Below are 113,895 nucleotides of genomic sequence, written 5' to 3'. Positions count from 1 at the left end.
GCATAAAGAATCAAGTCGCTATCATTAATACGCTTCGCAGTATCTAGAGCATCCTCAAACTTATTGCGACCAATTTGAATCCAATAAATCAGATAAAGCTCATCTGATTTGAGGGTCACATTATTAAGAATAACCTTCTTCTGATCGGAAGAAAACTCCAAACCTTGAATATAAGAGTAAGCTAATTCATACTTTTGAGTATTTGGCAGGCTAGAGGGTGCTACTCCTTCTAACTCTGTGATTACCCCACTATAGTCAACTTTGATGAAAGCAGTATCTGCCTGCAAAAGTTTTTCTTTAAAAGGATTTTGTAGGAAAATCAGATAGACTAAAGGAATGAAGAGCAGAATGATACCTGCTGTCAACCAGATCGTTGCTAATTTAAAAACTCGGTGGCGCCTGCTTGGCACCAAAACTAAATTTGCCTTTTCCTGAGCCGCTTTCTCCAAATAATATTTTTCTAAGACAGCTATCGCATCTGATATGGTCGTTGTCTGGCGTAGCTCGTTAAGAAAGTCTGGTAGAGTTTCTAATTCTAGCGATCCATTGTAGAGATCCATAAAGTCTAAGTCGCTAAAAAGTGTCACTGTAAAACATTTAGCCTGACGTAAAAAGTCCTCTGCTGATAAAGAATGGGGAGTCATGATCCCTGGTACACCTCTATAAGCGATTTTAGCTTGAGCATTCTTAGTGATAAAGAGATTATCTGGATGGAGCAGAAAAGTCACTGGTAGATCTAAGGCTGACTCTAGAGAAAACACATTCAGCGCTAAACGAAGCCGCTCTGAAATCGTACGAGTCTTGAGTTCTCCATAGCTAAGTCCGTAAGGCTCTAATTCATATGTAAACGCCACACTATCCTCATCTGCCCCCATGGTCTGTTCCAAAAAGAGCGGATGATGCAAATCCAAAAGCAGGAGCTCCCGCAAATCCTGACTGGCTACATCAGATCTCTTCAGTTTCAGCTGCCAGCTTGTTTCATTTTTTTCATAGATAAATGGCTGTTCGCCAAAGACAAATCTTTCCTCAGTCAACTCATATCTCCTCTATCTCTACTAAATCGCCTGTCGTCATAGGATAATCCGACAGGTACTTGCCCTCATCCAGCAGCAGGCCCTTATTGACAATCCGCAGCTGATACTTGGTCCGCTTTACTCCGGGATTAAAAATGCTATCAATCTCCCGAATCAACCGGCGTACCTCAATTCTCTGAGGAATCCGAATATCTACATCCCGGTCCCCCAAACGCAGGGTAATATTGATATGCTGTTCCATACTGATATTCTCCTATTGATTTCTTTACTTGTCTGAGCTCTTGAGCTATACCAAGTCTCTAGTCTCTTTCCGCTGTCGCCACCCGATAACTCACGATTCCTGTCACTCCGATGAGTAGAAGCACCAGTCCCGTATAAAGGACACCTGGTAAAAAGTCACTCCAACTACTGGCTGATTCATTCCCCAAATTCGTCTGTAATTTAGACAATTTTTGAGAATCTGCTTGAAACAGCTGCTCTTCAGGTGATTTTCTCACCGGTCCCTCTATAGCAGAAAACAGCTGGCCCCTTTCGGTGATCAACTGTTTATCTTGATAGTTTTGCATCTCTAGCAATTTCTTTTGATCGGCTTCATTGAAAAGCGCCTTGATTTGCTCGGACTGCGCACCAAAATGCAACTCCTCTTCTTTCTCCAGCCGGGAGTTATCAATTTGTAAGCTATTGTCCTTCAGGTCATCTGCAGCAGCCACCGAGGCCGCTGCACATGTTCCTAAGGTCAGAAATAAGAGAATTACTTTTTTCATATGCTTTTCTATACTTTCTCGCTTTGATCTTGAAGATTTCTCGGTCTGACAAAGATATTGGCCGCCACCAATAAACCTAAAACAATCAGCATGGCAAAGAAGATGAAGAACCCGGCAGTCTGTCCGTCAAAGTAACCTGAAAGCAGGCTCTCTAAAATCGACAAAACATTCAGGCCCTTAATCAAGGCCGGGAAGCCTGTCAGACTAGCCGTTGTCCCGATAGCATTTGACAGATAGACAAAGCTAATCATCATAAAGAAGGCCAGCCCCATACCAATAACTCGGATATGCTTGAGCAAGAAATACTGCCCCTGAATCAGGATAAAGCTTGCCACTGCCATCAGCAGGACCCATGACGGCACATATTCACGACCAACCTGGAGTTGAACACTCGATACAATACCAATCACTAAGCCGATGGTCAAAGCCAAGAAGGATAAGATACCAACTGTCATAATATCTGTATCATGTAACTTGTCAAGCTTAAAGCGATCTTTGACCTTGCGAATGACATTTTGTGTCGCAAATAGATAAGCTGTAAAAAGACTGACAATCTCTAAGAGCAAGATCCAAGTAAATGGCCGGTAAACGTTGACAGTCGCCTTTACAGAAGATGAGCTTTGAGTTACTGGGCTGGACAGGAAATTAAGCAGAACTTCATTTGGCACACCGTTTTCATAGGCATTGTTTAAGACCTTGACAAAGGATTCGACAAAATTTCCATTAGCAGCCAGTTCTTCATTAAATTGCGCCATCAACGCTTCCGCATCCGTAGACAATTTTTCCGTACTTCCCTGCGCTGTAGCTAGCTCACGGTTGAAATTACTGAAAATTTGGTTGACAGATTCAGCGGCTTGGATATTACTCTGAGAAGAAGCCTTCACACCAGATGTCTCTGTCAATAAGGAGCTGAATTCAGAATTTAGAGAAGTCAGGTCAGTATCCGTTTTAGCTAGAGCTGCTGTGCTATTCGTCTGCGCTGTAGCGATACCAGTCAGACGCTCTTTCAAGCTTTCATAATGCTCCAACTGCTTGGTAATGCTGCCAGCCAGTTCTTGATTGCTCTTATCAATCTCTGCTAAATTCTGTTTCAACTCAGGACCTGTCTTTTTCAGCTGTTCCAAGGTATCATTGAGTCTTTGCTGAACACTCTTATTATCCGAAGCGTTCTCAGCTGTAGAAAGGCTTTCTTTATAAGCATCTAAGTTAGACTGAATCGCATCCAGCAACAGCCCTGTCAGAGCATCATTCATCTTGCCTTTTTTCAGCTGTTCCATTGAAGAATGGATTTGAAGGAGAGAGTTTACCCGCTGATAAGCAGAAGCGATTTTTTGAGCTTTTGCTCCATAGCTGGCCGCTGCCTGCTGAAGATCCGGTATGTCAATAGGCGCACTTGCAGCTGCAAGTCCATTGAGCATAATGGTAATAGAGGCCGCTGTTGACGGTTTTTCGGTATCATTTGTCACACTGTAGTGCGCTTCAAAGACTGCATTCTCAAGCAAAATGATTTCTTGACCTGCTGTGACAGCATCACCATTATAGGTCACGGAGTCCACTGTCACACCCTCTGGTGCTTTCCAGGAAACTTTCGCCTTTGTCCCAGTTTTCTCAGCTACAGGCTCGGTGGTTGTGACTTCCTTCGCTGCTAATGCTGCAAGGTCACTACTTTTCGTTGCATCACTTGGCGTCCCAAAATCTTTTATATCAGCACTAAGAGCCGGTACAGTGATGGATAAACCGAAGGCAGTAAAGCTTTGGCCGCCAAAATTCTCAGCTGGCAGTTCCGCAACTGCATCACTAAGCTCAGCTTTCAAAGTATTCTCAGCATCTGTTAAGAAAGTGACATTTCCTTTTGCAAGAACTTGGCTAAGTGTAATCTCGCCATCTTGCTCGGGAGTATAATAATCAACTAATTTTTTATTAATAAATTCTTTGATATTATCTTCATGATTCTTAAATTTCGTACGCTCTGCTTCAAGATTTTCCTCTAAATCAGCAATTTGCTTGGTGACATTATCTGTCAATCCTGCATATGTGCTCGCATCGCGTACATCTGCTTGCTCAGATGAACCAATCTGCTTACCGAGAGCTTCCTGATTCGCTTGTAAATTTTCATAGAGCTTCTTGGTTTCGGCACTTAAGGTGTCACGGTTCATTGCCATCAGCTGTTCCATAAAGTCAGCATAACTAATCTGATCCTCTCCTCTTTGCTTCAGCAAACTGCTGAAGTTATTGCCGTAGCTTGTTTGAGAATTTCCCAGATTATCAAACACCTGTGAATAACTTTCTAAGGTTGTTTTCAAAGCTGTGTTGGCATCAACAGATGAAGTTGATAAATTGAAGAGAGTTGGAAAAATATTTCTAGAATTGATGGCCGTATCTAGCAAATTTGTTTTGTAGTGACCAATGTTAGTGATTTGCAGTTGAGAACTAGCCTGCACATTTTGCTGAGCTGTATAAAGATTACTCAGGATGCTAGCCATATACATATCTACTAGCTGGCTATTGAGATCTGCAATGATATCCTTGGCTAATTTATTAGCATCATTTTCGACCTGCAGATTACCAGAAGCATTGACCTTATAAGTCACCGTCGTCTTATCCGCATTGACACTATTGACATCTAGCACTTTTTCTGAGAAATCGCTAGGAATCGTCAGGACCAGTTGATAAGTACCCTTTTCTAATCCAGAATCCGCTGCGCCTCGTGTCACAACAGACCAATTTTGCGAATTATCCCGTTCAATGTTCTTTACATAGCTCGCACCGAGATTATATTCTTTTTTATCCACGCGCACAGCTTGGTCTTCATTGACAATCGCCACATTGAGCTTGGTCTGCTGACTCGTTTTTAGCTTGGTGTCATCACTGCTAGTCGTATTCTTTTGCACTGCTATATTTAGGATAATCACCGCAGCAAGCAGAAAAACAACTAAGAGACTATTTCCGATATATTTTAAAACTCTTTTATTTCCCATTTATCTCTTTTTGTTCCCTATATTATTATACAAAAATAGGAAGGCCCTTGCCTTCCTAAAGCCACTTATAACAAATTAACGAATTTGTGCAGCGATATCGTTATCTGTTTGCTCAACGATGTCAGCAACTTTAACCAGCTGAGCATTGATATCTTGAAGCAATTGTGCAAATTCTTTGATTTTTGGAGACAATTCGTTGAATTGTTCTTCAAAACTATTGAATGCAGAACCTTCCCAGTTTTCAGAAATGATTGCTTGCTCACGAGTCAAGTCAGTAAGGACTTGGTCGACACTTTCTGAACCTTGAGTGTAACGTTGTGCGGATTCGCGCAATTCTTCTGGAGTCAATTTAATTAAAGCCATGACAATCTCCTTTTTTATTAGTAATAGCACTATTATACTAATAAATGAATATAATTGCAAGCTTTTTCTAAAAATAAATAAAATTTTTAGTAAGAATCAGAGACGAAGCTAAACTAGCCTAAAATCCTAGCTCTGTAATTACTGATTGAAAATCTGTCTTTATTCGCTCCAAATCAACCGTCACTTCTTGTCGTGTTGCGTTATTTTTAACAGTAACCTGACCACTTTCTACTTCACTTTCGCCTAGAGTGATGATGGTCTTGGCTCCAAAGCTGTCTGCTGACTTAAACTGGGCCTTGAGCTTGCGGTCCAAATAATCTCGTTCCGCCGCAAACCCTTGATTCCGGAGGGCTTGCACCAATTCCAAAGCACTGCGATTGGCATCTTCACCTAGAACGGCAATATAGGCATCCAAGCCTGTCTCAAGTGGCAAAGCTGCTCCCTGTTTTTCCAGAACCAAGAGCAGACGCTCCATTCCCATACCAAAACCAAAGGCAGGTGTTTCTGGCCCACCAAAGTAGTCAACCAAGCCATCATAACGGCCACCCGCACAGATAGTTAGTTCGCTGCCTGCCACATCAGTCGTAAACTCAAAAATCGTGTGATTGTAGTAGTCCAGTCCGCGCACCATATTGGTGTTAATGACATAAGGAACCCCTAAAGACTCTAGCATTGAGCGGACAGCCGCAAAATGCTCCTGGCTCTCCTCGTCCAGAAAGTCCAAAATCGAAGGTGCCTGCGCAACGGCTGCCTTATCTTCTTTTTCCTTCGAATCCAGCACCCGCAGCGGATTTTCCTCCAAACGACGTTGACTATCCTTAGAAAGACTGTCTTTCAGCGGAGTCAAATAATCAATCAAGGCCTGACGGTAGGCAGCTCGACTCGCTGCATTGCCCAAACTATTCAGTTGCAGCGTCACCTGTCCAATCCCAATTTCCTTGAAGAACTGAGCCGCCATAGCAATCGTTTCTGCATCTGTCGCTGGATTTTCAGAGCCGAAGCACTCCACCCCGATTTGGTGAAATTCGCGCAAGCGACCAGCCTGAGGCCGCTCATAGCGGAACATAGATCCCATATAATAAAGCTTGACTGGCTTTTGAACTTCTGGTGCAAAGAGCTTGTTTTCGACATAAGAACGAACGACTGGCGCAGTTCCTTCTGGCCGTAGCGTAATATGACGATCTCCCTTATCGTAGAAATCATACATTTCCTTGGTCACAATGTCTGTCGTATCCCCAACAGAACGACTGATGACCTCATAGTGCTCAAAAATCGGTGTCCGAATTTCCGCATAGTTGTATTTTTTAAACGTCTTACGAGCAAACTCCTCCAGATACTGCCATTTAGCAGATTCCTGAGGGAGGATATCCTGAGTTCCTTTAGGTTTTTGTAATTTCATTTTCTAATCCTCTGCAACTATATAATATCTATTATTTTACCATAAATCAGATGTTTTGAGGAGTTAGAGCAGAAAAATTCCCTCCGAGAGACTAAATCCGTTTTCATTCGCCAGAATTTCTTGAAAAATTGTCAGAATTATGAGAAAATAAGACCACTATTCTATAGAGAAAGAAGGACCGATGATGAGAGACGATATCAAAATCAATGACCGAGCCGCAGCTATCCAAGAAGAATTCATCAAGAAACTCGAAGCGATTTACGATCCAGAAGTCGAGCTTGATGTCTACAATCTCGGGCTTATCTATGAAATCAATCTTGACGAGACCGGCCACTGCAAGATTGTCATGACCTTCACAGACACAGCCTGCGACTGTACTGAGACCGTTCCTATTGAAATTGTCGAGTCCCTGAAGCAAATCGAGGGCATCGAAACTGTCTCCGTTGAAGTCACTTGGTCGCCCGCGTGGAAAATCACGCGCATCAGCCGCTTTGGACGCATTGCGCTGGGGATTAGTCCTAGATAAGAAGATGCCTTGTTCATCTGCATTAAATAAAATAGTAAGAGGCTGGGACAAAAGTCCTAGCCTCTCAATTGTCTTTGGATTGTCGAGCAAGACGCAGTGGTTGAGTGGGCTCTACTACGCTGATTTCATCAGCTTTTACAGCCCTACTCAACTGTGCGGAGGTGGGACGACGAAATCGAATTCTAACGAATTACCGATTTCTGTCCCACTCTCTCTTTCGTCATATATAGGCTATTTTTTACCTGTTTCTTCTGGTTTCCAGAAGTCGGTAACAGCACCTTTAGCGGCAGAGGATACCATGTGGGCATATTTACCAAGTACACCGCGGCTATAAAGCGGTGGAATAGTTGTTTCTGCTTTGCGTTTTTCAAGTTCTTCTTCAGAAACTGCCATGGAAATTTCCTTGGTATCTTGGTCAACCGTGACCATATCGCCTGTGCGAAGATAGGCAATCGGGCCACCATCCTGAGCTTCCGGAGCGATATGTCCGACAACGAGACCGTAGGTACCACCTGAGAAGCGACCGTCTGTCAAGAGTGCCACCTTATCTCCTTGACCTTTCCCTACGATGATAGAAGAAAGTGACAGCATTTCTGGCATACCAGGGCCACCCTTTGGACCAACGTAGCGAACCACGACTACATCGCCATCGACTACTTCATCGGCCAGCACTGCATCAATAGCAGCTTCTTCTGAGTCAAAGACCTTGGCTGGACCGACGTGGCGGCGCACTTTAACACCTGATACCTTGGCAACAGCGCCGTCTGGAGCTAGATTACCATGCAGGATAATCAATGGACCGTCCGCACGTTTTGGATTTTCAAGCGGCATAATGACCTTCTGACCTGGCGTCAAGTCAGCAAAGTCAGCCAAGTTTTCCGCCACCGTCTTACCTGTACAAGTGATGCGGTCACCATGCAAGAAGCCGTTCGCCAAAAGATATTTCATAACGGCAGGCACACCACCGACATTGTATAGGTCTTGGAAGACATACTGGCCGGATGGTTTCAAATCCGCCAAATGTGGCACGCGCTCTTGAATAACATTAAAGTCATCCAAGGTCAGCTCCACATTAGCCGCATGAGCAATGGCCAACAAGTGCAGAGTGGCATTGGTAGAACCGCCCAGAGCCATGGTCACTGTGATCGCATCTTCAAAGGCTTCGCGAGTCAGAATGTCAGACGGCTTAAGCCCCATTTCCAGCATTCGGACAACTGCTCGGCCAGCTTCCACGATATCATCCTTCTTATCTTGGGATTCTGCTGGGTGAGAAGAAGAACCGGGCAAGCTCATACCTAGAACTTCAATAGCTGTCGCCATAGTATTAGCCGTGTACATACCGCCACAGCCACCAGGGCCAGGGCAGGCGTTACACTCGATGCGGCGCACTTCCTCAGCAGTCAAATCGCCATGGTTCCACTTCCCGATTCCTTCAAAAACGGAAACCAGGTCAATATCCTTGCCATCCAGATTTCCCGGTGCAATCGTTCCGCCGTAGGCGAAGATAGCAGGAATATCCATATTAGCAATGGCAATCATAGAGCCAGGCATATTCTTATCACAGCCCCCGATAGCTACAAAGGCATCTACATTATGCCCGCCCATGGCAGCCTCGATGGAGTCTGCGATAATGTCGCGTGAGGTCAGAGAGAAGCGCATGCCTGGTGTTCCCATGGCAATCCCGTCCGCAACCGTAATAGTCCCATACTGGACAGGCCAAGCTCCCTCTGCTTTGATACCTTCCTTGGCTAGCTTGCCCAAGTCATGCAAATGGATGTTACAGGGTGTATTTTCCGCCCAAGTGGAAATCACCCCAACAATAGGCGTTTCAAAATCTTTATCAGTCATTCCCGTCGCGCGAAGCATGGCACGGTTAGGAGATTTAACCATACTGTCATAAATCTTACTTCTGTGACGAATATCCTTATCTGTCATAGCTTTCCCTTTCATTATCAGTAATCTTTGTGCTTTATTATACCACACTTAGGCTGTATTTTACAGAGGAAAATTTTTAAATTTTCAGAAGATTGGGAAAATATAGAGGCGGATTTGAAACTTTTTCCTATCAAGCAGAAAGAAGACAACTAGAAGCTTAGGTTTTTCTCAAAAAGCAGAAAAAAATCTGTCAAGTAACTTTACTTTACAAAAAAGTTTTGTTATACTGTTAAAGTTGATGAAAATCATCAAATTGAATCGAATTCATAAACTAAAAGGAGAAACAAACAATGGCAGTACCTGCACGTCGCACTTCCAAAGCGAAGAAAAACAAACGCCGCACTCACTACAAAGTGACAGCTCCAACTGTAACTTTTGATGAAACTACTGGTGATTACTCACGCTCTCACCGTGTATCCCTTAAAGGATACTACAAGGGTCGTAAGATTGCCAAAGCTGCTGCAGCAGAATAATAGAAGGGAGCTACCATGCGCGTAAATATTACACTTGAACACAAAGAATCTGGTGAACGCTTGTACCTTACTTCTAAAAACAAACGCAACACACCAGACCGTCTTCAATTGAAGAAATACTCACCAAAACTTCGCAAGCACGTTGTGTTTACAGAGGTGAAGTAAGCATTCAATACGAATCAATACAGAAGAAAGACGCTGATTTCAAGCGTTTTTTCTTTTTGTCAAATTCAGTACATCGCAATATAAATCAAGCGAATCACTACTTTTTTCACTACCTTTATTTGAAATGAGAATATCGATTCGGACAATCAAAAGTAAGAGGAACTTCATTATGAGGCTCCTCTTTTTCTATGCTCGCTCCAACATCTATTCGCTATAGTAAAATAGCATGAGAATTAATGCATTCGATTTTATTCAGCTCGATAAGCTGGAATCTATTTACTTACGGTATTCCTCTACTTTAGATTCATACTTTTTTAAAAGTTCCCGTGAGTAAACTTTTTCATGTGTCGAGTTTCTAACTTCTTTCCAGAGAATAGCTGTAACTTTTAACTTATTAGAATAACAATCGCTCAATTCATCTAAACAAAAGTCTTTTAGAAACTGATTCCATTGACAAGCCGAACTATCATACTTGGCATAATCTGACTCACCGTAATATATTTTAATCATATCTTGAATAGTGAATGTTATATCTTTATCCCTTTTTACTTTTCGCCAAGCCGTCGCCATATTAGCACTAAATTTAAAGGGACTAATGCCTGTTACAGCTGAAAAATAATCTCGAAATTTTTGGTTAAAAGAAAAACCACAGTTAAGTAACGGAGTCTCCAAGGTTATAACTTCGGCTTGATTTTTGTTTCCTTTACTCAAAAATTTTTCTATTTTATTTCCCCTAAAATATTGTTCGATAATATAGTTCAATTCTTGCTTCGTACATCTATACTCTAATCCAAGGGACTTACAAATTTGTGAAAGTTCTTCTCGATACCAATAGTATCTATTAAATTCTTCAAATGATTTTATCTCTCCAAAATCAGGTCTTTTTTCTTTCATATGCCCACCTTAATAAATTCAAATTTTTCAGACAATCAATTACTTGCTAACTTGTAAACCCGTCTTATCACTTTACTTTCTAAGTTCCAGCTATCAAGCTCAATTTTAAGCAACTCTGGAAATTTCTTACTAATATCCCCTAAAGCATTTCCAACCGATTTTCTCACATATTCGCTTGCATCTTCTTTTAAGTTTGCAATTTTTCAATAGCTTCATTCGGATTTCCTTAAACTATGATCTACTCGTCTATATTCGTAACCCCTCTATGACTGCTCTCCTTGTATTAGAATTATTGTTTTTTAACCATTCATCAATTATTGGAAATGCTTTTCATATCCTATTTTCTTGCAAAATTCATCAAATGCCTTTGCCAATACGTCCTGAACTCTCCAATTGTCATCTTTGGAAACTTCATCTCTCATAAATGATAAAATATCATATTGTTCTGATAAACATCCAAAAGAATTACTCCACAGATTCTTACTTGATAGGTGTCAGATTTATAATCGGTTAATAATAAACTTTAAAATTTCCATTTATCCTGTATATCTAAAAAAGCCCTCTTTAGCTCACCTATTGTCTTATATCTAAGATTATGATTGGAATTCAATCCTTTTTCCATGAACTCTTTTAGCTTTGGGAAATCAAATTTGCTCATATTTTTATATCTTCCTGTTAATACAAAGTAAACTAACTTTGTAAGAGCATAATATTCGTATTGCTTATTATAATTCATAAACCCATCCATACTTAAACCAGATATATCATTAAAATAACCTCTTACTTCTGTATCTAGTGATGTCAGATGGCTATCAATCGTTTTTACTAATCCGAAATCAGCAATTTTTATCACAATTTGTTCTTGATACTGTTTGATTAAAATATTCTTAGGACTGATGTCTCTATGTAAAATTTCCATTGTATCAAAAATTTCAAAACTCCGAATGATTTGTAAACAGAGCTTTCTACGTATCATGAAATCTAGCTTTTGATTATTCTTTAAAATATAATCATATAACGAAAAATCTGCTAACTCCATATAATATTCATTTTTATTTTTATCTAAACGATAAACTTCTAATACATAAGGAGAATTTATTGATTTCATCACTTCATATTCTTGATAAAATCTCTCCAGTTCCTTAGCATTTAAATTTGCCTTAGCCCTTTTTAAGGCAAACTGTTTATCATAAAAATCATCATAGTATTTAAAAACTTGAGCATACGAACCTTCACCAATGGGGGTTAATTTAAAACTAGATTCTACGAATCCATTTTTTTTACTAATAGTATCTCCAATAAAAAATATAGGCAATTCATATTTAATTTCAACTTGCTCCATATCTGTTGGAATAGAGCTTCCATTATATTTCATAAGGAATTGATTACATTTTTTAAATAATTCACTATACTCTCTATCAACCGTAAAACCAATATTTTCTAATTCTAAAACCTTTAATAATCTGTCCACAATATCAATACAAGTAATCAATTTTCTACTAGATTCTGCGAGATAGTAAAAGTTTTTCTGCTTAATTCTAGAGTTCATTTCTCGCAAAAGCAAATTAATATGATAATGAATACTTGAAAGTAACAAGGAAAACCTTTCTCCAAAATCTTCTTGATATAGATACTGATTATCGGACTGAAATCCCTTTGGAAATGCCTCAAGAAAATCAAGTTCTATTGATTTTAATTTATTAGAAAATTCCGCTGTTAAATACTCATCAATTATGCTCATTATACGACCTCCTCTCTATGTTGCAACATAATATAAGCAACATTAAGTGATTTTTGCTTCATTTTTTTATGCTCTAAATTTTTATCCATACCCCATATTCTAATATTTTTTCGTATCGTATACTAATCTTCTATATCTATTAAAGCAGACTCACAGGCTTGAATTATAGAACTTGAAAATATCACATCTTTATTTTGGATTTTCAGTTTCTTTTCTATTTGATTTAAGTTAAAATGCCATATCTATTCTCCTTCTTTTTTGTTTATAGGATATAGCATTTTGTACGTTAAATATCCATTGCGTACTGAATGGAGACAATCATGACTAAATTTTATATCCCTCTAAACCAAAAATCTATCCGAAGTTTTTATGATATGTGCTGTTTCTTTGACATCCAAATCATCTGTATAAAACAAATGATTTTTCTCAATATTTTTAGTTAAGAACTCATTTCTTGACTGGATAGATAAATCGCCTGTTCTTTCAATTTCTTCTCTAGAAGAATCACGGTCTCTAAGGGTTTCTTCTTCTGCTAGCAAAACGCAGTATTTTAAGTTTATCTGTTTTGCCTTTAAGAACTCTGCGATTTTCTTCAGTTGTTCCTCAAATATGACATATTCTATGATGACTGTAATGCCTCGAGCCAAGAAATTATTGGTCAGACTGATGATATTATCCCAGAATAAATCCATGTAAAATCCATCATCTTCCCAAGGAGCTACGAGACCTCCTTTAATCATTAAGTAAATCATGTCGCCCTCTATAACTGCACTTTTGTCAAAAGAGTAGGCCAACTCTTTGCTGACGGTGCTCTTTCCAACGCCTGGGGGACCTGAAATAATATAAATACAATTTTCCAACCTTATACCTCTATCAATTCTAACGATTCTGAGAATAACTGCTCATATTATAGCATTTCTAAAATATTATTTCTATCGACTTCAAATCCTTCAAAAAAGTGTGTGAAAATGGGTAAAATTCAGAGAAAAATTCTCAGAAAGAAGCAAGAAAACCCTTTCTTTTGGAAATTTTCATTTTAATGCAATAAATTTTGACAGATGGACTGCTAGCCTTTATAATAGTATTATTATTAGAATTAGGGAGAGTATGTCCATGCCAAATAATGAAGAGAACAAAGGTATGTTTCGTAATTTTTTAGGTGGCTTTAAGCGTCTTATAAAAGGAGAAGAGGAGGAATCATCCAATTCTGCGGTTCATAACAATGAAGGAAGTAACCCACAAGTCAATGTGAACCCAGAAGATAGAGAAAATTTCCTCATTGAGAAAGCTTTGGAATCGATCCAATACTACGACCGCTTGGATGTTATGAATATCGGTGGAGAAGAAGTAGACGAATCTCCAGCTGTAGAAAGTGAAGCTAGTCTGGAGCAGGAAAAAATGGCAGCGAAAAGCCAGGCAGCTAGCACGACAGAATCTGCTGAGACAAGCATTTCTTCAGATTCTATGAAAAAGAGGGGCTTGAAGAGCACTGCTGATTCAATATCTCTATCATTAAGTATAGAAAGTAAAAAGGCGTCTCGTAGTTTAGAAGTAACCGAATCACAGACACAAAGTTTGGAAGTTGGGCAATCTGACAGCAAGGAAACGGATACTTCTGCTAGCTTGTCAATTGCGCAAAGTCATGCCTTCGAGCAATCAATCCTTGAAGAAAATAGAGCGTCGCTGAGCTTATCAATTTTCGAATCTGTATCTCAAAGCATGGCCGCTGAAGAGTCTCTCAGTGCGGACAACGAAGCATCGCTTAGCTTATCTGTGGCTGAGTCTGTTTCTCAAAGTATCGCCATCCAAGAATCAATCAGTGCGGAATTCGAAGCGTCTACTAGTCTATCTGTAGCCGAATCTGTTTCTCAAAGCATTGCTATCCAAGAATCAATCAGCGCGGAAATCGAAGCGTCTACTAGTCTATCTGTAGCCGAATCTGTTTCTCAAAGCATCGCTATCCAAGAATCAATCAGTGCAGAAATCGAAGCATCACTGAGCCTATCCGTAGCTGAGTCTATTTCTCAGAGCGTTGCCATCCAAGAATCTATTAGTGCAGAAATCGAAGCATCTCTTAGCCTGTCGGTAGCCGAATCTGTTTCTCAAAGCATCGCGATTCAAGAATCAATCAGTGCAGAAATCGAAGCATCTAACAGCTTGTCGATTGCTGAATCGGTGTCACAAAGCATTGCTATCCAAGAATCTATTAGTGCAGAATTGGAAGCATCTACAAGCTTATCTGTAGCAGAGTCCGTTTCTCAAAGCATTGCCATTCAAGAATCGATCAGCGCTGAAATTGAAGCGTCTACTAGCTTGTCTATCGCAGAATCTGTATCTCAAAGCATCGCTATCCAAGAATCAATCAGTGCAGAAGTCGAAGCGTCTAACAGCTTGTCCGTGGCGGAATCGGTGTCTCAAAGCATTGCTATCCAAGAATCAATCAACGCAGAAATCGAAGCGTCTAACAGCTTGTCTATTGCTGAGTCTGTTTCGAAAAGCGTTGCCATCCAAGAATCAATCAGTGCGGAATTCGAAGCATCTACAAGCCTATCTATCGCTGAATCTGTTTCTCAAAGCATTGCTATCCAAGAATCAATCAGCGCGGAAATCGAAGCATCTACAAGCTTATCTGTAGCAGAGTCCGTTTCTCAAAGCATTGCGATTCAAGAATCGATCAGCGCGGAATTCGAAGCGTCACTGAGCCTATCCGTAGCTGAATCTGTGTCGCAAAGCATTGCTATCCAAGAATCGATCAGCGCAGAATTGGAAGCTTCTACCAGCTTGTCCGTAGCTGAGTCTATTTCTCAAAGTATCACGATTCAGGAATCCATTAGCGCAGAAATCGAAACATCTACCAGCCTATCCGTTGCCGAATCTGTGTCTCAAAGCATTGCAGTCCAAGAATCGATCAGTGCGGAAATCGAAGCATCTACAAGCTTATCTGTAGCAGAGTCCGTTTCTCAAAACATTGCTATCCAAGAATCAATCAGTGCAGAGAACGAAGTATCTACAAGCTTGTCTGTAGAGGAATCCCAAGTCTTAGATAAAGCTATTGAACAGTCTATTATCACGGAAAACGAAGTGTCTACGAGCTTATCTATCGTAGAGTCTGAAGCACTAAGTCAAGCGATCGAATTATCAATTAGCGCGGAAAATGAAGCGTCTATCAGCCTATCTGTAGCGGAATCCGAAGCCTTAAGTCGGGCAATTGAACTATCTATTAGCGCGGAGAACGAGGCATCACTAAGCCTATCTGTTACTGAAAATGAAATCCAAAGCATCGCTATTGAACAGTCGATCAGCCTAGAAAATGAAGTATCTACTAACCTGTCTATGGCAGAATCTCAAGCGAAAAGCGTAGCCATCGAGCAGTCTATCAGCTTGGAACAAGAACAGTCACGCAGCCTGTCTATCGCGGAATCACAATCACAACATGCGGCGGTAGAACAATCTCGCAATCTGGAACAGGAATATTCATACAGTTTGGCAGCTGCGGAATCTAGAGCCAAAAGAGATACTATTGAGCAGTCTACCAGCTTGGAGCAAGAACAATCATTTAGTTTATCTACTGCAGAATCTAAAGTCCTCAGCAGAGCTGTTGAACAATCAATCAGCGTCGAACAGGATCATTCATTCAGCATTTACCTTGCCCAATCTGAAGCCCAAAGTAAGATCATTGAGCAGTCTATCAGCCTAGAGCAAGAACAGTCACGCAGCCTGTCTATTGCTGAATCGCAATCACAAAGTATCGCTATTGAGCAATCAATGAGCGTGGAAAGAGAGCGTTCAATCAGTCTATCTATCGCTGAATCGCAATCACAAAGAATGATTATTGAACAATCAATCAGTGCAGAGAGAGCCCATTCGATCAGTCTGTCTGCTGCCGTATATCAATCGCAAAGCATGGCTTCTGAGTTCACTACTGTCACACAGAATCTATCAACCTTGGCCATGATTACTAAGAGACATAAAAAATAAGCTCAGAACAAACAGCGAATGAATACTGAAAGGAACTAATATGATTAGAAATATTCTATCAAGTAATGGTAAAAGTCTAGGAATCACCGACATTCTACCCCAGTATGGTGAAGACTATCGTCTCTCTGTCATGGACGGAACAGTTGACTATCGAACAATCCCCCTAGGAGCCTACGATCTGTTAAAACAAGGCTCCAGTAAACAGGATTATCTAGCAGACATTGAAAAAATTAAAACAATGGGCTTCAATACCTACCAGCTGTCCTTTTCATGGACTCGCCTCTTCCCAACTGGAGAAGAGCGGAGACCCGATGCTAAGGTCCTTGCTTTCTATGAGTCAATTATCGATGCACTGCTAGAGAATGACATCGAACCAATTGTAAGCCTATCTCATTTTGATTTTCCGCTTCATTTGTATGAAAAATACGGCGCATGGAAAAGTCGTCAAATGATTGCCCTGTACGAAAAATATTGCGAAGCCGTTTTGACCCACTTTAAAGAAAAAGTCACTTACTGGATTACCTTTAAAGAAATGAGCGCTCTGTCTTATTTGCCATTCTTAGGCGCTGGGCTACACTTTGATAGCACGGAAAACCAGGAACAACAAATTTGGCTGGCTGCTCACCATCAGCTAATCGCATCCGCAAACGTGGTTAAGCTCGGTCAAACCATCAATCCAACCTTCCAATTCGGTAGTCTGATTACCATCAATAGTGACTCTCACCAAGAAAATCACTCAGCTACTGATGCCTTGGGCCATGAGCTGAACAGACGTAAAAACTACATTTTTACAGATGTGCAGACCAAAGGACACTATCCAAATCACTTCCTTCGCTACATTGAGCGAAATCAGCTGGATCTAGGCATTACGGAAGAGGATGTCTTCGCCTTAAGAGAAGGCATCGTAGACTTTGTTGCTTTCTCACATTATGCAGCGGAAAATATCCAGGATTTGTTTACCAACAAATATGTCCGCAAAAATGTAGAAACTTGCCTTGCGCAACCTGTCCTTCTTCGGATTGCCATGTCTGAGCTATATGAGCGTTACCACAAGCCTCTCTTGGTCATTGAGACTTGTTCTGAGGTCTCTGACCACCCGCAATTAGCTAAAAACATTCAAGACAACGTTCAAGAAATTATTAAATCCGTTGAGATTGACGGGATTGAGCTTCTTGGCTACACGCCATTTAGCTGGAGCGATGTAAACATCTAGGATCCAGTCCCAAGTTCAAAACATAGAAAAAATCTCCCTACGAAAGTGGACAGCCACTTGTGGGGAGATTTTTGATGTTTTAGAAGAGCAATCAAAGTCTTACTCTTTTCCTTTGCTATCTCTAAAAATCCGATAGCTGGTCTCAGCGACAGGCAGGCCGATGATGGTATGCGTATCACCTGTAATTGAGCGAATAAAGCGAGGATCCAGCTCCTGAAAGCCGTAAGCACCTGCCTTATCCAGCGGACGCTTTTTATGCAGATAGGCCTCAATGACAGGCTCTAATTCTGGGTAATAATCCACAAAGTCCACCTGAGCCACGGTGTAAAAAACTTCTAGAAAGTCCTGCATACGTAGACAGACCGAGGTCACTACATGGTGGCTCTTGCCAAAGTATGAGCGAAACATCTGGCTGGCTTCAGCTAAATCCTGTGGTTTATTGTAAATCTGATCATCCACTACGACGATGGTATCAGCCGAAATATAAAGAGTCTCAGCTCCCAAGTCCAAATCAGACTTGGCTTTGGAAATCTCACAACAAATCTTGGCTGCCTTGGTCAGAAAATCCTGATCATCGATGGTTGCCATACAATGCTCTTCAATAGCTCGCTCGTCCACTTCTACAGCCTGAATCTCTGGATTCAAAAAACTCAGCAATTCCTTGCGTCTGGGCGATGTAGACAGCAGGACAAAGCGGCGAATCTCTCCTTTTTCACCTTCCCTTTGGTAGTCAAAAACCGTCTTCATGATTGTCCCCCTGTGTTCTTTAATTGAAAGAGTTCTTCCACCCGCAAATCAAAAACCTGAGCGATTTTTAAAGCCATCTCTAGCGAGGGATTGTAGCGATTATTTTCCAAATGCAAGATCGTTTCGCGCCGCATTCCAATGCGGTCAGCTAACTCCTGCTGGGTCATGCCTCTGGATTCGCGGACAGATTTGAGATTGGTGATAATATTGCTTTCCTTGGCCATTTTTAACCCCTCTTTTCAAATAAAAAGAAGACAAATCCAAAGAGCAACACCAAGACACCAATCATGATGAAAAATATTCCAGCATTGACTGTGATAGATCCTACATTAGCACTGATCCCTGCAAGCACCAGCAAAGTTGCTATACAGATGGCAAACATCAAAGTCGCTGCTTTTGCCAGATTGGCATAAAAGCGCTCGTCTGCTCTTTCCTTGACCTTTTTCAAGGCAAAAAATAAAAGAAAGAGAAACTGGATAGCGAGGAGGCCTCCCAAAGCAATGTACTTTATAAAAGGCGGATTGGTACTTGGAGTCCATAACCATATTCCGACAGTATAGATAGAGGTTGCCGTAAGCGTCAGTAGATTATAAAATTTCATGGTTAGATCATAGACCTGCTTTTCTTGAACTTCTTTCATCCTCTTAGGCCATGGTTTCATGTGAAACCAAGACCAGATACTCACGAGCTGACCTATACTTACCAAACCGACAATTATCCACTTGGATGACCAGCTGAGATTGCTAGGAGCAAGGAAAACAGTGAAATCAATAAAGAGAGCGGTGGCAATCATCAAAATGAGGGCACCCATTTTTTGACTTTTTTTCATGATAGACTCCTTTCGTAGTGTTAGAAATATTTAACACCTTTATGTTATAAATATATCACACACAAGAAAAAAAGAGAAGCATTTATGTGCTATTTGAGAATTTTTTTATTTCCGCAAACAAAAACCCCAGAATTTCTCTAGGGCTCTAAACTACTCTTTACCAATACAATATTCTTGGTGCTCCTGCAAGCTTTCATCGGTCTGAATGGTCACTTTGGCAATGCCATAAGCCAAGAGCTTTTGGCGCAGGACAGCCTGCGTTTCAGCCAGCAAATTTGGATCTTCCAGACAGATATGAAGCATGGCATATTTTTCCAAACCATCCGTCGTCCAGACATTGAGCTGGGTGATGGCTCGCACGTTTTCCAGCACTGCTATTTCCCGATAAAGCTGGCTGAGATCCACATCGCTGGGCACATGGTCTAGGAAAATTTGGATATTCTCCCAAAATTTTGGCAGGGCCTGACTGAGAATAAAGCCTGCGATGACGAGAGAAAGCAGCGGATCCAGGAAATACCAATCAGTGAAGCGCAAAATAAGGGATACTAGGATAACCGCTAGCCAGCCCAAAATATCCTCAAGAAAATGCAAGCTAAGAATGGATTCATTGTGACTGTGGCCATGGCTGACTACTCTGCTAGCTGCTGTATTGACGACAATAGCGACAATTCCCAAAACCAGCATGCCATCATAATTCACCTTCTCAGGAGCAAATAATTTGGGGACATTTTCTACGATAACTAAGGTCGAACCGATCAGCAAAATCACTGAGGTCAAGAGGGCCCCCAGCAGGCTGTAGCGTTTATATCCTAGGGTATAGTTGCGGTCTTCTTTTCTAGTGGAAATCTTCTCAAAAAAAGTCGATAGGCCAATAGCCAAGGCATCTCCTGTGTCGTGAATTGCATCCGCTAAGACAGCACTGGAATGAAAGAGAAGGCCAAAGATAAATTCAATAATAGCAAAAGAAAAGTTCAAGAGAAAAGCGATTGTCATATTTTTACTGGATTTCATGTGAACCTCCTTATTTATTTTCCTAAAAGAATGCGATTTATGGTATAATCTAATCAATACCGAACACTCTGTTCAATTATATTATCTCCTATTATTAGAAAGGAAACAAGAGCCAGTTCATGCCCTTTGTCTCTTAGCAGACAAAAAGCTCTTTTTGTACGGAATTTCCATGGATAGACGAGTAAAAAAATCACGCGCAGCCATTTACCAAGCCTTTATCAGCCTGCTCAATCAGAAAAGCTACGAAAGCATCACCGTTCAGGAAATCATTGATCTGGCAGATGTAGGGCGTTCCACCTTCTATAGCCACTTTGAGACCAAAGAAACCCTGCTGGAGGAACTCTGCCAAGATCTCTTTCAGCATACCTTTATCGAGCGATCCGAAGGACGCGATTTATTTGAAGCGACGGCCCATATTTTCCATCACTTCCGGAAAAATCAGGATCGGATAGCCACCCTCCTCCTAGCTAAAAATACTTATTTCATCAACCGCCTGAAAATCGAGCTTGAGCGCTATCTCTTTCCCATGATTGAGCAGAAATTATTGCAGAAAAAAAGTCATCTGCCGGACAACTTTTTAAAAAATTATGTGACGTCAACTTTTGTGGAGACGGTCAGCTGGTGGCTGCAGCAACGAAAGCAGATCGATGAAGACACGATTTCCCATTATTTTCTGGACTTGATGGACTAAGCCGCAATTCGCCTATCATTTTCTAAAAAGATATGGTATAATCGTTCCTTGACGTACGAAAGGAGATTGACTATTTATGAAAAAAGAACACTCACCATTTTTAATTCCAGGTATAGTGATGATCGGGATAGCACTACGGGCTCCTTTTACTGTTTTGCCTATCGTTCTGACAGATATTGCTGAGGGGCTACAGGTTCCAGTTAGTTCCCTAGGCCTCTTGACTAGCCTGCCCTTGATCATGTTTGCCCTCTGCTCGGTCTTTGCTCCGCGCTTAGTACAAAAGATGAGCTTGGAAAAACTGTTTGCTCTTGTGTTACTCGTGCTAACTCTAGGCTCGCTGATTCGCGTATTTAATCTTCCCTTACTCTATACGGGGACTATTATTTTAGGAGCGGCTATTGCTGTCTTAAACGTCCTTCTTCCGAGCTTGATTCAGGCCAATCAGCCACATCGAATCGGATTTTTGACAACCCTTTATATCACATCGATGGGGCTGTCGATTACGATTTTGTCTGCTTTGGCTGTTCCCATCGTTCAAATGAGCTCTTGGCGAAGTCTCATTTGGGTGTCGACCCTGATTTGCCTTGTGATTCTCTTGGTTTGGCTGCCCAATGTCAAATATAGCCATCGCTTGGCGGCTAAACAGCAAGGAAAGCAAGAGCAAGGAGCTCTTCTAAAAAATCCAAGAGTCTGGGCCTTAATTTTATTTGGTGGCTTACAGTCACTGCTCTTTTATACCAGTATGACTTGGTTGCCAACCTTGGGGCAGCAAGCTGGCCTTTCTACTGATACGACCGGACTACTAGCAGCGGTCTTTTCTCTGATTAGTCTGCCCTTTTCGATGACAATTCCTAGCTTGACAGCGCGCTTGAAAGCTCGTCAACGTCTGATTATGATTAGTTTGGTTTCTGCGGCAGGTCTGATCGGCATTACCATGCTCTTGATTCGGACAGCTTCCTTTGCTTATTGGCTGATTCTTAATCTGCTCATTGGCATGTCTGTCAGTGCTCTCTTCCCCTATCTCATGGTGACCTTCTCCCTCAAGACCTCTACACCTGCGCAAACGGCTCAACTATCTGGACTGGCTCAAACTGGAGGATACATCCTAGCTGCCTTTGGCCCTAGTCTCTTTGGCTACAGTTTTGATTTGTTCCATTCTTGGACACCAGCCATTCTCATCCTCCTCGGTCTGACCGTCATCATGACCATGAGCCTCTTTTACATAGAAAAATTTGATAAGATTCTATAAAACTTCTGATTCTCCATCAGGAGTTTTTTGCTGCCAAGTTTCTTGTAATTTCCGAAATTCACTTGAAATCATCTTATCTGCTTGATTTTTTTGATTATAACATAGTTTCAAAAGGACTTTTCTTATTTTCGACAAAATAACTTACATTTCATTATAAAAACTTGCATATGCTTACAAAATGAATTATAATAACTTATAAAGTAGCAGAAAGGATGAGAAAGATGTATCAAGAGCAGCGGCTTTCAAAGATGCTGGAACTTTTGGAGGACAAAGGGCAGCTGGCAGCCAAGGATATGGTAGACTATTTTCAGGTTTCAAAGGACACTATTCGCCGTGATTTCTCAATTTTGAGCGAGCGAAAACTGGTCCAACGCACCCATGGCGGGATTATTCCTTTGGAGACTAGTCGGCAAATTCCTTCTTTCAACGACCGTGTCGGCCAACTAAACCAAGAAAAAAAGGCCATTGCTCACAAGGCTCTGGACTTTCTCAAACCCAATCAGGTCAATTTCTTTGATGTATCAACGGCGGTTCTCAAGCTGGCTCAGCAAGTTCAGCAACCGATGACGATTTTTTCTCATTCTTTGGATAATGCCATCATGCTAAGTGATCAGGAGAAGATTGATTTCCATCTTTTAGGTGGAAAGTTCTATCCGAGAAATCGTTTTTACTACGCCCTCAATGAAGCCGAGTTGCTCAGAGAAATTTCTTTTGATCTAGCCTTTATCGGAGCTGCAGGTCTGAAAAATGGCCAAGTCAGCTTTGAAGATCAGGAAGATGCCTATCTGAAGAAGCTAGCTCTCAAGCAGGCCAAGACAAAGATTCTGCTGGCCGAGCAGGCTAAAGTTAAGAAAGAGTCAACCTATATTTTAGGAAATATCAGCGATTTTGACTACTGGATCACCGATCAAAAACCTAGCCCTGAGCTAGAAGCTCTTCTGGCTGGGAAAGTCACCATTATTTACTAGCTCGACAAGATTTCATTTTGTAGCTTATGGAGGAAGCAACCATGACCAATCAAGATATTCGCTTAATTATCAGCGACATTGACGGCACAATTCTCGATGACCAGCACCAAGTAGATCCGCAGCTGAGGGAGCAGATTCCCTTGCTGAACAAAGAAAACATCCCCTTTGTCCTAGCCTCTGCCCGCTCTCCTCTGGGCATGGAGCCAATTGCGCGCGAGCTGGGACTGGGTGATAACCCACTAGCCTGCTACAACGGTGCTCTGGTCATCAAGGGTGACCCGCAAGATTACGAGACCATTATCGAGCATCCATTGGATAAAAAAGAAATCCGCACTTTTCTGGAACTGATCAAAACTAAGTTTCCTAGTGTTTCCATCAATCTCTACTCTGGTAAAGATTGGATTGCTGATCGTTTAGACAAGTGGGTGCAAATTGAAGCCGATATTACAGGTGAGCGACCTCTTATTCAAAATATTCTGCTGCCTGTTTTAGATGTGCTCATTCCAGCCCATAAGTTGCTGTTGATTGATGATGCAGCTGTTATCCAGCAGCTCCATGCCTACTTGCAAACGATGGATTTTCCAAATACAGCCTTCTACCTGTCCAAGGACAACTATTTAGAAGTCACACATAAACAAGTGTCAAAAGAGCAGGCCCTTCTAGAAGTGGCCAAACACTACCAGATTCCGCTGGAGCAGGTCATGACGATTGGAGACAACTTCAATGACCTTCCGATGCTGCGACTGGCTGGTCTGGGAGTTGCCATGGGCAATGCCCCTGAAGCAGTTAAACTCGAGGCAACAGCCGTCACTAAAAGCAACAATCAACACGGTGTCGCCAAAGCTATTGAAAAGTATGTTTTGATGTAACGAAAAAATCTGCCCTTGAGCAGATTTTTTAGGCTCTATAATTTCTGTAGTGGGTAAAATCACTGTAGGAATGATGGAGCCTAATTTGTTGTAGAAAAAAAGTCCCATAAGACTTATAATGAAAAGCGACCAAACCATCATTAGAAAGAATCTTATGGAACAGTTAAATTTTATCACAAACTTACTCGGAATAAAAGACCCTAGCATCACTATTTTGGATGTTCTAGATGCTGGAACGCATAAAGAAATTATCGCCAAGCTAGATTATATCGCACCTAAATGCCCTCACTGCCAAGGACAAATGGCTAAATATGACTTTCAAAAAGAATCGAAAATTCCCTATCTAGAGTGTGCGGGTTACAAGACATTGATTCGTCTAAGAAAACGTCGTTTTCGTTGTAAATTTTGCAGGAAAATGGCTGTCGCAGAAACGTCATTAGTCAAAAAGAATCACTAAAATCTCAACTCAACGATTATCAACCAGAAAATCACTCAAAAATTAATCGAGAAAGTCCCTATGACGGCTACCTCAGAGAGTCTATCTGTATCTACTTCGACAGTCATTCGTAAATTGAAAGAATTCAAGTTCAAGACTGATCTCAACTGGCTTCCAGAACACATGTCTTGGGAATGAAACAGTCTGAGGATAGACTGTTTCAGCTGGCTTCAAGAAAGGTAAGATGAGCTTCACTGCACAGGATTTTGATTTAAGAAAGATTATAGCTATCCTAAATGGGCGGACACAAGTGACGATTCGCAATCATTTCTTTCGTTATTCTAGACAAGTGAGAAGTCGAGTCAAAATCATTACCATGGACATGTTTAGCCCCTACTACGATATTGCCAGAAAACTATTTTCAAACGCTAAAATTGTCCTCGACCGCTTTCACATTGTACAGCATCTCAATCGGACCATGGACCGCCTTCGCATCCAAATCATGAATCAGTTTGATAGGAAATCACACGAATATAAAGCACTCAAACGCTACTGGAAACTCATTCAACAGGATAGTCGGAAACTAAGTCACAAACGATTTTATCGTCCAACTTTTCGGTTGTACTTGACCAATAGAGAGATTCTAGAGAAGCTACTTTCTTACTCTCCAGAACTCCGAGAACACTATGAACTCTACCAACTCTTGCTTTTTCATTTTCAAGAGAAACAGGCTGATCATTTCTTTGATCTCATTGAAGATATCATTTCTTGTGTAAATCCCATCTTTCTAACTGTTTTTAAGACCTTTTTGAAAGATAAGGACAAAATCCTGAACGCACTGGAACTTCCCTACTCAAATGTAAAACTAGAAGCTACGAATAACCTCATCAAAATCATCAAGCGCAATGCTTTGGCTTTCAGAACTTTGACAATTTTAAAACTAGAATTCTCATCGCTTTGAACATCAAAAAGGAGAGAACCAATTTGGTCCTCTCTAGGTTGTAACTTTTCAACAACCCACTACAGTTGACAAAGAGCCAAAATAATCACTGTTAATAATATTCTTCAGTTAAAGACATATAGAACATTATCACTGTGCACTATTTCATGATTTTACCACTATTCAAGCCTTTCATAAAGACCAATTCAACTAATGTAATTTTATAAAATAGAACGATTAGTTTTTATACTTTGCTTTTGTCAACCAAAAAGTAATTAGAATAGAAAATACACTTGATCCAATAATAGCAAGAATAATCCAAAACTGATTATTTTCTGGTGAGATGGCAATCGTCTTAGATTCCTTTTTAACTTCAATTGGTTGAGACAAGAAATTCATAACATTTTGATTCGTTATGCCGCCATTTCGAGCATTCTTCATCAATTCTTTAAAGTTATTTGAATAAAGCCGATTCTCTTGAATAACTGTTGCTTCATTTACAATTAATTCATTTGTTGTAGATGCTGTTTTATCAATATTCTCTTTTACAGCCTGAACTTGACTTAAAAGATGTTCAAATTGTGGTTTAATTGTTCCAAGCGCTTCATGATTTTTAGAAGTCTCTTTAGCGCTATTTTGAGTAGTAGTCACTAGAGCCTCAATTGAAGTATAAATTTGATTTGAAGCTTTCTCACTATTTTCCAACGCTACTCCATTAGCAGTTTCCTTATTAACTATGTTTGTGGACTGTTTCGTCTGAAGATCCTTCCAGCTTTGATATTCAGATTCAAGGGAGCCTTTGGCGTTAGTATACCAATCTGACAAAGCAGTTAATCTATCCTTAAAATAGTTATTGGGAAGGTATAAGTTTTCATCTTTATCTTCAGATGCCCCTAGCTTAGGCATGTCTGTCAAACTTTTTTCTTGTTTAGAAATGGTTAAATCAATCTCTTCTAATAATTTCTTACCAGATTCTTTGAAACTCTCAACTTGCGTATCAAGTAATTGACTGGCAATATCGTTGCGACTAATATTCCCATACATTGAGTAAACTGAGGTTGAATCAGGAGAAGCGATATTAACTGTCATATTTCCTAAATTACTAGGTACTCCATAGATTGCCTGCACCATAGAAGAAGCTCGTTCAATTCTCCCTAAATATTGTAAAATCGTCTTCAAATCTTTTTTGACAAGCTCATATTCTTCCTCCTTGTTACTTACATATATAGTTTTAGTAATCGGAATTTTAGTATCACCAATGTGTAAAGTAAAGGAGATGGTATTCTCACCATATTTAGGCGTAAAACTATAAGATATCCTTAACTGATGAGGAGCTGCATCACTAATTTCTTGTGCTCCCCCATCTAAAGTCAGAGATAAGTCAGAAGTATTAGTAGCAATATCTGTAATAAAGACTTGTGCCTTTGGAGTTTCATACTGTACTGTGCCACTTGTTGAAGAAGCTACGGTTTGTCCACTAACAGAGTTTGTTGTAACTGCAGTGCCACTGCTTGCCCCTGAAGCTGTCTGAGATGAGCCGCTAGGAGCTACAGAGGAACTGCTTCCAGGTGTTACTGCGGGAGAAGAGGTTTTAATTGTTGGTTGAGGAAGTTGCACCGTGATTGGAATATCACCATTTTTTTGTATCAACTGATCATTTGTTACCTTTACAAATTCGAATGCAGGTGCTTGATTTGTTGTTGCACCATTAATTCGAGCATAATCTGCTAGTAGGCTCATCTGAGCTTTATATGTATTTATTTCGGCATCTGATAATGCATTTATAGTCTTAAGCTTATCAAATAAAGGTTCGTAGCTAGCAGGATCAATATTCGTTCCAGCTAACTCATTATTAATCATATTGGTAAACTCTTTTGGTAAATTATTCTTTCTCAAACTATTATCAATCTGATTAGCTAAGACTTTTTTAGCCTGTGCTATTAAAAATTTATCATCATTCAGTTTATCCTTAGGAAGTTCCTGACCAAAATAGTTATTAGATATGGTTTTCCGCTCTTCTTTAAGCTCTGTGACTCTCTCTTCTAATTCTTTTTTTCTAGCTTCAATATTATTTTTGTAATCACCCACTGTACGATTGTAGTCTTTTACAAGATTAGCAAGCTTATCAAGTTCTGATTCCGATTTCGATTCTTCATTCAATTTCAAGTCCGTTGAATTGTCAAGTGACACAGATAGAGGGCCTAGTTTATTCAGATCTTCTAAAATTTTCTGATTAAATATACTAGCTTGTATATCATTTTCCTTCTGTTGTGCCTTTAATATTTCAAGCATTTCCGAAATGTTCTTTGCATCTACCTCCTTTTTGGCATCAAAGTGACTTTTCACTTCTGTCACTTGCTTATTTAAGTCTGTTCCAGTGGTATCTAGCAGCGATACAACCGAATCAGAAAACTGCTTTTGGGCTTCTTCAAATGAATTATTGTTCTTTTGCAAAGATGTAGTAAAATCTGCAACTCCTACAATAGATCGCATAGCATCGCTTGAATAAGGATAAATAGTCTGAGAAATTTTTGTATATGCACCTGATTGCTCGTTAACAACGTTCTCAACATTTCTTTTGGCATCATCTAGATTATTGATAACGCTAGAGAAATACATTTTAATGACATTCTGATTAATCAGATTGAGATATTCTCCAACTTTAAGCTCAACATTTTTTGCCTTGGCTGAATCTAAATTAGATTTTGTTTTGTACGTAATCTTAGCTTTGCTTGGGTTAAAACTTTCTAATTGAACAATTTTTTCAGAAAACTGTTGCTCAATATAAACAATAACATCTACCGACCCATCTTCAAATCGATTTTCAGCAATATTTCTTGACATAACAGTCCATTGATTGGTCGAATCTTTGGACAAGAGGGTCGTAAAATCGCTTCCGAAGTTATAGCTCTCTCCTTGTAGCTTTCCTCCCATATCTTCGTTAACCAAAGCAATGTTTAGTTTGCGATCATTCACTTTATCAGTTACTGAAACTTCTTGATTTTTAAAATGAATAAAGGTGATTGATGAAACTGTCAACAAGCTAATAAATAAGCTGACAGCAATTATGACTTTTTTCATATTATTCTCCTTTAAATTGTACCCTTCTAGTATAGCAATATTAGCATGTTTTTTCAAATACTTATTATCAATTACTTACAAATAATTAACGATCTAAGCGCATTTTATCAGTCTATAAAAAATCCCAAGAGAAAACTCTCGGGATTCCTACTCTATTTTTTAAACTCTTCTACTGTAAATCTGTCATAAGAAATCTTACCAACTTCTTCGTCATAGCGAGACAGAAACTCCTGAAACCGACGGTCAATATAGCCAATAAACAGCACTTCATCTATATCTTCTTTATTGAAAAAGATAATATTTTGATTCACTAAGCCAAGTGGCAGAGTGACAGCTCCAAAGTCAAAGTAACCTTGTGCTTCGTCTTTTTCTGTAACTGGGCACTGATTGATGATCATAAACGGCTCTGTGCCATCCTTTACTCGGACAACACTCCCAATCGGTAATGCAGTACGTTTTGACATTATTCTACTCCTTCTAAATACTTCTTCGCTTCCTGAACATAGAAGAGCTCAGGATTTTCATTTGTAATACTCTCAAATAAGGCGCGTGAGCGTTCCTTATCACCCTTCAATTGCGCATTAAGCGCACCGTAGTAAACAAACATAATTCGAGACAGTTTGTTCTGAGGTTCTGTTGTATCAAAATAATCATTCACTTCCTGATTGAACACAATATCCTTGATTGCTTCTGCTTGAGAAACCAAGGCTCCCTTAGTATTTTTCCAATCAGATGCTTTGGATAATTGTTCCTCGAATAGAGGGATATTTTTCTCATCTTGCAGATGAATTGAAACCAGCAGTTGATAGAAAGTTGATTCTAAGAATAGATATGTTCTAAATCTTTTCCAAATCTTTTTAAAATTAATCTTTGACAAATTTTCCTTCGCAGACTGAAAATCTCCCTTTAAGTAGTATAGTTGTCCTTTAATAAAATGGAAATTTTCTTGATAGGTTGCTCTATAGAGCTTAATCGATTTCTCAGATTCGACCTTGAACATCGCTTCATACAATTCTAGATTCATAGCATCATGTAACATTAAATAGATAACTTTATTGGAGACAAATCGTAAATATAAAATCAAAATGATTCCAAGCCACATCAATGATATAAATAATATCTGCCATATTTTTGTATCACTTTTAGATTCTAGAAATGCTGCTAACGCGCCTAAAACTATTGCTAATATTGAACTAATTTGACTGATTGTCTCTATTTGAAGTAAGATGTTCTCAGTCGCTGAATTAACTATTTTCTTTACAAATTTCATATATTACTTCCCTTTATCATTAAAAATAGATACTCCGATAAAGATACTGACTACCGCACCTATAGCTTTAACGACTCCAAAAGTACCTAGTGCAGCACCAACAGATAGCACTCCCACATTCTCTGAAACCCACTCAAGCGCATTTCCCATATGATCCACATTCCTCTGTCCAATTTCATCAGTGACTGTCAATGTTGCGAAGTCCTGCTTCACTGTGGCGGTCTCCTTTACATAAGAAACTCGATAGCCATCTTCAGCCTTGTTCCCAACCTCAAAAGAGTGGTTCTTATAACCAAAAGTCATTGATAAACTAGGGTTAAGGTCATTAAAGTCTGAGTCTAACTTGCCTGAGGTATTAAAGCCACTGCTTAAATAAAAATCTCCAAATGCGACTTTGTTACTGTACTCATAATCATACTTGCCTTGAAAAATATCAGTCGTCAAGCCGCCAAAAGCCATATCGCCAGTAACACTAGTCTTCCTATTCTTGTATTTTCCTTTAAAAGTGATAACAGAATCCTTTTTAGTTTGCGCCGTAAAACTAATTTTACTCTTAAAATATTGAACCCCTGTGTCATAAACAGTAATTTCTTTCTCAAAAGTAACCTGATGACCTTCAAGAAAGCGAATCAACTCTTTCGGCTTTTTACCGCCATTAGAATATGAAACCAAAGAGATTGAACGGCCAAGTGTGTACCTCTAGTAATCACTTGATCCATCTTTCATCATTATAGCCGAAAAGAAGCATTTTTTCTAGCTTTCTTTTGTGTCAACCAAAAAATCCTGAGAGGAATCTCAGGATTTTTCATCAGCTAGCTCGAACACCTACTAGTATATCAGTATACAAGACCCCATTGATCTTGCTCGAAATATAAAAAATTGGTGTACATTCCTCTAATTCTTCTTGCATCAATAGATTGGTTAAACCATGGAGTGCCTTATCAAAATCAACAGCTTCCTCACCAGTCACTCGTGCTCCTACCATTCGTGGAACTAGAAAATAACTGTTATAGGCAGTCCCTTCTAGTAATTCATCGTATCCTAGATAATCCTCATAAACTGGAAGATAAACTGTAATGTTGTAAGTACCATCTTCTAATTCTCCTACATGGGGACAAGAATAAAAGGGATTGCTCTTAGGAGTGTAACCCGCAGCTACTGCCGTATTAATCATATCTTGAAAGGCAACTGAAATTTCATCACCAACAATATTGTAATCTACACTTAAGACATTACTTAACATTAAAAATTGATTGGTACCGTATGTAATATCTGCCATATTATTTCTCCACTGGAATAATTAAATCTACGAACAAATCATCATATACTGGAATTAACACTAAATAAAGCTTATCTTGCAACTCCCAGCCCTTCTCACGGATATAGTTTTTCATCTCATAAAGTCTCTCATCTAAGCCTTCTGCGAATAATACACGCTGACTAATACCATCTATGCTCAAGCTCGGAAGATAAGTTAATTGGCTAGTGGAGGCCGTTTCGGAAATAACCGGAATATACACCGTCACATCTTGTCGTTCCTCATCAAACTGAGTTGGAATCATCTCAAAGATAGTTGGGCCATCCTTATAAATCCCTTCAGTATATGGAAGAAGCTCTGTATGTGCAAATAGTTCTAATAGTTCATCCGGGCGGATCTGAACTTGATCCATCATCAAATGTGTCATTTGAATTTGTGTTTCTAAAATCATTTCTTTTCCTTTCTAAATCTATCTTTATCAAACTCCTTATCTTGGATCATATCTGAGGACACTTCTATATGCTTGATTGGGGTTGTTTCTTCGACATCATTGCGGTGTTGATAAGCATAAATAATATAAAACCAAGTTGCGTACAGAAATTGTCCAAAAATCATTAAGAATAAAGATATTCCCCATCCCATTAAAAAATCATATCCAAAAAATCCCAATAAAATAAAACAAAGAGCTAAAATCATTATCGGCCCCATTACAAAATTAAGCATAATTTTGCCTGCTTTCTCCGAGATAATTTCTTTAGAGTCCAAGTCAACCAAACAGCTCATGACGATAATAATCACAAGGGCATAGATAAGGGGGAGGGAAAGTTTTAAGCCAATAAAGCTATAGTCCCCACTCATAGCAGCAAAATCAACGATCGTATAAACATGGCCCGTCAGATACATTAGATAAGTCCCAAAACTCGTTAAAATCCCTCGCTTAAGGTCCAATAAGAAAACCAGATTTAAAATCCAAGTAACAATGCCAGCAATTACTAGAAATTTGTATAAGGATGGATTTTTTAGAACCTCTAAGCCTAAACCTAAGCCCCAAAATGGTAAAAAAACTAAAGGATACAAAATAAAAATCCCATTTAATACTCCCCAAAGGGGAACTGGTCCTTGTATTTTGCTTCGTTGAAATTCAAAAGTTTTTTTTATTCGTTCCAGTATCATTTAAACCATCCTCTCATGCCTTTTATCAGGCCATTGACTCCTTTTTTAAGATTATCAGTTATATGAAAACTATCGTTAAGTTTATTTGCAACCCAAACCGCACCTGCACTTGCTGCGATTGCTGCTGCCCAGTTAACCAAACAGGGGCTGTCGCAACACCTAATAGACTTAGCCCAGCACCTGCTAATGCAGCACCTGCACTTGCTGCCGCTGTCGCTGCAACAGTTGTTCCTGCCGCCTTGGCCGCATCAATCACAAAACCTGTTGCCACACTTGCTTTAACTTCATTACCTCTAAGACCCTGACGTTTGGCATTCTGAGAATTATCATGTATTTTCGAAAAAGTATCGACAACATCTAAGGCAACACCAACAACTGCTGCTCCTTTTAAGAACTTACCAAACTTAGAAGCTGTTTTAAATCCTTCTTTATAGTTTCTCAACCCCTCCTTAGCAGACTGAACTAAACCTTTTCCTCCTCCTGCTTTGCTAGCATTCCACAAGGCTTTCCCAGCTCCGTTAAAAGTTACTTCTTTGATAAATCCTTCCTTAAACAAGCTACCACTCGTCTTCACAATACTTTTCGTCACCCTCGCAAATTTGTGCCTCATCTTAGTGGTATCAGTAAAGGTTTTGAATACTTTGCTTAGGTCCTCATTATAACGTGTTTTCCCTAACTTCTCCATCAGGGATTTAAAAGTCTTAGTTAATTCACCATTTTTATATTGTACAATTTTATATTTATTACTCTTATCCAGACTTTTCCCAAGCTTAAAGTATTCATCTAACAACCTACCAAATTTTGTTGTCTCTTTAAGAATGATGGTGTTTCCTCGTTTATCTCGACTAAAACGATAAGCCGCATACAAAGCCGGCAAAACAGATTTCAAATATTTTTTATAACTTTTCCCATCTTTATATAGATCACCTTTTGTGATATTTTTATAAGAATTAAACAAGGAATCTATTAGGTTTTCATTTGCCGTTACCTTCCCACTGTACTTAGACTCGGCAAGTTGTTTTGCAAGAGCATTTTGATACTTTACATTTTGCGAGTTGCTATGGAGAGCTGTGTTAATTTCAGAAACGGAATTTCTAAATTGCGTTTTCTTGTAGTAATTTCTTGCTGTTTGATTGGTGTATGAAGTACGGCTGTATGCAGATAAAGTCTTAAGTTGACCATCTTGCATATCAATCAGATCAAAAGTATCTGTTTTCAGAATAACGTTATTAAACGTCTCCATGTTCTTAATCGTATCATCGAGGCTCTTTTGGGCTTTGGCATAGGTCGTATTGACATCATCCAAGCTAGGATTACTCAGAGAAATAATATCACTAATATCCGAGTAAATACTCTGTGTTCGTGTTGAAATCTTACTTAAGACTTTAATATCAAAAATTTTTATAAGACCTTATCAGTATAACCAACTAACAACTCTAGATATTGTAAACCATCTTTTGGAATCACATGATAAAAAGGTGTTGCCATCTCTAAATCGTTTTCTTCAAGTGAATCTATTAGTTTTGCAAAGCCTACTTCTGTCATTGAAGCAAAATCTCCTCTGACAACTGTTTTTAACAAATTATTGAGTTCAAAATAAGTTGAAAACTTATAACCTTCTAACTGAAATATATCATTCGACACAGGCATAAACATTTCAATATCCACTATCTCATTTAGAGGAACATTATTCAAACTGTAGAAAAACGGGCCTTTTAACTGGTAGCCCGCATCTACAACTCCTGATACAAATTGTTCCAAATGTTTTTCCAGCTCACTATAATGAAATGACATCCTCTTTCTAACCACATTTTGAAATGCAAGCCTATGAACTTTCACAACATCTTCAGGTAACTTCATCTTTCTCAACCTCACAATATAAATCCACTACATAATCACCATACAAATCTAATACAGCATGAAAAATATTTACCAGCTTAAATCCTGATACAGAAATTTCTTTTTCTATTTCTTCATAAGGGATAGGATCTTCTTGATTATAATGGCGATAATAAAAATCTGTTGTGAAATTCAATGACTCCTGAAAGAAAATACCAGAAGTATTTTCTCCCTTTATCTCAAGTTTATTCCCAACTGTTGTAAACACAAGAACATCTTGACTAGCTTTCATTGGATTGTAAGCATAAAACATCGGTCCATCTGTATAAAAGCCATTTTGTATCATTTGTATTTTAAATTCCTTCGAATCTGAAATCAAACGTTCAAAGAAGGTGGCTCGGGGCTCTAATTCTAACCCAAAACCAATTAAATTCTGCAGGCTTAATTCTTTTCTTTTAAATTTCATTGTTTTTTTCCTTTTTTGAAGCCATTTTTTACTTTTTTAATCATCAATAGAATAAAACTTCCCAAAATATCTAGTCCTATACCGCATATCAGTACTCTAGCAAGCCAAATAAGCCAAAGAGGAGTTGGGGAACTAAGATTGAAATAGCCAATATTGTACATAATACCTAGGAATATTGAACAAACCAAAATCTCAACAGGAATACGAATTTTTGCTTTCTTCAAACTAAATCCCTTAAATAAATCTCGAAAATTCTCTTTTTTCTTAGGTTCATCTTCCCAGTAGTCCTTACTCTGAGTTTTTAGATATAAAAGGTAGGCAACCTCTGTGATCAGTTGAGAAAAGGCATAGCTGAAAAGAAGAGTTCCAAGAATCCCAAAGATAAGTATCAATTTACCTGAAAGAAGCCCACCTAGCATGGAGAGCGTAAAAATTATGAGAAGAGAATTCTTACTGTAGGCGCTAGACTTCGCAAAATAATTGCTCATTGTTCTATTGATAGAGAAGCCTTTTTTTAACTGTCTCTTTAACCAAAAATAATGATAAATAAAGCCACAAACCGTACAAATAGCTAAAAATGGAACAAAAATTGGAGAATATTTGGGAAAACCTATCGTAAATTCCTTCGTTGAAATGGAAGTAACCAGAATCAGTAGCATCAACATTTGCAAAGAAAAGTAAACCCCAATATAGACTAGTATAAGAAAAATAGTTGATAAAATTTGCTTTTTATATATAAAAGAACTTACTAATGGAATAAAAAATGCAATGATTAGGTAAAGACAGAAAATAAGGAGTAAATCAAAGAACCAATTGTTAAGCGGATTCATTAAAACGACTTTGTCAAGATAATAATAAAAAACAAGAATTAATAGTGCTAATATAAATACTCCTGTCCATGAAATAACCATCATACTCGCAGATGCTCGTGTGTTAGCTAAACTTTTAAAGTAGGCCTTATTTGCATTCTGAATTTCTTCTATTGTTTTTTCTTTCACATTAACCTCCAAACACCAAACTTACTAAATTGCCTATACCATCTCCTATACCTTTTGTAATATTTTTAGTGTGATCTACTATGCTTTTGCTTCCAAATTCAAAATTATTTAGAAATAAATTAACTCCTATACCAGCAGCTGCGCCTACTACGGTACCTAACGGGGGTAGGAATGCTGAACCAATAGCAGCACCCAATCCAGCAGCTGCAGCACCTGATCCAATATCAACGGCTGAATCAATTACAAAATCTCGCGCTTCTTTTGCTGAGATACCATCAGATATATCCACATTCTCCCTAAAATTATTATAGATATTTATAGCTGTTAAAATTCCTCCAGCTAATTTAAACGCTTTGCCAACTTTCCCTACTTCTTTCCAGCCTTTAGCATCATTTAATGGATTAAGAGACTCTTTGAAACCGCTCCAGCCCGCTTTACCCATTTCTTTCATACGAGCAACACCTTGCAAATTACCTGAATAGTGGTAATTTTCTAGATCAATTCCTGAAGCATTTTGGAAATTGCGACCATGCCTGTATAAATTGTTAGTAGAAGATTTGAAAATAAACTTATTTCCCCATCTCATTCTTCCTTGGCTATCCATCGTTATTTCAACACCATTAAGAAAAATTTTGGAGCCTCGATAAGTAATGACAGCTTCTCCCAATGTCTTGATATAATCTGCAACTTCCTCGCTTTTTGGTTGAGAAAGACCAAAGGTTTCACCAATCTGCATTGCAGCAATATCTTTTTGTTGAGTCGAAGCTACTGTTCCACTATACTTAGACTCCGCTAACTGCTTAGCTAGTTTGTTTTGGTAGTTGACCTTACTACGCGAATTACTATGTAAGGCAGTATGAATTTCCTCCACAGAGTTTTTGAAAGATTCTCCTCTGTAGAAAGTTCTTGCTGTTTGATTGGTGTATGAAACACTGCTGTATGAAGACAAAGCCTTAAGTTGACCATCTTGCATATCAATCAGATCAAAAGTATCAGTATTCAGAATAACGTTATTAAACGTCTCCATGTTCTTAATCGTATCATCGAGGCTCTTTTGGGCTTTGGCATAGGTCGTATTGACATCATCCAAGCTAGGATTACTCAGTGAGATAATATCACTAATATCCGAATAAATACTCTGTGTTCGTGTCGAAATCTTACCTAAGCCTTCAATGGGATCTTTCATCCTTTGCTTAACTCGCTCTAGATACTCCGTATTGATAATCGCACTGTCATTGGTCTCACCAACCTTCTCCTTAAAAAGCTTGATAATCCCATCATAGCGGTTTACTATACTATCCAAAGCATTGGTATAGTTATCTAGCAAGGGAATCTGGTAATTAGAAACCTTTTGGTTGATTGTGTCCTTAACTACACCTTTGAGACTATCTGTAGAGACAACTTGGGACAAACTGCTTCTGGCTTTTGTTATCTCGCCCTTGATACTACCCACAGATGTACTCAAGGCCGATTTCTGAGCCTGTACCTCAGATAAATCAATCTTCATTCACTATCTCCTCTCCATATACGCTAGAAACAATGCCCTCATTGAAATACTCTCTGCGAAAGGCTTCTTGACAATAGCGCTCATCTGTCATATCTGTATATCCTTCCGATACGACTCGCTTGATGAAGAGATTGCTTACAAACAAGGGAGCCGTATCAAATCGCAACCCAAAAGGCCATGTGTATCCTATGTAATCTATGTAGCTTCCCGTTTCCATCACTACTCTGCGACCAGAAAGAACAACAAAAAAGTCCATCTGCTCACTCTCAAAGGCTGCAACCAAATCTTGTGGAAGAAGGTCTCGATCCAACTCTACGACACTGCCTAAAGGATAGATACGGCTAAAACAAAGATCAACATACGAAGCATATTGGATAAAGTGACCTCGCGAAAGAACAACCTCTTCTTTGAGACGCTTCACTCGAACTTCAGAACCCTCAAAGAAAAAATCTAGTGGAGCCCCAATCATCGGATGGTAGTGATAAGAGTCCTCTCCATTCATAAAAGCCAAATAACACTTGCGAAAGACTTCCGTATGTCCTGAGAGAGTCATAGAAACCGCGAATAAAAATTCTTTAGCCTGTTCAGTCACCTCTATGCGACTAAGAGCTTGCTTAAATAAAGATAGCTGTTCTTCTTTCATTTCATCATCCCCCCAGCTTGAATAGCACCTGCTTCTCGAGCGTCATCCTGAACTTTATTCTTCGCAGCTTGCTCCATCTTAGAAGCATCAGCTCGGGTAAAATCTTTCAACTTAACGATTGATTTATTAAAGTGCTCTAACACCTCATTAAACGTTGTAAAAGGGGTGAGATCTGTTTTTTTGAAAGTCAAATCCTTTATACGACCAATATTTGTCGTTGAGGACGATACACCCTTAGTAATACTATTCCATCTAGCTTTATCTACACCTATCGGTTTCATGTCTACCTCCTATTCCATACAATCATAAATACGAGCCTGCCGATAATAAGAATTAATCGTAGACTGCAAACCTTCCGACTCTGACTTAAGAGAGCGAATCTTGTCATCAATAGCTGTCTTATTATTGCTATGACTAATACAGAAATTAGAGATATGAGTTCCTAGAGCATAAAATTGTGCTTCAAAATCTTCTTGACGACTTCCCTTAAAACTTGTAGAATCCAACGGAATTATCTGACCAAGTGATCTACTTTTATTGCCTATAGATTGAATTTCTGTTGATAATTTACTACTAGCATTTTTTAACTTAGCGATTTTACCATCAATTTCAGTTTTAGCGGCTTGAGCTTCTGCGGCTCTCCTGCGAAATCTTGCAGCTACATCTCTATAATACGAGCTCATCTCATTTCTCCTTTTGCTATCAATATAAAATATCGCTTTTATTTTATCATATTTAAAATAGAATAGCTAGTAAGGTTAGGTAATACAAAAAACATACCCGCTTTTAAAAAGCTAATGGGTATGTTTACATAATCATCTATTAGGCAACTTGATCCGATAAACTTCTCTTCCGACAAAGAAATGAACTTCATCTACTTCCAGAAGTGGCTCATTATAATTCGTTTTCCCTTTGATCATCCCTTGATCCATAAATCTAGTTCCAAAGATACCTGCCGGCATATTTGACCGCAATCGCTTACTGAACTCATCAAATTTATTTTCAATAGTCTTTTGATGGCCGTGGAAAATGAAATAAACTCCTGCTTTAGCTGCATTTTTTAGAATAGATTCTAAAGTATTAAATGAGATTAACATTTTCTCGTTAAGAATATGTATATCTGGCATATACACAATCATTGGGATCTTATGTCCTCCATGAAGTCTGCGCTCTATTTCACCAACGATATCCGTAATGACTGCACTAAATTCTTCTGATGTGATAACTGAGTCACAATCAGCCTGATTAGCAAATCGACCCTCTAGATCAAAAACGATGCGTTGAGCTTTTCCTTCCAATTGTTTAAGGGCCTTCATGATAATGACTTCAAGCATTTCTGTCTGCTGAGGCGTATCATCCATAATCACAAAGTAGCCGTGCTCTTCTGGATTAAAGCCAACAATCTTTGTTGTTTCTTTATCATAACCTATTGGAACTTGTACTTGATGCAGCATAGTCTGTGTTTCCTTTGCCTGCTCAAAATCTTCCATTGTAATCTCATTTGGCAACATTGGAATTGGCTCTGGACGTACCCCCGTCCACATATTTGATATCGTCTTAATTTCCTCTTCTAACTGATAGAGGCGCTCAATATCATTGTCACCACCCGTAGGTAAATAGACCTGAATAGCATAAGGGATATCTTCTTTAATTTGAGCACGTCCGAAAATTTCTTGCTGAATGAGGGCCTCGCGACCTACTATTTCTTTAGCAGCCCCTTCATCTACCATGAAGAAGGCCATCCGTGAAGTTATATTGCTTGACATACTAATTTTAAGACTATTCGAACGAAGAACTGTTAAAATCACATAACAGCCTAAACTAGCTCCCTCACGTAGAATTCGATTAACCAAATTTTCAATTGACTCTTCTAAAGGTGTATCCTTTATAGAATCAAATCCATCAAAAATGGTTAAAATTATCGGAAGCTTTTCACCAGATTTCTGCTCATATTGAGAAAGACTTGCTACATTGTAAGCCGCAAATTTCTCCTTGCGAGCTTTCAATTCATGATCAATTCTCTTTAAGAATTTAACTAGTTTTTCTTCTTCATCAAATCTTGTCAAATCAACTACATGAGGTAACTCCTTAAGCGGTAGCAGACCATTCGTACCAAAATCAAACAAATTAACATGGACTTGTTCTGGAGTATTTAGTCGAGCAAGATTCATCACCAAGGTTTGGAGTGCAACAGACTTACCAAAACCAGGGGAACCGTAAAAGACAGTATGACCCATCTTTTCTATATCAAAGTTAAAATTAGTTTGTCTCTGCTCAGTAGGTATATCCATCTTAGCAAAAGGAACCGCCAAAACTTTTTTATCTGTCCAATGCACATCCGTTTCTGGTGATATAATCCTTGTCTCCAATGGCTCCAGCCAAGGTCTATCTGGCATAGTAATAGAAAAATGACTAGTAAATTCAGAAATATAATTCACAAGTGCATCAAGCTCAGTGATTTCTTCAGACTCTGTAGTTGTATAATCCTCATCAATTGATAGATCCTCAGATAGCAGCTCATATTGTCCTAAATCATTAATCAGCCAAATCCGTTCATCAACCGTCTCTTTTTTATCATCTCCCTGCGGAGCATAGGCTGCACCACTCCAAGCGGATTGGAATAATTCGTATATTTCATTATTTCCAACTTGTAGATAAGCACGTCCTGGTTCTTTGATACTTGCTGCATCTGGTGTTTTTATAATTTCAGACGAATCTGATGCATCTGAAACTTTTAAGGCTAATTTAAAACGCGAGTTAGACCATATTTGGTCATTAACAACACCTGACGGTTTTTGAGTCGCGAGGATAAGGTGAACCCCAAGAGAGCGTCCAATACGAGCAGTTGATACAAGTTCTGTCATAAATTCTGGCTCATGCTGTTTCAACTCTGCAAATTCATCACTGATAAGAAATAAATGTGGTAAAGGCTTGCTTGGAAAAGAATCCTTATCAGCAGCTAACTGTCCTTCTTTATACAATTTAGTATAACCATTGATATGGTTCACTCCAAATTGACTAAACAATCTTTGACGCTTTTGCAGTTCCGCCTTAATAGAGGCTAAGGCACGTGCACTTGAAGCCCCATCTAAATTCGTAATTGCCCCAAGCATATGAGGAAGATTGTTGAAAAGATTGGCCATTCCTCCACCTTTAAAGTCAATGGTAAGGATGCCAACATCCTCTGGACTGAAATTTACTGCTAAAGATAGAATATAGGATTGAAGAATTTCTGATTTCCCTGAACCCGTGGTTCCGGCCACGAGTCCGTGCGGCCCATGAGCTCGCTCATGAAGGTTCAACTCAACAACATCATCTTTCCCACGAAGTCCTAAAGGAACTGCCAATGTCTTTGAAGTATCAGCCCTTCGCCAATTCGAACCTAAATCTATTTCTTCTACTGTTTTAACATTATACAGCTCTAAGAAAGAAACAGACTTAGGAATCGTATTTTTTTCAACTTCAAGGTGTTCTAAGTTTGCCAATGTCCGAACGCATTGTTCGTAAGTCGGCAAAGCTGAATATGGACAAAATGTCTGAGCGCTGTAATTTCGACCGTCATTGATAATCTGCCCAGCATTCTGATTTTTATATTCAATCAATGTTGTGACTGTTTCAGGCAATAAACGCTGAGCTTCTTTTACCCAAATAACAGTAACACCAAGTTCTGTCAAATCTTTTGCAAGATATTCGTTTAAACTATGCCCTAAAAGATGTGAGTCATCTAAAATGGTTAAAACATAGTGAGGCTTAAATCGTGCATCTTTCTCACCCATCTCTTTTTTTAGCTGAGAGCGCTTTTGGATAATACGATAAAAAGAATTTAAAACTGCATCACGACTTCGAGCATCATGCACAAAACCTCGAATATTTCGTTCCTGCATTTTGAAATGAGGTAAGAAACGCCATTCTGACCAATCTTTCTCATAATCATGCTCATGAACCAAATTAATAAAGTTCACATCTAAATAACTATGAAAAATTGCCAACTGCAAGAGCAAATTATAAATAGCTGTCTTGGTAACTTCTTGATTACCAATCAATCCGACCGTCGCTTGTGCAATATTGACAGTAATAGGAACCTGTCTTTGTATCTGATATTTTTGAAGAACCTTTTGTGCAAATTTAGATGACTCATCTTTACTTTGAATATCAAAATTCGTTTGCAATTGGAGCTGACTTACTTTATTACCAAGCCCAAGAGAAAGTTGCAAAAAATCCTCATTGTAATCTAAGCGTTCGTAAATACGAGAATCATACCGAGCAATCATATCTGCTAAAACTTGAATTTCTGGTTGATTATACCTTAGAATCGCTGCCTCTTCTTGATAATATCGATTTAATTCTGAAACTTGCTTAAGCAAGTATTTTTCATAATCTTCTACCCGAATACGCTCCTGCTCTTTATTATCTTTTCTTTCTTCAAAATACTGGCTCATGGTTGTACCAGCAGTTAGCAGGCTAAACCCACCCATACCAATCATCATCAACGGGTTCCCTTTGAAAACAAAACTACTAAAAGCTGTAATTGCGAACATCCCAAGTGCAGGGACAATCGCTCTTACTAATGAATTTTTGGCTGGTTTTATCGGCAAAGGAGGTTGATTAATATGAATTTTTGAACTATAAATGGAGGGATTAATCCGAGGGCTTCTGCGATACTCTGGAAAATCTTGAGGATATTCGCTTGCACACTCTTCAACTAATATTTTCTCTAGATTAAAAATAGGAATTGAGTAGAGAGAAGAAATTTTCCATTGTAACTTTCGCTTTTCAATGAAATGCTGAGCAGTAGCAATCATATCTCCTATTTCAAATGGAAATAACCCACTTTCTTCAATTAGTTTATAATTAAGATAAACTGGCCTATCACCAATTTCAATCTGTACTTGTTTATCGGAGAAAATCAAAACTGTTGAAGAACTAATCTTCAGATCAGCTTCTTCCTGACTACTGCAAATGAAAAGCTCTGTCGGAGCAAAAATATAGGTCGTAAAGATTTCTTTTTCAGACTCTAATAAAGTGACTTTTTCCTCACCAAAAACTGTCTCTCCTAACTTTAAGATATCTCCATTTCGATAAACAGTCTGGTTCTCCAATTTATATGCACTACCATTCAATAAAATAGACTGTGAATCTATTATATTAGCAGTTAAGAGTTCTCTCGTTTCTATTAGTAACGTGTAGAGGGGATGATACTCTTCGAAAAGTTGATCACCTAGCTGGTGATAGTATACGTTCTTATTTTCTTCCATCAACTACTCACCATTTCCTTTTGATGAAGAAGTATCTTTAGAGTGACTACTGTCATCCGTACTTTTTTCACCAATTTCTGAGGATAATTCCTTTATTTTTTTCTCATATTCACTCAATTTTTTCTGTTTCTCTGAACCATTCATATTTACATTTGACCTGACTGATTCATAAAGATTTGTATAAGCATGCAGAATAAGTTGGGTATCTCCAATATTCTGGGCTACATCCAGTGCCTTTTCAAATTTTCCACGACCCAAATAAATCCAATAATTCAAAATAGTATCATCACTAGATTCCGTAATCGTATTTAATACTGTTTCTTTTTGCTTATCACTCAAACTATCTAAACGAACATAACTAGCTGCTAGAATGTATTTCGCCTCTTTAGGTAATGAATCTACACTATAAGCCTTTAGCGATTCGACTGTCTCAGAAAAATCTTTTCTCATAAAGTTTGATTGTGCCATGATGACTGCAGATTTTAAAGGTCCATCCTTGAACATAGATTGATAAGTTGTGAAACTAAGAACCGCAGAAACAACAGCTAGAACCGACGTAGCAATCAATAGACCTTTCCATTTTTTAGTATTGACCAAAATATTCTCTATCGAACTCTTTTTTGACAATGTATAATATTTTTCAGAAACATACTGATTAATTTCTTCCAAAGTCCTTAAGGGAATAATATCCTGAGCAATTTTATCTTTAACAGCATCTAACCCACTAACAGCCAACTCAAAATCTACTTTTGGCACTAAAATAGATACCATCAATGCTTTGTAGGATGCTAGACAAAATTCTTCATCATATATCCGTGGAGACAATAACTTCTCAATCCCTCGATGAAGCATCTTCACTTTCCCACCTAAAATAACAATATTTTCTGGATGTATATAAGGAATTTTAAAATTATTTTCTCCTAATTCTATAGAAGTCATTTTTTGGGCTAGAGCAAATCGCTCCAATTCTGTCTTTAATGAGAACAACTCCTCTGTAACTGTTTTAAAATATGCAGGTATTTCATAATCTAAACACAGCGAACCATCTTCTTGTCTTATCGCAACACGACAGTATTCTTTGATAGCATCTAGCCGTTCTCTGTCATATCCTGAAGAGGAAACTTGAACAGTAACTTTATTCTCCGCCTTCAAAAAAATTAGCTTATCCCCGTCAAACATATATTACTACCCTTCCTAATTCTTCTTTCTAACCGATAATTTCTAGTATATCTCCATTACTAATAGGATAATTGGCTAAAATATCATTTCCTTCTATGTGAATATGTTTATTTTTTACTTTAAACCAAAATTGATCATCAACTGGCAGCCCCAGTTTTGTTCTAATCACTCTATTATTCAATATCTTCTTAAAATTTATCCAAGTTAGAGACTTTGAAACTCTAATATCTAATTCTCTCTGTTTATATTCTATTGTTATCTCTACTTTTCCTAAGTCCATGCCATTTCCTTCCTAAAAATATTCCTGCAGTAGTCATAAAAATTAAAAAAATAGCAATCAATATATTAAATATTCCTTTTCCAATTTTTTTATTATTATGTTTAGTTACAGAAAAACCTTCAGCTAATTTATAGTCTGTAAATAGTGATTTTTTTAATTGAAGTGTATCTAATCCATAAATAGAAAAACTTTTCTCTTGCTTAAAAATATTTATTTCTGCTTCTTGCAGTAACTCTTTAGTTGTCCGATTTCTTTCATCCACCGCTTTTTTTGTTCGATTCAAGAACAGGTTAGGTGCATACTTTGATTCGATTAGATTGGCATTATTATTTTCCTGAGTACCATTTGTAATAATATCTGTGTCTAGCTTTAACTTCCCATCATCTGCAAACACTAATTGAGGTAGTAACAAACAACATATAAATAGAATCTGTAATTTTGCTTTTTTTTTCATAACAAAAATAAGCGTCAAGTTTCCCTGACGCCCCTCAATTCTTTTTACAAACCAAAACTTTGCGCATCATGTTGGTCGCGTTCAGCAACAGTTTGAGCATAGTTGTTCAATTGTTGATTAATACTTACTAAAAGTTCTTCAAATTTTTGAACATGAGTATATAGTTGATTATATTGTTCGAGGTAAGCATTAAAAGCTTGACCTTTCCACTGTGATGCAATTTCACCGTTTGTTTTATTAACAGTTTGAATTGCTTGTTCAATCTGATCTTTAGCACTAGTATAAATACGTGCTTGTTCTTTTAGCTGTTCTGGGGTTAAACTAATAACTGACATAGGTGTCTCCTTTTGTGTTTTTATTACTTCTTTAATTTATCATATTTATAAGAGTTTGTCAATTTTGAAGTACAAAGTACTGCTAAAAACAGATTCCCATGTTACTTATTAAATAATTAAACTATATCTATTATTTCTTAAGTCTCTTTTCGTAGCTATCCTTAGACAGTAGAATCTATTTACTACTTTATACTTCCAGTAGAAACTTTCTTTTCATTTTATATAAGGCATTAAGGCAATAGTACGCCACATCCTACCTTTTCTCATAAATCAACATCCTTATGGTATCCTATAAAATCTTTACATATTAGGCGCCTTCTAAGCTAACGTAAATAGCATATTTGTCCAACTATTCAGCATATTTGAATTATAAATACTTATTGCAACAATTATCAGGAGATAATTCCATATGAGAAATTACTTATTCTTATAAAGACTATACAATCCATTTAAACTGTCGTCTATTGTCACTACTCTCATTAAATGAATCACAATTTTATCCACATCTACTTTTGCATTTCTATCAAGCGCTATAGCTATAGAACCTATCATCTCTATAACATAGAGGTATTGTGGAGTATTTTAGTATAAACAAAAGATCCTATACGAATTATAGTCTAATGTGACTAGAACATCATTAAAAAGAATCATATGGAACTAATTAATTCATTAAGAATCCTCGATAATCCCAATAAGCAGATTTTTTTATTGATGATAATCGTAGGCAAGGCGAGAGCTGCCATCTGGCAAATAAATCGTACCACACTGGCTAAAACCGTAGCGGCGAATGGCTGCCTGCATCGGCTGGTTATCTTCATGCGTATCAATGCGAAGATAAGGAATCTGCTGCAAGCAAAAGTCAAAACACAGGTAAGCCAGACCCTTGACTTGTCCATTTGAAGCGATACGATGGATTGTACCGTAAGGCTCTGAAAAATGCCAAGCACCTGCAATCTCTTGGTAGGTTGGATCTGGTCCGATGATGAACGCAAAGGTTCCAACAACTTGCCCAGCCTTTTCAAAGACATAGCAGTGACCTGCCCGAATATCTTCCTCTACCAGCTGACGATTCGGATAGGAAGCTGGCCACTGACTGGGATTTCCCATAGTCCGCATAAACTCCCTAGCCTGATCAAAAATTGCTAAAATCGCTGGGATATCCTGCATTTCCGCCAAGCGAATCATGTCGCCTCCTTCCAGCCTATTACCTTATTTGACAAATTCCTCGTAGTTACCCGTGTAATTAGCCCACTCCTTACTGAAGAATTTTTCATTGATCTGATAATTCGGAGCAGGTTGAGGATTAGACACAAAAGGATCGACAGCCTTGTCGAAAGCCAGCCAGCCATTCCAGCCCATGTGGATCGTGTCCTGCATGAAGTAAGGCTTGTCGCCGTCCTTAGAAAAGTCAGCAATATTTGTAAAACCTTGACTCTCCAGCTGGAACTTAATCTTCTCAACTGTCCGCTGATACATCTCTTCGCTCAGTCCAGTATAGGCCATCCATTTGGCATTGACTGGTGGAATGACAAAGATAACATTCGTATGGGATTTGGCAAATTGTTCCAAAACTAGCTGCAAATCATTGTACTCAGGAGACTTTTCGTAAGACTGCTTGGATTGGAAGCCTTTGAACTTCTTGATTTTTCTAGCCAAACGCTTCTTATAAAAGTCGTTATCGATACCTAAATCATTGTTATTGGTCTGCTTGACAGCATCTGCCGTAGCCAGCTGCTCCAACTCTTCATAAGAAAAGTCATCTGGAAGACGGGAAAGCTGAGGCAAAACCTTCGTGTCATAGTTGCCATTATTACCAGCAGCAAATGTACTGAAAAAAGCATCCTCCCGCTGATAAATCCGACTCATAGTATGGATATACTGCTGCTCAAAAGAAGTCAGTTGGCTTCCATCGGCCACTTTCCTGACAATATCTCCCATAGCAATGTTGGGATAGAGCTGCAAAAGTCGCTGGGCCGCATACTGAGCGCCTACGCCACCGTCCTGCCAGCTGAGAAAGCCAGCTAGCTGGTCGCTATTGAAATACTGCTGAAAAGCTGCTGCATCATAGCCTTTTTTGGTAAACCATTGCGGAGAAACGACATATACCGCTGTCTTATTCTCCAGCTCAGAAGCCATCTGCTGCATTCCAAAATATTGGTTGAGCGAAGCCGCCCCCCGCTGCCCTAGAAAATAAGGTCGGTAATTGCGGTCATACTTTTCAGCCAAAACAGCTGGGTGCATACTGTCAAAGCGCAGCCATTCGCTGGAGCCAAAGTAGGGCACAAAACGGGTATCTTGATCTGTCAGGGCCGTCATTTTTTTGCTACGGCTTTTGAACGTTTCTGCTGTAAGAGTCACAGCTGCCCGCTTCTCTGCTTCCACATCGTGCTTTTTCTCAAGCGGATAGAAGAAAAAGAGCAGGGCGACCATGACCAAGGCGCAGAAGACCGGCCCCAGAATCAGCCAGAGTCGTTTAAGCATTACGAAGCTCCGTTACGCCTTCAACGATTTTATTGGCTGTATTCCAGTCATCGCGGCCAAATTCTGATACTGGCACACGGATGTCAAAACGGTTTTCCAGCTCAACAATCAGCTCTACTGTCCCCATACTGTCCAAAACGCCAGCATCAAACAAATCCTCGTCCATCATGTCCGAAACATCTTCCATAAATAATTCGTCAATAATTTCAATTACTTCTGCTTTTACATCCATTATAGTTTCCTCGTTTACATTTTATTTTTTAAACCAAAGGTCATTCAAAAATCCTGAGAAGATCAAGAATGAGAACATGACAACATGGAAGGTGATAACAACCCCCAGCGCTTGGGTCCACTTGTTGTCAGGCAGGGCTGGCAGTCCCTTACTTTTACGCTCTTTATTGATGGTCTTTTTCTTACGGAGCCAAGCGTCATTGACCACCAAGCCCAGACCGTGGAAGAGACCATAGGCGATATAGTACCAGGTCACACCATGCCAGAAGCCCATGACCAACATATTGATTATATAGGCTACACTGGAAGTCGTATTGCGGTTTTTAAAGACCTTATTACGCATAAGCACCATGACCAGGCGCATAAAGACAAAGTCACGGAACCAAAAGGACAGGCTCATGTGCCATCGATTCCAGAATTCTTTCAAATCGCGTGAAACAAAAGGCTTGTCAAAGTTGATAGGGCTCTTGATGCCCATGAGATTGGAAATGGCCACCGCAAACATCGAATAACCGGCAAAGTCAAAGAAGAGATCCAGACCAAAGACATACATGACGCCTAGCGTTCCCAGATTGAAGAAACCACCAGTATAGAGGGCATAGGTCTTGACGTGCCCTAAAATCATGTGGCCAAAGATATGAGCCAAGACAAACTTATAGAGAAAGCCCAGCATGATATACTTGACCGACTGCTCCAGCATATCTAGAAGCTCATCGCGCTCTGGAATTTGGAGATAATTTTCATTGAAACGCTTGAAACGATCAATGGGACCACTAGAAAAAGTGGGCATAAAGAGCATAAAGCGGAGGAATTCCCAGAGGCTGAAATCAGTCAGCACGCCATCCCTCAGCTCAATAATCATACCAACTGAGCGGAAGGTCAGATAGGAAATTCCCAGAAAGCCAAAGAGTGATTGATGGCCACTGATAGCTGGTTCGACCTTAACCCAGAATAGGGGCAGAACCGCCAATGCTGTATGCAAATAAAATATCCACTTGCTGTCCTGCTTTTTGCGGTAGAATTTATAAGAATAAACCCAAATCGTCTGCCAGACGACATAAAATAGCAGGGCATAAAGCTGCGCCAGACTAGGGCCCGTCAGCATCAAGACGATAAAAGCCAAGCTGACCAGGGCTTCATAGACTGGGAAGCGTTTTTTAAAGAAAAGTCCGATAAAGATTGGCAAAACAGCCAAGATAAGATAAAGGAAATACTGTGGGTCTCCGTAAGGCTCCAGATGAGGAAGCTGTTTCAAGAAATCCATCATGACTTGTTGACCTCACTAATCAGCCCCTTGATATCAATCTTGCCGTTTGGTGTTAGGGGCAGAGATTCCCGATAGAGGAACTTAGACGGCATCATATAAGACATCATGATATCCTGCAGATCCTCCTTGATAGCCTTGGTAATATCGATTTCGCGGTCAAATTGCTCTGCAACACCGTCTTTCAAAATAACGTAGGCTAATAAGTTTTGAACCTTGTGGTCCTTATTATAACGTGGCACTGCTACTGCCGCCTCGATATACTTGGATTTGTTGAGGTTTTGAGACACATCCTCTAGCTCGATGCGATAGCCGTTAAACTTAATCTGGAAGTCCATACGACCGCCGTAGAGTAGGAGACCTTCATCAGTCATCGTACCCACATCACCTGTATGATAGGCTGGTAGCCCTTCAAATTCAAAGAAGGCTTCAGCTGTCTTTTCAGGATTGTTGAGGTAGCCCTTTGATACGGCTGGTCCACAGACAATGATTTCCCCCTGCTGACCATTCGGCAACTTTTGCCCATTTTCATCGATGACAAAGGTTGGCGAATCCGCCTTGGTATAGCCGATTGGCAGACGCTTGAGGGTCGCTAGCATCTCATCTGTGATAGCAACTGCAGACAGAGCAACCGTTGCTTCAGTCGGGCCATAGGCATTGATAATACGAGCCTCAGGGAAACGCTCCCGCAATTTCTGAGCTGTCTTGACCGTCAGCTCCTCCCCATCAAAGTAAAAATGCGTAATGCCTGGCATTTTTTTGCTGTTAAAATCTTCCGAAAGCATGGCCATATCCGCAAAGGACGGTGTAGAAGTCCAGATTGCTACAGGCAAGCTAAGAATCGCTTCAAATAGCTGCTTAAAGTCCTGAGTCAGACTAGAAGGCAGGGCATAGAGAGTTCCTCCTAGTGCCAAAGTCGGTGCCCAGTACATAACTGACAAGTCAAAAGAATAAGGCGGTTGCGCCAGCATTTGCGGACGGCTCGGTGTCGCAAATTCCTTGTCTGTAATCATCCAGTTGGTAAAGCTGAGCAGGTTATCATGAGAGATTTGCACACCCTTAGGTTTGCCAGTCGTACCAGAAGTAAAGATGATGTAGTAATTATCATCACCCTTGACAGGATGGCTCATCTCATAGGCAGTCTTTTCTGCGTAAGCCGCTCGAACCTCTTCCAGACTGAGAATGGCTGCATCTGTATCAGCCAGCGGAAAATCCGCAATGGCAATAATCAGGCTTGGTTCAGCTACTTCCAAAATAGCAGTCACGCGCTCCAAGGCTGAATGACTATCAATAGGAATATAAGCATGACCAGCCTTGGTCAAGGCCACAAAAGTAGCCAACATTTCATATTCCTGACCACCGTAGACCACGACTGGTGACTTGGGAGCCAGCCCCAAGCTATCAATCTTGGCTGCCAGTGCATCGGAATCGGCCTTTAAATCTCCGTAAGTATGAACTTGTCCGAGGACATTGTAGACAGGGAAATCTGGCTGCGTCTGAGCAAAGTGCTCAATCGCTTCAATCATATCTGTAATTGCTGTGTTTGACATGTGTATGGTACTCTCTTACTTTAAAATTCATTGTAGATAAAGCCACCTTGACCTTGACCAAGATAACTAAAGAAATAAAGCAGGGCTACGAAAATCACAAAGTATAGCAATGTCTGCCCTACAAACTTATAAATCGTCTTATATTTCGTCATTTCATTCACTCTTATCTTTTTTAGATAGACATAGATTATTTTACCATTTTATAGAGAAAGATTTCAATATAAAAGCTATCAATTGTGTAAAGTTCTTGTGAGGAAATAAAGAGAAAAAGAGTTACTTCCCTTATCTTTCAAGGATGAAATCCTTTTCAATATCTATAAGTAAAATTTCTATATATTACTTGACTTTTAGTTTAAAAGGGATTATCCTATATGTAGAAAGTTTATATATAATATTTTTATATATAGGAGGTAGTGCATGTATTTCCCTACATCTTCTACCCTGATAGAATTTCTGATTTTAGCGATTTTAGATAAAGAAGATTCCTATGGCTACGAGATTAGCCAGACCATCAAGCTCATTGCCGATATCAAGGAGTCCACGCTTTATCCTATCCTAAAAAAATTGGAAAAGAGTCAGTATTTAGAGACTTACTCTCAGGAATATCAAGGTCGAAAACGAAAATATTATTCTCTGACCCCAACAGGTCAGAAACAACTGGTCAGCCTCAAAAATGAATGGGAGCTTTATACCAGCATGATTAAGGGCATTATCGAAGGGAGTGTTCGCCATGACAAGAACTGAATATCTAGACCAGCTAGAAAAATGTTTAAAAAAATTGCCAGCAAAAGACTATCAAGAAGCCATGGACTACTTCACCGAGTACTTTGACGAGGTAGGTCCTGAGGGAGAGGCAGCGGCTATAGCTGAGCTGGGCAGCCCCAAAGAAGCCGCTCACGAGATTATCATCAATCTTCTGGACAAGAAAATAGAAGAAGACAGTCAAGAAGCTGGCTCTGTCAAAAATAGCAAGCAGATCGTCCAGATTGCCATTCTGTCCATCTTGGCAGCACCGCTGGCAATTCCCCTCCTGATTTTGGCTTTGACCTTAGTCTTTACTTTCTTCCTCCTCATCAGTGTCTTTGCTTTTGTTATGGCCATCTTTGCTTTTGCTATGTTTGCCATAGGGGCTAGTCTGATTTGGGACAGCCTGACTCTCGGCATGGCTACTTCGATTCCTGCTTTTTCCCTTAGTTTGGGGATGAGCCTCTTAGCCTTGGGGATGGCTGGATTCTTTTATCTCAGCATTGGTCCTATCCTTCGCTTTATCAAACTGAGTTTTGTCAAACTCGCCCAAGCCTTGGCCCGGAAAGGAGGCCGTCATGTTTAAAGTAAGAAAAACCGTGTTCAGCATTGCGATTGTTGCCTGTCTGCTGGGTCTAGGCCTCATACTGGCAGGGCTAGCAAGTGGTGGTCTGCAGGATCTGGTGAGAAGCTCCGTTTCCAGCGCCAAGATGGCCAAGCAAGAAGAAACCTATGATAATATCCATTCCCTAGATCTGGAGCTCAACAATCGCTCGGTCATAATTGGAGAATCGCCCGATGATAAGGTTCACTTGACCTATTATCAAGGAGACGGCAAGACATCTGAAAAAGTGGCTACTAAAGCTAAAAACGGAAGTTTATACATTCAGGAAGCAAGATCTTTTATCAACATTAGCAGTGGTCTACGCTCTTTACTGGGCTTGATAGATGGAGAATTAGAAAGGACTCAACAAATCACTCTAAGCCTACCTAAGGGAAGGAACTTGGAGCAGGTCAAGGCCAGTTTGGCTAACGGTAGCCTATCAATCAATGACCTGACAATCAAAAAATTAAAAGCCGATCTCAGCAATGGCTCTATCGAACTCAGTCAGAGCCAAATTAAGAGCGGTAGCATTGAAAGTGCTAACGGTAGCATCGAGCTAGTCCAAACCAGCCTGACCGATACTCAAATCAGTCTCTCCAACGGTAGTATCACTAGTGATAAACTAACCCTCAAGGGCAATATCAACATGTCCAGCGGCAATGGTTCCATCGATCTCCACCTCGCCGAAGAGACCTACAAAGCCATCTCACTGGACCTGCAAACAGATCTAGGTGACATTGAACTGCCCAAGGACATGCAGACCAGCCACGACCAAGAGGACTTTATCGGCGATCGGGTCATCCATACCAATGAACAGGCCCAAGCCAAGCTGACCGCCCGCACCAGCACCGGCAGCATTGAGATTAGTCATTAAAAATAGAACGGAGCCTAATTGGTTCCGTTTTTTATGGTCAAAATGGTAAAATAAGATAGAGAGGTGTTTCGAATGACAAATTATAAATGGATATTTTTTGATATTGGTTCTACTTTAATCAATGAAGAGAAAGCTTATCAAGATAGGATTGAACAAGCAATTGCAGAAACAAATATTACTTATGATACATTTTATCAGCGAATGCTACTCTTATTTAAAGAGGGACAAAAGGGAGATTTAATAGCATTACAAGAGTTTGGCCTAGAACGTCCGAAATGGAACTCTGAACTAGAAACACTTTACCCAGATACAAAAACGGTCTTAGAAATACTACATAATCGCTATAAAATAGGTATTATCGCTAATCAACTACCTGGCTTAGAGGAGCGATTAGAAAAGTTTGCTATCAGACAATGGATTGATCTGATTATCTCATCAGCTGACTGTGGATTTTCAAAACCTAGTTCTAAAATTTTTCAACTAGCTCTTCAACAAGCTTCATGTTCTGCTTCATCTGCTGTTATGATTGGTGACAGACTTGATAATGATATTGTGCCAGCTAAGGTATTAGGCATGGAAACTATTTGGATAAAACAAGGATTTAGTGCATATGGTCCAATCCAATCACCGTCAGAAGAACCTGATTTTACTGTAAATTCCTTATCGGACTTGCTAAAAATTCTCTAACCCCACCTTTACTTCCTATAGCCTTTATGTTATGATACTCTATAAAAAATTATCACAAGGAGGTTTCTATGAAAAAGCTCTCACCTGGTATGCACATTCGGGTCGTCAGTCCCTCGTCGTCAATCGAACACATTGGTGGCTTTGAGGCCAATTTAGCCGCCAAGGAGCGCTTGGAAAAGCTAGGATTTACCGTGTCTTTTTCGGAGCATTATCTGGAAAATGATATACTAGGCTCTGCCTCCATCGAAAGCCGGGTGGCAGACATTCATGCTGCCTTTTCGGATGACTCAGTTGATGCTATTCTGGCTACTATCGGCGGTTTCAACTGTAATGAACTCCTGCCCTATCTGGACTTTGAATTGATTGCTAAAAATCCTAAGATTTTCTGCGGCTACTCAGACACAACAGCCTTGCTCAACGCTATCTATAGCAAGACCGGCATGAAAACCTACATGGGACCGTCCTACTCCAGCTTTAAAATGGATGCCCTGCAGGACTATCAGACCGAGAGCTGGCTCAAGGCCGTTTGCCAGACTTCTTATGAATTGACTCCTAGTGAAAAATGGGGCAGTAATGCCTGGTATCTGCCAGATGCACCACTGACCTTCCATGAGACAGAGTGGAAAGTCTACAACCATAGAAAAGCCCAAGCCACTGCTATCGGCGGCAATCTCTCTACCTTCTCACTTCTGCGTGGGACACCCTATACCCCGACAGATGAAAACTACGTCCTCTTTGTTGAAGAGGCCGAGGAAGATGATTATGTGGAGTTTGACCGCAATCTAGCTGCCCTCCTTCAGGCCTATCCTAACCCGCAGGCCCTTCTCATCGGCCGCTTTCCAAAAGAATGCCAGATGACAGAGGAGCTGCTCCTTTATATCTTGGATAAACATCCTATTCTAAAGACAATTCCCGTCCTCTATGACTTGGACTTTGCCCATACTCAGCCACTCTTTACCATTACCATCGGTGCTCAAGTGGCCGTGGATACGGAGACGATGTCTATCAAAATTGACGAATAAACAAGAAACGACCTCCAAACAAAAGGTCGTTTTTGATATCTAAAAGTCATGAATCATCTCTAAACAGCGCTCCAAATCCACATCCCGCTCCAGATGTTCAACTGTCCAAGGAATAAGGATGTCTGGTTCGATCCCCTTGTCTGTTATCCCCTGTCCCTTATCAAGTGCTAGAGCGCGTGAAGTTGGAAAATTCAAACTATAGTCACCATAATCTACCTGACAGCAGTTGGAATAATCTAGTATTCCAAGAGTCGGGCGCCCCAGAACCGTCACCTTAGGAAACCATTTCATCATCTGGACAAAATTGTCTCCCGACGAAGCACAGTAGACATCTGCCAAGACAAAAATCTTCTCAGGATGGCTTCCTCCTTTCACATTAGGAAACATTTCCCTGTCCTCGCCTCCAAATTTGACATAGCCTTTGCCCCGATTGGCCTGCAGGTCTTGCATGATTATCTCCAACAAATCCTTCGTTTCCTGATTAATCCCTTCCTGCTGCACGTAGGCTTCAAAATCTTTCAAACGCAGGTCAACATTCCGCTCTGTGTAGAGAATTTCCATCCCTTCATCAGTCCTACCCAAGTCAGAATAGACTTGCCCCTCAGAAAGAGCATAGTGGAGCAGGGGAAAATACAGCGAGTCCATCCCGCCAGTATTTTGACGGACATCAATCACCAGACAAGCAGCCCTCTTGATAGCATCTTGTGCTTCCTGATAGAGTTTGTTTATGGCTTTCTCGTTCCTAAAGTCATCCAAACGGAGATAAACAACACCCTTTTCTAACTCTTTCCATTCAAATCGACTTTCTATAGGATTCTGGCTAGGCTCAACTGAAAGGATTTGCTCTTCTCCTGCTCGCAAAACAGTCACTTGCCTAGCTTTTGAAATCAACTCGCTCCACTCACGGTAGTTTCGCTCGGGCGTTGAACTGGTAAAATACGCTCGGTGCATCCTATAAAACTCTTCTAGATGCTGTCCATCCAGTTTCACAATTTGATCGCCCGCCTGCAAATTCGTATCTTCATTAGCCTGCTCAACATAAAGTCCTTGGATTGTTGAACGTAGAACAAAACCTTTTGGTTTAGCATATTTCTCCCGAAAAGCTACGTGGCCGATAACTCCGAAGCTAGCTAGATAAGTCTGAACCTGATAAAGAAAGTCCTTTTCACTCATATCGTCTGAAATACATTCGCGAAAACCAGTCGGATCCGCACCGTCAATATCCTTTTTAGTTGCAGAATCTTGGGTCATAATCGAAACAACATCTTCAAAAATAGCCGTTTTTCTCATCGTATTGCTCCTCGTCATTATTGAGACTAGTATATCATTTTTGTACATTTTATGCCGATTTAAACAAAAAAATCTAAGCACAATCTCTGCTTAGATTTTTTCTAATCAATGTCCACCAGGTCCGCCACCTTGTCCACCTGGGGCACCGCCGCCACCAGGGCCATCGGCTGTGATTTCGGTTCGGGTTTGCCCATTAACCGTGATAGTCCCACCCGTATAGCTAGCCTTACCATCAAAGTCAAAGGCAGACACAGTGGACGTGATAGCTAGGTTTCCGCCTGTCATGATGATATCGCCGTTGGAGTCAAGGGCGTCTGTATCGCCTTGGCCGACCTCAACCTTGATGTCACCTCCAGTAATCTTGATGAAAATCTCAGCCCCAGTCGCCGTACTAGCTGCATTGATCCCATCATCCGTTGCATAAAGGTCAAGTGTACCGCCGTTAATCGTGACATTTGTTCCCTCTAAAGCTTCGACACTGGACTTAACTGTGATGGTACCACCGTCAATCACTGCTGCATTGCTGGCATGAATTCCGTCATCTCCAGCATTAATCGTAATGGTACCAGACTGAATATAGAGATTTCCGAGCGAGGTGTCCTCGTCATTATCTGCATGGATCGCATCCTCCGTCGCAGTAATATCTAGACTAGCCTCCTTGATGTTGATGGCATCATTGGCTGACAGGCCATTCTTGTAGCCTTTAATCGTATAAGTCCCGCCTGTGATGCGCAGGTCATCATTAGACTCGACTGCGTTACCATATTTTCCTTCAATGGTCAGACTGCCTGAGCCGTTAAAGGTCAAGTCGTCCTTGCTGTAAATGGCCGCATCGTAGTCAGTATTGGTGTGATTGGCTGAGTCAGAAATGCTATTCTTACTGCCTTCAGCTAGGGTAATGAAGGTTTTATCCGCATTTTCTACCACAATCGCTGCATCCGTCCCTGTCATGGTCACACCATCCAAGACGATCTGAACCTTGTCTTGATCGCCAGCCTTGACGACAATCTGCACATTTTCACTGCTACCAGAGAGGACATAGGTTCCAGCTGCCGTAATGGTCACTGTGGAGCCAGAAACGCTCGCTCCGTCACCGGAGGTCTTGGCTGTAGAGCCGCTCAAGCTAATCTTGGTCGCTGTCGACTCATCATAAGAAGCATCCTGATCACGATCCGTGAAATAGCTAGATGTGTCTGTCTTTGTCGTACTGGTAGCCGTTTGAGTGGTCGTGGTACTGGCACTCGTGCTAGTGCTGGACTGGCTGGTCAAGCTGCAAGCTCCCAAGGTGACACTCATTAGCGCTAGAGGCACCATTAGTTTTATTTTCTGAAATATTTTTTTCTTGTCTGTTTTCATGATTGGCCTCTTTCTAATTATAATTCATTTTCTTTCGTGATGTAGCGACTGATGGCAATCTCTAGATTTCCATTGCGCGTGCGTAGGGCGTCGATGAGTTCTTTTTCGGTCATTCGACCATTCAGCTGAATGATGTATTTAATCTTGAACAAACTCCCCATATCAGAGGTTTTGACATTGGCTAATTCAACATGATTGGCAGCTTTGTTGAAAATATCATCAAAAATGCTTTCATAGTCCAGACTTTCTGGTATGACGATAGTCAGCTGGCGCATGGAATGCTTCATCTGCCCAAAATTGACCACCTCAAGCAGCAGCATGACGAGCGACATGATAAGGGTAAAGACGGTCGCAAAGACCAGATAGCCCATTCCGATGGCAATCCCGATTGTCATGACTAGGAAAATGGACACCAGCTCCTTGGCCCCTCCCGGTGCGGAACGGAAACGAATCAAGCTGAAGGCCCCCATGACGGCAACCCCTGCTCCCAAACTTCCATTGACCAAGAAAATCACAATTGCAATCAAGGTCGGTAAGAGCGCCAAGCTCATCACAAAGGACTTGCTGTAAACTGTCTTAAACTGGTAAACCTTGGCAATGACTAAGCCCAAAAGCAAAGACACTCCGATAGCCAGCATCATCATGGCTGGATCTACGGCCGTATCGGTAAAAATATCATAAAATAAATGACTAAGCATGATTTACAACTCCTTTATAGTCTGTCGTTTTCTTGTAAGCAACCCCGTATTTGGAAAAGGAGCTTGGGAAAACCTGATGGCGATCCAAAATCTCACTTAGCCAGAGCGGATAGGCTCCTGGCACCTTGACTTCCATAATTACATGATGATCCGACAGAAGATTTTCCCCGTAATGACCATGCAAAAGGCTTAAATCATAGTTGCGGTAGGTCAAATCGTGGTCAATAGTAATCCGAACATTGGGATCCTCAATCCCCTTCATAGAATAACGATTGTAGTAGATATACATCATGGGCTGCAGGCCACCGTAGCGCTGACCCAGCCAGTCGATTTCCTCACGAATCTGACAATCCTCAATCTTACCATGATCGCCCTCCAAGTAAGCCTCTGCAGCGACTAGATCTGTCGAAATGCGGCGTTTGTAGACAATCTTGCGCACTTTTTTCTTGATTTCCAAAAAGACTTGACTGTCTTCTTTCGGATTTTCATCGTAAGTCCGCACGCGCAATTTTTCTTTAAAATAGGGCTTTTCTAAGGACTCACGAATCATTTGATAGGTCGGGGTGTCGTAGTAAAGATTATGGATGGTCGAATAAGCATGCTCATCCTCCACCAGATGGCTTTCAAACTCGGTCAGTAAATCGGCCAAAGTTTCTTTGGAAATAATATATTTGGTTTCAAATCGTTGAAATTTATCTTTAAATGTTTTTTTAGCCATGGATTCTCCCCTGTCTTTCTTGTAACTAAAGCCATTTTACGGATGAAAACTTAAAGCAAGGCTAAAGAAAACTTAAAGAAAACAAAACATTCACATTTTCATACCGAATAACATAGATTTGCGGAGAAAATCTACACAGCAAAATTCTCTACTGTTTCACGTGAAACAAAAAACTTGGTTCTGTTCACAAAACCAAGTTGATCCTTTTATGGAGAAAATAGCCTACTATTTCTTAAATGATTTTCTTCTTATCAGGACGATAGACCATTGTGCCTAAGACCATGAAAAGCAGTAAAGTCGCGGCCAAGAAGGCTAGTTGGCCACCGATTTGTCCATTCATTGAGATCGTTTCCCGCAGTCCTGACACCGCATAGCTCATCGGTAAGATCGGATTGAGCATTTGGAAGATTTCCGCCGTTAGGGGCAGTGGATAAGTACCAGCGCTAGAAGCCAACTGCAGGAGCAAGAGGATCAAGGAGATAAAGGCCCCGACCTTACTATCCCAAGTGACCAAAGTCGTCACAACCGCCATAAAGGCCATGCTGGCTAAAACAGTCAAGGCCAGCGTCATCCATTCGTAGTTGGCCTCAAGACCAATCAAATGAACTGCTCCGTAGACCAAGATACCCGCCAAAACAGAAATCAAGCCATTGACCTCCAAACGAGCCTTAAGCCAAGCTTTGCGAGAAGCTGGAACTTGACCAGAAGGAAGCGTGCCAAAAATAACATTGGTCGAAATCGCCGCTACAAAAAGAGCAACAGAAATCATGTAGGGAGCCATACCAATACCATTTTTACCGACCTGATCTTTATCTGTCTTTTTCAGCTCGACAGGGCCAGCCAGGGCTGCCGCATTGTCCTCTGTCACTGAAAGTTCGGATAATTGACCCTTGGCATCCGTCAACCCTGTATTTAGAGTCTGGGCACCGACTGACAAGTCTCCCAGCCCACTACTTAAAGTGAGACCACCAGTCGCTAACTGCTGAGAACCATCTGCCATTTGAGTGGCACCTGTAGATAATGTTTGCATCCCTGCAACCAAAGTAGATGATTTATCATGTAATTGAGAGAGGCCTGAGCTGATTTGACCGATTCCTGAAGTCACTTGGTCATTATGGCTCGCTAGATTAGCCGCTCCTTGAGAAAGCTGATCGACCCCTGTAGTATACGCCGCTACTCCCTGAGCTACTTGAGAAAGGCCACCTGTATAAGCCGTAATGCCTTGAGAAAGGGTCGCTGAACCAGTGCTGGCAGAGGACAAGGCGTCATTTACTTGACCTAGACCACCATAGAGACCACTAATCATAGCTGAAGCACCTGGCAGGACTTGGTTGGCTGCTGCTGACAGCTGACTTGCCTGACTGCTGGCCGTTTGTAGCCCTTGTAGATTTGTTTGGATAGCTTGGACTTCCTGTACAATAGCTGCCGCTGCACTGCTGCTAGAATCAGTGCCACCTGCTAGAGCGGCTTTTAGTTCTTCTTGCTCACTGGCAGAAAGTTTCTGGTAAGCAGCTGTGCCTTCCAAAGCTGCTACGGCTGCCGCCCGATCACTTTGCGCACTACTTGCCAAAGACTGCGCATTGGTCGCAATCGTCGTGAGAGAAGCCGCAATTGTTTCCGTTGGCAAGCTCGTTCCCGATGTGGCATTCTGAATAGCTGTATTGAGCTGATCTAGACCCGCCGTCAACTGAGCAACCTTTTCTTGATTAGCAGTGACACTACTATTAACAGATGATTGCAGTTCTGCTAAACCACTATTTAAGCGCTCCACACCAGCGACTAATTCCTGTGAATTGCCTGTCAGTTGGTTGGTTCCATTTAGTAAAGTTTGTGACTGAGCGGTTAATTGACTGGCACCAGCTGAAAGCTGCCCAACTCCATCTGTATACTCTGTCATCTTGCTAGTAAAAGTCGGTAAGCCAGCATTGATCTGAGCCACTCCATTTGTGTATGCTACCAGACCAGTTGACAGCGCTGTAGCCCCATCTGAGAAAGTGAGGCTGGACTGAGCTAAGCTTTCCAAGTTAGTAGACAGCTTTTGGCTACCATTTGCTAATTCCTGACTACCTTCAGCCAATTTAGTTGTCCCATCAGCAGCCGTGCCAAGTCCGCCTTTTAGCTTATCCATACTCGCAAAAAGGCTTGTCACATAGCTGTTCGTAATCTTCTGACTGACCGACTGCTTCATCGAAGTCATGGCAGAATCGCTCATTTTGCTGGCGATAAAACTATGCCCACTGGATGTTTGATAGTGAATCGTAACTTGCTTAGGCTGATTGCTCAAGATACTAGCCGCATTGGCTGACAGATCCTTGGGAAGAGTCACCACCATGTAATAGTCGCCCTTTTCCAGTCCCTTCTCTGCCTGACTCTCATCCACAAAATGAAAATCCAGCGCTGCATTTTTCTTCATATCTTGAACCATATCTGAACCAATGGACAGGTCTTGTCCATACAGGCTCGCCTTTTGATCCTGATTGACCACCGCTACTGGCAAATCAGAAAGTTTGCCATACGGATCCCACATAGAGCTCAAAAAAATCACATTATACAAGGCTGGAATCAAGGCAACTCCCAGCATGACTACAATAATCTTCGGTTTTTTGAAGATCGCTTTCCATTCTTTGAACATCTCTTCTCCTTTTTATACACATTGTCTAAAAATTTGATATAATAGATTATACACAATAAAAAAATTAAGGCAAGCAGAAAATTCTATTTTTATACACCTTGTCTAATTTTGTATAATTCAATAACAAAGGAAAGATTAAAATGACAGAAAGTAATAAACGTAAGAAAACCAAGGCCATCATTGAGAAGGCTATGGTTGACTTATTGCATCAGGAGTCTTTTGACCATATTACAACAGTCGAATTGGCCCGAGCTGCTGGTATCAGCCGCAGTAGCTTTTATACCCACTACAAGGATAAATATGATATGATTGAGCGCTATCAGCAAGGCCTCTTTCATCAACTAGAATACATCTTTGAGCACAATCGTGAAGATGTTGCAGTCGCTATCACAGAGGTCTTTCAGTTTTTGACCCAAGAGCCTCTTCTGGCTGCCCTCTTGACGGAAAATGGCACTAGGGAAATCCAAAATTTCCTACGCCATAAGCTCCAATCCTTACTTTCCCAAATCCTACAGGAACGGTTTCGCAATAAAGCTTTCAATCAAATCGAAAAGGAATACGGCATCGTCTACCTCGTTAATGCCTTCTTTGGCGTCTACCAGATGTGGATCGCCCGAGGCAGTAAGGAAAGCCCGGAACAAATGGCTAATCTTCTTTTAAAGATGCTATAAAACTCAACAACTAATAAAGGCTGGGACAAGATACCCCAGCCTCTTTTTGTTAGTCGAATAAAAAAGAAGCCGAAATCGGCTTCTGAATAAATTTCCAATAGAAATTAAAGCATTTTGTTGTAGAATTCAACGACAAGTGCTTCGTTGATTTCTGGGTTGATTTCATCGCGTTCTGGCAAGCGAGTCAATGAACCTTCCAATTTTTCAGCGTCGAATGATACGAATGCTGGACGTCCAAGAGTAGCTTCTACAGCTTCAAGGATTGCTGGAACTTTCAATGATTTTTCGCGAACTGAGATCACTTGACCTGGAGTTACGCGGTATGATGGGATATCAACGCGTTTGCCGTCAACAAGGATGTGACCGTGGTTTACGAATTGGCGAGCTTGACGACGAGTAGTCGCAAGACCAAGACGGTAAACAACGTTATCCAAACGACGTTCCAAAAGAAGCATGAAGTTGAAACCAAGGATTCCGCCTTTGATTTTTGTAGCTTGTACGAACAAGTTACGGAATTGTTTTTCACCTACACCGTAAGTGAAACGAAGTTTTTGTTTTTCAGCCAATTGCAAACCGTATTCTGACAATTTAGAACGGTTGTTTGGTCCGTGTTGTCCTGGTACGTAGTTACGACGTGCCAATTCTTTACCTGTACCTGTAAGTGAAAGGCCAAGGCGACGAGCTTGTTTCCAAGATGGTCCTGTATAACGTGACATATGTATGTCCTCCTAAAAATAAAAATATTTCGGTGGAAATAGTCACTTAGAAAGCCCTGATTCGTGCAGATGCCCTTCGCCTAAACAGCCAAGGTTACTTGTCATAAGACACCTGTTGACGAGCTTCATGCTTTCCTGCTGCTATTTCACACAAAGGCTATTGTACCATGAATAAAGTCAAAAGTAAAGGGACTCCTACAAAAAAATCAAGCCCAAAGGCTTGATTAAAGTCATTTTTATAAAACAAGGCAGCTTACAGCCCCAAAAGCTTCAAAATCTCCTGCTTGTATCGTAGCTTCTGTAGTTCTTTATCCTCACTGGCTGACCAAGTCAGCTGGAGATCTGCTACGATTTGTCCAGGCCGATTTTTCAGAATATAGATACGGTCGCTGAGAGCCAGGGCCTCCTCAATGCTATGGGTAATGAGGAGAGTCGTCAGACTCAGCCTGCGATGAATGTCCAGATACCAGACATGTAGCTCCATCTTGGTCAGCTCATCCAAGGCACTAAAGGCCTCGTCCAAAAGAAATAGCTTATGGCCGAACATATAGGTCCGCAGCAGAGCCACGCGCTGCCGCATCCCCCCGCTCAGCTCATGTGGATACTTGTCCGCCACATCAAAGAGCCCGAACTCCTTCAAAATCTGGGTTGCCTGCTCCGTCGCTTCCTTTTTAGATACCTTTCGGATTAAGAGGGGCAAGATGACATTGCCCAACACTGTCTTGTGCTCCAGCAGCAAGTCCTTCTGCAGCATATAACTCACCCGGCCCTTGGGATTTTCCTGCCCGTCTAGGACAATTCTGCCAGATTGGACCTCCAAAATCCCAGCAATCAGATTAAAGAGGGTCGTTTTCCCGACTCCACTAGGCCCCAAAATCGCTACGATCTGACCTGCTTCTACCTCTAGGCTGATATCTTTCAAAATCTGCTGCTCATCATAAGCATAGCTTACATTTTCAAGTTTAATTTCTGTCATTATTTTATATAATCGTTGCTGAATCCCTTGTTAGTCAAGTCATTATTCACAATGCCATTGTTCTTGGCCCATTTGTAAAAGGCATTCCAGCGGCTAGCCTCAAATTGACCCCACTTGTCCTTATCTGATGCATATTGCTCGGACAAATATTTTTGCGAAGCCAAGACAAAGTCGCGCTTATTTTTTAACTCTGGCGCATGCTTGATTAAAATATCCGCCGCTTCTTCAGGGTGCTCCATGGCATATTGATAGCCCTTCTTGATAGCCTGCAGAACCTTTTTCGCTTCGTCCGGATTCTTTTTCAGATAGTCATTATTGGCAATGATGACTGGAGAGTAATAGTCAAACTCCTTGACATAGTCCTTCATGTAAAAGAAATTTGTGTCCATGCCCTGAGTTTGAGCCATGATACCGTCCCAGCCATGATAAATCCACGCTGCATCAAACAAGCCATTTTCAATCGGCGTAATTGAGTTGGAATCGTTGTTGGGAACCTTTTCCACCTCATCAAACTGACCGCCTTGGCTTTCAACCAAGGTTTTGAGCATGCCCAGCTCCACCGGATCATTCCAAGTACCGTATTTCTTGCCGGCTAGATCCTTAGGACTTGTAATCCCTGCAGACTTCTTAGAAATAATGCCCGAAGTATTATGCTCTACAATGGCTGCGACAGCTGTGATTTCTGCTCCCTTATCCAGTTTTTTAGCCATGGAGTCCTGGAAGTAAATACCAAAAGGCGCCTTGCCATTGATAATCAAATCCGAACTGCTATCTTCAGGCGGTAACTTGATATCCACATCCACACCTGCTTCCTTAAAGTAGCCCTTTTCCTGAGCTACATAAAGGCCAGTATGGTTGGTGTTTGGTGACCAGTCTAGAATAAAATCAATCTTTTTATCCTTACTAGCAGACTCTGAGCCTGACTTACCACAAGCCGCTAGGCCAAAGATAGACACGGCAGCCAAACCTGCCAGCAACATTTTATAAGTTTTTTTCATTATAATCCTCTTTTCTTTTTTGGAAATAGCAGAGCTGAGCTCCTATTTCCATTTAATGACATATTTTTCACTGACAGCCACCAGCTTCATCCCCAGAAGACTGATAACCGAAACCAATATGATAATAGCAAACATGGTGTCATACTGGAAAAGTTTCTTGGACTGAATCATGTAAACACCCAAACCTTCGAAACCGCCCAGCCATTCGGAAACAACAGTCGTGATAAAGGCGTAGGAAACACTGACGCGCAAGCCCGCATAGAAATAGGGCAAACTAGCTGGAATCTTAAAATGCCAGAGAATCTGCCAGCGATTGGCCTGCATAAGCTCAAAGAGAGTCAGAGTATCTCTATCACAATGCCGAAAACCATCCAGAATACTGATGATAATCGGAAAAGTCGTCGTCAGAATAATCAGCACAATCTTGGGCAAAATCCCATAACCCAGCCAGAGAACCAAGATTGGCGCCAAAGCAATGGTCGGAATCGTCTGCACCACGACCATCATGGGATAGATCAGATCATTGAGCCAGCTCATGCTGTCCATGAGTACAGCTAGTATACAGGCCAAGATGACGCCCAAGACTAACCCCAGCAGGGCTACTTTTAAGGTGGCCCAGCTATGACTTGCTAGAAAGCCCGCATCTCTGATAAAAGCCTGACCGATTTCCAGAGGCGTCGGCAGGATAAACTTGGGCAAGAGCTTGAGCCAGCCCATAACCTGCCAGATGGCAAGGACTCCCAGCATACCCAAAAGGCTAATCTGCTGCCGCAGGATATTTTTCAAGTTTTTCATCAATACTTAAAATCTTTCCATAGTTTATTTTCACATTAGCAAAAACATTGTCTGCCTGACTGCCTGCAAGCTCAATTGCCTGCTGCAAAATAGGAAACAAAGTTTCCCACTCCCCTTCTAGAACGGTCTCAAAAGGCGTCACGACCACCTTCACTGGCTGTTTTTGCAAAAACTCAATTACTTCCTCTATGACTGCCAAACGATTCACATCATGTGACAAAGGAAGAATTTGTAAAGCAATGCTGGCTTTCATCTCTTCACCTCCTTACTTTCATGATTCATCTGAGAATAATGTATGCAGATAGGATAAAATTCACAAGAAAATAACTTGGTTTTTAAACAAAAAGACAGCGAGCTCCCTTTATAAACACCTTGCTTTCCATACAAAAACACCTTTCCCAATATGGAAAAGGTGTTGCATGCATCAGTAAACTAAAGATTGGTGAATAATTCACCATTTTAGCAAAACCACAAGGTCTTTACAAATACAATTCCCTACGCTGGCATTATCCAGATCAGGTGCGGTCGAAGCTTACACTTCCTCTCAGACTGTACACAGACTCCCATATATAGGATTATGATAACGCAATCATCAGCAAATGTCAAGGTTGGAACTTGGACTCACTACTTTTCAACGATAAGTGAAGCAAACGATCATCAATTAGCCAAACTTCCCTTTCGCAGCCAACAAAGACTCCATAGCCCTGATATTCTCTGGCTCACTTGTGGATAAGATGGTTTCAAAACCCAGTTCAGCTGCCGTATCCAAGTTAGCTTGAATGTCATCAATAAAGACTGACTCTGTCGGATCAAGACTATACTTTTTTAGTAGCTTTTGATAAATCTCTAGCTCTGGCTTGACAACCCCGACTTCTGAGGAAAGGATATAGCCCGACAGCAGTGGAAAGATGGGCAGCAAACCAGCTTTTTCAATACGGTAAAAAATCTCGCAAGTAGTTGACAGGATGTAAATGCGATAGCCTTGATCAGCCCATAGTCGAATCTTTTCCTGTAAACCACTGTAAACCTCCACAACCTCATACCAATAGTAGAAGATATTCTGAACAACAGGATGGTAGGAGTCATCCAGCTGAGCTAGCGCTTTGTCACAGGCTTCTTTCAAGCTCAGCTCCCCCTTATCTGTTTGATGCCAGACACCCGACTCAAAAATGACCTGTCTAAGAAGCTGTCGTTGCTCTTTCTCAGGTTCAAAAGAGGTCAAGATTTTCTCAGAATTCCATTCAATCAAGACATTTCCTAAGTCAAAAACCAAATTTTTTATCATTTCTTTCACCAGCCCTTTCTCTATATGTAGGAGCTTTCGTAAGTTCTAGCTCATGCCTTCGCAGATACACCATTCGGCTGATCTTAACCATCCTTGGTATGGCATATTTAGGTTAAGAAAAATCCCAGAAATGAACTGTTCCTCAAAGTTGGGCTTTACCCAACTCTAGGAAGCAATACAAAGTTCTGGAATCACCTATTATTCTTAGTCAAAATAGCGAATTAAATTTTTCTCTGTCAAAATATCTGAGTAAGTATAGGACTCCACATAGGTGTTGGCAATTTCACCCGGCTGCCCCCCTTCATTTTCATACTCAACGATAAATAGAGAAGGATAAACTTCAATCAAACGACCTTGTTTACTTTTTTGGCGCTTACGGCCATTTTCCAAGGTCATTTCCACCATCTGCCCCTCGTGAGCCTTGATGTCCTCCTTGATTTTCTTCATTTTTGCTACATCTGTAAATGCATCACTCATACTATACATCCTCTCTTTTAGAAATACTTGAAAATTTATTATATTCTTTTTGGAAAATTAGCTCAACCGTACCACGCGCTCCGCTCCGGTTTTTCTCAATAATGACTTCAACCTTATTGTTAGGAATGCCTTCCTCTTCCTCACCGGCCCGTTCATAATAGTCATCTCGGTAAAGAAAGGCTACGATATCCGCATCCTGCTCGATAGAGCCTGACTCCCGAATATCTGATAGTACTGGACGTTTGTCCTGCCGTTGCTCCACGCCACGCGAGAGCTGACTCAGCGCAATAACTGGCACCTTGAGCTCCTTCGCTAAAATCTTAAGCTGGCGGGAAATTTCCGAAACTTCCTGCTGACGGTTTTCACGACCCGTTCCTGTAATCAGCTGCAAATAGTCAATTAAAATCAGGCCAAGATTGCCTGTCTCTTGAGACAACTTGCGAGCTCGCGAACGAATCTCCGTAATCCGAATCCCTGGCGTGTCATCAATATAGATACTAGCATTGGCCAGATTCGCTGTCGCAATGGTATATTTCTGCCACTCTTCATCTGTCAGTTGCCCCGTACGAATGGAATGAGAATTAATCACCCCTTCTGAAGCCAGCATCCGGTCCACCAAGCTCTCCGCCCCCATTTCCAGAGAGAAGATAGCCACTGTCTTATCCAACTTGATTCCGATATTCTGAGCAATATTAAGGGCAAAGGCTGTCTTACCAACCGCTGGACGAGCAGCTAGGATGATTAACTCTTCTTCGTGCAAACCAGTCGTCATCTTATCCAGCTCACGGTAACCCGTCGCAATCCCTGTAATATCAGTAGTTTGCTGAGAACGGGCTTCTAGATTAGCAAAGTTAAGATTTAGAATATCTTGAATATTTTTAAACCCACTGCGGCTGGCCGTTTCACTGACATCAATCAGAGCCTTTTCTGCTCCTGCAATGATTTCCTCTGATGGTCTATCACCGTCATAGGCTTGGTTGATGGATTCTGTCAAGCGTGAAATCAGGCGGCGTAAGATTGCTTTTTCAGAAACGATCTTGGCATAGTACTCTGCATTGGCAGAAGTCGGTACAGAGTTAACGACCTCCACCAGATAGCTCAGTCCGCCAATATTCTGCAAGTCTCCTTGGCTATCCAAAATATTGCGAACGGTGGTCGCATCAATAGCATCTCCACGATCTGCCAAGTCAATCATGGCCTTAAAAATCAGACGATGGGCATATTTAAAGAAATCTCCAGGCTCAATATATTCACGGACAAAGACCAGTTTGCTCTCATCGATGAAAATGGCCCCTAGTACAGACTGTTCTGCTAAAATATCTTGAGGCTGAGCTCGCAACTCATCAATCTCTGCCATAGGTGAATCCTTCCTTTAATTCTTTTTACCCTTCCGTAACCCGCAGGCGAATCACACTTGTCACATCTTGGTAAATCTTTACAGGAACATCAATCAAACCAATCGAACGAATGGGAGAATCAACCTTGATATTCCGTTTGTCAATTTTTAGACCAAATTGCTTTTGTAGTTCATCAGCAATTTTTTTATTAGTAATCGAACCGAAAGTCCGTCCGTCTGGTCCGACTTTCTCTGTAAAAGCAACAACCGTTGCTTCTTCTTCCAACTTAGCCTTAATAGCTTGAGCTTCTGCCACCATCTCTGCGTGAGCCTTTTCCTGAGATTTTTGCTTTCCTCTCAGCTCACCGATAGCTTGTGCATTCGCTTCCTTAGCCAGATTTTTCTTAATCAGGAAATTTTGAGCATAGCCAGTAGGTACTTCCTTGATTTCTCCTTTTTTCCCTTTTCCTTTTACATCCTCTAAAAAAATAACTTTCATCTTATTTCTCCTTTTCTATTGATTCCTCATTATCCATCACTTGATCCATAATCTCTTGATTTAGACGTTGAGTGACTTCAGCAACCGTTTGATCGCTAACTTGCGCTGCTGCTAGATTAAAGTGGCCGCCACCACCCATTTTCTCCATAATCCGCTGAACATTGATCTTACTGCGACTACGAGCTGAAATGGATACGTAACCCTCAGTATTCCTGCTAACCACAAAGGTTGCTTCAATGCCCGACATGGCAAGCATGGTGTCAGCTGCCTTACTAATAACGACTGTATCGTAGCTGGCATTTTCAGCACCCGCTGCTACAATCACATTTGGCAAAAGCTTCTTACCTGTCAAAATCAGTTCATTGACCGCTCGATACTCTTCAAAATTCGTCGAAGAAATATCCTGAATGACTACACTATCACTACCCCGAGCCCGCAAATAACTAGCTACATCAAAGGTTCGACTCGTTACTCTGGAGGTAAAATTCTTGGTGTCTAGCATAATCCCAGCCATGAGTAAACTAGCTTGAATTTTATTCAGGCGATTTTTCTTGGAATTTTGAAACTGAATCAACTCCGTTACCAATTCACTGGCACTGCTAGCCCCACTTTCGATATAGGCGATGACCGCATTTTCAGGAAAATCCTCATCGCGACGATGATGATCCACTACAATCGTCTGACTAAATCGATCAAATAATTCCCTTGAAAGTGTTAAGGCCAACTTCGAGTGGTCCACCATTATTAAGAGTGAGCGACTGGTCACTCGGTTTACGGCTTCCGAGATCGGCAAAAGATAATCAGCGCCTTCTGACGTCAATTTTTGAATAGAGCGATAGATATCCGAGCCCATCTGTTGGTCATCATACACAACATAGGCTTTCTCAATGATATTGCTAGCAAAAAGCTGCATACCCACCGCGGAGCCTAAGGCATCCAAATCAAGATTGCGATGACCAACCACAAAAACTTGATCCACACTCTTGATTTTATCTGAAATAGCTGCCATCATAGCCCTAGTACGCGTACGTGTACGTTTGACAGATGCAGCCGTTCCACCACCAAAGTATACTGGATTCTTGGCCTCGTCATTCTCTTTGACAACCGCTTGGTCACCACCTCGGACCTCAGCTAGGTTAAGATTAAGGAGGGCAATCTTACCAATTTCATCATGCTTACCATCCCCGTAAGAAAAGCCCATACTAAGCGTCAGAGGAAGTTTTCGATTCTTGGCTTCTGTCCGAAATTGATCAATGATCGAAAATTTACTATCCATCAGTTGTTCCAAAACCGTATAATCCGTGAAAAGATAATAACGATCCATTCCCACCCGACGGTAGAACATATGAAATTGCTCAGAAAACTCTGCTACAAAGTTAGCTACAAAGCTATTGATATGACTGATATCTGAATCTGATACAGCATCTTCCAAATCATCATAATTATCAACTGAGACAACACCGATAACTGGTCGCGTCGTAACGAGCCCAACTGTTGCTTCATACTCGCTTGATGCATCAAAAAAGTACAGGACACTAGAAGCTGAATCAAAATAAACAGAATATTGATTGTCTCCTACTGTTGCGTAGCTACCCGATTTCGAAGCAGCAAGGTGAATAATTTCCTGCAGGAGATCACCATTTAGCTCCCCATCATCCGTTGTAAAAATCAATTCAGCATAAGGATTGAACCAATCCACATCTCCACTATTTTCATTGATTTTAATCACACCAACTGGCATCTTATCCAACAAAGAAGCTAAACTTCCCTCTGCTTGATGATTGACATAGCGAATCTGCTCAAGCTCGTCCAATTCAGTCACTCTTTGCTGCTGTATAAATAGCCAAACCAAGAGCGCCAGCACTATGAAAAGAGACACCAGCATAGGCAAACTATCACCAAAAAGGCGTAGACAAATAGCTAATATGATAAAGGAAGTAACCCCCACTATCGCAAAGTGGCTCGGGGAAAAACGAATTCTTTTCATTAAAAAACCTCTTATTGCGCCATTTTACCATATTTTCTTAAAAAAAGCGAGTTTTCACTGTCCTTGGATACTTGTAAAGCAAGAAAGACTAAAATCCCGGATCTATTCTCAAATAAGCATTCACAATCGATTTACAAGATATGTAAACCTTGTAAATTTTATTAAACAAAAAGTTGACAATAGTTGTAAATAACCCTTTTATATAAAAGATATTTTTTGTAAACAGACATTTACAATTCTGTAAATTATGCAAAAAACGTACTATCAATAAAATAGTACGTTAATATGTCTACGATTTTGCTTTGTTTTTAGAAATGCTTCTAGACTTGCCTTCTAGGTATACCATCAAAATAGAAATATCTGCTGGATTGACACCCGAAATACGGCTTGCCTGACCAATCGTTTCTGGATTGATTTTCTTGAACTTCTGACGCGCTTCTGTCGCAATCGAATCAATATCATCCCAATCAATATTGGCTGGAATCCGCTTTTCTTCCATGCGTTTCATCTTCTCAACTTGATCAAGAGCTTTAGAAATATAACCTTCGTACTTAATCTCTGTCTCAATTAGCTCGATAATCTTTTCATCCAACTCTTCTGCCGCTGGACCAATGAATTGAACCACATCTTGATAAGACACTTCCGGTCGCCGCATAAATTCTTTGGCTGTCACTGCATCTGTCAGAGTTTTAAAGCCAAGCGCTTCTATCTTAGCATTGGTTTCCTTGATAGGTTTCAACTTGATGGATTCCAAGCGCTTCATCTCGTTGTCAAATTGATTCTTTTTAATCTCGAAACGAGCCCAGCGCTCATCATCTACCAGACCAATTTCTCTGCCAATCTCTGTCAAACGCATATCAGCATTGTCATGGCGGAGAATCAAACGGTACTCCGCTCGGCTAGTCAAGAGTCGATAAGGTTCTACAGTCCCCTTGGTCACCAAATCATCAATCATGACTCCAATGTAACCATCGCTACGCTTCAAGATCAACTCTGGCTTCCCTTGGATCTTCAAGGCCGCATTCATTCCAGCAATAATCCCTTGACCAGCGGCTTCTTCATAACCAGAAGTCCCATTGGTCTGACCTGCTGTAAAGAGCCCAGAAATTTTCTTGGTTTCCAAGGTTGCCCGTAACTGGTGAGGCATAATCATATCGTACTCAATGGCATAGCCTGTCCGCATCATCTCAGCATTTTCTAAACCTTTGATAGAGTGAACCAAGTCCTTCTGTACATCTTCTGGCAGACTAGTTGACAGCCCCTGCACATAAACTTCTTCCGTATCACGACCCTCAGGCTCTAAGAAAAGCTGGTGGCGTTCCTTATCCGCAAAACGGACGATTTTATCCTCAATAGACGGGCAATAACGTGGTCCTACTCCTTTAACGATACCTGAAAACATAGGAGCCCGGTGCAGGTTATTTTGGATAATTTCATGACTTTCTGCATTGGTATAAGTCAACCAGCAAGGCACTTGATCTTTCACATAGTCCTCATCACGAGAGGTGTATGAAAAATGATTGGCCTTTTCATCACCTGGCTGAATTTCGGTCACATCATAATTGATTGATGATGCCTTAACACGTGGAGGTGTTCCTGTCTTAAAACGACCAATTTCAAAACCTAGATCACGCAGATTATCTGCCAATGGAATTGCCGCCAGACTATGGTTAGGGCCAGATGAATACTTGAGATCACCAATGATAATTTCTCCCCGTAAGGCTGTTCCAGTCGTAACAATGACAGCTTTAGCCGCATACTCCTGATGGGTCGCTGTCTTAACCCCAATGACCTTATCATCTTCTACCAAGATTTCATTAATCATGGTTTGCCGCAAGGTCAGATTTTCTTGATTTTCAACAGTCTTCCGCATTTCTCTGGAATAAAGCTCTTTATCTGCCTGCGCTCGAAGAGCCCGAACAGCGGGTCCTTTACCAGTATTGAGCATTTTCATCTGGATATAGCTCTTGTCAATATTCTTGGCCATCTCTCCGCCCAAAGCATCTACTTCACGGACAACAATGCCTTTTGCAGACCCTCCAATAGAGGGATTGCAAGGCATAAAAGCCAGCATCTCAATATTAATGGTTGCCAAAAGAACCTTACAACCCATTCGACTAGCAGCAAGCGATGCCTCAACCCCAGCGTGCCCCGCTCCAATCACGATAACATCATAACTCTCAGTAAAATTGTGTGTCATTTCTTTTTCCTTCATTTTTTCACCAAAAAAGGCCAAGTCTCTAGAAGTGCAGGACAAAAAAGCCTGCAACATCGATGAGCTTTGACCATCATAGGTATTGCTTATCTTATTTTAGCAAATTGAGCTGAATTGTCAATCTAAATGTACTGCAAGACTTGACCATTCTTATAAGCTCTGTCAATCAAGCCTCCACCCAGGCACTCATCGCCATCATAAAAGACAACTGCTTGACCTGGAGTAACAGCCCTTTGTGGTTGATCGAAGTTGACAACCGCCTTGTCACCCTTTACAGTAACTGTCACCTTGGAATCAGGCTGACGATAACGGAACTTAGCTGTACATTCCATAGTAAACTCTTCTCGCATTTCTTTTGTGAAATGAACTTGACTAGCGTCAAGGCTGGTTGACATTAAATGGTCATGATAGAATCCTTGACCAACATAAAGAATATTTTGGCTAAGGTCTTTTCCGACCACAAACCAAGGCTCGTTGTCACCGCCTTGTTGACCACCGATCCCAAGACCACCCCGCTGACCAATGGTATAATACATGAGTCCTGCATGCTGCCCCATATCTCGGCCTTCCAAGGTCATCATGCGACCAGGCTGAGCTGGTAAATATTGACTCAGAAATTCTTTAAAATTCTTCTCACCAATGAAGCAAATACCGGTCGAGTCTTTTTTCTTAGCAGTGGCTAAGCCAGCTCTTTCAGCAATTGCTCGAACTTCTGGCTTTTCTAAATGCCCCAGAGGAAATATGGTCTTTTGTAATTGTTCCTGTGATAGCTGGCTCAAGAAATAGGTCTGATCCTTATTGTTGTCCTTACCACGTAACATATGGACTAGGCCATCTTGGTCTCTCTTCACCTGAGCATAGTGACCCGTTGCTACGTAATCTGCACCCAGTGTCAAGGCGTAGTCAAGGAAGGCTTTAAACTTGATTTCCTTGTTACACATGACATCTGGGTTCGGAGTCCTACCAGCGCGGTATTCCGCCAAGAAGTATTCAAAAACGCGATCCCAGTACTCTTTCTCAAAGTTGACAGAGTAGTAAGGAATGCCAATCTGGTCTGCAACAGCTGCTACATCCTTGTAGTCTTCTGTGGCCGTGCAGACACCAAATTCATTTGTGTCGTCCCAGTTTTTCATGAAGATGCCAATCACATCGTAACCTTGCTCTTTTAAGAGTAAGGCAGTTACTGATGAATCGACACCTCCGCTCATACCAACAACGACACGAATCTTAGAGTTATCACTCATTGTGTTCTCCCATCTTTTCGTTATTTCACGATTGAAGGTCGTGCTGTGCTTTCAACGATTGAAGGTCGCTTGAGCAAGGTCTATTATAGCATGATTTAGCAAGGAGAACAACGAATAACCTTTGCTCAATTTGATAAGCTTTATAAGTTGTCAAATAGGTTTACATTGTTGTAAATATTTTGGCAAAAACCATGTACTCTAACCAAGAATGTTAGTAGTAATTACAAAAAGGGACTAGAATATAAACTCCAATCCCTGTAAATATAATTTTTCCTAAAATTTTAATACCAGCCATTTGCTAACCAGAAATTTTTAGCAGCCGACCATGAGCCATAGCGACCTACTACATAAGCATCCGCTGTCTTCTCTTGATTTTCTGGTGACAAATCTCCATTTAAATAGGTAATAGTCAACTGATAGCGACCATAGTATTGCCCATTTTGCGCTGTATAACTACCGCTAGACTCTTTTTGAGCAATCCACTCCTTAGCCTCTGCATCCTCAGCACTCAAGCCAGAACTTGGACTTACCACTGTTTCTTCAGTCTTATCTGATTTTTCAACAGTCACCTGCTTAGATACATCATCGTCCAGTTCTAAAACCTGGCCAACACTAATCAGATTGATATTGCTGATCTTATTTTTTTGCGCAATCTTGTCAACAGTCGTCTGATGAGAAGCAGCAATCGCTGACAAGGTGTCACCTGACTTGACAGTATAACTTTCTGCATTGGCTACAATCGGAAGCAAAACAGCGGCTCCTGCCATCAAACTGAGCAAACCTGCTTTCATCATTCTATTTTTAAAATACAAATTCATGTTTAGAATTCTCCTTTTCTGTGATATATCTATCCTAAAGCAAAAGTATTACAGAATCTTATTACTTTGATGAATTATATTACAGACTATTGAAGAACTTGTAAAAACAGACCTATATTCTAAAGTTTTTTGATGATGTAAAGGCTATGCTGAACTATCTCTATGTTTTTTGATCCATTTAAATCGAACTCTATCATAGAAGAAAAATAAAACTATTCCTAAAATGAAAGCTGCAGTTCCTTCCTTTAATCCCCTTGGAACAAATGATAGGGTAACTCTGCCTGCTCCTCTGTTCACATCAAGTTTCATAAAACCATTCTGCGCACATTTTAACGGAACCTTCTTGCCATCTACACTAGCTGTCCAGCCCTTATCGTAAGGAATGGTGAAAAAGAGAGAACTATCTCTATCCGCATGATAATCAACCGTTACCCTATTGGATTTTGTCGTCACAGAAACTTCTTGTTCTTTCAATTTACTTATGAGTTGCTGATATTTATTCATATCCACAGAGAAAAACTCTGGTTGGTTAAAAGAAACAGTTCGATTCTCTAGGAAAGAAAATTGGATAGGAACCGTCTGTGCTTCCTTAAAGTAACCAATATTCAAAAATGGAAAAACATTATGAGTCGGGTAACGATTCGTGATTCCATTTACAGTGATATTGACATCCGTCTGATTATCGTTTGAAAAATCAAGGTCTGAAAGGTTGACATAGACTTGACTACCCGCAGGCACCTCAATTGTGTAAGTGAGGCTAGCATAGCTTAATTGAGCGTCATTTTCGATTCTTGCAGTTACTTTCCCTTCGGTTTCTTCCTCATCACCAGCGATAGAAATTCGCTCATAATATTTATGATCCAAACCCGATAGTTGATTTAAAAAGGCTGTCTGATTGTCGAGCGTTAAATTAGTGAACTTGACATCTTTGTAAACATCATTGGTTAAGAAAGCCAAACCCAAAGAATAATTATTTTCATACAATGTCATTGATCGCTCAGCCTTCTCAGCATAAAAACCAAATTTCTGCGGATCTGTCTCAGACAAGTTATATTTTACAGCAAACAGGCTATCCATCAAAATGCTATTATTTTGATAGCGGAGATTAAGATTAGTTCCTGCTGATTTAAACCCTAATTTATCTAATGTCGAGCTAGCTTGCGTGTTTCTGACTGATGAAAATTGAGAAATTCCATTATAATTAAATTTCATACTGTCATTCCCAGTCTGAGGATCAAGCCTCTCTGTTCGAAAGAAATCTCTGTTTTCTTTCTTACTATAATTGACAAGACTGTCAATTTCGTTCATCTTTTTCGAATAGGATAAACGACTTGCAAAAACCCATTCTTTAGCAATTCCATCAACCTGATAATAAGAGTTTAAGGTGAGCTCAAAAACCACAAAAAATAGTAAAGATAGTGTAAACATACTCTGCCTAACGTGGCAACGAATAAAAGCAAAGCTGATTAAGAGATAGGCAAAGAAAAACTCTAAGGTAAAAATGTAATTTTCAGGACCAAGAAAATCATAGCGTTTACTATAGTATAAAGTGGCTAGAAAACCAAAAGAAATGAGCAGAAAGCTAAGGAATACTTGTCGCCATTTAACTTCCTCCAAACGATTGAGCGTCTCTGCAGCCATCAAAATGATAAGAAGAGAAAAGAGCCAAGAATAGCGATGTAAAAACATATTTGGAGCATGCATTCCTTGCCAAAGCAAATCCAAATACTGCAGTCGAAAACTCACTATAAAAATGCCAATCAAGAAAATGTAGGCCAGTTTCACGCGAAGCTTAATACTTTTTATCGTGAAAAATAAGATACTTAAAATAAGAGGAAATAGACCAACATAAATCATAGGAATGGATCCATACTTAGTCGTATCAAAACTTCCTACAAAATTTTTAGCAAAAATATCTAGATACCAACTTTTCTCAGTAAATAAGTCTTCAACCCTTGTCAAGGTCTCACCATGTGAACTCAGATCTAGATAAGTCGGCAAAATCATAATTAAACTAGTAAGGCCTGCTAATATTGATACGATAGCAAAATCAGGGAGAGACCGAATCCTGGCCTTAAAATCCCAAGAAAGCTGAACGAGGTACCAAAGAACTAAAAACAAGGCCATCATATAGCCAAAATAATAGTTTTGGATAAAGAGAATTGACAAGCTTGTAAAGTATAAAACTCTTCCTTGTCCATTCATCAACTTGTGTAAACCAAAGATGATAAGAGGGACTACTATAAATACATCTAACCAAGTTTTAATTTCTAGTTGACTAACTGAGAAACTCATCGAGGCAAAGGAGGTTGACAAAATCAAGATTAGTGTTTCTGGAATTTTTTTAAAGATCCCTTTAATACTGATACAAGTTGTCAAGCCAATCAAGCCAAACTTAATAAGAGTAAACAAGTAAACTGCATCCGGCATTGATTTTAAATCGAAAAAATAGACGAAGGGGGAAAGGAAACTCCCTAGATAATAGCTAGATAGGGCATAGAAATTTTGTCCCAATCCACTTGAAAACGTGTAAAAAAGACTATCCGTTCCATGAAGGATATTCCTCAATGTCGTATCAAATACGACATATTGATGGAAGCCATCTCCAAGTAGCGGAGAAGTATCGCTGCCCCAGTAAATACCTTGACTCAGATAAACGAAACACATAATGAGAAAAGGTAAGATGAAGGACGCAAAATAAAGCCAATTTTTCTTAAAAAAATATCTGATTTTTTCCATGTTTCTTATAGAGAAAGAGGCCGAAACGTTGTTTCATGCCTCTGTAAACTTCTGTCAACTCATGTTGACAACTTATTAATCTTTCCAAAGTTCTTTGACTTTTGCCTGAACTTCTTGATTTTCCAAAAATTCATCATAAGTTTCGTCAATGCGGTCAATCACACCATTTTTTGAGAGAACGATGATATGGTTGGCCAAGGTTTGAATAAACTCATGGTCATGGCTGGCAAAGATGATCGACTCTTTAAAGTTCTTTAAACCATCATTAAGACTAGAAATAGATTCCAGATCCAAGTGATTAGTAGGATCGTCCAAAACCAAAACATTTGACTTGAGAAGCATCACTTTAGACAACATAACCCGAACTTTTTCTCCACCTGACAAGACGTTGACAGGCTTGTTAACCTCATCGCCAGAGAAAAGCATCCGACCTAAGAAACCTCGAAGGAAGGTATTATCGTCTTCTTCTTTACTAGCAAATTGACGAAGCCAGTCAAGAATAGATTCACCACCAGCAAAGTCGCGAGAATTATCTTTTGGCAAATAAGAACGACTGGTTGTAACACCCCATTTGATGGTCCCCTCATAGTCAATATCTCCCATCAAAGCACGAATCAAGGCAGTTGTTTGAATATCATTTTGTCCAATCAAAGCTGTCTTATCGCCAGGACGAAGGATAAAGCTGATATTGTCAAGAATGGTTTCGCCGTCAATCTTGACAGAAAGATTTTCTACTGTCAAGAGATCATTCCCAATTTCACGCTCCGCTTTAAAGCTGATAAATGGATATTTTCGACTTGACGGAACAATTTCTTCCAATTCAATCTTATCCAGCATCTTTTTACGAGACGTTGCCTGTTTAGACTTAGAAGCATTGGCAGAGAAGCGAGCCACAAACTCTTGCAATTGCTTGATTTTTTCTTCCGCCTTAGCATTTCGGTCAGCGAGCAACTTAGCTGCCAATTCACTTGATTCTTTCCAGAAATCATAGTTTCCGACATAAAGTTTGATCTTACCAAAATCAAGGTCAGCCATATGCGTACAAACTTTATTTAAGAAGTGACGGTCGTGGGATACGACAATAACCGTATTCTCAAAATCAATCAAGAAATCTTCCAACCAAGTGATAGACTGGATATCCAAACCATTGGTCGGCTCGTCTAGAAGTAAAACATCTGGCTTGCCAAAAAGAGCCTTGGCAAGAAGGACCTTAACCTTGTCGCCATTCGACAATTCACTCATATTTTGGTAATGCAAGTCTTCAGGAATATTGAGGTTTTGTAGCAATTGAGAAGCTTCGCTTTCAGCTTCCCAGCCACCCAACTCAGCAAATTCACCTTCCAGCTCAGCCGCTCGAACCCCATCCTCGTCAGAAAAGTCAGGCTTCATATAAATAGCATCTTTCTCTTTCATAATGCTGTAAAGGTGCTCGTTCCCCATGATAACGACATCAATGACCCGCTCATCCTCATAGTCAAAATGATTTTGACGCAAAACAGAGAGTCGCTCATCTGGCCCTAAAGAAATATGGCCTGTCGTTGGCTCAATATCCCCAGCTAAAATCTTCAAGAAGGTAGACTTACCTGCACCATTAGCTCCAATCAAACCATAGGTATTTCCTTCTGTAAATTTAATATTTACTTCATCAAATAATTTTCGATCACTGAAACGCAGTGACACATCAGATACTGTAAGCAATGATTTTCTCCTATATATGTGATCTCCTTCATTTTACTAGAAAATTCTTCTTTTTTCAAATTATTATGGAATAAAAAAATATTTAAAGAGATAAAAATGCTGTCAACTTTGTAAACATGATGTAAATATATTGTCAAGCTATTTATTTTAAACTATGATTCTTCTTTTTTCTTCTAGATTCTTCCGCATTTTCTTTGAAAATGATATAATGAGAACAAGACTAATTGAGGAGCAAGCAATGACAAAACCCATTATTTTAACCGGAGACCGTCCGACTGGAAAATTACATATTGGTCATTATGTAGGAAGCTTACGTAACCGTGTTCTTCTACAAAATCAAGATAAATATGATATGTTTGTTTTTCTGGCGGACCAACAAGCTCTGACAGACCATGCGAAAGATCCACAAACGATTGTAGAATCCATTGGCAACGTAGCCTTAGACTATTTAGCAGCTGGACTGGATCCGAAAAAAGTGACTATTTTTATCCAAAGTCAGATTCCTGAGTTGGCAGAGTTGTCAATGTATTACATGAATTTGGTATCTTTAGCTCGATTAGAGCGCAATCCAACTGTCAAGACAGAAATTGCTCAGAAAGGATTTGGAGAAAGTATCCCAACTGGCTTTTTGGTTTATCCTATCTCTCAAGCCGCAGACATTACAGCCTTTAAGGCAAACTATGTACCTGTCGGAAATGATCAGAAACCAATGATTGAGCAGACACGTGAAATTGTTCGTTCTTTCAATCATGCTTATAATTGTGAGGTTTTGGTGGAGCCTGAAGGGATTTATCCAGAAAATGAAGCAGCTGGGCGTTTACCAGGGCTTGATGGTAATGCTAAAATGTCCAAATCATTGAACAATGGGATCTATCTAGCGGATGACATGGATACTCTCAAGAAAAAGGTCATGAGTATGTATACTGATCCCGACCACATCAAAGTTGAAGATCCAGGAAAAATCGAAGATAATATGGTATTCCATTATCTGGATGTTTTTGGTCGACCAGAAAATGCTGCTGAAATTGCAGCTATGAAAGAACACTACCAACGTGGTGGTCTGGGTGATGTCAAAACTAAACGCTATCTCTTAGAGATTTTGGAGCGGGAATTAGGACCAATCAGAGAGCGTCGTCTCGAGTTTGCCAAGGATATGGGCCAAGTCTATGACATGCTGAAAGAAGGCAGTGAACGTGCTCGACAAGTTGCTGGACAAACCCTGTCAGAAGTCAAAAATGCAATGGGAATTAATTACTTTAAATAACGAACAATTATAGCATATTGTATCAAAAACCATCGTCTTTTACCTTCAAAAGAGATGGTTTTTAATTTTTGCATAATAATCATTGACAAATGCCTATAGAATGGTATGATATTAACAATAAAAAGACGAGCCCTGCTCAATATATAAGAAAAGAGGAAACTGTGGATGTCTAACTGGGACACTAAATTTTTGAAAAAAGGTTTTACCTTTGATGACGTATTGCTCATTCCAGCTGAAAGTCACGTGTTGCCAAATGATGCTGATTTAAGTACAAAACTTGCTGAGAATTTAAAATTAAATATCCCAATTATTACTGCGGCTATGGATACAGTTACCGAAAGTCAAATGGCGATCGCCATTGCCCGTGCCGGCGGTCTAGGTGTCATCCACAAAAATATGTCTATTGAACAGCAGGCTGATGAGGTTCGTAAGGTAAAACGTTCTGAAAATGGTGTCATTATTGATCCATTCTTCCTGACTCCTAATCATACGATTGCTGAAGCGGATGAACTGATGGGACGCTACCGCATTAGTGGGGTTCCAGTGGTTGAAACGATGGAAAATCGTAAATTAGTCGGTATCTTGACTAACCGTGATTTACGCTTTATTTCAGATTATAATCAACCAATTTCCAACCACATGACCAGTGAAAATCTTGTTACAGCTCCAGTCGGAACTGATCTGACAACTGCTGAAAGAATTCTGCAAGAACACCGGATTGAAAAACTACCTTTAGTAGATGAAAACGGTCGACTTTCTGGTCTTATCACCATTAAAGATATTGAAAAAGTGATTGAGTTCCCAAATGCAGCCAAAGATGAATTTGGTCGTCTGCTAGTTGCTGGTGCGGTAGGTGTCACTTCAGATACATTTGAACGTGCAGAGGCCCTCTTTGAAGCAGGAGCAGATGCCATTGTTATTGATACAGCCCATGGTCATTCAGCTGGCGTTCTACGTAAAATTGCTGAAATTCGTGCTCACTTCCCAGATCGCACTTTGATTGCCGGAAATATTGCAACTGCTGAAGGTGCACGCGCCCTCTTTGATGCCGGTGTTGATGTAGTAAAAGTCGGAATTGGACCAGGATCTATCTGTACAACTCGTGTCATTGCTGGTGTTGGTGTCCCACAAGTAACAGCAATCTACGATGCAGCTGCAGTCGCACGTGAATATGGAAAAACCATCATTGCTGATGGTGGAATTAAATATTCTGGAGATATTGTTAAGGCTTTAGCTGCAGGTGGAAATGCAGTCATGCTTGGTTCCATGTTTGCTGGAACAGACGAAGCGCCAGGTGAGACTGAAATCTTCCAAGGACGTAAATTTAAAACTTACCGTGGAATGGGCTCTATCGCAGCTATGAAGAAAGGCTCCAGCGATCGCTACTTCCAAGGTTCTGTCAATGAAGCGAATAAGCTAGTTCCAGAAGGAATCGAAGGGCGTGTAGCTTATAAAGGAGCCGCTGCAGATATCGTCTTCCAAATGTTGGGCGGTATCCGTTCTGGTATGGGATATGTCGGTGCAGCTAATCTGCAAGAACTTCATGAAAATGCTCAATTTATTGAGATGAGTGGTGCTGGTTTGAAAGAAAGTCACCCTCACGATGTACAAATCACTAATGAAGCTCCAAACTACTCTGTCCAATAAAATTATAAAGAAAAACAACCTTGTCAAGGAGTTGACAAGGTTGTTTTTAGTTTACAATGTTGTAAATTCAATTTACAGTTATTTTACTAATTTGTAAAACCTACATTTTCTTCTTTCTTTATCACACCCTGACTTATCTGAAAAATATTAATATCATCTGGTAGATTTTGTAAGTGATCAAGGCTGGTTGTCGTAATGAATGTCTGAATGTTTTGAGAGATGGTTTCTAGTAATTTAAGTTGACGCATATTGTCAAGTTCGCTCATTACATCGTCAAGCAATAATATTGGAGTATCTTTTGTAAGGCTTTCGATTAGTTTAATTTCAGCTAACTTGAGAGATAGAACAACACTACGGTGCTGGCCTTGGCTACCAAATCCAGCATCCATATCATTGATAAAAAAGTTGATATCGTCTCGGTGAGGTCCAACACCAGTATTTTTTTTGAAAAGGTCTCGTCTACGACTTTCTGATAAGGCTGACCGAAAAGAAGCTTCCAAATCTTCGAGACGTGAAAACGGAACAGAGGATAAATACTTGATTGTCAAATTCTCTTTCCCTTGAGAAATATCGCTATGGCTTTCCTGAGCAAAACCTTCTAGCTTTTCAATAAAGTCTAGACGATGTTGCATGACACGACAACCAAAATCAATCAGTTGCTCATCTAAAACAGAGAGAAAGGTTTCATCTACCTTATCATTAGCCTTAAGATAGGCATTTCTTTGCTTAAGTACATGACTATAGTTAGACAAGTCAGAAAGATAGATGGGCTTGATTTGCCCAAGCTCAATATCAATAAATTTTCGGCGTAAAGCAGGGGCTCCTTTAATGAGCTGTAAATCTTCTGGAGCAAACAAGACAACATTGACAACCCCTATATAATCTGATAATTTCCCTTGTTTTAAATGATTTATTTTGGTAATTCTCCCCTTTGGTGTCAACTCGATGTCAAGTGGGATTTTACCCGTTGTTTTTTCAATGATTCCTGAAATTTGAAGATTTTTTTCTTGAAAATGAATCAAATTCTTATCGGTTCGGGTACGGTGACTGCGAGTAAGGGCTAAAAAATAGATGGCTTCTAGAATATTGGTTTTCCCCTGTGCATTTTGCCCCAGAAAGATATTAAGACCAGGATCAAAATCAACCTCTGCAGCTTGGTAATTACGAAAATGTTTAATTTTCAGCGTTTTTAACCACATGGCTTAGGTTCCTGGAAAGCGAACAGGTGCTTTTTTGCTTCTCTGATCTGGCTTTCTTTTCTTCTCTTCTTTTTTTGCTGGTTGAGATTTTTTCAAGTCCTTATTCATGGCTTTAACCAAGTCTGCCACTCTTTTTTTCTCTGCTTGCTCCTCTTGATGTTCAAGGATCTCCTCCTGACTTGGGGCAAGGAGGACAATCTCCAGTTCTTGGTCTGGAAGAGAGATGACATCGCCAATTCTAAGTTTTTTCCCTCGTCTATTTTCTAGTTCGCCGTTAAAAAAGACCTGATTATCTGCTAAAAAGGACTTGATTGCTCCGCCACTTTGAATAATACCGACTTCTTTTAAGAGAGCCTGTAGAGTAATAAATTCGTCAAATAATTTGTATTCCATATTTCACCTCAATCCTTGTCATTATATCATAATTTAAGCAGAAACTGTTCCGTGGTAGTCTCATTCAAAGGCAAGTTTTACTAGAAAAATAGAAAACGCTTTAATCTCTAAAAATGCCGTTCCTTACAAAGCATTAAACGGCATTTCGTGTTATAATAGAAGTCTATATTATTCGGTATGAGGAGAGCAATGGAAATCATAAAAGGAGTACATCTTCACTTCATTCAATCAGAAAAATTTAAAACCAATAAAATTAAAGTGCGATTTTCAGCTCCTATGTCTGAAAAAACAATCGCTGGGCGGGTTCTTACGGCCAGTATGCTGGAAACTTCAAATGCTCTTTACCCAACATCACAAACCTTTCGAGAAAAATTAGCAAATTTATATGGGGCTAATTATTCGACAAGCCTTTCACGACGGGGATTAGTGCATTATCTGGATATCAATCTTTCTTTCGTGCGGGATCAATTCTTGAGCCGTAAAAATATGTTGGCAGATGAAATACTAGATTTTTTGAAGGCTAGTCTCTTTTTTCCTCTGTCAAATGGACAGGCTTTTGATACCAAAACCTTTGAAATTGAAAAGAGAAATGTTTTAACAGACTTGGAAGCTGAAATTGAGAATCATTTCTACCATGCTCACAGAGAGTTAAATAATTTATTTTACGATTTACCAGAAATGCGGATTCCGCGCGTGGCAACAATCGATCTAGTAGAAAGAGAAACAGCTGAAACTAGTTTCGCTACTTTTCAGCAAATGCTAAATCAGGATCAAATTGATTTTTTCTTCATCGGTGATTTTAATGAGATTGCTGTTCGTGAGAAAATCCAAGAATTCCAGTTTTCTGAGCGAGAGCAGCCTTTACAGCTTAGCTATCAGCAAAACTATTCAAATATAACCAGAGAAAAGCTGGAGCAGCGAGATGTACATCAGTCCATTGTTGAACTGGCCTACCATTTTTCTAGTCAATATGGGGATCGCAGCCATCTGCCTCTAATTGTTTTGAATGGCTTATTGGGAGGATTTGCTCATTCCAAACTCTTTGTCAATGTTCGGGAAAAAGAGAGCCTAGCCTACACTATTTCTAGTAGTTTTGATATTTTTTCTGGTTTGATGCGAATCTATGCTGGAATTGACCGAGCAAATCGGACAAAGACCATCGCTTTAATCAACCGCCAAATTCTAGATTTGAAGCGGGGACATTTCACAGATGAAGAACTTGAACAAACCAAGAATATGCTAAAAAATTCGATCCTTCTGGCTCAGGATCGACAAAACACCTTGATTGAGCGTGCTTACATGTCCTCTGTTCTAGGGAAAAAATTTCTGTCACTAGAGGCTTGGCTGAAAGCATTAGAAAATGTCAGCAAAGCTGATCTTATAGAGGCAGCCCAGCAGTTGAAATTACAGGCGATTTACTTTATGGAAGGGAAATAATGCAGAATCCAGGTTTAGAAAAAATCAATTATATAGCCGTGGGAGAAAGCATCTATCGGGCGGTGCTAGCAAATGGATTGCAGGTTTACCTACTCCCTAAAAATGATTTTAATGAAACCTACGGCATCATCTCAACACACTTTGGCTCTGTTGATACTAAGGTTGTTTCACGTGAAACAAAGCAAGTTTCTCATTATCCAGCAGGGATTGCACATTTTTTGGAGCACAAACTATTCGAGCGTGAAAACGGTGAGGATTTGCTGCTGGAATTTACTAAATTTGGCGCAGAAAGTAATGCCTTTACAAGCTTTACACGTACCAGCTATCTGTTTTCTACGACAAACTGTGTAGCAGAAAATCTAAAGCTGTTGCAGGAACTCGTTTCCCAAGCTAATTTTTCAGAAGCATCTGTTCAGCGTGAGCAAGGAATTATCCAGCAAGAAATCGAGATGTACCAAGACGATCCAGATTATCGGCTCTTCTTTGGTGCTTTGAGTAATCTCTACCCTCAAACTCCACTAGCAGAAGATATTGCCGGAACGACAGAGTCAATCATGGATATTACTGTGGAAGATCTGACAGAGAACTTCGAGCTTTTCTACCGTCCGTCCAATATGACTTTATTTGTCATTGGTAATTTTGATTTAGAATCCACTTTTGAAGACATTGTCCAAACACAAGAGACCTTATCGCCTAAATTATTAACTGAAACAATTAAAAAAGAGCCTATCATCTTACAGCCAGTAATTCCAACCGCTACTAGTCGGATGGAAGTTGCCAGTCCTAAGTTGGCAATCGGTATTCGTGGCAAAGATGCGATACAGGATACGGAGCTTTATCGCTATAAAATTGCCCTGAAATTGCTTTTTGCCATGATGTTTGGTTGGACTTCCAAGCGTTTCCAGACCCTGTATGAAAACGGAAAAATTGACAATTCGCTCACTCTTGAAGTAGAGGTGGAAAAAGATTTCCACTTTGTCATCCTAACTATGGACACGCAGGAACCCGTAGGAATTTCTCATCAATTCCGCTCAGCCATTCGGAAGTTTGCTCAGGATCCAGATGTCACAGAAACACATCTAGACACCATTAAAAGTGAAATGTTTGGAGATCTGCTGCATGGGCTAAATTCTCTTGAATACATGGCAACCCAGTATGAACCGCATTTAAAAGGGGAGAATCTTTTTGATTTACCTAAGATTTTACAGGATGTCACTCTAAATGACGTCTTAAAAGTCGGACGTCGCTTTATCGACCAGTGTGATATGACAGATTTTACTATTTTCCCAAAATAGTTCCAAGTTTATTTCAAAATTTTGTTAGAATAATGTCTAAGAGAAAAGGACTATCCTTATGAGAAAAAAAACGATAGGAGAGGTACTCAGACTTGCTCGAGTAAACCAGAAACTTACTTTAGTAGATGTAGCCAAAAAAACAGATATAAAAACTGACTACCTAAAGGCTCTTGAAAACAATCAATACGATAAATTTCCAAATGCCTTTTACGTCCGTAGCCTGCTGCGAAAATACGCTTGGGCTCTGGATTTAGACGAGCAGATTCTATTGGAGGCATACGACACAGATAATACTGTCGTTTATGACGAAATTGAATTAGCTGAAAACGAGGAATTTCGAAGTAGAAAATATAAAAATCGTTCTTTCTCGCTTCCGCTCTTTTATTTCCTAGTAGTTGCCCTGTCTATCATTATTTTTGTCACCTATTACGTTTGGCAATATGCAAATACAACTACTCCGCAGTTTACCAGCTCTGATAGTTACAGCCTTGTCTCGAGCTCAAATCTCGAAGATCGTTCAACTCCACCTGAGACCTCCACTACAGACTCTAGCTCAACAAAAGAAAAACTAGAAGTCACTGGAGAAGGAAACTATTTGACTGCAAAGTATCGTGGCGAGTCGCAAACTACTCAGTTAACAATCTCAGCAAGCAACACCTCAAGCTGGATTAGTGTAACAAATACAGAACTTGCAGCTGGTACAACCCTTACTCCAACCCAATCAAGCCAAACAGTGACACTCTCTCCCAATACGACTTATACAATTACCTTAGGAGTTGTAAAAGGCGTCACTGTCACTGTCGGCAGTCAGAAAATAGACCTATCTACCTTGACCAGCGACAGTGCTATAATTACCCTTACAATTGAATCATAAAGGAAGAATGATGAAAAAAGAAAATATCCCCAACGCTTTAACCCTTGCCAGAATTGCCTTAATCCCAATCTTTATTTTGATTTTGACCTTCGGGCATTCGCCAGCCATGCATATCCTCGCTGGAATCATTTTCGCCCTTGCCAGCATCACAGACTACCTGGATGGCTATCTGGCGCGCAAGTGGCAGGTCGTGACTAATTTTGGGAAATTTGCCGATCCTATGGCCGATAAACTACTGGTTATGTCTGCATTTATCATGCTGATTGAAATGAAAATGGCTCCTGCTTGGGTGGTAGCTATCATCATTTGCCGAGAGCTGGCCGTCACTGGTTTGAGACTTCTTTTAGTGGAAACTGGCGGAACAGTTCTAGCGGCCGCTATGCCAGGCAAAATCAAGACTTTCACGCAGATGTTTGCCATCCTCTTTCTCCTGCTCCATTGGACTTTACTCGGTCAGATTCTCCTTTACATAGCCCTGATTTTCACTATTTATTCTGGCTATGATTATTTCAAGGGCAGTGCCTATCTCTTTAAAGATACATTTAAATAATATGGAAAATATCATTGAAGTAAAAAATCTTAGTTATCGCTATGACCATAAGTCTGAAGATTATATTTTAAAAGATGTCTCGTTTCACGTGAAACAAGGAGAATGGTTATCTATTGTCGGTCACAATGGTAGCGGAAAATCGACTACGGTTCGTTTGATTGACGGTCTTTTAGAAGCCGAGAGTGGCGATATCCTCATTTCTGGAGATAAATTGACGGCTGATAATGTCTGGGAAAAACGTCGCCAAATCGGCATGGTCTTTCAGAATCCTGATAACCAGTTTGTAGGAGCAACTGTTGAAGACGACGTTGCATTTGGTCTGGAAAATCAAGGCATGAATTATCCCATGATGGTGAAACGCGTCCATGAAGCTCTGGAACTAGTCGGCATGCAGAATTTTAAGGAGAGAGAACCTGCTCGACTTTCTGGCGGACAGAAGCAAAGAGTCGCTATTGCTGGCGTAGTCGCGCTCCAGCCAGATATTATCATCTTGGATGAAGCAACCAGTATGTTAGACCCAGAAGGCCGACTGGAACTGATTCGGACTGTCAAGGAAATTAAAGATAAGAATCATTTAACAGTCATCTCCATTACCCACGATTTGGACGAGATTTCGCTGAGTGACCGTGTCCTTGTTATGAAAAATGGTCAGGTTGAGTCAACTGCTACACCAAGAAAACTCTTTTCCAGACCTGATTTGGAAGACTTGGGCTTAGATCAACCCTTTGTCAATCAGGTCAAAGCTGCCATGATTCAAACTGGGCTAACTCTGCCAGAAACCTATTTAACTGAAAAAGAATTGCAGGAACAATTATGGGAATTACTCTAAATAAAGTCAGTTATACCTATCAGGCTGGAACTCCATTTGAGGGTCCAGCGCTTTTTGAAGTTGATTTGGAAATCAAAGATGGTAGCTATACGGCTTTGATTGGGCACACTGGTAGCGGAAAATCAACCATTTTACAGCTCTTGAATGGCTTGCTGACTCCTAGTGAGGGCAGCGTGCAAGTCAACAATGTCACCATTACTTCAAATTCTGTTAACAAGGACATCAAACAAGTTCGTAAACAGGTTGGTTTGGTGTTTCAATTTGCTGAAAGTCAGGTTTTTGATGAGACTGTTTTGAAAGACGTGGCCTTTGGTCCGCAAAATTTTGGTGTCTCTAAAGAAGAAGCCGAGGCTTTAGCGCGTGAAAAATTAAGCCTTGTCGGCATTTCTGAAGAATTGTTTGGCCGCAGTCCTTTTGAACTTTCTGGCGGGCAGATGAGAAGGGTCGCTATTGCTGGAATTCTAGCAATGGAACCTGATATCTTGGTTTTAGATGAACCAACTGCCGGACTTGATCCAGCAGGACGCAAAGAATTGATGGAACTCTTTAAAAAACTGCATCAAGCTGGAATGACCATTGTTCTTGTAACCCATTTAATGGATGATGTAGCAAATTTTGCCGATACAGTCTATGTGTTGGAAAAGGGGCGCGTCGTCAAAAGCGGTCAGCCTGCTCTGGTTTTTCAAGATGTCGATTTTATGGAAAAGATTCAGCTAGGAGTGCCTAAAATCACGAAATTTGCTCAAGAATTAGCTGAAAAAGGAATAAAATTTTCTCATTATCCGATTACAATTGAGGAATTTAAGGAGATGATACATGGATAAATTGATTTTAGGACGGTATATCCCAGGAAATTCAGTCATCCATCGATTGGATCCGCGCAGTAAATTAGTGGCCATGTTCTTCTTTATTTTATTAATTTTCTGGGCCAACAATCTCATCACTAATTTGCTGCTATTTGCTTTCGTTTTTACTCTGATTTTTCTCTCAAAAGTTCCTTTGACATTCTTTCTAAAGGGCATTCAATCAATGGTTTTCATTATTGCCTTTACCACCCTCTTCCAGCTCTTTCTGACAGGAGGAGACAAGGTACTTTTCCAATTTGGTTTCATTAAAATTACGGAATTTGGTCTTTCTCAAGCAGGGATTATCTTTAGCCGTTTTGTTTTGATTATTTTCTTTTCAACTCTGTTAACCTTAACCACAACACCACTCAGCCTTTCAGATGCAGTAGAAGCTCTACTGAAACCACTCAAAGTCTTTAAAGTTCCTACGCATGAAATTGGTCTCATGCTCTCTATGAGCCTGCGTTTCGTACCGACTTTAATGGATGACACTACGAGAATTATGAATGCTCAGAGGGCTCGAGGAGTTGATTTTGGCGAAGGAACGATTGTTCAAAAGGTTAAATCAATCATTCCAATCTTAATTCCCTTATTTGCTTCTAGTTTCAAACGGGCAGACGCCTTAGCTATCGCAATGGAAGCGCGTGGCTATAGTGGTGGTGAAGGAAGAAGCCGCTATCGACAACTTTCTTGGAAAATGATTGACAATCTTGCTCTTTTCTCTATTTTCCTGATCGGTATCTTGCTCTTTATCTTAAAAAAATAAAGAATAGTATAAGTTTGATAGCAATATTTTTGTTAAAGATCTAATGAAATAGACTAAAAATCCTTTTAAAATAATATTTTTATGTGTAAATCTCAATATTTTTGTAATATTCGTACTTAAAATGTAATCTTTTAGTAATATTTAATGTGTATGATAGTATTATAACTAAAGGAGAAAACTTTTAAAATGAGTATGAAAGTGAAAAAATTGACTTTAGCAGGAACGATTGCTACAGCAACACTATTTGCATCAACTATTGTTGCTAGTGCTGAATCTTATACAGTAAAAGCTGGAGATACCTTATCAGAAATCGCTGAAAGTAAAAAAACAACTGTTGAACGTTTGGTAGAATTAAATAAAATTTCAAATCCAGATTTTATCATGACTGGACAAGTTTTGGAATTGGGTGATTTGAAAGATGTTGCAAAACAAACAACATCAGCACCTGCTGTCTCACCAGCGACACCAGCAGTCCCAGCTCCAGTAACTCCAGCTGCCCCAGTAGCTACGGAAACTCCAGTAACGACAGAAACTCCTGCAGTTGCTGCAACTTCAGACTACTCTGCCTATTCATCAAACGTCGTACTCGCAAATGGTAATACTCCAGGTGCTGTAGGTTCTTACGCAGCTGCTCGTATGGCTGAAATGACAGGAGTGTCTGCATCTACATGGGAAAATATTATTGCTCGCGAATCTAACGGACAAGTCGATGCCTACAACCCATCAGGAGCAAGTGGTCTTTTCCAAACAATGCCAGGTTGGGGATCTACTGCAACTGTTGAAGATCAAATTCAAGCAGCTTACCGTGCTTACAGTGCACAAGGGCTATCTGCTTGGGCTTACTAAAATAATAAAAAAATGACTAAACATATTTAGTCATTTTTTCTTACTCAAAGATACTATTTATTCTCCAAAAATTTCTTTTGAAAGTCTGCGGCCGGTAGGAGTTGTAGCTAGCCCTCCTTCAGCCGTTTCCCTGAAGGCAGTAGGCAGGCTAGAGCCTACTTGGTACATAGCATCAATGACTTCGTCAACAGGTATTTTGGACTCGATTCCAGCCAGAGCCATATCCGCTGCGATAAAGGCATAGCTAGCTCCCATGGCATTTCGCTTGACACAAGGAACTTCTACCAAACCAGCTACTGGGTCACAAATCAAGCCCAGCATATTTTTGATGACAAAACAGATAGCTTGACTCGCCTGAAAAGCAGAGCCACCAGCAGCCAAAACCAGGGCAGCTGCGCTCATAGCAGAAGCAGAGCCCACCTCAGCTTGACAGCCTCCTTCTGCACCGGAAATAGAAGCGTTATTCGCAATAACCAAGCCAAAAGCACCAGCAGCCAGCAAAAAGTCTAATTGCTGCTCCTCTGTCAAATCTAGTTTTTCAATCGCTGATGTAAGCACGGCTGGCAGACAGCCAGCGCTACCGGCTGTTGGTGTAGCACAAACCAAGCCCATTTTAGCGTTGTGTTCATTGACAGCAATGGCATTTTTTGCAGCAGTCAGCACAGTATAATCTGACAAGGCCTTCCCCGACTGGATATAGTGGTGCAATTTTGCTGCGTCTCCACCGGTCAATCCGCTGCGAGACTTACTCTCATCAAGCCCAAGAAGAACCGAAGCTTTCATGACCTCAAGATTCCGACTCATCAGACGTAAAACTTCGTCTCTTTCCCGACCTGTCAATTCATATTCGGTCGCAATCATTAATTCAGCAACATTGCCATTAAAATCTAAATCAGCCTGCTCAACTAATTCTTTTATTGAATAAAACATCTCTTCTCCTATTTAAAGAAATTGACATTATGGAGATAGGGGATTTTCCGAATCTCTTCGATAGCCTCTTCGCAACTACGACTATCCACCTCAATGATCATAATCGCTTTCTCACCCGCTTTTTCTCTAGTCACCGTCATTTGAGCAATATTGATATTGTAGCGGGACAGAGCCTCCGTTACATGGGCAATCATACCTGGAACATCTTGGTGGACGATGATAATGGTTGGCGTATTCATGCTGAGAGAGACTGAGAAGCCATTTAACTCGGTCACCTGAATATTTCCACCACCGATAGATACACCCGTTACACTGATGGTCTTATAGTTATTCTTAACCGTGATTTTTGTCGTATTTGGATGAGGAGCATTGCTATCTTTCTGAATAGTCCAGACAATCTTGATACCGCGTTTATGGGCAATTTCAAGGCTGTTAGGGATTTCAGGATCATCTGTATCCATTCCTAAAATACCGGCTACCAAAGCCAAATCCGTTCCATGCCCGCGATAAGTCTTTGCAAAGGAATTAAAAAGCTGGAATTCAACCTCGGTCGGTGTATCATCAAAAATAGAGGATACGATCTTACCGATACGCACAGCCCCTGCAGTGTGACTGCTAGAAGGGCCAATCATGACAGGCCCGATAATGTCAAAAACAGATTGAAATTTTAATGATTTCATAAGAAACCTCTTGAACATATTTTCTAAAATTATTATATCAAACTTATCAAATTTCTGCCTCATATCACACAAAAAAAGAGGACAATTGTCCTCTTCTATTATTGGTAATTCGCATACCTGAAACTCTTTTACTCCGCCAGTAGGACTCGAACCTACGACATCATGATTAACAGTCATGCGCTACTACCAACTGAGCTATGGCGGATAGTATAGTCCGTACGGGATTCGAACCCGTGTTACCGCCGTGAAAAGGCGGTGTCTTAACCCCTTGACCAACGGACCATCTATGTTCTTTTCAGAACATATTCTATTATATCAGGTTTTGAATCTTTGTCAACAGTTTTTTATTTATTTTTTAAAATTTCTTTTAAATGTTTTGTTCTTAGCCTAGAAACAGGGCAACGGCGGCCTTCATAAAATATAATCTCCTTTGTTTTCTTATCATAATCACAGATATTATCGATATTGACTAAGAAAGATTTATGGGAAGCAAAGAAACGTTGGGTTTTCTCATCCTGTTCTTGAACACTGGCAATCGTTCCATAAAATTCTTTTATAAAGCTTTTTCCGACCATCCGTAACTTATGAGAGGAGCTTGAGGTTTCGATATACAAAATATCATTAAATGGCACGCGCACATCATTGCCTCGATAGCTGTATTCAAAGTAATCAACCATGTTGGTGTTTGTAATTAAGGTGTTTTTCGTATAAATGATACAATCTTTGATACGTTTTTTAAACGAATCATCGTTAATATCCTTGTCAATAAAATCAAGAGCTGATACCTTGTATTTGAAAGTCATGGTCGCAAACTCTGATTTTGAAGTTACAAAGACAATAATAGCATATGGATTATGATGACGAATAAAACGAGCGACCTCCAGTCCTTTAGTCTCTTCCCCTTTAATATCTATATCCAGAAAATAAATCTGATTGACATCTTCATTTTCGACGTAGTCCTTAAATTCCTGAATTTTTCCTGTGATTTTTACCTGGATATCGATACCCATTTCTTCAGCAATCTCTGCTAAAGTTTTTTCCATGCGGAGTTGGTGGGCTAAGGTATCTTCTAATGCTAAGATTCTCATAAACTATTCCTTCTTTTAATTGTTAATACTTGGGTGAAATCATACTTACTTATTTCTGTATCTAGCATGATGTATTCATAATTCTCTAAAATTTCTTTCAGATTATTTAAACCTAGACCTCTTCGATAACCTTTAGTAGAGAACTCTGGTTCATAAATTTCTTCTAAATCTAATTTCCTTTGCTTGCGGGAATTTTTTACAACAAAAATGATTTCCGTATCGAGTTGAACTAAAGTCACATGAATCATTTTTTCATAGCTTTCGATTGCGCCTTCAACAGCATTGTTTAGTAATATACTAGCCATTCTTACCACATCTAATAGCTTAATCGGTAATTTCTCAACAGGATCTTTGACTTCGAATGTCAAATCAATCTGGTGCTCACGCGCCTTGAATAAAGTCTCCGTCATAACGCTTCGGAGAGCTGAGTCACCAACATTGTTCAAATCAAAATAAGTGTATTTATCCGAGCGTAATTTTAAATTTGCATCAACTAAAACTTCTTGATATATTTTTTCAATTTCCTTGATATCTTGAGTATTTATGGCCGTCTGAAAGCTAGTCAGCATGCCGGCATAATCATGACGAAAACCACGAATTTCATTATAGAGAGAAACAATTTCATCTGTATACTGCTGCAGCTGCAACTGTTCCAATTCTCTTTGTCGAATCTCCTCTTCTTTTTCATACTTTTCCCGAATTGCCTTCAAATAGAAAAGAGTTGTCATAAAGATCAAGAAACAAATAGTCGCTAGCATACTGCTAAAACTATTAAAATGATCGTCTTCACTTAACCAATGAGAAACATTTAAAATGAAAATATCTATAACATAAAAAATATTAATTCTCTTAATTGTCTTTTTAAAAACCTCCTCTTTAAAATCACATGCGTAAAATGGTAAGTAGTCGATAAACTTAAGCATAAATAAAACAGAGATACTATTTATCATGATATAAAAGATAGCCCAATTATCTTTTACAAATGAATCCCCTGTAATTGAGGAAATAATGACAGAAAAAAAGGTAGTAGAAGCCTGAACTGTTAAATAAAGGAGAAGAGATAGAAATATAGACAAAAGAGTTGATAACTTCTCTTTTTTATAAAAATACCTGTAGAAAAGAAGAGGATAAATCAGTAGTAAAAGAAAATATAGAACATGCCTTGACAAAGAAAATATAGATTCTAAATTTAATATGAGTAATGGTAATAAAATTAAGACTATAGCACACAGAAAAGTAAAGTAAAAACTAGATTTTACTTTATTGATCTTTTCATATATAACAATAGTGAAATATACTTCAATGGCAGCTTGCAATATCCAAAAAAATAATTCAAACATAATTCCATTTCCTCAATTATCGATGTTATTTTTTCTTAAATTTAATTTTTAAGAAGATATTTCTTAAATCTCCTCCAAGAACTTCTTTAAGTTCTTTTTCATTCAAGACCGGGAATTGAGCGATTGTTTTAAAGTTTTTCTGAGTATTTTTCATAATAGATTCTCCTAAAAATTTTTTCGTAAGTGTTACCTTACAAGATCTATTATAAATAAAATTTCAAATAATCTGTCATCTTTCCCTGAAATGTCGTTTTCTCAAAAATATAATAAAAAACACGAAATTTTTTCGTGTCTGAGTAATGTATATTATGATCCCAGCAGGATTCGAACCTGCGACCGTTCGCTTAGAAGGCGAATGCTCTATCCAGCTGAGCTATGAGACCGATACCTTTTCATTTTATCAGAAAAATCTAGTATCGTCAAGATTTACTTATGGTAAGGACTCCCCTGTTGAATCATGAAAGCCCGGTAAATCTGCTCTACCAAAACAAGGCGCATCAATTGATGAGGCAGGGTCAATTTTCCAAAACTCATCAGTAGATTAGCTCTTTTTTTGACAGCAGGAGACAGACCCAAGCTGCCGCCAATCACAAATGTAATATCAGAAAAGCCACGAACTGTGATGTCGTTCAAGATCGAACTAAACTCTTCTGAAGGAAATTGTTTCCCCTCAATAGCCAAAGTAACTACGAATTCTCGTTCAGAGATTTTTGCTAAGATCCTATTTCCCTCTTTTTCGAGGATTTGCTGATTTTCTACCTCACTGGCCTTATCTGGTGTTTTTTCGTCTGCTAATTCTACAATTTCTAACTTACAAAATCGACTCAGGCGTTTAGCATATTCAGCAATCCCATCCTTGAGATACTTTTCTTTTAATTTTCCAACAGTTACAAGCTTTATTTTCATATTTCCATTCTATCATATCCACATGGATTTCACACTTTATTCACATCAGTTTTTTATGGAAAACTTGTTGAATCTATGTATTTCCTAACCTCTATCAACATTTTTTATAAGTTTTCCACAAGTTGTGGAAAACTTGTGAATTTTAAGTTATAATTAAGAATAGATTTCTATAATTTCATCAATTGTAATCAAGGAGGAAAATATGAAAAACGCTTCAAATTTCTTTAAAAAATCTTTGTTGCTTTTTATTGTTTTAGTTGTAGGATTTATTGGCGGAAGCCTAGGAAATTTAGCCACCGCATTTGTTAATAATAAATTGGCTAATCTTGGTTCTTCAAATTCAAAAACTACTGTATCAACGTCTTATAAAAACACAACCGACACCACAAAGGCTGTAAAAAAAGTGCAAAATGCAGTTGTATCAGTAATTACTTATACAGATTCTAATCAAGAAGGAGTGATCAATAATGAATCAACCAGTGATCCTCAAGTAGCTAGTGAGGGATCAGGTGTCATTTATAAGAAGGAAGGAAAATATGCCTACCTTGTCACCAATACTCACGTGCTAAATGGAGCAAAAAATCCCGATATTCTACTAGCAGATGGTAGTAAGGTTCCTGGTGAAGTAGTGGGATCAGATGTTTATTCTGATATTTCTGTAGTAAGAATTAGCTCTGAAAAGGTGAAAGATGTAGCTGAATTTGGAGATTCAAATTCCCTGACAGTAGGAGAAACGGCTATTGCCATCGGAAGTCCTCTCGGAACAGAATACGCTAACTCTGTTACACAAGGAATCATCTCTAGTTTGGGTAGAAATGTAACTCTACAATCTGAAGACGGCCAAAATATTTCGACGACTGCCTTGCAAACAGATGCTGCTATCAACCCTGGTAACTCTGGCGGCCCACTCATCAATATCCAAGGGCAAGTTATTGGTATTACGTCCAGCAAAATCTCTCACAATGGTCAAACTGCTGTAGAAGGCATGGGCTTTGCAATTCCATCAAACGATGTTGTCAATATCATCAAGCAATTAGAGAAAAATGGAACAGTGACTCGTCCTGCTCTGGGTATCCAAATGCTCGATTTATCTAATATCGCCACTTCTGACTTAGCAAAATTACGCCTACCTTCATCTGTAAAATCAGGTATCCTTGTCCGCTCTGTACAAGAAGGAATGCCTGCTGAAAATAAACTTCAGAAATACGATGTCATCACAAAAGTTGACGATAAGGATGTTGAGTCAACTAGTGATTTACAATCTGCTCTCTACAGACACTCTCTAGGAGATGAGTTAAAAGTGACTTACTTTAGAGATGGTAAAGAAGCTACTACGACCATCAAATTGACCAAATCAACTCAGGACTTAAGTAACAACTAAGCCTTTACATAATTGTCAACACACCTTTACACGATCGTAAAGGTGTGTTATGCTATATACAAATGGAAAATTATCAATACATACCACTAAAAGACATTCGAACAAATCCTTATCAACCTAGAAAAAGCTTTTCTCAAGAAAAAATAAATGAATTGGCAGCTTCTATTAAAGAAAATGGAATTATTCAGCCCATTATTTTGAGAAAATCTTCCTTATTTGGTTACGAAATTTTAGCAGGTGAAAGACGATTCAGAGCTGCTAAAATTGCTGGCTTAGAAAACATTCCTGCCCTTATTAAAGACTTGTCTGACGATGACATGATGAAGCAAGCCATCATCGAGAATTTGCAAAGAGAAGACCTCAATCCAATCGAAGAAGCAGAATCCTATCAGCATCTGATTGAGAAAGGTCTGACCCATGAAGAAATTGCAAGAATTATGGGAAAATCTCGGCCTTACATCAGTAATCTTGTCCGCTTGTTACAGCTACCAGCTTTTATGCTGGACGCTGTCAAAGAGGAAATGATTTCGCAAGGGCATGCTCGTCTCCTCATCCCGCTCAGAAAAGAAGAGCAAGTATTTTGGCTGGACAAAATCATTCAAGATAATTTATCCGTTCGTGCTCTTGAACTTTCATTACAAAAGAAAAAAAAGTCAAAGAACAGAAAAAACAAAGAAATTTTCTCCCATTCGGAAGAAGAAAGATTGAAAAAAATCCTTGGACTCAATGTCTCCATTCAATTAAAAAATTCTTCAAAAGGAAAGATCGTTATTCCTTTTGAAAACGAGGAAGAGTATCAAAGAATTATAAACAGCCTGAAATAGGGCTGTTATTTTCTTTTTTCAAACTAACAGACTTTTCCACCTTTAAAAGTAGCCTAAATTGTTGAAAAATAAGGATTTTACATGTAATCCACAATCTGTGGATAAGTCTTATAAACATTGTTGATTTTTCTCCACAAGTTGTGGAAAACTTCGTCATTTTATGTTAAAATGAGAATCGACCTAGAGAATAATTTTTTGAAAAGGAGGAGGCAATGACCATAGAGCAAGAATTTTGGCGAAGAATTTTAGAACTTTCAGCTGCTCAACTAAAACAGACAACCTATGATTTTTTTGTTGCAGAAGCAAAATTGATAGCCATTGAAAATAATCAGGCCACTATCTTTCTGGATAGCCCAGTCAAACAGCTATTTTGGGAACAAAACTTAGTGGGCGTTATTCTCACAGCTGGCTTTGAAATTTTCAACGATCAAATCACGGCCAAATACGTCTTTGAAGAAGCAGGACATGATAGTATTTCTAAATATCAGCTGGAAGAACTTCCTGAAAAAACTCCATTTCGCCCAAGTTTGCCGCCAATTGATACTGGATTAAAAGCTAAATATACATTTGATAATTTTGTACAAGGGGACGGGAATATCTGGGCTAAAGCAGCAGCCTTGGCTGTGTCTGAAAATCTAGCAACTACCTATAATCCCCTATTTATCTATGGTGGACCAGGTCTAGGAAAAACCCACTTACTGAATGCTATCGGCAATCAAATTTTAGAAAATATTCCTGATGCGCGTGTAAAATATATTCCAGCGGAAACCTTTATCAATGACTTTCTGGAGCATCTGAGGCTCGGCGACATGGATAATTTCAAAAAAATCTATCGGAGCTTGGATTTGCTCTTGATTGATGATATCCAGTCTCTTGGCGGAAAAAAAGTCTCTACCCAGGAAGAATTCTTCAATACGTTTAACGCTCTGCACGGAGATAACAAGCAGATTGTGCTGACCAGCGACCGCAGTCCAGATCATCTTGATAATTTGGAAGAACGCTTGGTCACGCGCTTCAAATGGGGGCTCACTCAAAATATTACACCACCTGATTTTGAAACGCGGATTGCCATCCTCCGGAACAAAATCGAAAATCTGGACTATATTTTCCCTAATGATACTTTGGAGTACCTCGCCGGACAATTTGACTCGAATGTCCGTGACTTAGAAGGGGCCCTCAATGATATTACGCTCATTGCAAGAGTCCGCAATCTCAAGGAAATTACGATTGATATTGCTGCCGAAGCCATTCGAGCTCGCAAGCAGGATTCTAGTCAGGTGACCGTCATTCCGATTGAAAAAATCCAGTCTGAGGTCGGTAATTTCTATGGCGTCAGTGTCAAAGAAATGAAGGGAAGTCGTCGCGTCCAAAATATCGTTTTGGCTCGACAAGTGGCCATGTATCTAGCCCGCGAACTAACAGACAATAGCCTACCAAAAATCGGGCGAGAATTTGGCGGCAAAGACCATACAACAGTCATTCACGCGCATGGAAAAATCAAAAATCGACTCGAAACTGACGATAGCCTGCGACTTGAAATCGAAAATATCAAAAACAAGATAAAATAAGGGTGTGGAAAAGATTGAGCTAATCTGAAGTTTTTTCCACAGGTTGTGAACAAGTCTTAAAACTTGATTTTAGATACTTTGCTCCATTTTTCCACAGCTTCCACAAGAACTACTATTACTATTAACTTAATAATCATAAATAATAAAAGGAGTCCCTATGATTCACTTCTCTATTAATAAAAATTTATTCCTACAAGCTTTGAATACAACTAAAAGAGCTATCAGTACAAAAAACGCTATTCCAATTTTATCAACTGTTAAAATTGATGTAACAAAAGAAGGCATTACCTTGATTGGTTCAAATGGCCAAATTTCCATTGAAAACTTCATTTCAGTGCAAAATGAGAATGCCGGGCTCTTGATTACTTCACCAGGTTCTATCCTCCTTGAAGCAAATTTCTTTATCAATGTCATTTCTAGCTTGCCAGATATCGTGCTTGATTTCAAAGAAATTGAGCAAAAACAAATCGTCCTTACCAGTGGCAAGTCAGAAATTACGCTAAAAGGAAAAGATGCAGATCAATATCCACGTATCCAAGAAGTCTCTACTAGCAATCCTTTGGTTTTAGAAACAAAAGTCCTTAAAAATATCATCAATGAGACAGCTTTTGCTGCTAGCACGCAAGAAAGCCGTCCTATTTTGACGGGGGTTCATTTTGTCTTGACAGATAACCAATCCCTCAAAACAGTTGCGACAGACTCTCACCGGATGAGCCAAAAGAAAATTACTTTGGATAAGAAGGGGGATGACTTCGATGTGGTAATTCCTAGCCGTTCTCTGCGTGAATTTACGGCTGTTTTCACAGATGAAATTGAAACAGTAGAGGTTTTCTTTGCCAATAATCAACTTCTCTTTAGAAGTGAAAATATCAGCTTCTATACACGCCTGCTGGAAGGAAACTATCCTGACACAGATCGCTTGATTCCGACAGAATTTTCAAGCGTTGTGACCTTTAATACCAATAATTTACGTCATGCCATGGAACGGTCTCGTCTTCTGTCCAATGCGACTCAAAACGGAACAGTGAAATTGGAAATTGTGAAGGGCATTGTCAGCGCTCATGTCCATTCACCAGAAGTTGGGCGCGTGAATGAAGAAATTGATACAGAAAGTGTTTCAGGAGAAGATTTGACCATCAGTTTCAATCCTACCTACCTGATCGAAGCGCTAAAGGCAGTCGATAGTGAGAAGGTGACCATCAGCTTTATTTCAGCTGTTCGTCCTTTCACTTTGGTACCAAGCGAAGATGCTGAAAACTTTATCCAGTTGATCACGCCAGTCCGTACTAATTAGAAGATAAGATTTAAGACAAGGTTGAATCGATCCGCCTTGTCTTATTTTGATCATTTACAAGCCAGCTGACTCTAAACTTGTGGTATAATACAGCTAGGATGGAGAAAAGCGTCAATCTGTATTTTTAAGATAATAAAAAAAGATTGTCAAAAGGAGAGAAGATGTACGAACTTGGAACTTTTGTAGAAATGAAAAAGCCCCATGCCTGTACCATTAAGTCGACTGGCAAGAAAGCCAATCGTTGGGAAGTCGTCCGCATGGGAGCAGATATTAAGATTCGCTGCAGTAACTGCGAACACGTTGTCATGATGAGCAGATATGATTTTGAAAGAAAAATGAAGAAGGTCATCGAATAGTTAATAGTTTTGACTAATCCAATTTTGAATGACCTACCTCATCAACAAAGAACGGATAAGACCAAGAAAGTCTTATCCGTTTTCTGCTTTTATTTAAGTTCTTCAAATTTGCCGTCTTTGACTTCTTTATAGCCAGAAGCTTCAAGAGATTTTACCGTTTCTTTATAACTAATATAATTAGCTTTTTGGTCTCCATCTGTTTGGATAAGTTGTTTGTTTTTCAGTTCTGAAATATCTGCCTTGCTAAAATCCATCGTCATCTTTTGCGTCAAATGATCGTCTTTATACTCGATTTTATTAGTAAGTCCTTTAATATTTTCCAGCGTTTGCATGTAGCCTCCAATTTGTTCTTTGGCGGTATCTTTTGTCAATCCGATAGGCTCATAATAGAAAACATTGCTGGTTTCATTGTTCAGCAAATCATCTCCCTTATACTCAAGAGTGATCCGGCTGTCTTGCTTGGTCTTTTGATCAATCAACTGAAAATAGGCTTTTTTAGGACTGCTACTGCAGGCAGCTAAAAAAAGTAAAGTAAACATCGTCAAGAAAGAAAGAACAAAGGTTTTAATTGTCATTTTTTTCATGGCTAACTCCTTTTATCAAAATATTAACTATATTATATCATTTTTTGTAGAAAATATTTTTTATTTCTATCCAGAAAGCAGGAAATTTTTCATTCAAATCCGCTGTTTAGGATAAGGAATTATGGTATAATGGTTTGGATTGAAAAGATGAATGGAGAAGATACGAATGGCTTTAACAGCAGGGATTGTTGGACTGCCTAATGTGGGCAAGTCAACTTTATTTAATGCAATTACAAAAGCAGGTGCAGAAGCTGCTAACTACCCTTTTGCGACCATTGATCCAAATGTCGGTCGGGTAGAAGTGCCAGATGCTCGTTTGGACAAATTAACAGAATTGATTAAACCTCAAAAGAAGGTTCCCACTACATTTGAGTTTACAGATATTGCTGGTATTGTAAAGGGAGCTTCGAAAGGGGAAGGTCTGGGAAATAAATTCTTGGCCAATATCCGTGAAGTGGATGCTATCGTCCATGTAGTCCGTGCCTTTGATGATGAAAATGTCATGCGGGAACAGGGCCGTGAGTCTGACTTCGTCGACCCCATGGCTGATATTGAGACCATTAATCTGGAGCTCATTTTGGCCGATCTGGAAAGCATTAACAAACGCTATGCGCGTGTTGAGAAGATGGCTCGTACTCAGAAGGACAAGGACTCTGTTGCAGAATTTAATGTTTTGCAGAAAATCAAGTCTGTTCTGGAAGATGGTCTGTCAGCTCGGACAGTTGAATTTACAGAAGAAGAGCAAAAAATCGTCAAAGGTCTCTTTCTTTTAACGACTAAGCCAGTACTTTATGTGGCCAATGTCGGTGAAGATGAAGTTGCAGATCCAGACAATATTGACTATGTGAAGCAGATTCGTGAATTTGCTGCTACAGAAAATGCTGAAGTTGTTGTCATCTCTGCGCGTGCCGAGGAAGAAATTTCTGAACTGGACGATGAAGACAAGGCAGAATTTCTGGAAGCTATTGGCTTGACAGAGTCAGGTGTAGACAAATTGACACGAGCAGCCTATCATCTTTTGGGACTTGGAACCTACTTTACCGCTGGTGAAAAGGAAGTCCGTGCTTGGACCTTCAAGCGTGGTATGAAAGCTCCTCAAGCAGCTGGCATCATTCACTCAGACTTTGAGAAAGGTTTCATCCGTGCGGTGACGATGTCTTATGATGATTTGGTAAAATATGGATCTGAAAAGGCTGTAAAAGAAGCTGGACGCTTGCGTGAAGAAGGAAAAGAGTATATCGTTCAAGATGGCGATATTATGGAATTCCGCTTTAACGTGTAAATTAAGTGTAAATTTAAAATACATAGGTTGGAAAGAAATTTCCAGCCCTTTTGGCTTTTATAAAGGAGTAAAATGACAAAATTAATTGTTGGATTAGGAAATCCAGGAGATAAATATTTTGAGACCAAACATAATGTTGGCTTTATGTTAGTTGACAAAATGTGTAAAGAACTAAATCTAAAGTTTACAGCAGATAAGATTTTTCAAGCAGACATTGCTTCAACTTTCTTGAATGGGGAAAAAGTCTATTTTGTAAAACCAACTACTTTTATGAATGAAAGTGGGAAAGCAGTCCATGCCTTGCTTACTTACTATGGTTTAGATATAGATGACTTACTCGTTATTTATGATGATCTAGATATGGAAGTTGGGAAAATCCGCCTTCGTACCAAAGGTTCAGCTGGCGGGCACAATGGTATTAAGTCCATCATTAAACATATTGGAACACAGGAATTCAAGCGAGTGAAAATTGGCATTGGAAGACCTAAAAATAATATGTCAGTTATTCATCATGTTTTAGGAAAATTTGATGAGGAAGATTATATCATTATTTTAAACACATTAGAAAAAGTTGACAGTGCTGTAAATCATTATTTACAAACTGAGAATTTTGAGCAGACCATGCAACAATACAATGGATAAGACAATGACACTACTTGATCTATTTGGTCGAAACCGACAAATTGTAGACTGGAAGAAACAATTGCAAAAGAAGACCCGTCAGTTAGTGATGGGACTTTCAGCTTCAACAAAGGCTTTAGCGATTGCCAGTAGTTTAGAAGAGCAGGATAAAATCCTAGTCATCACTTCTAGTCAAAATGAAGCAGAGCGGCTGGCTAGTGATTTGCTTTCTTTGTTGGGAGAAGAAAAGGTTTATACTTTCCTGGCAGATGATACCCCTTTGGCTGAGTTTGTTTTTTCATCGCAAGAAAAAATCTTTGCCAGATTAGAAGCCATGAAATTTTTATCAGACAAAGAGAAGAATGGGATTCTGATCATCAATGTTGCAGCCAGTCGTTTATTATTGCCCCAGCCTAATATTTTTAAACAATCTGAGCTTATTCTTTCTGTTACTGAAGAATATAACCTTGACAATCTAGTCAAGTCTTTGTCAAGTAATGGTTATAAAAAGGTTTCTCAGGTTCTCAGTCAAGGAGAGTACAGTCTGAGAGGGGATATTCTAGATATTTTTGAACGCTCGGCTCAATATCCTTATCGGATAGAGTTTTTTGGAGATGAGATTGATGGCATAAGGATTTTCAATCCTGAAAATCAACTTTCTCTTGAAAATGTGGAACAGATTTTGATAGAGCCTGTCACAGATCTTCTATTGACAGAAGAAGATTATGCAAGGGGACAGAAAAATCTAGAAGCGTCCCTCTCTACGGTTCTTGATCCTTCTTTGAAATCCTATTTAGAAGAAGTATTGAGCTCTGCTAGAGAGCAATTTCATCATGCAGATATTCGCAAATTTCTTTCCTTATTTTATCAGAAAGAATGGACTATTTTAGACTATTTACCAACGCATACTCCTATATTTTTTGATGATTTTCAAAAGATAATGGACAAGCATGCTCAGTTTGAATTAGAAGTTGCCAATATCTTGACAGATGATTTACAAAACAGCAAAGCATTGTCAAATCAACAATACTTTACAAATAATTATCAGGACTATCGTAAATATAAACCTGCTACATTTTTTTCCAACTTTCACAAAGGATTGGGAAATCTAAAATTTGATGCACTTTATCAATTCAATCAATATCCAATGCAGGAATTTTTTAGTCAGTTTCCTCTCTTAAAAGAAGAAATTAATCGCTTTAGGAAATCGGACTATTCGGTAATCTTGCAGGCAAATTCGGCTTCAAGTTTACAAAATTTACATAAAACTTTACAGGATTATGAGATTCATTTAGATTACATCAAGGACAAAGACATCCATGAAAAAGCTGTCCAGCTCATAGAAGGAAATCTCGTTCAAGGCTTTAATTTTGTCGATGAAAAAATCGTTTTGATTACTGAGCATGAGATGATTCAGAGAAAAATCAAACGTAGGATTCGTCGTCAAAATATTTCCAATGCTGAAAGGTTGAAAGACTATAATGAACTGGAAAAAGGCGATTATGTGGTTCATAATATCCACGGTATTGGTCGCTATTTAGGAATTGAAACGATTGAGGTTTCAGGAGTTCATCGGGATTATTTGACGATTCAGTATCAAAATGCAGATCGTATCTCCATTCCGGTGGATCAAATCAACCTTCTGTCTAAATATGTAGCTAGTGATGGAAAAGCACCTAAAATTAACAAGTTAAATGATGGGCGTTTCCAAAAAACGAAGCAAAAAGTCCAGCATCAGGTTGAAGACATTGCCGATGACCTTATTAAATTGTATGCAGAGCGTAGTCAATTAAAAGGTTTTCAATTTTCTAGTGACGACCAGCATCAAGTAGAGTTTGACAATGCCTTTCCGTATGTGGAAACAGATGACCAACTCAGAAGTATCCAGGAAATCAAGAAGGATATGGAGAGCGACCGTCCAATGGATCGCCTCTTGGTTGGCGATGTTGGTTTTGGGAAGACAGAGGTGGCTATGCGGGCTGCTTTTAAGGCTGTCAACGATCATAAACAGGTGGCTATCTTGGTTCCGACCACTGTTTTAGCTCAGCAACACTACACAAACTTTAAAGAACGTTTCAACGATTTTGCCGTGAATGTCGATGTTCTCAGCCGTTTTAGAAGCAAAGGGGAGCAAAAAGAGACTCTGGAAAAATTGGAAAAAGGGCAGATTGATATTATTATCGGTACCCATCGCCTCCTATCAGCAGATGTAAAATTCTCCGATTTGGGGCTACTGGTGATAGATGAAGAGCAGCGTTTCGGTGTCAAGCATAAGGAAAAGTTGAAGGAGCTTAAAAAGAAGGTTGATGTGCTGACCTTGACGGCTACCCCTATTCCACGAACCCTTCATATGTCGATGCTAGGGATTCGAGATTTATCGGTCATTGAAACACCACCGACAAATCGTTATCCAGTTCAAACCTATGTTTTAGAAAATAATAAGACAGTTATTCGGGATGCGGTTTTACGTGAAATAGACCGAGGCGGACAAGTTTACTACCTTTACAATAAAGTTGACACCATTGAGCAAAAAGTTTCAGAATTAAAAGAGTTGATCCCAGAGGCTTCAATTGGTTATGTTCATGGACAGATGACAGAGGTGCGTTTAGAAAATACCCTTTTAGACTTTGTTAATGGCGAATACGATATTTTAGTCACAACAACGATCATCGAAACTGGTGTTGATATTCCAAATGCAAATACTCTCTTTATCGAAAATGCTGATCATATGGGTCTGTCAACCTTGTATCAACTTCGTGGTCGGGTTGGCCGCAGCAATCGAATCGCTTATGCCTATCTTATGTACCGACCAGATAAAACTCTAACTGAAGTTTCAGAAAAAAGACTAGAAGCCATTAAAGGATTTACTGAGCTAGGATCTGGATTCAAGATTGCGATGAGGGATTTGTCTATCCGCGGAGCAGGAAATATTTTAGGAAGTTCACAGTCAGGTTTCATTGATTCTGTAGGATTTGAAATGTATTCTCAGCTTTTAGAAGAAGCCATTGCTAAGAAGCAAGGTAAGGAAACCAAGCGCCAAAAAAGTAACGCTGAAATCAATCTTCAGATTGATGCCTATCTTCCAAGCGATTATATTTCTGATGAACGTCAGAAAATCGAAGTTTACAAGAGAATTCGTGAAATTGACAATCGTGTAAACTATGAACATCTGCAAGATGAATTGATTGACCGCTTTGGAGAATATCCGGACGTAGTGGCTTACCTACTAGAGATTGGCTTAGTCAAGTCCTATCTTGATCAGGCTTTTGTGGCACTTGTTGAGCGGAAGCAAGAATCTGTCATCATTCGTTTTGAAAAAATTTCTCAGCAAATCTATCTGACCCAAGATTATTTTGAAGCCTTGTCAGCGACAAATCTAAAGGCTCGAATTGGTGAGCAGCAAGGCTTGATTGAAGTCGTTTTTGATGTTCGGAATAAAAAAGATTTTGAGATTTTGGAAAACTTGCTGAACTTTGGTGAAAAACTGGTAGAAATCAAGAATCGAAAAGCTGAATAAACATTACAATTCGGTAAAATTTCAGCTTTTTAGCTTTGTTTCTTTCAAAAGAATGATAGAATATTAAGAGAAAATCGAGGAAAAGACTATGAGATTAGACAAGTATTTAAAGGTATCACGTATTATCAAGCGACGCCCTGTAGCTAAAGAGGTAGCAGATAAAGGTCGTATCAAGGTAAATGGAATCCTGGCAAAAAGTTCGACAGATTTAAAAATCAATGATCAAATTGAAGTTCGTTTTGGCAATAAGCTGTTAACAGTGCGGGTGCTAGAAATGAAAGACAGTACTAAAAAAGAAGATGCTGCTAAAATGTATGAAATTATCAGTGAGACAAGGATTGAAGAAAATGTCTAGAAATATTGTTCAAATAAATAATCGCTTTATCCAAGATGAAAATCAGCGTCGCAGATACCTCGATGAGGAACGTCGGAAGCGAAATCGTTTTATGGGATGGGTTCTAATTTTAGTCATGCTACTTTTTATTCTTCCAGCCTATAATTTATATCAAAGTTACGAAACTTTACTTAATCGTCGTGCTCAATATGCACAATTACAGAAAAAATATGAAAAATTAGGCGAAGAAAAGAGCTATCAATCTGACATTGCTACTAAGTTGAAAGATGACAGCTATGCTGCCAAATATGCTCGTGCCAAGTATTCTTTTTCAAAAGAAGGGGAATATATTTACACAACACCAGATTTATTACCACAATAATCATGGAAAATTTACTTCAAAATATAGAGAAATTTTTATCTTTTTCGGATGAAAAACTAGCAGAATTATCCGAAAAGAATCAAGCTTTAAAACTTCAAGAAACGAAAAAGGAAAGGGGAGGTCATGCGTAAGTTACTTTTGCTGATATTTTTACTGCCAGCTTTATGGAGCAGTCAAACAGCAATCAGTACTGAAAAGGAACTTGTTTTAGACGAAGAAGAAAAGTATCAGCTGACAGGTACAGCTTATGGCCGTTACCATACGAGTATCCCTACAAATCCTAATGTTTATGAAGAAACGCCTACTTTTACAGATGCTACTTTGACTAAGGTAGCTGGGAAACTTTTGCCAGATCAGCCACTAGAGCTGACAGAGTTGCACGTGAATGAGGCTGGGATTCCTATCTTTAAATTAAAGAATGGCCAGTTTGTAATTGCAGATAAGAATAGCATTTATGAGGATACGGTTCAGTCTATCACAGATGTTAAACAGGAAAGATGGCTGGTCCCTAACTATGTGCTCTACGATACTATCCCAATCAATTCTTCTAAAAAGATTGCAGCTAAACTACCTGCTTATAGCAAAGTAAAGGTGGCACAAATTGCTCAAACAGTTAAGGGAGAGTACGCTAAAATTGAAGGTCAAGGTTGGGTTTCTGTTGATTTTCTTTCCCAAGAAGATAATCGAATGGAAAAGGTTCAGGAGCTTTTAAACTCTAAGTACAAAAAAGCTGACTTTTCTATTTATGTAAAACAGCTAGACACGGGCAAAGAAGCAGGCATTAATCCAGATCAACAAATGTACTCAGCCAGTGTGACGAAAATTCCTTATCTTTACTATGCCCAAGAGCAACTAAACAATCATAGCCTTTCTTTAGATAAAAAGTTCAAATATACAGCGGCTGTCAATGATTTTGCAGGTGCCTATGACCCTGAGGGAAGCGGTAGTATTTCCAAATCAGCAAATGATAAGGAATACTCTGTGCAGGACTTAATCAATGGTGTAGCAAAAGAGTCGGATAATGTGGCCCACAATATCCTCGCCTACTATACAAGCAATCAATCTGATAGCCAATTTCAAAATACTATTGAAAAAATTGCGGGTAAAAAGTGGGATGTGGAAAGCAGACAAGCTTCGGCTCGAATGGCAGGAAATGTTATGGAAGCCATTTATAAGCAAAATAGCATGATTATCGATGCCTTGTCTCAGACAAATTATGATAATCAGCGAATTTCTAAAAACATCAATGTAAAAGTAGCTCATAAAATTGGTGATGCTTACGACTTCAAGCATGATGTCGCTATTGTGTATGCGGATTCGCCATTTATTATTGCCATTCTTACGAATAATTCGGATTACGATACAATTTCTAAAATCGCAGATGATGTGTACGGAGTTCTGAAATGATCGATCAGAAGTTTCGCAAACAAATGCAGGAAAAGCGGTATTTTCAAAATCATCGAAAAGTGCTGGTAGCAGTTTCTGGTGGCTTGGATTCGATGACCTTGTTCCATCTCTTGTACCAGAATAGAGAAGAGCTAGAGATTGAGCTGGGCATAGCGCATGTTAACCACAAGCAACGTCCAGAGTCAAATATGGAAGAAAAAGAGCTGTCAAATTTTGCCCAGAAACTTGGTGTGAAATTTTTCAGCTCAAATTTTTCAGGTGATTTTTCTGAGGAAAAAGCTCGGCGATTTCGCTATCGTTTTTTTGAAGAAATCATGCTGACAGAAGGCTACACGGCCTTGGTAACGGCTCATCATACTGATGATCAGGCCGAGACGGTGTTTATGAGGCTATTACGAGGAGCAAGACTTCGTCACCTGTCTGGAATGACTGAGGTTCAACCTTTTGCAAATGGCGAATTAATCCGACCTCTGCTTTATTTTCATAAGCAAGATTTCCCTGATATTTTGCATTTTGAAGATAAGAGCAATCTTCAAAATGACTATCTCAGAAATCGGATTCGCAATCTTTATCTTCCAAGTCTTGAAAAGGAAAATCCATGCTTTAAGAATTCTCTGATTTCTTTAGGGAAAGAAGTTGGGAACTTACAGACAGCTCTGTCTCATCTGACGCAAGGTTTGGACATTACAAATCTTGAAGTGTTTGAGCAACAAATTCCAGAAGTGCAAAATTTTCTCCTGCAGGAATATTTAAAGAAATTTCCTTCATTAAATATAAATAAAAAGCAATTTGAAGAAATCTTAGGAATCTTACGAACCAAGGCTAATTACATCCACCCTTTAAAGGATGAATATGAGTTGGTGAAAGATTATAAGCATTTTGAAATCAGAAAAATCAGTCGTAGGTCTGATTTGAAAATGGACTCAATTCTGTTAGAATGTGGTAATCAACTTCAATTTTGGGACTATCAATTCTCATTTGGCACTCCTTTGGAGGGTGAAAATGTTCAAGCGATTGCAGTTTCACGTGAAACACCACTTCTTTTACGTCACAGGAAAACAGGCGATTGTCTTCGTTTGAAAGGACATCACAAAAAACTTCGTCGGCTATTCATTGATCGAAAAATTCCATTTGAAGAACGCGAAAAAGCGATTATTGTAGAGCAAAATCAGCAGATTTTAGCAATTGTAAATATCGCTATCAGTGATTTGAGTAAGGAATTAAAAAGTGATATAATGAGTACTGTACTTTATATTCAGAAATTAGATAGGTAAAATTATGCTAGAACAAGATATTAAAAAAATATTGGTTTCTCACGAGGAAATCGTAGTAGCGGCAAAAAAATTGGGCCAACAGCTGACAGTAGACTATCAAGGTAAAAAGCCTATTTTTGTAGGAATTTTGAAAGGTTCAGTTCCTTTTATGGCCGAATTAATCAAACACGTGGATACAGATATTGAATTAGATTTTATGCTGGTGTCTAGCTATCATGGCGGTACAACTAGCAGCGGCGTGATTAATATCATTAAAGATATTGATCAGGATATTGCTGGCCGTGATATTCTTTTTGTTGAAGATATTATCGATACTGGCCAAACTTTGAAGAATTTGTGTAATTTATTCAAAGAAAGAAATGCAGCTTCTGTAAAAATCGCTACGTTGTTGGATAAGCCAGAAGGACGCATTGTTGACATTGAGGCAGACTACACTTGCTTTACAATTCCAAATAAATTTGTAGTAGGTTACGGACTAGATTATGATGAGTATTATCGCAATCTTCCTTATGTAGGTGTCTTGAAAGAAGAAGTTTATACAAAATAAAGGTTTACTAGATATAAATGAAAAATAAACAAAATAATGGTTTTATAAAAAATCCTTTTCTCTATATTCTAATTATTGTAGTCCTTGTTACAGGTTTTCAGTATTTCTTTACAGGAAGTGCGACAGGTCGTAGCCAGCAAATCAACTACAGCCAATTAGTAAAAGAAATCCAAAATAACAATGTTACAGAGATGAGCTACCAGCCAAATGGTAGTATTATCGAGGTATCAGGTACTTATAAAAAACCTAAAGAATCAAAAGATACGACAGGAATCCTGTTTTTCAGTCCGGAAATCTCAAAAGTTAGCAGATTTACTAGTGTTGTTTTGCCATCAGATACAACAGTTTCTGATTTGCAAAAGCTAGCTGCTGAGCATGAGACAGAAGTGACTATTAAGCGTGAAAGCTCCAGTGGAATGTGGATTAATCTTTTGATTTCCTTGGTTCCATTTATCATCATCGCCTTCATCTTTATGTCTATGATGAATCAAGGCGGTGGCGGTGCTCGTGGTGCTATGAATTTTGGACGCAACAAAGCTCGTGCGGCCAATAAAGAAGATATCAAAGTACGCTTCTCAGATGTCGCTGGTGCAGAAGAGGAAAAACAAGAACTTGTTGAAGTTGTTGAATTCCTGAAAGATCCAAAACGTTATACTAAGCTGGGTGCTCGCATTCCAGCAGGTGTTCTTTTGGAAGGCCCTCCAGGGACTGGTAAGACCTTGCTTGCCAAGGCAGTTGCTGGTGAAGCAGGTGTTCCTTTCTTTAGCATCTCAGGTTCTGACTTTGTTGAAATGTTTGTCGGTGTCGGAGCAAGCCGTGTTCGTTCTCTATTTGAAGATGCGAAAAAAGCGGCTCCTGCTATTATCTTCATCGATGAAATTGATGCCGTCGGTCGTCAGCGTGGTGTTGGCCTCGGTGGCGGTAATGATGAACGTGAACAAACCCTTAATCAGCTCTTGATTGAAATGGATGGTTTTGAAGGCAATGAAGGAATCATTATCATTGCGGCTACTAACCGTTCGGATGTTCTTGATCCAGCTCTTCTACGTCCAGGTCGTTTTGACAGAAAAGTCTTGGTTGGCCGTCCTGACGTGAAGGGTCGGGAAGCTATTCTCCGCGTTCATGCTAAGAATAAACCATTGGCTAAAAATGTTGATTTGAAACTAGTTGCTCAGCAGACACCTGGCTTTGTTGGTGCTGATTTGGAAAATGTCTTAAATGAGGCTGCCTTGGTTGCAGCTCGTCGTAATAAGAAAGTCATTGATGCCGATGATATTGATGAAGCAGAAGACAGAGTAATCGCAGGACCGTCTAAGAAAGATAAAACCGTTTCAGAGCGTGATCGTCAGATTGTCGCTTACCATGAAGCGGGGCATACGATTGTCGGACTTGTTTTGTCCAATGCGCGTGTCGTACACAAGGTAACCATTGTGCCTCGTGGTCGTGCTGGCGGATATATGATTGCCCTGCCTAAAGAAGACCAAATGCTTCTGTCTAAAGAAGATATGAAGGAGCAATTGGCTGGTCTCATGGGTGGTCGTGTAGCTGAAGAGATTATCTTTAATGTCCAAACTACAGGAGCTTCCAATGACTTTGAACAAGCTACACAAATGGCGCGTGCAATGGTCACTGAGTACGGTATGAGTGAAAAACTTGGCCCAGTCCAATACGAAGGTAACCATGCTATGTTTGGTGCACAAAGTCCTCAAAAATCAATTTCAGAACAAACAGCCTATGAGATTGATGAGGAAGTTCGTTCATTACTAAATGAAGCACGAAACAAAGCAGCTGAGATTATTCAAGCAAATCGTGAAACCCACAAGTTGATTGCTGAAGCGCTCCTTAAATATGAAACGCTTGATAGCACACAAATTAAATCTCTTTATGAAACAGGTCATATGCCAGAAGAGTCTGAAAAAGACTTGGAACGAGAAGCGCATGCCCTTTCCTATGATGAAATAAAATCTAAAATGGAAGAAAATTAAGAGATGCTTTTCTTATTAAATAGCTTGATTACTAATTGTGTAATCAAGCTATTTTTTTTATTCTTTAAAGCCTAACATGTCATAAAAAGTCCCTGAGATGTCTC

Annotated in this window: 109 protein-coding genes, 3 tRNA genes and 2 pseudogenes; 41 read left to right on the top strand and 73 right to left on the bottom strand. The window is 39.7% G+C overall.

From position 1 onward, the window contains the following. The 6 genes from essB (SCRDD08_RS00560) to hisS form a co-directional block, all read right to left on the bottom strand. The coding region (gene essB / locus SCRDD08_RS00560) for a type VII secretion protein EssB (RefSeq protein WP_061423231.1) at positions 1–1,034 on the bottom strand (1,034 nt) is incomplete at its 3' end. A 1-nt stretch (position 1,035) separates the two neighbouring features. Next, on the bottom strand, positions 1,036–1,275 hold the full coding sequence (locus tag SCRDD08_RS00555) for an EsaB/YukD family protein (protein ID WP_061421977.1): 240 nt from the start codon (positions 1,273–1,275) through the stop codon (positions 1,036–1,038). A 58-nt stretch (positions 1,276–1,333) separates the two neighbouring features. Beyond that, a complete protein-coding gene (gene essA, locus SCRDD08_RS00550; protein ID WP_061421976.1) occupies positions 1,334–1,798 on the bottom strand; it encodes a type VII secretion protein EssA in 465 nt (154 codons plus the stop codon). 8 nt (positions 1,799–1,806) lie between these two features. After that, positions 1,807–4,776 (bottom strand): type VII secretion protein EsaA, encoded by a 2,970-nt coding sequence (gene esaA / locus SCRDD08_RS00545; RefSeq protein ID WP_061421975.1) that lies wholly within the window; start codon positions 4,774–4,776, stop codon positions 1,807–1,809. 75 nt (positions 4,777–4,851) lie between these two features. Continuing rightward, complete coding sequence (locus tag SCRDD08_RS00540; protein WP_061421974.1) at positions 4,852–5,139, bottom strand: WXG100 family type VII secretion target; 288 nt, start codon at positions 5,137–5,139, stop codon at positions 4,852–4,854. Positions 5,140–5,257: 118 nt separating this feature from the next. Continuing rightward, complete coding sequence (gene hisS, locus SCRDD08_RS00535) at positions 5,258–6,538, bottom strand: histidine--tRNA ligase (protein WP_061421973.1); 1,281 nt, start codon at positions 6,536–6,538, stop codon at positions 5,258–5,260. 184 nt (positions 6,539–6,722) lie between these two features. On the opposite strand from hisS, the gene SCRDD08_RS00530 reads away from it, so the two are divergent. Further along, positions 6,723–7,064, top strand: coding sequence for a metal-sulfur cluster assembly factor (locus SCRDD08_RS00530; RefSeq protein WP_061421972.1), 342 nt, complete (start codon positions 6,723–6,725; stop codon positions 7,062–7,064). A 231-nt stretch (positions 7,065–7,295) separates the two neighbouring features. Here the strand turns inward: SCRDD08_RS00530 and ilvD are convergent, their stop codons facing one another. After that, entirely contained in the window at positions 7,296–8,999 is a 1,704-nt protein-coding gene (gene ilvD / locus SCRDD08_RS00525) for a dihydroxy-acid dehydratase (protein WP_061421971.1), read from the bottom strand. A gap of 290 nt (positions 9,000–9,289) precedes the next feature. Between ilvD and rpmF the strand changes: the two genes are divergently transcribed. Both rpmF and rpmG read left to right on the top strand, forming a co-directional pair. After that, complete coding sequence (gene rpmF, locus SCRDD08_RS00520; RefSeq protein ID WP_002894148.1) at positions 9,290–9,472, top strand: 50S ribosomal protein L32; 183 nt, start codon at positions 9,290–9,292, stop codon at positions 9,470–9,472. Positions 9,473–9,487: 15 nt separating this feature from the next. Further along, a complete protein-coding gene (gene rpmG, locus SCRDD08_RS10855; protein WP_001265622.1) occupies positions 9,488–9,637 on the top strand; it encodes a 50S ribosomal protein L33 in 150 nt (49 codons plus the stop codon). Positions 9,638–9,913: 276 nt separating this feature from the next. Here the strand turns inward: rpmG and SCRDD08_RS00515 are convergent, their stop codons facing one another. The 4 genes and pseudogenes from SCRDD08_RS00515 to SCRDD08_RS00505 all read right to left on the bottom strand — a co-directional run bounded on the left by SCRDD08_RS00515 (position 9,914) and on the right by SCRDD08_RS00505 (position 13,132). Next, complete coding sequence (locus SCRDD08_RS00515) at positions 9,914–10,531, bottom strand: SAP domain-containing protein (RefSeq protein ID WP_061421970.1); 618 nt, start codon at positions 10,529–10,531, stop codon at positions 9,914–9,916. Positions 10,532–10,566: 35 nt separating this feature from the next. Further along, a pseudogene (locus SCRDD08_RS10850) lies at positions 10,567–11,036 on the bottom strand (DNA alkylation repair protein); the annotation flags it as partial. 18 nt (positions 11,037–11,054) lie between these two features. Beyond that, positions 11,055–12,272, bottom strand: a complete 1,218-nt coding sequence (locus SCRDD08_RS00510; RefSeq protein WP_081104233.1) for a protein kinase family protein — start codon at positions 12,270–12,272, stop codon at positions 11,055–11,057. A gap of 341 nt (positions 12,273–12,613) precedes the next feature. After that, the gene (locus SCRDD08_RS00505) at positions 12,614–13,132 is read right to left on the bottom strand and encodes a P-loop nucleotide/nucleoside kinase family protein (protein ID WP_061421969.1); all 519 of its coding nucleotides are present in this window, start codon (positions 13,130–13,132) and stop codon (positions 12,614–12,616) included. Between the two features lie 253 nt (positions 13,133–13,385). Here SCRDD08_RS00505 and SCRDD08_RS00500 point away from each other — a divergent pair, with 253 nt between their 5' ends. Both SCRDD08_RS00500 and SCRDD08_RS00495 read left to right on the top strand, forming a co-directional pair. Further along, a complete protein-coding gene (locus SCRDD08_RS00500; RefSeq protein ID WP_061421968.1) occupies positions 13,386–16,250 on the top strand; it encodes a serine-rich family protein in 2,865 nt (954 codons plus the stop codon). Between the two features lie 40 nt (positions 16,251–16,290). Then, positions 16,291–17,463: a family 1 glycosylhydrolase gene (locus tag SCRDD08_RS00495; RefSeq protein ID WP_061421967.1), complete on the top strand. Its 1,173-nt coding sequence runs from the start codon at positions 16,291–16,293 to the stop codon at positions 17,461–17,463. Between the two features lie 99 nt (positions 17,464–17,562). Here SCRDD08_RS00495 and SCRDD08_RS00490 read toward each other — a convergent pair whose 3' ends face one another. The 4 genes from SCRDD08_RS00490 to SCRDD08_RS00475 all read right to left on the bottom strand — a co-directional run bounded on the left by SCRDD08_RS00490 (position 17,563) and on the right by SCRDD08_RS00475 (position 20,050). Beyond that, complete coding sequence (locus SCRDD08_RS00490; protein WP_061421966.1) at positions 17,563–18,210, bottom strand: Maf family protein; 648 nt, start codon at positions 18,208–18,210, stop codon at positions 17,563–17,565. Further along, positions 18,207–18,434: a helix-turn-helix transcriptional regulator gene (locus SCRDD08_RS00485; protein WP_061421965.1), complete on the bottom strand. Its 228-nt coding sequence runs from the start codon at positions 18,432–18,434 to the stop codon at positions 18,207–18,209. The genes SCRDD08_RS00490 and SCRDD08_RS00485 overlap by 4 nt, the downstream gene beginning before the upstream one ends. A 2-nt stretch (positions 18,435–18,436) precedes the next feature. Beyond that, positions 18,437–19,039 (bottom strand): DUF3796 domain-containing protein, encoded by a 603-nt coding sequence (locus SCRDD08_RS00480; protein ID WP_061421964.1) that lies wholly within the window; start codon positions 19,037–19,039, stop codon positions 18,437–18,439. Positions 19,040–19,189: 150 nt separating this feature from the next. Then, entirely contained in the window at positions 19,190–20,050 is an 861-nt protein-coding gene (locus SCRDD08_RS00475; protein ID WP_061421963.1) for a cation diffusion facilitator family transporter, read from the bottom strand. Positions 20,051–20,219: 169 nt separating this feature from the next. Between SCRDD08_RS00475 and SCRDD08_RS00470 the strand changes: the two genes are divergently transcribed. The 5 genes and pseudogenes from SCRDD08_RS00470 to SCRDD08_RS00450 all read left to right on the top strand — a co-directional run bounded on the left by SCRDD08_RS00470 (position 20,220) and on the right by SCRDD08_RS00450 (position 25,268). Continuing rightward, on the top strand, positions 20,220–20,741 hold the full coding sequence (locus tag SCRDD08_RS00470) for a TetR/AcrR family transcriptional regulator (protein WP_061421962.1): 522 nt from the start codon (positions 20,220–20,222) through the stop codon (positions 20,739–20,741). Between the two features lie 76 nt (positions 20,742–20,817). Further along, entirely contained in the window at positions 20,818–21,990 is a 1,173-nt protein-coding gene (locus SCRDD08_RS00465; RefSeq protein ID WP_061421961.1) for a CynX/NimT family MFS transporter, read from the top strand. 221 nt (positions 21,991–22,211) lie between these two features. Next, on the top strand, positions 22,212–22,958 hold the full coding sequence (locus SCRDD08_RS00460; protein WP_061421960.1) for a DeoR/GlpR family DNA-binding transcription regulator: 747 nt from the start codon (positions 22,212–22,214) through the stop codon (positions 22,956–22,958). Positions 22,959–22,999: 41 nt separating this feature from the next. Next, positions 23,000–23,827 carry a Cof-type HAD-IIB family hydrolase gene (locus SCRDD08_RS00455; protein ID WP_061421959.1) on the top strand — a complete coding sequence of 276 codons (828 nt, stop codon included), beginning with the start codon at positions 23,000–23,002 and terminating at the stop codon, positions 23,825–23,827. A 154-nt stretch (positions 23,828–23,981) separates the two neighbouring features. Next, a pseudogene (locus SCRDD08_RS00450) lies at positions 23,982–25,268 on the top strand (ISL3 family transposase). 172 nt (positions 25,269–25,440) lie between these two features. Here the strand turns inward: SCRDD08_RS00450 and esaA (SCRDD08_RS00445) are convergent. The 26 genes from esaA (SCRDD08_RS00445) to SCRDD08_RS00320 form a co-directional block, all read right to left on the bottom strand. Then, positions 25,441–28,284: a type VII secretion protein EsaA gene (gene esaA, locus SCRDD08_RS00445; protein WP_061421958.1), complete on the bottom strand. Its 2,844-nt coding sequence runs from the start codon at positions 28,282–28,284 to the stop codon at positions 25,441–25,443. Positions 28,285–28,436: 152 nt separating this feature from the next. Then, positions 28,437–28,748 carry a DUF4176 domain-containing protein gene (locus SCRDD08_RS00440; protein ID WP_061421957.1) on the bottom strand — a complete coding sequence of 104 codons (312 nt, stop codon included), beginning with the start codon at positions 28,746–28,748 and terminating at the stop codon, positions 28,437–28,439. Further along, the gene (locus SCRDD08_RS00435) at positions 28,748–29,554 is read right to left on the bottom strand and encodes a hypothetical protein (RefSeq protein ID WP_061421956.1); all 807 of its coding nucleotides are present in this window, start codon (positions 29,552–29,554) and stop codon (positions 28,748–28,750) included. The genes SCRDD08_RS00440 and SCRDD08_RS00435 overlap by 1 nt, the downstream gene beginning before the upstream one ends. A 3-nt stretch (positions 29,555–29,557) precedes the next feature. Beyond that, positions 29,558–30,226, bottom strand: coding sequence for a hypothetical protein (locus SCRDD08_RS00430; RefSeq protein ID WP_061421955.1), 669 nt, complete (start codon positions 30,224–30,226; stop codon positions 29,558–29,560). A gap of 136 nt (positions 30,227–30,362) precedes the next feature. Further along, a complete protein-coding gene (locus SCRDD08_RS00425) occupies positions 30,363–30,833 on the bottom strand; it encodes a DUF5085 family protein (RefSeq protein WP_061421954.1) in 471 nt (156 codons plus the stop codon). Between the two features lies 1 nt (position 30,834). Beyond that, complete coding sequence (locus tag SCRDD08_RS00420) at positions 30,835–31,263, bottom strand: hypothetical protein (protein ID WP_061421953.1); 429 nt, start codon at positions 31,261–31,263, stop codon at positions 30,835–30,837. Beyond that, the gene (locus SCRDD08_RS00415; RefSeq protein WP_061421952.1) at positions 31,260–31,985 is read right to left on the bottom strand and encodes a hypothetical protein; all 726 of its coding nucleotides are present in this window, start codon (positions 31,983–31,985) and stop codon (positions 31,260–31,262) included. The genes SCRDD08_RS00420 and SCRDD08_RS00415 overlap by 4 nt, the downstream gene beginning before the upstream one ends. Positions 31,986–32,043: 58 nt before the next feature. Further along, on the bottom strand, positions 32,044–33,306 hold the full coding sequence (locus SCRDD08_RS00410; RefSeq protein ID WP_231089360.1) for a hypothetical protein: 1,263 nt from the start codon (positions 33,304–33,306) through the stop codon (positions 32,044–32,046). Positions 33,307–33,386: 80 nt separating this feature from the next. Then, complete coding sequence (locus SCRDD08_RS00405) at positions 33,387–33,845, bottom strand: DUF5085 family protein (protein WP_061421951.1); 459 nt, start codon at positions 33,843–33,845, stop codon at positions 33,387–33,389. After that, positions 33,832–34,290 carry a hypothetical protein gene (locus SCRDD08_RS00400; RefSeq protein ID WP_061421950.1) on the bottom strand — a complete coding sequence of 153 codons (459 nt, stop codon included), beginning with the start codon at positions 34,288–34,290 and terminating at the stop codon, positions 33,832–33,834. Before SCRDD08_RS00400 ends, SCRDD08_RS00405 begins: the two co-directional genes overlap by 14 nt. Next, positions 34,287–35,288, bottom strand: a complete 1,002-nt coding sequence (locus tag SCRDD08_RS00395; RefSeq protein WP_061421949.1) for a hypothetical protein — start codon at positions 35,286–35,288, stop codon at positions 34,287–34,289. The genes SCRDD08_RS00400 and SCRDD08_RS00395 overlap by 4 nt, the downstream gene beginning before the upstream one ends. A gap of 1 nt (position 35,289) precedes the next feature. Beyond that, positions 35,290–36,795 (bottom strand): T7SS effector LXG polymorphic toxin, encoded by a 1,506-nt coding sequence (locus SCRDD08_RS11250; protein WP_061421948.1) that lies wholly within the window; start codon positions 36,793–36,795, stop codon positions 35,290–35,292. After that, positions 36,785–37,438: a DUF4176 domain-containing protein gene (locus SCRDD08_RS00385; protein ID WP_061421947.1), complete on the bottom strand. Its 654-nt coding sequence runs from the start codon at positions 37,436–37,438 to the stop codon at positions 36,785–36,787. The genes SCRDD08_RS11250 and SCRDD08_RS00385 overlap by 11 nt, the downstream gene beginning before the upstream one ends. Then, positions 37,435–37,719 carry a hypothetical protein gene (locus SCRDD08_RS00380; protein ID WP_061421946.1) on the bottom strand — a complete coding sequence of 95 codons (285 nt, stop codon included), beginning with the start codon at positions 37,717–37,719 and terminating at the stop codon, positions 37,435–37,437. The genes SCRDD08_RS00385 and SCRDD08_RS00380 overlap by 4 nt, the downstream gene beginning before the upstream one ends. Before the next feature lie 9 nt (positions 37,720–37,728). Then, positions 37,729–38,121, bottom strand: a complete 393-nt coding sequence (locus tag SCRDD08_RS00375; protein WP_061421945.1) for a YwqH-like family protein — start codon at positions 38,119–38,121, stop codon at positions 37,729–37,731. 132 nt (positions 38,122–38,253) lie between these two features. After that, on the bottom strand, positions 38,254–42,693 hold the full coding sequence (essC, locus tag SCRDD08_RS00370; RefSeq protein ID WP_061421944.1) for a type VII secretion protein EssC: 4,440 nt from the start codon (positions 42,691–42,693) through the stop codon (positions 38,254–38,256). A gap of 3 nt (positions 42,694–42,696) precedes the next feature. After that, positions 42,697–43,872: a type VII secretion protein EssB gene (essB, locus tag SCRDD08_RS00365; RefSeq protein WP_061421943.1), complete on the bottom strand. Its 1,176-nt coding sequence runs from the start codon at positions 43,870–43,872 to the stop codon at positions 42,697–42,699. A gap of 28 nt (positions 43,873–43,900) precedes the next feature. Continuing rightward, positions 43,901–44,152 (bottom strand): EsaB/YukD family protein, encoded by a 252-nt coding sequence (locus SCRDD08_RS00360; protein WP_061421942.1) that lies wholly within the window; start codon positions 44,150–44,152, stop codon positions 43,901–43,903. After that, positions 44,115–44,606: a type VII secretion protein EssA gene (gene essA / locus SCRDD08_RS00355; protein ID WP_061421941.1), complete on the bottom strand. Its 492-nt coding sequence runs from the start codon at positions 44,604–44,606 to the stop codon at positions 44,115–44,117. The genes SCRDD08_RS00360 and essA (SCRDD08_RS00355) overlap by 38 nt, the downstream gene beginning before the upstream one ends. 44 nt (positions 44,607–44,650) lie before the next feature. After that, complete coding sequence (locus SCRDD08_RS00350) at positions 44,651–44,941, bottom strand: WXG100 family type VII secretion target (protein ID WP_061421940.1); 291 nt, start codon at positions 44,939–44,941, stop codon at positions 44,651–44,653. A 705-nt stretch (positions 44,942–45,646) separates the two neighbouring features. After that, the gene (locus SCRDD08_RS00345; RefSeq protein WP_061421939.1) at positions 45,647–46,126 is read right to left on the bottom strand and encodes a GNAT family N-acetyltransferase; all 480 of its coding nucleotides are present in this window, start codon (positions 46,124–46,126) and stop codon (positions 45,647–45,649) included. A 24-nt stretch (positions 46,127–46,150) separates the two neighbouring features. Beyond that, entirely contained in the window at positions 46,151–47,422 is a 1,272-nt protein-coding gene (dltD, locus tag SCRDD08_RS00340) for a D-alanyl-lipoteichoic acid biosynthesis protein DltD (RefSeq protein ID WP_061421938.1), read from the bottom strand. Then, on the bottom strand, positions 47,415–47,654 hold the full coding sequence (gene dltC / locus SCRDD08_RS00335; RefSeq protein WP_005591431.1) for a D-alanine--poly(phosphoribitol) ligase subunit DltC: 240 nt from the start codon (positions 47,652–47,654) through the stop codon (positions 47,415–47,417). The genes dltD and dltC overlap by 8 nt, the downstream gene beginning before the upstream one ends. Before the next feature lie 21 nt (positions 47,655–47,675). Next, on the bottom strand, positions 47,676–48,920 hold the full coding sequence (gene dltB / locus SCRDD08_RS00330) for a D-alanyl-lipoteichoic acid biosynthesis protein DltB (protein WP_048765657.1): 1,245 nt from the start codon (positions 48,918–48,920) through the stop codon (positions 47,676–47,678). Further along, the gene (gene dltA / locus SCRDD08_RS00325; protein ID WP_061421937.1) at positions 48,917–50,467 is read right to left on the bottom strand and encodes a D-alanine--poly(phosphoribitol) ligase subunit DltA; all 1,551 of its coding nucleotides are present in this window, start codon (positions 50,465–50,467) and stop codon (positions 48,917–48,919) included. The genes dltB and dltA overlap by 4 nt, the downstream gene beginning before the upstream one ends. Before the next feature lie 20 nt (positions 50,468–50,487). Next, a complete protein-coding gene (locus tag SCRDD08_RS00320; protein ID WP_005591428.1) occupies positions 50,488–50,619 on the bottom strand; it encodes a teichoic acid D-Ala incorporation-associated protein DltX in 132 nt (43 codons plus the stop codon). Between the two features lie 265 nt (positions 50,620–50,884). On the opposite strand from SCRDD08_RS00320, the gene SCRDD08_RS00315 reads away from it, so the two are divergent. The 5 genes from SCRDD08_RS00315 (at position 50,885) to SCRDD08_RS00295 (ending at position 54,398) form a co-directional block, all read left to right on the top strand. Then, positions 50,885–51,211, top strand: coding sequence for a PadR family transcriptional regulator (locus SCRDD08_RS00315; RefSeq protein WP_005591427.1), 327 nt, complete (start codon positions 50,885–50,887; stop codon positions 51,209–51,211). Beyond that, positions 51,198–51,797: a DUF1700 domain-containing protein gene (locus SCRDD08_RS00310; protein WP_061421936.1), complete on the top strand. Its 600-nt coding sequence runs from the start codon at positions 51,198–51,200 to the stop codon at positions 51,795–51,797. The genes SCRDD08_RS00315 and SCRDD08_RS00310 overlap by 14 nt, the downstream gene beginning before the upstream one ends. Then, the gene (locus tag SCRDD08_RS00305) at positions 51,790–52,689 is read left to right on the top strand and encodes a DUF4097 family beta strand repeat-containing protein (RefSeq protein WP_061421935.1); all 900 of its coding nucleotides are present in this window, start codon (positions 51,790–51,792) and stop codon (positions 52,687–52,689) included. Before SCRDD08_RS00310 ends, SCRDD08_RS00305 begins: the two co-directional genes overlap by 8 nt. A gap of 72 nt (positions 52,690–52,761) precedes the next feature. Then, on the top strand, positions 52,762–53,376 hold the full coding sequence (locus tag SCRDD08_RS00300) for an HAD family hydrolase (RefSeq protein ID WP_061421934.1): 615 nt from the start codon (positions 52,762–52,764) through the stop codon (positions 53,374–53,376). Positions 53,377–53,444: 68 nt separating this feature from the next. Next, entirely contained in the window at positions 53,445–54,398 is a 954-nt protein-coding gene (locus tag SCRDD08_RS00295; RefSeq protein WP_061421933.1) for a S66 family peptidase, read from the top strand. Positions 54,399–54,437: 39 nt separating this feature from the next. Here SCRDD08_RS00295 and SCRDD08_RS00290 read toward each other — a convergent pair whose 3' ends face one another. The 5 genes from SCRDD08_RS00290 to SCRDD08_RS00270 form a co-directional block, all read right to left on the bottom strand. Continuing rightward, positions 54,438–55,688, bottom strand: a complete 1,251-nt coding sequence (locus tag SCRDD08_RS00290) for a S41 family peptidase (protein ID WP_061421932.1) — start codon at positions 55,686–55,688, stop codon at positions 54,438–54,440. Positions 55,689–55,793: 105 nt separating this feature from the next. Further along, on the bottom strand, positions 55,794–57,044 hold the full coding sequence (locus SCRDD08_RS00285) for a carbohydrate-binding domain-containing protein (RefSeq protein WP_061421931.1): 1,251 nt from the start codon (positions 57,042–57,044) through the stop codon (positions 55,794–55,796). A 17-nt stretch (positions 57,045–57,061) separates the two neighbouring features. Continuing rightward, the gene (locus tag SCRDD08_RS00280) at positions 57,062–57,742 is read right to left on the bottom strand and encodes a DUF4956 domain-containing protein (RefSeq protein WP_061421930.1); all 681 of its coding nucleotides are present in this window, start codon (positions 57,740–57,742) and stop codon (positions 57,062–57,064) included. Continuing rightward, positions 57,735–58,460, bottom strand: a complete 726-nt coding sequence (locus SCRDD08_RS00275; RefSeq protein ID WP_061421929.1) for a polyphosphate polymerase domain-containing protein — start codon at positions 58,458–58,460, stop codon at positions 57,735–57,737. Before SCRDD08_RS00275 ends, SCRDD08_RS00280 begins: the two co-directional genes overlap by 8 nt. A 232-nt stretch (positions 58,461–58,692) precedes the next feature. Beyond that, positions 58,693–61,092, bottom strand: a complete 2,400-nt coding sequence (locus SCRDD08_RS00270; RefSeq protein ID WP_061421928.1) for a YhgE/Pip domain-containing protein — start codon at positions 61,090–61,092, stop codon at positions 58,693–58,695. A 140-nt stretch (positions 61,093–61,232) separates the two neighbouring features. On the opposite strand from SCRDD08_RS00270, the gene SCRDD08_RS00265 reads away from it, so the two are divergent. Beyond that, complete coding sequence (locus SCRDD08_RS00265) at positions 61,233–61,763, top strand: TetR/AcrR family transcriptional regulator (protein ID WP_005591417.1); 531 nt, start codon at positions 61,233–61,235, stop codon at positions 61,761–61,763. Between the two features lie 104 nt (positions 61,764–61,867). Here SCRDD08_RS00265 and rpsD read toward each other — a convergent pair whose 3' ends face one another. The 15 genes from rpsD to SCRDD08_RS00185 form a co-directional block, all read right to left on the bottom strand. Continuing rightward, positions 61,868–62,479: a 30S ribosomal protein S4 gene (gene rpsD, locus SCRDD08_RS00260; protein ID WP_000092756.1), complete on the bottom strand. Its 612-nt coding sequence runs from the start codon at positions 62,477–62,479 to the stop codon at positions 61,868–61,870. Positions 62,480–62,732: 253 nt separating this feature from the next. Continuing rightward, on the bottom strand, positions 62,733–63,455 hold the full coding sequence (locus SCRDD08_RS00255; protein WP_061421927.1) for an ABC transporter ATP-binding protein: 723 nt from the start codon (positions 63,453–63,455) through the stop codon (positions 62,733–62,735). Continuing rightward, the gene (locus SCRDD08_RS00250) at positions 63,455–64,453 is read right to left on the bottom strand and encodes an ABC transporter substrate-binding protein (RefSeq protein ID WP_061421926.1); all 999 of its coding nucleotides are present in this window, start codon (positions 64,451–64,453) and stop codon (positions 63,455–63,457) included. Before SCRDD08_RS00250 ends, SCRDD08_RS00255 begins: the two co-directional genes overlap by 1 nt. A 42-nt stretch (positions 64,454–64,495) precedes the next feature. Then, entirely contained in the window at positions 64,496–65,248 is a 753-nt protein-coding gene (locus tag SCRDD08_RS00245) for an ABC transporter permease (RefSeq protein ID WP_061421925.1), read from the bottom strand. Continuing rightward, positions 65,211–65,501: a thiamine-binding protein gene (locus tag SCRDD08_RS00240; protein WP_061421924.1), complete on the bottom strand. Its 291-nt coding sequence runs from the start codon at positions 65,499–65,501 to the stop codon at positions 65,211–65,213. Before SCRDD08_RS00240 ends, SCRDD08_RS00245 begins: the two co-directional genes overlap by 38 nt. Positions 65,502–65,909: 408 nt before the next feature. Then, positions 65,910–66,533: an HAD family hydrolase gene (locus tag SCRDD08_RS00235; RefSeq protein ID WP_061423229.1), complete on the bottom strand. Its 624-nt coding sequence runs from the start codon at positions 66,531–66,533 to the stop codon at positions 65,910–65,912. Between the two features lie 204 nt (positions 66,534–66,737). Continuing rightward, positions 66,738–67,010, bottom strand: a complete 273-nt coding sequence (locus tag SCRDD08_RS00230; RefSeq protein WP_005592064.1) for a Veg family protein — start codon at positions 67,008–67,010, stop codon at positions 66,738–66,740. Position 67,011: 1 nt separating this feature from the next. Next, positions 67,012–68,367 (bottom strand): replicative DNA helicase, encoded by a 1,356-nt coding sequence (gene dnaB / locus SCRDD08_RS00225; RefSeq protein WP_061421923.1) that lies wholly within the window; start codon positions 68,365–68,367, stop codon positions 67,012–67,014. 25 nt (positions 68,368–68,392) lie between these two features. Then, on the bottom strand, positions 68,393–68,845 hold the full coding sequence (gene rplI, locus SCRDD08_RS00220; protein WP_005591407.1) for a 50S ribosomal protein L9: 453 nt from the start codon (positions 68,843–68,845) through the stop codon (positions 68,393–68,395). Position 68,846: 1 nt separating this feature from the next. Then, complete coding sequence (locus SCRDD08_RS00215; RefSeq protein WP_196756154.1) at positions 68,847–70,832, bottom strand: DHH family phosphoesterase; 1,986 nt, start codon at positions 70,830–70,832, stop codon at positions 68,847–68,849. Positions 70,833–71,121: 289 nt separating this feature from the next. Further along, positions 71,122–73,032, bottom strand: coding sequence for a tRNA uridine-5-carboxymethylaminomethyl(34) synthesis enzyme MnmG (mnmG, locus tag SCRDD08_RS00205; protein ID WP_061423228.1), 1,911 nt, complete (start codon positions 73,030–73,032; stop codon positions 71,122–71,124). Positions 73,033–73,169: 137 nt separating this feature from the next. After that, positions 73,170–74,291 carry a tRNA 2-thiouridine(34) synthase MnmA gene (gene mnmA, locus SCRDD08_RS00200; RefSeq protein WP_061421920.1) on the bottom strand — a complete coding sequence of 374 codons (1,122 nt, stop codon included), beginning with the start codon at positions 74,289–74,291 and terminating at the stop codon, positions 73,170–73,172. A gap of 281 nt (positions 74,292–74,572) precedes the next feature. Further along, positions 74,573–75,109 (bottom strand): aggregation-promoting factor, encoded by a 537-nt coding sequence (gene apf / locus SCRDD08_RS00195; protein WP_061421919.1) that lies wholly within the window; start codon positions 75,107–75,109, stop codon positions 74,573–74,575. A gap of 144 nt (positions 75,110–75,253) precedes the next feature. Then, the gene (locus SCRDD08_RS00190; RefSeq protein WP_061421918.1) at positions 75,254–77,848 is read right to left on the bottom strand and encodes a YfhO family protein; all 2,595 of its coding nucleotides are present in this window, start codon (positions 77,846–77,848) and stop codon (positions 75,254–75,256) included. Between the two features lie 75 nt (positions 77,849–77,923). Continuing rightward, complete coding sequence (locus SCRDD08_RS00185) at positions 77,924–79,546, bottom strand: ATP-binding cassette domain-containing protein (protein ID WP_061421917.1); 1,623 nt, start codon at positions 79,544–79,546, stop codon at positions 77,924–77,926. Positions 79,547–79,784: 238 nt separating this feature from the next. On the opposite strand from SCRDD08_RS00185, the gene trpS reads away from it, so the two are divergent. Beyond that, complete coding sequence (gene trpS / locus SCRDD08_RS00180) at positions 79,785–80,810, top strand: tryptophan--tRNA ligase (RefSeq protein WP_061421916.1); 1,026 nt, start codon at positions 79,785–79,787, stop codon at positions 80,808–80,810. Positions 80,811–80,975: 165 nt separating this feature from the next. After that, complete coding sequence (guaB, locus tag SCRDD08_RS00175) at positions 80,976–82,457, top strand: IMP dehydrogenase (protein ID WP_061421915.1); 1,482 nt, start codon at positions 80,976–80,978, stop codon at positions 82,455–82,457. A gap of 86 nt (positions 82,458–82,543) precedes the next feature. Here the strand turns inward: guaB and recF are convergent, their stop codons facing one another. Both recF and yaaA read right to left on the bottom strand, forming a co-directional pair. Beyond that, on the bottom strand, positions 82,544–83,656 hold the full coding sequence (gene recF / locus SCRDD08_RS00170) for a DNA replication/repair protein RecF (RefSeq protein WP_061421914.1): 1,113 nt from the start codon (positions 83,654–83,656) through the stop codon (positions 82,544–82,546). Between the two features lie 3 nt (positions 83,657–83,659). Further along, complete coding sequence (gene yaaA, locus SCRDD08_RS00165; RefSeq protein WP_061421913.1) at positions 83,660–84,049, bottom strand: S4 domain-containing protein YaaA; 390 nt, start codon at positions 84,047–84,049, stop codon at positions 83,660–83,662. 189 nt (positions 84,050–84,238) lie between these two features. Here yaaA and yfmF point away from each other — a divergent pair, with 189 nt between their 5' ends. The 8 genes from yfmF (at position 84,239) to SCRDD08_RS11765 (ending at position 91,491) form a co-directional block, all read left to right on the top strand. Then, complete coding sequence (gene yfmF, locus SCRDD08_RS00160) at positions 84,239–85,486, top strand: EF-P 5-aminopentanol modification-associated protein YfmF (protein ID WP_061421912.1); 1,248 nt, start codon at positions 84,239–84,241, stop codon at positions 85,484–85,486. Next, the gene (gene yfmH / locus SCRDD08_RS00155) at positions 85,486–86,781 is read left to right on the top strand and encodes an EF-P 5-aminopentanol modification-associated protein YfmH (RefSeq protein WP_061421911.1); all 1,296 of its coding nucleotides are present in this window, start codon (positions 85,486–85,488) and stop codon (positions 86,779–86,781) included. The genes yfmF and yfmH overlap by 1 nt, the downstream gene beginning before the upstream one ends. A 58-nt stretch (positions 86,782–86,839) precedes the next feature. Next, on the top strand, positions 86,840–87,655 hold the full coding sequence (gene rodZ / locus SCRDD08_RS00150; RefSeq protein WP_061421910.1) for a cytoskeleton protein RodZ: 816 nt from the start codon (positions 86,840–86,842) through the stop codon (positions 87,653–87,655). Positions 87,656–87,665: 10 nt separating this feature from the next. Beyond that, the gene (gene pgsA, locus SCRDD08_RS00145; RefSeq protein WP_005592114.1) at positions 87,666–88,205 is read left to right on the top strand and encodes a CDP-diacylglycerol--glycerol-3-phosphate 3-phosphatidyltransferase; all 540 of its coding nucleotides are present in this window, start codon (positions 87,666–87,668) and stop codon (positions 88,203–88,205) included. 1 nt (position 88,206) lies between these two features. Continuing rightward, positions 88,207–89,034: an energy-coupling factor ABC transporter ATP-binding protein gene (locus SCRDD08_RS00140; protein ID WP_061421909.1), complete on the top strand. Its 828-nt coding sequence runs from the start codon at positions 88,207–88,209 to the stop codon at positions 89,032–89,034. Then, entirely contained in the window at positions 89,019–89,858 is an 840-nt protein-coding gene (locus SCRDD08_RS00135) for an energy-coupling factor ABC transporter ATP-binding protein (RefSeq protein WP_061421908.1), read from the top strand. The genes SCRDD08_RS00140 and SCRDD08_RS00135 overlap by 16 nt, the downstream gene beginning before the upstream one ends. Next, positions 89,851–90,645 carry an energy-coupling factor transporter transmembrane component T family protein gene (locus SCRDD08_RS00130; RefSeq protein WP_061421907.1) on the top strand — a complete coding sequence of 265 codons (795 nt, stop codon included), beginning with the start codon at positions 89,851–89,853 and terminating at the stop codon, positions 90,643–90,645. Before SCRDD08_RS00135 ends, SCRDD08_RS00130 begins: the two co-directional genes overlap by 8 nt. 186 nt (positions 90,646–90,831) lie before the next feature. Next, the gene (locus SCRDD08_RS11765; protein WP_061421906.1) at positions 90,832–91,491 is read left to right on the top strand and encodes a LysM peptidoglycan-binding domain-containing protein; all 660 of its coding nucleotides are present in this window, start codon (positions 90,832–90,834) and stop codon (positions 91,489–91,491) included. A 57-nt stretch (positions 91,492–91,548) separates the two neighbouring features. On the opposite strand, the gene sdaAA is transcribed toward SCRDD08_RS11765, so the two are convergent. From sdaAA to rlmH, 9 genes are all read right to left on the bottom strand, one after another. After that, positions 91,549–92,421: an L-serine ammonia-lyase, iron-sulfur-dependent, subunit alpha gene (gene sdaAA, locus SCRDD08_RS00120; RefSeq protein ID WP_045499908.1), complete on the bottom strand. Its 873-nt coding sequence runs from the start codon at positions 92,419–92,421 to the stop codon at positions 91,549–91,551. Positions 92,422–92,429: 8 nt separating this feature from the next. Next, positions 92,430–93,101, bottom strand: a complete 672-nt coding sequence (sdaAB, locus tag SCRDD08_RS00115) for an L-serine ammonia-lyase, iron-sulfur-dependent subunit beta (protein WP_061421905.1) — start codon at positions 93,099–93,101, stop codon at positions 92,430–92,432. Positions 93,102–93,232: 131 nt separating this feature from the next. Further along, positions 93,233–93,306: transfer RNA gene (locus SCRDD08_RS00110), tRNA-Asn, on the bottom strand. 5 nt (positions 93,307–93,311) lie between these two features. After that, a tRNA-Glu gene (locus SCRDD08_RS00105) sits at positions 93,312–93,383 on the bottom strand. A gap of 62 nt (positions 93,384–93,445) precedes the next feature. Continuing rightward, a complete protein-coding gene (comE, locus tag SCRDD08_RS00100; protein WP_061421904.1) occupies positions 93,446–94,189 on the bottom strand; it encodes a competence system response regulator transcription factor ComE in 744 nt (247 codons plus the stop codon). Then, the gene (locus SCRDD08_RS00095) at positions 94,186–95,532 is read right to left on the bottom strand and encodes a sensor histidine kinase (protein ID WP_414162611.1); all 1,347 of its coding nucleotides are present in this window, start codon (positions 95,530–95,532) and stop codon (positions 94,186–94,188) included. Before SCRDD08_RS00095 ends, comE begins: the two co-directional genes overlap by 4 nt. Before the next feature lie 22 nt (positions 95,533–95,554). Next, positions 95,555–95,683: a bacteriocin gene (locus SCRDD08_RS00090; protein ID WP_005591382.1), complete on the bottom strand. Its 129-nt coding sequence runs from the start codon at positions 95,681–95,683 to the stop codon at positions 95,555–95,557. A 155-nt stretch (positions 95,684–95,838) separates the two neighbouring features. Then, positions 95,839–95,912, bottom strand: a tRNA-Arg gene (locus SCRDD08_RS00085). A 43-nt stretch (positions 95,913–95,955) separates the two neighbouring features. Then, positions 95,956–96,435, bottom strand: coding sequence for a 23S rRNA (pseudouridine(1915)-N(3))-methyltransferase RlmH (gene rlmH / locus SCRDD08_RS00080; protein WP_061421903.1), 480 nt, complete (start codon positions 96,433–96,435; stop codon positions 95,956–95,958). Between the two features lie 202 nt (positions 96,436–96,637). On the opposite strand from rlmH, the gene SCRDD08_RS00075 reads away from it, so the two are divergent. From SCRDD08_RS00075 to SCRDD08_RS00055, 5 genes are all read left to right on the top strand, one after another. Continuing rightward, positions 96,638–97,816, top strand: coding sequence for a serine protease HtrA (locus tag SCRDD08_RS00075; protein ID WP_061421902.1), 1,179 nt, complete (start codon positions 96,638–96,640; stop codon positions 97,814–97,816). Positions 97,817–97,878: 62 nt separating this feature from the next. Continuing rightward, on the top strand, positions 97,879–98,640 hold the full coding sequence (locus tag SCRDD08_RS00070) for a ParB/RepB/Spo0J family partition protein (protein ID WP_061421901.1): 762 nt from the start codon (positions 97,879–97,881) through the stop codon (positions 98,638–98,640). Between the two features lie 212 nt (positions 98,641–98,852). Next, positions 98,853–100,208 (top strand): chromosomal replication initiator protein DnaA, encoded by a 1,356-nt coding sequence (gene dnaA / locus SCRDD08_RS00065; RefSeq protein WP_061421900.1) that lies wholly within the window; start codon positions 98,853–98,855, stop codon positions 100,206–100,208. A 157-nt stretch (positions 100,209–100,365) separates the two neighbouring features. After that, positions 100,366–101,502 (top strand): DNA polymerase III subunit beta, encoded by a 1,137-nt coding sequence (dnaN, locus tag SCRDD08_RS00060; protein WP_015604157.1) that lies wholly within the window; start codon positions 100,366–100,368, stop codon positions 101,500–101,502. Positions 101,503–101,663: 161 nt separating this feature from the next. Next, positions 101,664–101,858 carry a DUF951 domain-containing protein gene (locus SCRDD08_RS00055; RefSeq protein WP_005591376.1) on the top strand — a complete coding sequence of 65 codons (195 nt, stop codon included), beginning with the start codon at positions 101,664–101,666 and terminating at the stop codon, positions 101,856–101,858. Between the two features lie 89 nt (positions 101,859–101,947). On the opposite strand, the gene SCRDD08_RS00050 is transcribed toward SCRDD08_RS00055, so the two are convergent. Then, on the bottom strand, positions 101,948–102,442 hold the full coding sequence (locus SCRDD08_RS00050; RefSeq protein WP_061421899.1) for a DUF1307 domain-containing protein: 495 nt from the start codon (positions 102,440–102,442) through the stop codon (positions 101,948–101,950). A 166-nt stretch (positions 102,443–102,608) separates the two neighbouring features. On the opposite strand from SCRDD08_RS00050, the gene ychF reads away from it, so the two are divergent. From ychF to ftsH, 10 genes are all read left to right on the top strand, one after another. After that, positions 102,609–103,724: a redox-regulated ATPase YchF gene (gene ychF / locus SCRDD08_RS00045; RefSeq protein ID WP_061421898.1), complete on the top strand. Its 1,116-nt coding sequence runs from the start codon at positions 102,609–102,611 to the stop codon at positions 103,722–103,724. Positions 103,725–103,796: 72 nt separating this feature from the next. After that, positions 103,797–104,366 (top strand): aminoacyl-tRNA hydrolase, encoded by a 570-nt coding sequence (pth, locus tag SCRDD08_RS00040; RefSeq protein WP_061421897.1) that lies wholly within the window; start codon positions 103,797–103,799, stop codon positions 104,364–104,366. Next, positions 104,359–107,862, top strand: a complete 3,504-nt coding sequence (gene mfd / locus SCRDD08_RS00035) for a transcription-repair coupling factor (RefSeq protein WP_155719734.1) — start codon at positions 104,359–104,361, stop codon at positions 107,860–107,862. Before pth ends, mfd begins: the two co-directional genes overlap by 8 nt. Positions 107,863–107,950: 88 nt before the next feature. Then, positions 107,951–108,217 (top strand): RNA-binding S4 domain-containing protein, encoded by a 267-nt coding sequence (locus SCRDD08_RS00030; RefSeq protein WP_005591371.1) that lies wholly within the window; start codon positions 107,951–107,953, stop codon positions 108,215–108,217. After that, positions 108,210–108,578, top strand: coding sequence for an FtsB family cell division protein (locus SCRDD08_RS00025; protein ID WP_045499867.1), 369 nt, complete (start codon positions 108,210–108,212; stop codon positions 108,576–108,578). The genes SCRDD08_RS00030 and SCRDD08_RS00025 overlap by 8 nt, the downstream gene beginning before the upstream one ends. 2 nt (positions 108,579–108,580) lie before the next feature. Then, positions 108,581–108,709 carry an SP_0009 family protein gene (locus SCRDD08_RS12075; RefSeq protein WP_125372373.1) on the top strand — a complete coding sequence of 43 codons (129 nt, stop codon included), beginning with the start codon at positions 108,581–108,583 and terminating at the stop codon, positions 108,707–108,709. Continuing rightward, a complete protein-coding gene (locus tag SCRDD08_RS00020; protein WP_061421896.1) occupies positions 108,702–109,985 on the top strand; it encodes a serine hydrolase in 1,284 nt (427 codons plus the stop codon). Before SCRDD08_RS12075 ends, SCRDD08_RS00020 begins: the two co-directional genes overlap by 8 nt. Continuing rightward, positions 109,982–111,259, top strand: coding sequence for a tRNA lysidine(34) synthetase TilS (gene tilS, locus SCRDD08_RS00015; RefSeq protein ID WP_061421895.1), 1,278 nt, complete (start codon positions 109,982–109,984; stop codon positions 111,257–111,259). Before SCRDD08_RS00020 ends, tilS begins: the two co-directional genes overlap by 4 nt. A gap of 4 nt (positions 111,260–111,263) precedes the next feature. Then, positions 111,264–111,806, top strand: a complete 543-nt coding sequence (gene hpt, locus SCRDD08_RS00010) for a hypoxanthine phosphoribosyltransferase (RefSeq protein WP_061421894.1) — start codon at positions 111,264–111,266, stop codon at positions 111,804–111,806. A gap of 17 nt (positions 111,807–111,823) precedes the next feature. Beyond that, a complete protein-coding gene (gene ftsH, locus SCRDD08_RS00005) occupies positions 111,824–113,791 on the top strand; it encodes an ATP-dependent zinc metalloprotease FtsH (RefSeq protein ID WP_048765822.1) in 1,968 nt (655 codons plus the stop codon). Positions 113,792–113,895 lie beyond the last annotated feature (104 nt).

Origin of the sequence: Streptococcus cristatus, assembly GCF_001578775.1 — a bacterium.
GTDB classification, from domain to species: Bacteria; Bacillota; Bacilli; order Lactobacillales; family Streptococcaceae; genus Streptococcus; species Streptococcus cristatus_A.
This window is presented reverse-complemented; position numbering and strand designations above follow the sequence as displayed.

Bases quoted from the DNA above. Each gene is read 5' to 3' on its own strand.
- SCRDD08_RS00555 (WP_061421977.1), bottom strand. From the start codon at position 1,275: ATGGAACAGCATATCAATATTACCCTGCGTTTGGGGGACCGGGATGTA.
- essA (WP_061421976.1), bottom strand. From the start codon at position 1,798: ATGAAAAAAGTAATTCTCTTATTTCTGACCTTAGGAACATGTGCAGCG.
- esaA (WP_061421975.1), bottom strand. From the start codon at position 4,776: ATGGGAAATAAAAGAGTTTTAAAATATATCGGAAATAGTCTCTTAGTT.
- SCRDD08_RS00540 (WP_061421974.1), bottom strand. From the start codon at position 5,139: ATGGCTTTAATTAAATTGACTCCAGAAGAATTGCGCGAATCCGCACAA.
- hisS (WP_061421973.1), bottom strand. From the start codon at position 6,538: ATGAAATTACAAAAACCTAAAGGAACTCAGGATATCCTCCCTCAGGAA.
- SCRDD08_RS00530 (WP_061421972.1), top strand. From the start codon at position 6,723: ATGAGAGACGATATCAAAATCAATGACCGAGCCGCAGCTATCCAAGAA.
- ilvD (WP_061421971.1), bottom strand. From the start codon at position 8,999: ATGACAGATAAGGATATTCGTCACAGAAGTAAGATTTATGACAGTATG.
- rpmF (WP_002894148.1), top strand. From the start codon at position 9,290: ATGGCAGTACCTGCACGTCGCACTTCCAAAGCGAAGAAAAACAAACGC.
- rpmG (WP_001265622.1), top strand. From the start codon at position 9,488: ATGCGCGTAAATATTACACTTGAACACAAAGAATCTGGTGAACGCTTG.
- SCRDD08_RS00515 (WP_061421970.1), bottom strand. From the start codon at position 10,531: ATGAAAGAAAAAAGACCTGATTTTGGAGAGATAAAATCATTTGAAGAA.
- SCRDD08_RS00510 (WP_081104233.1), bottom strand. From the start codon at position 12,272: ATGAGCATAATTGATGAGTATTTAACAGCGGAATTTTCTAATAAATTA.
- SCRDD08_RS00500 (WP_061421968.1), top strand. From the start codon at position 13,386: ATGCCAAATAATGAAGAGAACAAAGGTATGTTTCGTAATTTTTTAGGT.
- SCRDD08_RS00495 (WP_061421967.1), top strand. From the start codon at position 16,291: ATGATTAGAAATATTCTATCAAGTAATGGTAAAAGTCTAGGAATCACC.
- SCRDD08_RS00490 (WP_061421966.1), bottom strand. From the start codon at position 18,210: ATGAAGACGGTTTTTGACTACCAAAGGGAAGGTGAAAAAGGAGAGATT.
- SCRDD08_RS00485 (WP_061421965.1), bottom strand. From the start codon at position 18,434: ATGGCCAAGGAAAGCAATATTATCACCAATCTCAAATCTGTCCGCGAA.
- SCRDD08_RS00480 (WP_061421964.1), bottom strand. From the start codon at position 19,039: ATGAAAAAAAGTCAAAAAATGGGTGCCCTCATTTTGATGATTGCCACC.
- SCRDD08_RS00475 (WP_061421963.1), bottom strand. From the start codon at position 20,050: ATGAAATCCAGTAAAAATATGACAATCGCTTTTCTCTTGAACTTTTCT.
- SCRDD08_RS00470 (WP_061421962.1), top strand. From the start codon at position 20,220: ATGGATAGACGAGTAAAAAAATCACGCGCAGCCATTTACCAAGCCTTT.
- SCRDD08_RS00465 (WP_061421961.1), top strand. From the start codon at position 20,818: ATGAAAAAAGAACACTCACCATTTTTAATTCCAGGTATAGTGATGATC.
- SCRDD08_RS00460 (WP_061421960.1), top strand. From the start codon at position 22,212: ATGTATCAAGAGCAGCGGCTTTCAAAGATGCTGGAACTTTTGGAGGAC.
- SCRDD08_RS00455 (WP_061421959.1), top strand. From the start codon at position 23,000: ATGACCAATCAAGATATTCGCTTAATTATCAGCGACATTGACGGCACA.
- esaA (WP_061421958.1), bottom strand. From the start codon at position 28,284: ATGAAAAAAGTCATAATTGCTGTCAGCTTATTTATTAGCTTGTTGACA.
- SCRDD08_RS00440 (WP_061421957.1), bottom strand. From the start codon at position 28,748: ATGTCAAAACGTACTGCATTACCGATTGGGAGTGTTGTCCGAGTAAAG.
- SCRDD08_RS00435 (WP_061421956.1), bottom strand. From the start codon at position 29,554: ATGAAATTTGTAAAGAAAATAGTTAATTCAGCGACTGAGAACATCTTA.
- SCRDD08_RS00425 (WP_061421954.1), bottom strand. From the start codon at position 30,833: ATGGCAGATATTACATACGGTACCAATCAATTTTTAATGTTAAGTAAT.
- SCRDD08_RS00420 (WP_061421953.1), bottom strand. From the start codon at position 31,263: ATGATTTTAGAAACACAAATTCAAATGACACATTTGATGATGGATCAA.
- SCRDD08_RS00415 (WP_061421952.1), bottom strand. From the start codon at position 31,985: ATGATACTGGAACGAATAAAAAAAACTTTTGAATTTCAACGAAGCAAA.
- SCRDD08_RS00405 (WP_061421951.1), bottom strand. From the start codon at position 33,845: ATGAAGTTACCTGAAGATGTTGTGAAAGTTCATAGGCTTGCATTTCAA.
- SCRDD08_RS00400 (WP_061421950.1), bottom strand. From the start codon at position 34,290: ATGAAATTTAAAAGAAAAGAATTAAGCCTGCAGAATTTAATTGGTTTT.
- SCRDD08_RS11250 (WP_061421948.1), bottom strand. From the start codon at position 36,795: ATGAAGATTGATTTATCTGAGGTACAGGCTCAGAAATCGGCCTTGAGT.
- SCRDD08_RS00385 (WP_061421947.1), bottom strand. From the start codon at position 37,438: ATGAAAGAAGAACAGCTATCTTTATTTAAGCAAGCTCTTAGTCGCATA.
- SCRDD08_RS00380 (WP_061421946.1), bottom strand. From the start codon at position 37,719: ATGAAACCGATAGGTGTAGATAAAGCTAGATGGAATAGTATTACTAAG.
- SCRDD08_RS00375 (WP_061421945.1), bottom strand. From the start codon at position 38,121: ATGAGCTCGTATTATAGAGATGTAGCTGCAAGATTTCGCAGGAGAGCC.
- essC (WP_061421944.1), bottom strand. From the start codon at position 42,693: ATGGAAGAAAATAAGAACGTATACTATCACCAGCTAGGTGATCAACTT.
- essB (WP_061421943.1), bottom strand. From the start codon at position 43,872: ATGTTTGACGGGGATAAGCTAATTTTTTTGAAGGCGGAGAATAAAGTT.
- SCRDD08_RS00360 (WP_061421942.1), bottom strand. From the start codon at position 44,152: ATGGACTTAGGAAAAGTAGAGATAACAATAGAATATAAACAGAGAGAA.
- essA (WP_061421941.1), bottom strand. From the start codon at position 44,606: ATGAAAAAAAAAGCAAAATTACAGATTCTATTTATATGTTGTTTGTTA.
- SCRDD08_RS00350 (WP_061421940.1), bottom strand. From the start codon at position 44,941: ATGTCAGTTATTAGTTTAACCCCAGAACAGCTAAAAGAACAAGCACGT.
- SCRDD08_RS00345 (WP_061421939.1), bottom strand. From the start codon at position 46,126: ATGATTCGCTTGGCGGAAATGCAGGATATCCCAGCGATTTTAGCAATT.
- dltD (WP_061421938.1), bottom strand. From the start codon at position 47,422: ATGCTTAAACGACTCTGGCTGATTCTGGGGCCGGTCTTCTGCGCCTTG.
- dltC (WP_005591431.1), bottom strand. From the start codon at position 47,654: ATGGATGTAAAAGCAGAAGTAATTGAAATTATTGACGAATTATTTATG.
- dltB (WP_048765657.1), bottom strand. From the start codon at position 48,920: ATGATGGATTTCTTGAAACAGCTTCCTCATCTGGAGCCTTACGGAGAC.
- dltA (WP_061421937.1), bottom strand. From the start codon at position 50,467: ATGTCAAACACAGCAATTACAGATATGATTGAAGCGATTGAGCACTTT.
- SCRDD08_RS00320 (WP_005591428.1), bottom strand. From the start codon at position 50,619: ATGACGAAATATAAGACGATTTATAAGTTTGTAGGGCAGACATTGCTA.
- SCRDD08_RS00315 (WP_005591427.1), top strand. From the start codon at position 50,885: ATGTATTTCCCTACATCTTCTACCCTGATAGAATTTCTGATTTTAGCG.
- SCRDD08_RS00310 (WP_061421936.1), top strand. From the start codon at position 51,198: ATGACAAGAACTGAATATCTAGACCAGCTAGAAAAATGTTTAAAAAAA.
- SCRDD08_RS00305 (WP_061421935.1), top strand. From the start codon at position 51,790: ATGTTTAAAGTAAGAAAAACCGTGTTCAGCATTGCGATTGTTGCCTGT.
- SCRDD08_RS00300 (WP_061421934.1), top strand. From the start codon at position 52,762: ATGACAAATTATAAATGGATATTTTTTGATATTGGTTCTACTTTAATC.
- SCRDD08_RS00295 (WP_061421933.1), top strand. From the start codon at position 53,445: ATGAAAAAGCTCTCACCTGGTATGCACATTCGGGTCGTCAGTCCCTCG.
- SCRDD08_RS00290 (WP_061421932.1), bottom strand. From the start codon at position 55,688: ATGAGAAAAACGGCTATTTTTGAAGATGTTGTTTCGATTATGACCCAA.
- SCRDD08_RS00285 (WP_061421931.1), bottom strand. From the start codon at position 57,044: ATGAAAACAGACAAGAAAAAAATATTTCAGAAAATAAAACTAATGGTG.
- SCRDD08_RS00280 (WP_061421930.1), bottom strand. From the start codon at position 57,742: ATGCTTAGTCATTTATTTTATGATATTTTTACCGATACGGCCGTAGAT.
- SCRDD08_RS00275 (WP_061421929.1), bottom strand. From the start codon at position 58,460: ATGGCTAAAAAAACATTTAAAGATAAATTTCAACGATTTGAAACCAAA.
- SCRDD08_RS00270 (WP_061421928.1), bottom strand. From the start codon at position 61,092: ATGTTCAAAGAATGGAAAGCGATCTTCAAAAAACCGAAGATTATTGTA.
- SCRDD08_RS00265 (WP_005591417.1), top strand. From the start codon at position 61,233: ATGACAGAAAGTAATAAACGTAAGAAAACCAAGGCCATCATTGAGAAG.
- rpsD (WP_000092756.1), bottom strand. From the start codon at position 62,479: ATGTCACGTTATACAGGACCATCTTGGAAACAAGCTCGTCGCCTTGGC.
- SCRDD08_RS00255 (WP_061421927.1), bottom strand. From the start codon at position 63,455: ATGACAGAAATTAAACTTGAAAATGTAAGCTATGCTTATGATGAGCAG.
- SCRDD08_RS00250 (WP_061421926.1), bottom strand. From the start codon at position 64,453: ATGAAAAAAACTTATAAAATGTTGCTGGCAGGTTTGGCTGCCGTGTCT.
- SCRDD08_RS00245 (WP_061421925.1), bottom strand. From the start codon at position 65,248: ATGAAAAACTTGAAAAATATCCTGCGGCAGCAGATTAGCCTTTTGGGT.
- SCRDD08_RS00240 (WP_061421924.1), bottom strand. From the start codon at position 65,501: ATGAAAGCCAGCATTGCTTTACAAATTCTTCCTTTGTCACATGATGTG.
- SCRDD08_RS00235 (WP_061423229.1), bottom strand. From the start codon at position 66,533: ATGATAAAAAATTTGGTTTTTGACTTAGGAAATGTCTTGATTGAATGG.
- SCRDD08_RS00230 (WP_005592064.1), bottom strand. From the start codon at position 67,010: ATGAGTGATGCATTTACAGATGTAGCAAAAATGAAGAAAATCAAGGAG.
- dnaB (WP_061421923.1), bottom strand. From the start codon at position 68,367: ATGGCAGAGATTGATGAGTTGCGAGCTCAGCCTCAAGATATTTTAGCA.
- rplI (WP_005591407.1), bottom strand. From the start codon at position 68,845: ATGAAAGTTATTTTTTTAGAGGATGTAAAAGGAAAAGGGAAAAAAGGA.
- SCRDD08_RS00215 (WP_196756154.1), bottom strand. From the start codon at position 70,832: ATGAAAAGAATTCGTTTTTCCCCGAGCCACTTTGCGATAGTGGGGGTT.
- mnmG (WP_061423228.1), bottom strand. From the start codon at position 73,032: ATGACACACAATTTTACTGAGAGTTATGATGTTATCGTGATTGGAGCG.
- mnmA (WP_061421920.1), bottom strand. From the start codon at position 74,291: ATGAGTGATAACTCTAAGATTCGTGTCGTTGTTGGTATGAGCGGAGGT.
- apf (WP_061421919.1), bottom strand. From the start codon at position 75,109: ATGAATTTGTATTTTAAAAATAGAATGATGAAAGCAGGTTTGCTCAGT.
- SCRDD08_RS00190 (WP_061421918.1), bottom strand. From the start codon at position 77,848: ATGGAAAAAATCAGATATTTTTTTAAGAAAAATTGGCTTTATTTTGCG.
- trpS (WP_061421916.1), top strand. From the start codon at position 79,785: ATGACAAAACCCATTATTTTAACCGGAGACCGTCCGACTGGAAAATTA.
- guaB (WP_061421915.1), top strand. From the start codon at position 80,976: ATGTCTAACTGGGACACTAAATTTTTGAAAAAAGGTTTTACCTTTGAT.
- recF (WP_061421914.1), bottom strand. From the start codon at position 83,656: ATGTGGTTAAAAACGCTGAAAATTAAACATTTTCGTAATTACCAAGCT.
- yaaA (WP_061421913.1), bottom strand. From the start codon at position 84,049: ATGGAATACAAATTATTTGACGAATTTATTACTCTACAGGCTCTCTTA.
- yfmF (WP_061421912.1), top strand. From the start codon at position 84,239: ATGGAAATCATAAAAGGAGTACATCTTCACTTCATTCAATCAGAAAAA.
- yfmH (WP_061421911.1), top strand. From the start codon at position 85,486: ATGCAGAATCCAGGTTTAGAAAAAATCAATTATATAGCCGTGGGAGAA.
- rodZ (WP_061421910.1), top strand. From the start codon at position 86,840: ATGAGAAAAAAAACGATAGGAGAGGTACTCAGACTTGCTCGAGTAAAC.
- pgsA (WP_005592114.1), top strand. From the start codon at position 87,666: ATGAAAAAAGAAAATATCCCCAACGCTTTAACCCTTGCCAGAATTGCC.
- SCRDD08_RS00140 (WP_061421909.1), top strand. From the start codon at position 88,207: ATGGAAAATATCATTGAAGTAAAAAATCTTAGTTATCGCTATGACCAT.
- SCRDD08_RS00135 (WP_061421908.1), top strand. From the start codon at position 89,019: ATGGGAATTACTCTAAATAAAGTCAGTTATACCTATCAGGCTGGAACT.
- SCRDD08_RS00130 (WP_061421907.1), top strand. From the start codon at position 89,851: ATGGATAAATTGATTTTAGGACGGTATATCCCAGGAAATTCAGTCATC.
- SCRDD08_RS11765 (WP_061421906.1), top strand. From the start codon at position 90,832: ATGAGTATGAAAGTGAAAAAATTGACTTTAGCAGGAACGATTGCTACA.
- sdaAA (WP_045499908.1), bottom strand. From the start codon at position 92,421: ATGTTTTATTCAATAAAAGAATTAGTTGAGCAGGCTGATTTAGATTTT.
- sdaAB (WP_061421905.1), bottom strand. From the start codon at position 93,101: ATGAAATCATTAAAATTTCAATCTGTTTTTGACATTATCGGGCCTGTC.
- comE (WP_061421904.1), bottom strand. From the start codon at position 94,189: ATGAGAATCTTAGCATTAGAAGATACCTTAGCCCACCAACTCCGCATG.
- SCRDD08_RS00090 (WP_005591382.1), bottom strand. From the start codon at position 95,683: ATGAAAAATACTCAGAAAAACTTTAAAACAATCGCTCAATTCCCGGTC.
- rlmH (WP_061421903.1), bottom strand. From the start codon at position 96,435: ATGAAAATAAAGCTTGTAACTGTTGGAAAATTAAAAGAAAAGTATCTC.
- SCRDD08_RS00075 (WP_061421902.1), top strand. From the start codon at position 96,638: ATGAAAAACGCTTCAAATTTCTTTAAAAAATCTTTGTTGCTTTTTATT.
- SCRDD08_RS00070 (WP_061421901.1), top strand. From the start codon at position 97,879: ATGGAAAATTATCAATACATACCACTAAAAGACATTCGAACAAATCCT.
- dnaA (WP_061421900.1), top strand. From the start codon at position 98,853: ATGACCATAGAGCAAGAATTTTGGCGAAGAATTTTAGAACTTTCAGCT.
- dnaN (WP_015604157.1), top strand. From the start codon at position 100,366: ATGATTCACTTCTCTATTAATAAAAATTTATTCCTACAAGCTTTGAAT.
- SCRDD08_RS00055 (WP_005591376.1), top strand. From the start codon at position 101,664: ATGTACGAACTTGGAACTTTTGTAGAAATGAAAAAGCCCCATGCCTGT.
- SCRDD08_RS00050 (WP_061421899.1), bottom strand. From the start codon at position 102,442: ATGAAAAAAATGACAATTAAAACCTTTGTTCTTTCTTTCTTGACGATG.
- ychF (WP_061421898.1), top strand. From the start codon at position 102,609: ATGGCTTTAACAGCAGGGATTGTTGGACTGCCTAATGTGGGCAAGTCA.
- pth (WP_061421897.1), top strand. From the start codon at position 103,797: ATGACAAAATTAATTGTTGGATTAGGAAATCCAGGAGATAAATATTTT.
- mfd (WP_155719734.1), top strand. From the start codon at position 104,359: ATGGATAAGACAATGACACTACTTGATCTATTTGGTCGAAACCGACAA.
- SCRDD08_RS00030 (WP_005591371.1), top strand. From the start codon at position 107,951: ATGAGATTAGACAAGTATTTAAAGGTATCACGTATTATCAAGCGACGC.
- SCRDD08_RS00025 (WP_045499867.1), top strand. From the start codon at position 108,210: ATGTCTAGAAATATTGTTCAAATAAATAATCGCTTTATCCAAGATGAA.
- SCRDD08_RS12075 (WP_125372373.1), top strand. From the start codon at position 108,581: ATGGAAAATTTACTTCAAAATATAGAGAAATTTTTATCTTTTTCGGAT.
- SCRDD08_RS00020 (WP_061421896.1), top strand. From the start codon at position 108,702: ATGCGTAAGTTACTTTTGCTGATATTTTTACTGCCAGCTTTATGGAGC.
- tilS (WP_061421895.1), top strand. From the start codon at position 109,982: ATGATCGATCAGAAGTTTCGCAAACAAATGCAGGAAAAGCGGTATTTT.
- hpt (WP_061421894.1), top strand. From the start codon at position 111,264: ATGCTAGAACAAGATATTAAAAAAATATTGGTTTCTCACGAGGAAATC.
- ftsH (WP_048765822.1), top strand. From the start codon at position 111,824: ATGAAAAATAAACAAAATAATGGTTTTATAAAAAATCCTTTTCTCTAT.